The sequence below is a fragment of the Anatilimnocola aggregata genome (assembly GCF_007747655.1).
GTDB classification, from domain to species: Bacteria; Planctomycetota; Planctomycetia; order Pirellulales; family Pirellulaceae; genus Anatilimnocola; species Anatilimnocola aggregata.
Genome location: NZ_CP036274.1, coordinates 5,765,574 through 5,880,916 on the forward strand (window position 1 = coordinate 5,765,574; position 115,343 = coordinate 5,880,916).

Below are 115,343 nucleotides of genomic sequence, written 5' to 3' on the forward strand. Positions count from 1 at the left end.
GTTGGCCTTGGCAGCATTGGTGGTAGCTCTGGTGCGGCAAGTTCGGCTGCACCGTGCGACTCGAAGACTGCTGGGAAGGTTTCTGAAGCACAGGAGAACAAGCACGCATGAAACGACTCGGTCTCGTGATCGGCATCGCCGCAGGCTGCGCTCTCGCCGGTTGCAGCACCGACGAACGCCTGGCGGACCTGGCTCAGCAGGTTACGCATGAACAGGCTGCTCAGAATGAACGGATGGCTGAAGCCTCCCAGACTGTCGCCCAGGGAAGCCAACAACTCGTCGAGGCCGATGCGCAAGCGCGCCGGGAACTAATCGACCTTCAGCACGAGCTGCGTCGCGACCAGGCAGGAATTGCTCAGCAGCGCGACGTGTTGGAGGTCGAACGACGGGAAGTCGCTCAGGCTCGACACAAAGAATCACTTCTTACCAGCGGGCTTACCGCCGTGGGAATGCTACTCGCAGCCCTGGCACCGCTGGTGCTTGCCGCTATCTCACTCATCGGTCTATGGCGGGAAACGACGAAGGAAGAGGAAGGACAAGTCCTCATCGAAGAGCTTGCCCACTGCGTGCTGGCTGAGCAACGCCCTTTGCTGCCCGAGCCCGATCGCTCAAGGCTCGAAACACCGGACGAGGATCAACAGCCTCCGCCCTTTTAGTACGCTCGTCCATCGAACCACCTTCATCCAGAAAGGTCTGCATGTCCCACAAGTGACGGGAGGTGCAGCGTGCATCAGACTATCGAAGTTACGATCTCTCCGACTGGCGAGACACGCTTGGAAACTCGCGGCTTCGCCGGCGGAGCTTGTCGACAAGCCAGCCAGTTCCTCGAACAGGCTCTGGGTACCAAGCTGCTGGAATCGCTGTCACCCGACTTCTACGCCAGCCAAGTCAACCAAGACCAGGTCGAACGGCAGCATGGTCGCGGCCTTTAGAAGGTTCCGACTGGTGGGAGAAATGCCCAGCTGCATTCGCATCTTGGCTGCGACCTTGCAGGGGCAAGCCTGCTACGAAGCTCGCTGATTTCCCTGCACTCTTTGCGTCACGCAGTTCCGAAGTTCGCAAGACGTAGCGCTGCCGGAAGACCAAAACAGCAGGAAGCGTGCCGGGTGAGTTTGCGAGCCTCAAAAACACCTACTTCGGGGCTGCCTTGGCTGCCCACCTTGAGTGGCTCACGTTTATCCCGAATCATCACGAAGGTTACATCAGCCTGGAACAGTACGAAGAAATTCGACGCATGATCGACGAGAACTGCCGCGGTTTTGAAAAAACGGGGGCCGTGCGTCGCGGTCCTGCTCTCCTAGCAGGGCTCTTTCGCTGCCAGCGGTGCGGCAGAAAGCTGACCGTCGCCTACAGTGGCGTCAAACCCAATCGCTTCGCGCGCTACTGCTGTCTGCGCGGGCATCTCGATATCGGCGAACCAAAATGCATTGCCTTTGGCGCCACTGTGGTCGACGCTAGGATATCGCGAGAGATTCTGCGAGTGGTTCAACCTGCCGCATTGGAAGCCGCGAGGCTGGCGATGGAGAAGATGAACGAACAGGCCGACGCCGTCTTGGCGGCATTGCAAACAGATCTCCAGGCGGCAAGGTACCAGGCGTCCCGAGCCCAACGGCAATATGACTCGGCCGATCCCGAAAATCGCTTGGTGACCGACGAACTTGAGCGGCGCTGGAATGCCTCGTTAACAGCGGTCGCGAACTTGGAGCGTCGCATACACGAGCACCAAGCCACCCATTCACAAGTTACTGATCAGGATTGGGACGAACTTCAGAACCTGGCCGCTGATCTGGAAACCGTGTGGGAAAGCCAATCGTGCGATGAACGTCTCAAGAAACGCATCCTGCGTACCTTGATCAAAGAGATAGTGGTGGATCTCCAAGAAGCCAGAGGCGAGATTCACTTGACCATTCACTGGCACGGTGGCGTTCACACACAACTCATGGTGCCTCGCAGGAAACGCGGCAGTGCCACCAGAACATCGGCAGACGCCCTGGAAGCCGTGCGAATTCTGACGCTGATTGCCACCGATGAAATGATTGCTGGGGTGCTCAACCGCAATGGGCTCCGCACGGGCCGAGGCAACCGCTTCACACGCGAACGAATCGTGTCGCTGCGCAACCACCACCAGATCCCGGTTCACAATCCCGAGGAGCGGATCAAGAATGGCTGGATGACTCTCAGCGAAGCCGCCGATTATCTCGGTGTCAGCTCTCGGACATTGCGCCTCGCGGCAGAAGCTGGCGAAATACCAGGCCGCCATCCCTTGCAAGACGGCCCCTGGGTATTCAGTCGCGCCGATCTCGACGCGGCGCCCGCCCAAGCCATCAAACGGCGAGCCCATAACCGCAATCGAAAAGCAGGCGCGGTACCAAATCCGAAACAGCAAAACCTCGATTTGTCAGGCACATAGAACCAATGCGTAGTCAGAAGCCGAGTTGTAATGCGACAGGTACTCACTGCACACATGATCCATGTGCGTCTCACCGAAGATCACGAACCGATCCAGGCACTCTTGCTGGATCGTCTGTCCGACTCAATATTGCCACGGATGGCTGACTTCACTCACATCCGAGGGCCCATTTGCTTGCTGCCTCCCCCTTAGCCAACTACAATCCCCTCCTAAGGGGATTTTCATGGCCATTGCTCTCGAACAGTTCGTTTCACGCGTGGCGGAGAGTGGCCTCCTCTCCGAAGACGAAGTACGTGAATTCGTCGCATCGCTACCTGGTACGAAACAGCCTCAAGATGCTGAGCAGTTAGCCCGCGAACTCGTCCGCGCCAAAAAGCTGACGGCCTATCAAGCCCAGCAATCCTATCAGGGCAAAGGGAAGTCGCTCATCCTCGGCAACTATGTCGTCCTCGATAAGTTGGGCCAGGGCGGCATGGGCATGGTCCTCAAGGCCGAGCATCGCCGCATGGAACGCGTGGTCGCCCTGAAGATTCTGTCGCCGGCAGTTACCAAAACCCCAGAAGTCCTCAAACGCTTTCAGCAGGAAGTGAAAGTCGCGGCCAAGCTGACTCACCCGAATATCGCCACCGCTTACGACGCCGACGTTGCCGGCAGTACCCACTTTCTCGTAATGGAATATGTCGCGGGGAGCGATCTGGCGTCCGTCGTTATGAACGAGGGACCACTACCGCTCGCGCGGGCTGTGAACCTGATCTTGCAAGCGGCGCGCGGGTTGGCGTATGCCCACGGCGAAGGCGTGGTTCATCGCGACATCAAGCCGGCGAACCTGCTGCTCGATAAGAAGGGCACCTTGAAAATTCTCGATATGGGCCTGGCCCGGATCGACAACACCAGCGTCCAGGCTGGGCTGACCCAATCGGGCGAAGTGATGGGCACAGTCGACTACATGGCCCCCGAGCAGGCACTCGACACGCGCCGCGCCGATGCCCGCGCCGATATCTACAGCCTCGGCTGCACGCTCTATCGGTTGCTGACTGGCGAAAACATGTTCGATGGAGATACTCTCGTCCAAAAACTGATGGCCCATCAGCAGCAGCCTATCCCGTCGCTCAGTGCTCGCCGTGCGGATGCACCTGCGGAACTGGTGAATCTTTTCGAACGGATGGTCGCGAAGAAACCGGCCGATCGATTTCAAACGATGGCGGAAGTCGAAACCGCCTTGGCTGCCTTGCCGCTCGCTGCCCTCACTGCCAATTCGTCATCGTCACTCAGCGCCGCTGGTTCCAGCGCGAGCGTCGATTACAACACGGTCGCCGACAATGCGTCTGGCAAGAGCGTGGTTGCTCCAACGCTTCCCCCCGGTGCCAGCTTGCTCTCTGAACGCACGGTTCACAATCAGCCGAATCCCAACACCTCACTCGCCGGCACCATCTCCGGCAGCGCCTCAGCCGTCAGCACCGACACCATCTCCGGCCGCCTCACCCCTTCTTCGCCATCCACTGCTGCCTCCGCCACAAAATCTGGCTCAACACGAGTTCCGACGCGCACCCTGCTAATCGCTGCCGGCTTCGCCTCCCTGCTCCTCGCTGCCCTCGGCGTGTGGGTGATCATCAAAGACAAAGACGGGAACGAGATTGCCAGGATTAAAGTGCCAGAGGGAGCCACAGCGACAGTAACGCCAGACGCACCACCCGCAGTGAAGCCAGACGCACCACCGGCAACCAATCCCAGCCAAGGTGCGAACCCGAGCCAAGGTGCCAACCAGGCACTACCGCCAGGAAGTGCAAATCTCAGCACGCCAATTGCACGGATCGACTACAAAACTGAACGCGAAGTTGCAGAATGGGCAATTGCCACAGTCGGATGGGTCCGCGTGATCTCGGTCTTCGACATGAACAGTTACGTCGATGTCGATGCGGTGGAGAAACTTCCCCAGGATGATTTCTCGGTCTATCAGATCAGGTGGAAGAACAAGTCAAGTTTTCAGGTCGATGATGCGCAGCAGTTGGCGCGTCTTCACGACCTGGCCGCATTGCACCTTGCTAACTGCCAGGTTTCTCCAGAGACTTTCCGTTCTCTGCAAGAAGTGAAATCACTTCGAACTTTGATTTTGACCAATTGTGTCTCTGAAGCAGGCGGCCCCTTGGCGATCACCGAGCTGAGCCAGCTTCATTCGGTGTTTATTGAGAGCACAACGCTTAGCGACAACTTTGTTGAACGACTAGGAAACCTGCCACGATTGGAACGGCTGAGCCTTTTAAACATCACGGGGGTTACGGACACTGGTTTAACGCGTCTGGCCGCGTCCAAGCCAAAGTTTCTCTGGAGTCTGGAACTCACGAACACGAAAATTGCAGGAGAAACCTCCGGCCTTGCGGCAATTGCGAAGCTACCGCGGCTCTGTCGCCTGGTCCTTGATAACTGTGGCACAACAGATGAAGGGCTTTTGGAGCTACAAAAGTGTTCCACGTTAACCGAAGTCCATCTGTCGGGCAGTGCGGTGACTGCGGCTGCTGCGGACAAACTGCAGAAAGCCCTGAATTGCCAACTCATCGCATTAAAGGATGAGCAATCGCCTGAGTTGTATCGTAGTCCCGAATACCGCAAGGCAGTCCAGACGCTTGCTCAGCAAGGTGTAGAACTCTATGCGCGTGACGGGATGGGCTCACTCTATGCGCAATCGTATCCTTGGCCGGACCGCCCAGGCATCGTCGTCTACAAACTAAGGCTCCCATCGTGGCGTGAGGGGGACGATCGGCTGTGCGCGGAAATCGCCAAGCTAAAGGATCTATTGAGTATCCATCTCGACGGTCCGATTTCTCAACAGATGCAAGAGACGCTTTCCGGCTTAACCAATCTGTCGCAAATTATTCTCCCACACTCCAGCAGGGTTCGGGTCGAATTTGCCAAGTGGAAATCCCGCGATAAGATCAGCGAGATTATCAACTTGCCGGCGACGGAAGTGGCCCTCAACGATGCGCTGCTGCTGCCGAACTTAACGGCCATTCGATTTGCGAGTGGCGTGCAAGTCCCTCCTTCGCACCCCATATTTTCGAAGCTGCGTGCTTCGCAGCAGCTTGCAGCGGTGACGTTCAAGACGCCCATCGATCTACCGAACAATCAACGCCTTGCCACGCTTCGCCCGGACCTGCTCGTTTCTCAAGATTTGCTCCACATAGGTCCACAAACCCCTGTAAACCCGGACTACCTGCTCTCTTCCGAGCCGGGTTCGGGCGAAGTCCCCAGTGATCCAGGCGAGCGTGGCCGCCAAATTGCGGAGTGGGTGATTCGTTCGGGTGGCAGTGCATCGCCCAGGCCCGATAGCAGCAAGCCAGCAACATCCTACCGACTAAAGGGCCTTTCCTTTCAGGGGGCAAAAGTTGATTTTCGGCAACTGAAACACCTATCCGGTCTCGCCACAATTCAGTATCTGACCTTCAACCAGCAGCCAATCACGGACGCGGAACTCAACTCGATAAAAGACTTGCCTAATCTGTCTGAGCTGTCACTAATTGATACTCGTGTGACCGCTGATGGAATTCGCGCCTTGAAGCGGTTTCCACGGATCATTCGCTTTTATAGTAATAGTATTGAATGGAATACCTCGCTCCTTAAAGATCTGACAGAAAGCCATCCTGATCTAGCGTTGCTGTCGATGAACACGACCTCGCTACGGCCAGAAGACGTAAAGTTGTTGTCGCGACTTTTAAAGCTTGAGGTGTTGTCAACTGCAGGTCCGCTTGGCGATGAGAGCCTTAACAGTCTGGTTGTGGCGGCTCCGAAACTGCGGCAGATCATGTTCTCAAATAACACGGCCATGACAGATCAGGGTATCGCAGCTTTGGGCAAGCTTCCTGGACTACAAAGCTTGACTTTTTACGACGGTAAATTCCCCTGTCTTTCGGAGGGATTGCTAAAGGTGATTGGTGAACAATTGCCGGGCCTGACCTATCTTGCGTTGCCTAGGAAGCAGTTTCCGGTCGGCGAATTGTCGTACTTGAAGCAGCTTACGAAACTTCAAGAATTGAATGTTGCCGGAGTGCAGTATACGGACGAGATCATTCCTGAAATAGCAAACTTGAAGGCAGTCAAAACCTTTAGCTTCTGGGATACAAAGGTAACGAAAGCGGGCTTCGAACAGCTTCATGCTGCCCGCCCCGACTGTGCCATTCGAAATGGCTTCACAGTCATATTCGCAGCGTCGAGCAAGCCCGTTCCGGTCTCCGCTACCCAGTCTCCAACGCTCACCGATGTCAACGATCCTGCGTTTCAGCAGTGGATGAAAGAGGTCGCCGCTTTGCCGGCGAAAGAGCAGGTCGAAGAGGTAAAGAAGAAACTCGTCGAACTGAATCCAGGGTTTGATGGGGCGGTCAAGCCAACGATCACGGACAATGTAGTGACGGGCTTGCAGTTCTCGACACTGGAAGTCAGCGACATTGCAGCGGTTCGAGCGCTTGCTGGTTTGACGCACCTGCGCTGCGAAGGCATGGAGTACCCGGTTCTGGCTGGGAAACTCGCAGATATTACACCGCTCGCGGGGATGAAGTTGGTGAAATTTGACTGCCGTTACAATCGTGTGGCGGACTTGAGTCCGCTCTCGGGAATGTCGCTCACCAGCGTCACACTAGCCTCGAACCCAGTTAAGAGTCTTGCGCCGTTGCAGGGAATGCCATTGCAAACACTGGCAATCAACAACTGTTGGTGGATTCGAGATTTGGAGCCAATCCAGGGGAGCAAACTAACGATGTTGAGTGCGAACCACACCTCGATTAACGACCTGAGTTACCTGAAAGGAATGCCGCTCGAACACGTTACGCTGCATTTGACGAAAGTCAGGGACTTGGCTCCGCTCGATACCTGCGCGAATCTCAAAGTTCTTGAGATTGGCAACACCCCAGTAACCGCAGCCGAAGTTGCGCGATTCCAGGCAGTTCTTCCCAACTGTAAAGTCGTCTGGAATGACCCGGCTCAGGCTAAGCCCGCGCCCACCAAGTAAGTCGTACCGTGGGTTAGTGTGCATCTTCTTTCGACAGCCCGGTTAGGCCCCTCATCACAGCAATGGCGAAAATCATTCTCTACACGCTATTAACTCGAGTTCAAATCTCACGACTGATGTGTCCGAACGCACTTAGAGCGAACTTGTCCAGGTGGTTCCGTTCCTTCAGCATCACCGTGATGCGTTTGGGCAACTTCGACCGCAGAATCTGGTTCTCGACCTTCAGGTATTTCACCTGGCGGGCGAGCTCTTTCTGCGTGGCGCCGGCAATCACGAGCAACAGCGACTGAAATACGTTGACCATCGAATTACACTGGGTTTGACGCAGCGAATGGTGGGAGTGCGTTCTTTTTTGCACCCCGCCGGGACCGTCGGCCATCTCAAACCTAACTCGATCACACGCGAGTTTCGGTTAGCGGAATTCGACGACCTCGCGACGCTGAAACTTCTCACGATGGTTTGGTTAACAGCCCATCTTCACAGACGGCTTTCGAATCGTTCTCGAAGCTGTTAACCCGAGTTCAAATCTCGCGATTGGGGTAACCGTACTGGAGCCGACTACAGCCGGGTGGAAGGTGGAGGCCCGGGTACTGGCCTTTGTACCCTTGAATTTTGTGGAGAAATGCGTTGAGACTGCTTCCCCTGGTCTCAGCGTTGTGTACCATAGGACTTACGGCAAAAAACACGAGATGGCGAAGCTCGTCGGCCGTCACTGCGAATATCCCTTCGGGTTGTTGACTAGGCCAGCGGCTGAGGTCAAGCAGGTTCTCGAACTCCGGGAAGGTTTGAGACTGATGAGCTCGACCGGGGTATTTCGCGCCACAGACTCTTCGCCATAAGCAGGGACTCTGGTAGTTGTCATACCATGTACCATTACAGGCGTGGAACCCAATTCCTGCAGCAACTGGGGGATAATCCCCAGTCATCGTCAACCCAACGCTAAGTTGGAGGCTGCTCGTTGGAAGATCCATAAACTGCCGCTGAGTCCTCCACTGCCGCTGCCCGAAACCACCCGCATGTACGAAGGTGACGGTGCGCGCGAACGGCTTGAAAGGTGCTAACGCCATCGGACCAGCCGTCGTTCCGAGGAGTGTAGCCGCGATTCTCTTGCCCGGACTCGGACCTCTTTTGGCCTCCCGCACCCCAAGTGGCGAGAACTCGCGCAGAAAACTCCCCAATGTTGTGGTTCTCAGCACCTTACAGACCCAAAGCCGGCCGCTGTGCGAGACTTCCACTACCCGGACGGCCACACGCTGCGACTGGAGCTGGGGCAAGCGGGCGAGCAGCACTATCTGCTGCACCGATCGACTGCTGGGTTCTCCCGACTTCAGTTGCTCTCGTCAGTCGTCGCTGAACGAGTGAAGCTGAAAGAACTAAAGGCGAGCGACCCACCATTTTCGCCATGCGGTTAGAGACTAGCGTCACTGACCGGGTGGCTCTTGGAGATGTCGAAACGCTGCTTCGTGCAGGTCATCGACTCCTCGCCAAGTGATCCAACGGCTTCGCACTTTCCCAATATCAATCTCAATTCTATCCAGCTCCTCACTGCTGATGGCCGACGCCTTTGCTGCGATCATGTTGCGATAGAGACCAGCGTAGATTTCAGGATCGAAAATCTGTCCCTCTTGGTACTTCGTTACGATAAAATTGGTGTACTGCCTTATCCATTGCGTACAAAGGTCGGCGTACTCGTACAGGTCTTGCCCATACTTGCGGAAGACATGTACTCGGAGATGCTCTAGGCGATTGGCGTCGGTGGGGTGCGTCGGTGAGTATCCAATCGGCTTGAAGTACATAGCATCACCAACACGCGATAGCATGTCATTAACGCACAGCAGAACAAACGGCCCGGCGATTCTGTATTTTGCATCGCTGTTTGGCTGGGCCCAGTTCGCCGAAGCCATGAGAATTGTCAATGCTTGCAAGTCCGCGTCATACTCTTGCTGGTGATCAAGTACCACAAATTCAAGATTACCAGCAGGGGTATTGAACTGAGCAACTCGTTGGGATCCTACGTGTCCGGCGAGCAAGTGAGCATATTCGTGAGCAAGTACGAACTTCTCGGTTTGCCAAAGTAGGCGGCTCAAGACAGTCACTCCATGGCCGGTGAGTACCTCTTTGCGTTTGGCCAATCTAACATCGCCACCGAAGTGATATGCCTGGATGATTGGCAATAGTTCATTCACGGTCCGTGTTACGGCTTCGTCGTCGAATGGTGGTGGCGGAGTATCTTCACGTCGAAACGTAAGCGAACGTGCAAATGTCTTCAGGATAAGAAAAGTCGTCATTATCAAGCCAGTGTTGACAAGCACCAGAAAACCGCCATTACGAGGCAGGATTTGAGCGTTCAGGTCGCCTGTTGGAAACTCTGCAGCGAAAACCTCTTCATCAAGAGTGCAGCCGCATGCCCTTATGTCATTCTCGACTTCGACGGAAAGGTCGTAGAGCAACTTCTCGAAGCCATGTCCGCTGCTCCCCTCAGCGAATAACTTGATCGACTCTTCGACTTCAGACTCCCCTAGACCTTCCTGTCGCATCGCTTCCCGATACTCATCTGCAAACTCAGAACTCGCGAAGTCCGGACGCAAGGGTGGGACTTCAAGTCCTTTCTCTGCGAGTAACGCTGCAAAAGCCTGTTGGAGTTTTGTTGACGGCATGATTCAGTTCACAACGATTTGTGATCGGATTTGGCTCTGCCTTAGCACCACGGAGGAGGCTGAAGTCAGTCCGAAAGTAAGACACGAAGCTCAAAGACTGTCGCCATCGAGCAGCACTCGGTCGCGGTGCAGCGGGCGCCAGTCGATCGCATGAAGCGCGTTGTCGAACGAGTTTGGAATGCGATCAACTCTGAGAAGCTGTCTGAAAATGCTATTTTCGCAGCATAGCGTGAGATGTTATTCTGTGGCCAGTTCAGTTGTTGGAGAGGAATGGTACGGGTTGATCTTGAACAGTTTTATCGAGGAGCGCGAGGCATGGACGCCGTCTATCCGAGTGAATTGAGTGATGCGGAATGGCAGGTGGTTGAGCGGTTGCTGCCAGCTCCAAAGCCGCGCGGCCGCAAGCTGGAGATCGGTTGGCGGCGAATCCTGGACGGCATCTTCTACGTGAACAAAGAAGGTTGTCAGTGGCGAGCTTTACCGAAGGAATTTGGCAAGTGGCAATCGTTCTATCACTACTTTCGCCTGTGGCGCATCGATGGCACCTGGCAGCGGGTGAACGATGCATTGCGTCGCCTGGAGCGCAAAGCGCAGGGTCGCAAGGCCGAGCCTTCGGTCGGCATCATGGATAGCCAGTCGGCGAAAACGACCGCAAAGAAGGGGCTCGCGGCTATGACGCTGGCAAGAAGATCTGCGGTCGCAAGCGGCACTTGATGGTCGACACGCAGGGACTGGTGCTTACCGCTCTCGTGCATCCAGCCGACATTCAAGATCGCGACGGCGCGAAGCTGCTGATCGAGCAAATGAAATGCACGCTTCCTCGCTTGCGAACCGTGTTCGCCGACGGCGGCTACGCCGGCCAGTTGGTCGACTGGTTTTGGGACTCGGTCCGCTGGAACTTGGAAATCGTCAAGCGAACCGCCACGGCGGGCTTTCAACTTCTCCCCAAACGCTGGATCGTCGAACGTACCTTCGCCTGGCTGAGCCAATATCGCCGCCACAGCCGCGACTACGAAGAATTGCCAGAGACCAGCGAAGCCATGATCTACGTCAGCATGATCCGGCTGATGCTCCGCAGAGCAGGCAAACGGAAGGCAAACGCTTGATTTTCAGACAGCTTCTGAGCACTCTTATCCTGCACCGTCACCACTGGCTTGTGGTGGCTGCCCGTTTCGCGATCCCTGTCGTAAGTGGCCAGGCTAACAGTTAAGAATCAGTTGGCCCCGGTCGCTCGCCAGGCGGCCGGGGCCGATAAAGCTTTTCTTTAGCATGTGGGATCCGGGGCTGTTAACCGCCGGTTCGCAGGTTCGAGTACTGAGAGGGGCAGCTTTGTCGTGCTGGCCATTCTCCCGATTGTGGTTGCCGACCGGAGGAGTCGCTAAGTCGCTTTTCCATCGCATTTTGATCCAGCGATGGCGAGAACTCGCGCGAAAAGTCCCAAATGTCGTGGTTCTCAGCACGGCAAGATCTCGCACGGAATGGCTAGCAATATGTCAAACAGGTTTGCATTAAGGGAGCAGAACGCGTCCCCTGGAACAAGCTAACGATCCCGCCAAAAACGCTGCATTTCTAGATAAGTAAAAGATGCCGACCAAGTAATAAGCATAAGGCCAAGCAGAGCTTCCATTGCGGCAATAAACCGCAGCGGGCCAGTTGGAAAAAGGTCACCGTACCCGACCGTCGTATAGGTCATGGAGGAGTAGTACACGTAATCCAACACTCCTTGACTGTGGTCGCCTTTCAGGTCGCCGAGTCCACCATGCCATTCGGCCAACATGATGCCGCCGGCAAAAATCCATATCTCGACAATGTGTACCACCAGTAACGCACATATCAGCAACGCGATGCGGGGCCGACCAACCCAGGCCAGTCTGCCTAGAACTGTTGAAAGCATATTGAGCACTTCGTAGTGGAGCAGAACATTAACCAGGACAAGTCCAGCAGCGATTAGGGTTACTACGACAATTCCATGGGTTGTATACATCCGCAGTGACCACTTCTCTGTTCACGCTAATCAAGCAGGACTTTAGCAAAAGGCAGATGGTTCGCGGTCATTTTATTGGGTTATCGCCTTTCTGACCAGGATGGAGCGGCCAGCAGGCAGGCTGAATCGGCGACACAAAATCGTCGGGTTTGATCGTGAGGATACCTGCAGCGTCCCTTCCATCGCCTGGTACGCCGCATGAACCGAGGGCCGCAAATGTTCTCAAGCCCTATACCTACTGTCCGTGGAACGACCTGGACAACCTCCCAGCCCAGTAAGCCAAGCTTTCGGACGCCGGGGATATCGAAGCCGATATTCATCTGCTCGCCCAAGAGCTCCGAATCGACAGGAAGGTAAACCGTATCGTAAAGAAACACAGAGTGCCCCTCTCGAAGCCGACTTTGCAAACGGTTCTTTATCGCTTCAACACGACTTCTCGCTTCCGCCTCCTCAATTCTCTTCTGTTCTTCAGCCTCTGCTTCCAGAATGCGTTCGAACTCATCCTGTTCTGCTGCCAGATCGCGTTCTAACTTGTAAGGATAGATTCCGCGTTGCTTCGCAAGCGTAAGTGCAGCGCTCTCATTGTCGGCTGAAATGCGAACCCTCTGCTCGGCACCCGTCTTCGCGTCGGCACCCGGAACAACTACAACGAAACGATTAACTTCACCAGTGAAGCCTTCATTCAGGTTGTCGAAGACGATCAAGGACTGGCCAACATCGGCCGCGGTGGCGACGACTATTTCGAACCCCTGACGGTTACTGCTGATCTCGCCGGCCGCGGGCCACAAACCTTTGCGGTGCAACATCAGGATCCGACCCTGGGTGACCTGGGCATTTATGAAGTGGTAGTCGAAGTCTTCAGTCAAGGTCCGCCGCCGGGGCCTGCTCCCAGCCCGTTTCCTCCGGCCCCAGTCGTTATCCCTTCGCCCAGCACTACGCAACTCGCGGGCAGCTTTTGGCATGAAGCTCAGGTCGGTCAGATACTGGTCTACAAGATTGATCGGGCTGGTTTCAACCAACTCACCTGCACGGTCACCACGCTGCAGAATGGCCGAGTGGTGGCCGTCAGCCCGCCGCAAGCTTGCCAATACAATCGCAACACCGGCATGCTGCAGCTGGGCGACGAAGGAACGTTCCAAGTCACGTTCACCCAAGCTCGCGGCCAATCAGGCCTGAAGTTGACCGACTTCCGCGGCAACGCTCGGCTGTGGAATTAGTACCCACGAGTAAGTTCGCTCTACTCTGCAAATGCAACAAGACCTCCTGGAGCATATCTGGGAGGTTTTTTCATGCGAGGCGGAAGCTAAGGGCAATCGGACGAAAGATAGACAAAGCCAACTCGATCGAATACCGTCTGGACGTGGCAGCAGTCGATTGTCGAGTGGCGAGAAAACGAGGTTAAATATGAAATTCGGACAAACGGCATTCTCGGTTTTGCTTATCGCCATCAGTGGTGTCCTGTTCGCAGCGGAGAAGTCTGCAGATGAGGTGAAGGTCGACAAGTTGGATCTGACTAAGAACGCCAGCTACAAGTCCGGCCCTTGGGACTACCGTTACATCGTGCTGGAGGAAGGTCCACACAAAGGCTATATGCAGGGATTCTTAAGTCACAGCGGCAAGGAGCTGCTCGATCCGAAGGACGCGAAAGCTTTCATCAGTACGCCCTGGGGCTGGCTGCAGTGGACGCCGCGTTCACTGAGCGGGCGCGGCAACTGGTTGCCTGTGAAGGAGAAGCCTGCGACGGGGCGTGAGTTACCCGACCCGGCGAAGCACCCGGAGCTCATTTCGAACCCACCTCCACAGCCAGGACGACCGTGATCTTTCGAGTCGTCCAACCGCTTGGACCGCCGAGGGCCTTTAAGGCATGCCGGTCGGGGCAGCGGGGTGTACAGAAGTCGTCGCCAACGTGAGCTGCATGTGTCGATTCGGTAAGGCTGAGCCGCCTCAGAGCGTCCCCTGGTCGCCACTTGAAAGCCTCATTTGATCGGTACAACGCTCGCTTAAAACTGATCTAAAATGCCGCTTGTGGGGCGAGTTAGGTGGGCGAAACGAAGGCTTGAGGGCAGTAGTGGAGGTCGTCGCTGATTCGAGGTTGTTGCTCGGTATTGGCGTCGGAGGTCAGTGGTCCAGCTCTGGTTGATCTGAGCAAATTGGCAACCGCTGCACTCATCAGAATCGCCCGATTCGGAGTTGTGGAGGTTAACCTTCCGAATGGGTTTGCGGGCCTCGAAAGTGTGGCTGTGACCAGGGCACTAGGCATTTGGGAAAATCGAATTGGTCGCCTGCCCGCATGGCAGGCAGGTGCCATTGAATTGCGGTTTTGAATGGGCCTCGGACGAGTGGATTCGTGCCTATAGGTCGGCAGACAAGCCGGTTTTCAATGCCACTTCATGCCAGCCAAGCGCCGGGGACGAACGGCAAATAACCTCATAGACCGCACTGGCAAGAGTTACGTTATACGGTCGCTCAACAGGTATGCAGAAGACTATCCAAACGGGGCAGGCAGCCATGTTCAAATTCACTTTGCGAGACGGTGCAGTAGTACTCGCAGCCGGCGTGCTGATTGTGGGTTTGGCCGGTATTGCCGTTGCCATTAGCTGGCTCCGAAACGACCCCAACACCAAGGCCGGCAGTCTGCGGCGAGGTCTGGATGGGGTGGGCAAAGAGACCGACCGACGTGACCGCGAGATCGAAGAATTGACGGGGTCGCCGGTGGGTAGGTAAGTCGCTGCGAAGCCTACTGTACACTTCGCCCTTGCCTCTGTTAGCAGGGGATTGGAGCGAACATTGCCGGCACTGTCCCCGCCATCAATACCGAGGAGTAGAATGCTCTCCGCCAACATCCAAGCCAGCATTGCAGCACCCGAAACGAGTGCCACATGTTCAAACTCAAGTCTCTCCTCGCTCTGATCGCCCTACTTTGCCTCCCGACGTTTACCGTTAGGTCGCGGGCTGCTGACCGGCCCAACGTGATCGTGATTTTGGCCGATGACAAGTAGCACCAAACGCGTATCGGGGGTCGCTTTGTGCAAGAAATAGCCGAGAAGCGAGCTATCGCCGATTCAAGAGGGGATCGTGTTGAACTCAGTCGAATTAACTACACATTGCTACAGCAGATCTGCATGGTTGCTGGTTCGACTAAACGGCTTCCGCACTTCGATTGCTCCGGCTGTGGAAATCGCCGTTCAATCCGTTCAAAATCATCAGGTGCGACAGCATCGGCCAGACCTTTGACCGGCTTATGGCCAGAACAGAATAGCCCGGCCTTTTTTGGGCTGATATCCCATGGCGGAACTGCAACGTGAGTAATCTTCCATCGATCAGCCCGCTGCAATTCGTTGCTGCTAGCTCCGTTCCTGGGGGCCAAAAGCAGCGAGGTTTGTGCCACCGAAAAATGCCGCGGTTGCGCGTCATTCCGTGGCGCTGGACGAGTCGCCGGTGTCATCACCGAATTAGCATGCCGAACAGGTCGTCGTCGACGCCGTCATCGATGGCAAAAGCCGAAGATAACCAAGTTTGGGAAGAAACTGATGTCACTCCGATTTAAGGGGCCGACCTCGGTGGTTTATCAGGCCAAAGTAGTCGCCCATAGCGCAGTATTGAAAGCTATGCTATCGGTATCGGTATCGGCTCGAGTTGTAACGAATACTCTGAAGAATCCGTCCAATTTACCTGCCTTATTTTGGAGATTGCCTCGATGGTTAAGTCTGTTTTCCCCGTTGGTTACGCGTCGCTACTCAGCGTCGTGATGTTTGCGCTGAGCCCATCGACGACCTTTGCTCAGAATGCGAACGACGATAATCCAGAACCCGTAGAAGCCACTGAATTTCAATCTGCTCAGGCTCTACCGCTCGTTGACGGAGTAGGAAACGCCAATCCACCGCAGTCGAAAGGCATCAAGAAATTGGGAGGCACGTATCGTTCGGATACGTTAGGTGGCGAGTTTCTGTGTCAGTACATGCGCATCACGATCGGCGGCCGACAAAACGGTCAATCATTCGTGTTTTGGGGCGCCCGGGCCATCTCGCTTGATCGCGATTCGCCACTACGCGACCTCCGCATGCAGATGAGCGATGGCACCGTTGAGAAGTTCCAACCCGGAGACGTATTGACACGGCTCGACGATATCAAAGTCGACGAAGATAAATTTCAAGATCGTAAAGGCATTTGGCAGATGCCGCAACTTGATGAACACTTCGGGCCGACTTCGGTTCGCTGGATCAAGACCGGGCATTCTCACGTCAACGTCGGCCAGATCATGCTCGACAACGACGCTACGCGAGGCATCGGTGGCGGACGCGTTGCGCCGGTTACACCGTAGACCCGATTTGATCGCCAGAATTGACTTTCTCCGCAATCGCTCTGCGGAGAAAGTCGATCGTTATTCAACAGTTCTTCGTACGCATCAGCCAGTTGAGCATTTTTAGAGGGGAATGACTTTCATTCCTGCGCGAATTGCAGTTGGCACCCGCAAGCCTACTTAATCTATTGAGAATGGAAACGTTATGAATTCGAATCGTACAAACGGCAGCCTCTGCCGCCGAGTGGCAATCTATGCCTTGGCCATGATTGCGATGTTCTGTTGCTTTGCAGGCGCTTTCACGACTTCCCTGACTGCTGAAGAAGCCGAGTTGGAAGTCGTCCAGGTTGAGTCAACTTCGTTTGTTGTCCTTCGTCAGGTTTTCAAAAGTGGCGAGCAAATCGAATGGACAGTACACGAGCTCGGAAGTCCGTTTTCGGTTACAACGAAAGCGACGAAGAACTACGCCGACGACCCCCGTTTTCGTACTATCAAAAGGGGAATCGAGGCGTTAGAGAAAGTTAAAAAATACGAAGACCCCAAAAGTGTGGCTGTTCCCGCAACAGGTTCTGCCGTGACTAGCGGCGGTCTCGAAGGCGAGATGAGCCTTCTCTTCGTCGTCAATGGAGACAGTTGCTTTGGCTACTCGACCACAAAAGCAATTGACATCAAATCGATTCGAAAGTTCAGTTGGACAACATTCGAGTAATTGGATTTGCACTGATCGGCGGCGTTGCTGAAAGTCAGTTAATAATGCCCCTCGCCCTTTATTCGCCTATAACAGGAACAACGGTGTCAACTACCTTCGCGCGTCTTGTGATCGTCCTATTCGGCATCTTGGGCGGTTTGTCCTCCGGGCAAGATGCGCCGCCGCCGAAATTGGATGTGCCAAGGAAGCCGGCCGCGATGTATGTGCCTCCGCCCCCCCCGACAACGGACCAGATGCGGGCCGAGATGAACGGGCTGTTTCTGCCTTCCGGTTTTCAGCACGAACCGTTGCTCAGTCCCAATGGCGAGGTCGGCGGGCTGATCACCGGGCCGGATAAATTCAAAATTGCCTACTGGGTCATGCCACCCTTCGGTTCTCGACTTGCTCCCGGTCAGGTTGCGTTCGAGTCGTTAGCGATGAAGTTGAAGGCGGGCAAGCACCAATGGTCGCGAGAGCAGTACGTCAGCGACGAATTGATCCAACTCACTCTGGCATCCGATAACACGCTCGCGGTTTCCTATCCCAATCGCGGCGTCAATATGTCTTGCAACGTGAATGGTCCGGGGCAATTGTCCGATGCACTTCTGATGGCTCTCTCCATCACAAATACCGTCCGACGTCTGTCGTGGGACAAGGCTAAAGAGTTGTTTGAAAAAGGCGGTGTGAAATCCTGCACAATGTTTCACACGGGCGTCGTGTTCATTCACATGGCAGATGAAACGCGTTTCGAAACTAGGCAACCCAGCAGTGGCGCTCTGATCGCACTCATCCGAGCTCTCGGCAAGGAAGACAAGATCGGAATCGCTACGGACTGATCGGCGGGGTCGTTGAAACCAAGCACTTTCGTGAGATAGGTGCGCGACTGATCGATGCCCTTGCCGGCCACGTCTTGAACACTCAATTTTAGATTCTGGCTCTGCCGGACCTGTTCACAGATGATTGCCAGATGGTGCTCTAAGAAGGAATAGATCGCGACAAGTGTCGAACTATTGCACAAGGCTGGGAACTCCTCCTTGAGGTTGCTCTCATCGCCCATGTACCAGCCGTATGCCTCGTGGGCTTCGTTCTCGGTCAGCGTTTGAAGTTTCGAAGTGAATTCGGCTTCAAGTTGAACGCTTTCATTTTGCAGTGCTGAGAACCACAACATTTGGGAGTTTTCTGCGCGAGTTCTCGCCACCGCTGCTGCTCAAAGTCGCGGACTTTTCGTTGGCCGGAGTGCGGTTGCCGGAAGGCACCGCTAAGACACGGCTGCTGAGAGCCATTGACCGCTCCCGATCGCATTTCACCGTGCGTGCCGTGCTCCGCATGGTGGGCTTGTCTCACACCAGGTACCACGCCTGGAGCAACGAGACGCGTTGCAGCCTGGCCGACCAAGCGTCGTGTCCGCGCAGTTCGCCGCAGCGACTCACGCAGCAGGAAGTCCAGGCGATCCGGGACATGGTCACGGCCGATGAGTACCGACATGTGCCGACCGGAACGCTGGCCCGGTTGGCGGTACTTCGGTTGCACTCGTTCTCTTCGCTCCAAAGCGGACGAGCGCGCCGCCCAGGCCTGGAGTTGGTCAGTCGGTGCTCTTGCCGGGATTTCTATCGGCATAGGCATTCGGATATCGAGGCCTCATTTTATTCGCGGCGAATGGCTAATTGCGCCATTAAGAGAGCGGCATGATGATCATGCAAATGAGGGTAACCACGAATCCGGTGATCCCCAGCACCGCAAGCAACGGAGTCCAGGAGCGGAGTGTTTCAACTTCCGTGAGGCCGCCCATTTTGGCGAAGATCCAGAATCCGCTGTCGTTCATCCACGAACCGACGAGGGTTCCGCTCCCGATGGCCGTCGCCAAATAGACTGGATGAAAACCCAGAATGGTTTGAAACGCGACCGGCTCACTCCCCGCGGGCGAGAGCATGGCCGCGATCATTCCGGAGGCAGTGATCATGGCGACGGTGCTGGAACCCTGCGCTACTTTCATGATGACGGCGATCAGGTATCCCAGGAATAAGTAGAGGATGCCGGACATGGCTGATTCTTGGCCCCCCATCAGATTTTTGATAGCTGGGCCAATCTGGGCTTCGCGGAGCATGGCGCCGAACGCGCCGCCGGCCGCCGTGATCAAAATAATCGTGCCGCCGCTCATCAGCGAGACTTCGACGATATGGGCCAATTGATTCAGGCTCGGCTTCCGCTGAATGACGACGAGCAGCAGCGCGATCGCGGTAGCAATCAATAGCGCCAGGTTGGCATTGCCGATGATGGCCGTATAAGGTGTCGCTGCCTTGGCCAGGAGAACGGCCCGTTCCCAGAAAGGTCCCGTGGCCGCCATTTTGGAAATGGTGGTGGCAATCGTATCGGCGGAGATCAGCAGCACCGGGAGGATCACCGGCAAAATCGCGACGGCCAGCGAGGGCAACTGCGAATCGGGGAGCGGCTCGGGATCGGGCTCGCTGCCGATTTGGCGCATGGCGATCGGCGCGACTCGGTCGGCGATGGTGGCGAAGAGGATTCCCACGAGTGCGGACGGAAACGCGATAAGCGTCCCCACCATGATCATGGTGCCAATGTCTACCTTGAGGTTTTCCGCCATCAGCAGCGGGCCCGGTGTCGGCGGTACAAGCGTGTGCGTGATCGCGCCCCCCGCGGCGATTGCCAGCAGATACAGCAGGTAGTTCTTTCCCGTCTGCCGGTAGAGCGATCTGGCGAGCGGCACGAGCAAGTAAAACACCGTGTCGAAAAACACGGGAATCGCCAGCACAAAGCCGCTCCCCATGAGCGCAAACGACGCTTTCTCTTTGCCGAGCAGCCAGAGGAAAGTGCGAACGATCCGGTCGGCCGCCCCGCTGTCCATCATGCACTTGCCGATGATCGCGGCGAGCGCAATTACAATCCCGATATTGCCGCAGTTCGTGCCGAAAGCTTCAGCGACACGCTTGATCTTCAGAGGCGTTTCGCCCGGCGACAGCAAACTGACGACAATCGCCGCCGTGATCAGGGCGATGAAGGCGTTCATCCGCACGACGGTGATCAAACCAATCACCACAGCGATGCCAAGAGCGAGAATCAGGAGGGGATGTAGAGGGGACATGCAGGGTACTCGTCAGGTCGGTGAGAGGGTACGTGGAAGGGGGAGCCTAGCACAACTTCAGCTGAAGGGTGAATACGTGCGCTCAAACGGGTAGCGGCGGGTCTTACCAGTTTGCAGCATTTTGATAGAAGTTCGGTTTCCAGGTCCATCCCGGCGACCGAATGATGGCGAGCGATTTTTCCTGCGGCATGGCCTGCAGCGCGCGGCGACGAAGCGACTGTTGAATGGTGGACCAGGTCGCCTGTTCGTAGGAAGTGGGTTCGAACTTTCGCGAGTAGGTTACCTGTTGTCCGACGAGCAAGACAGATAACCTTCCCAGCCGAAAGGGTCATTCCCTCCCAGCAACGGCTCGTCGCTGGCCGCGATCACTCACTACTGCGCTGATGACCACTTATTCGGCGAGTTAGGAGACGACGACTTCTGCTGGGAATCCGCCGACATCCTGAACGACATTCCCGCGCTGTCTTCGCTGGACTTCAATGCCTCAAATATGGGCGACGACGAACGTTTTGGTCCAGCCCTTTGTAGTTGATCCTTTCGCTTACGCGGTGCGTAGGATGAGAGTTCGGCGAGGAGTCGCCGGTTGCTCTTTCAAGGAGGGGTCCTGTGCTGCGTCAGGAAGCGTTCGATCGTTTATGCGTGAAGTATCCCGAGGCGATGATGGTGCGGGCGACGCTCGAAAACGCACTGCCACCAACATTTGTGGATGAAGTTTTCAGCCAGCACGCAGGTCGCCGCAAGTCCCGGAAGTTGCTGTTCTCGACAGTCGTGGCTTTACTCAGCTTGGTGGTGTGCCGCGTCCGCAACTCGGTGCATGCCAGCTATCAGTTGATGGAGCAAGAAATCTCGGTTGGCGTGAAGGCAGTTTACAACCGCCTCAATAGCCTGCCGACTCGCTACGCCGACAAAACACCGCAGGCAATCGCCGCCGAACTCCTGCGTTTAGTAGAGCACGTTAGTATGCGCAAGCTGAAGAAGCACCCCCGCGGCAAGAAGAAGCCAGTCCCCAAACGCGAATGCCCAAAAGATCAACCGCACTTCGCGACCTCACGCGTCCTGGCCGCTGCGAAAGCCAAGAACAACCGGTCAAAACGAAAGGCCGAGAAGTAAACTACAAAGGGCTGGGGATAACCGCTTGAGCCTCGCGGCGGTCGTCGACAAGAGCGTGCGTAATCGACTCGCAGTGCAAGAAGAATGAGCCACCACAAAAATTAGGTTACGATGCCAATCAGAATCGCGACAGATGCCGGGCAGATCTCGGATGCTCGACAAACTTCGATTATTGGATTGGCCGGATTCCATTCGTCGCGACAAGACCTGAATATTTTTAGCCTGCGACGTTTTGTCGATTTGCGAATCGGAAAAGTCGGATCAGTGCAGGTAGAGCGAGCGTCACGACGAGCAAGCCAAACAGGGCCGCACTGATTGGCCGCGTAAAGAACGGGGCCCAATCGCCGCTCGACTTGATGAGCCCCACGCGGAGGTTTTCCTCGACCATCGGCCCGAGAATCATTCCCAGGATCAGCGGGGCAAGCGGCACTCGCCGCGATTCCAACCAAAAGCCCAGCAGGCCGAACGCCAACATTAGCCAGACGTCGAACAAGCTGCTCCGCAGTGCATAGGCACCAAGCACCGAGAAGACGACGACACCGGTAAGCACGACGCTTCGCGGTAACCGCAGGATCCAGCCGAATGCGCGGATACCAGCATAACCACAAGGGATCAGTAACACCTGTGTCACCAGCGCGATGAGAAAGAGCGACTGCATCTGGTCGCCATTTTGAGTGAATATCAGCGGACCAGGCTTGATGTTGTATACGAGGAGCGCGCCCAGCACGATTGCAGTCACCGAGTCGCCCGGAATGCCCAAGACCAGGGCCGGAATCCAAGCTCCTCCGACGGCTGCGTTGTTGGCGCTCGTTGGCGCGATTACCCCTTCTTCCGAACCCAGGCCGAACTTTTGCGGATCGCGAGAGATGCGCTGGGCCAAACCGTAAGCGACCCAGGCGGCGATGTCGGCACCAGCGCCTGGCAATGCGCCCACGAGTGTTCCCAAGAGTGATGATCGCACGACAGTGCCTTTATTGTTCCAGATGGCGCCGGCGACCTCGCTCACCGAAGTCTTGTCGCCGCCTATTGCTGCAGGCGCAGACATCTCGCGGCCGGCGCTCACGCTGCGCAGCACCTCAGATAGTCCGAACAAGCCAATCATCGCCGGAATAAACCCCAGGCCGCCGGAAAGATAGGTGTTCCCCAAAGTAAAGCGGGCCGTGCCACTGACTATGTCCAGGCCGATAGTGGCCAAAAGCATGCCGAGCATCGCTGCGAGGATGCCGCGAAACGTTGAGCCGACGCTGACAACCGCACTCAGGCTGAGGCCCAGCACGCCCAGCCAAAAGTACTCAAAGCTACTAAAATGCAGCGCCGCTTGCGCCAGACGCGGAGCGACTAGCATTAAGAGCGACACACCAATCAGTCCGCCGATCGCCGAGCACCACAGGTTGAGTATCAATGCAAAGTTCGCTCGGCCAGTCCGGGCGAGGGCGTAACTGTCGAGGGTGGCCACGGCAGAGGCAGGGGTGCCTGGAATCCGCAAGTACGTCGCCGGAATGTCCCCTGCAAAGATCGCGGTGAAACTCACACCCAGGATCATCGCCAAGCCAGCGTCTGGTGGCAAATAGAAACTGATGGGCACCACCAGGGCTACTCCCATCGTCGCGGTCAGCCCCGGAGTGGCGCCTACGAATATGCCGAAGGCCATACCCAACATCCAGTAGATGAGCACGGTGGGATGCAGGATTCGTACGAGGTCGTCGGCCATGATGAGGAGATTCACGAGCGGCGTTAAAGATTCCACCACGGGCTGGTCGGCAACACCACGCGGAACTGCCAAACAAAAAGTGCATACACAGCCAGGAGCATGGCAGCTGCCAGCAACACGGCTCGCCACCAAGGTTGGCCGAGGCGGACCATGAGAGTCGATGCAAAGATTTGCGTGCTAACAAAAAAACCTAGCCAAGGCATAGCCACTAGATAAATCACCAGCCAGCCCAACATGAGGACAATGCTAACTTGACCGGGCTCGCACCAAAAACCTCGCCAGGAACGCAGCGGCGCGGCGACATCTCCGGAAGGTTGCGATCGATTCTGTGGCCAGACGTGGCGGCCAATCACTATTCCACAGCCGACGACGAGACATCCGGCGAGCGCGGCAGGAAAGAACCAAGGCCCCGGATCGCTCGTGGTGACGACACGCGGCCGGCCACCGACGGGTGCGTATCCTGCTGCTGTAACCACAGGTTGCCAGCGTTGTTCTTGTTCTTCAAGGAAAGCAGTGAAGTCATCGCCAGATCGAATTGCAATCCCAAAGCCGTTGGTTGCCATGAACTCCGCATAGGCTGGCGAACGTACAATCCGATATATCGTTGAGAGCAATTTCGCGCGGACATCGTCTGGTGTCCCCAGGGGCAGGAATAACCCTCGCCAGCCGACTGCTTCCCATGAGGCACCATCCATGGGGGACTGGCGGGTCATCACATGTAACACGCGAATTTGCCCTGAATCCAATTGCGACTGGGCTTCGGGGATGCTGCAGCAAACGGCATCAACATGGCCGCCCAATAGCTCGACAAGCGACGGAGCCGAGCCTTGCGACGGCACCCACACGACCGAATCGATCGGAAGTTTGGCATGCAAAAAAAGTCCTGCCCGAGCCAGATCCCACGCCCCGCCTGCGGACGTGCCGGACATCTTCACTTTCCCCGAGCGCGTACGAAGCTCGCTGAGCAAATCCGCCAGTGACTGCCAGGATGCATCGCTGCGAACAAGGATTGCGGCGGGGTCGGCATTGACCTGCATCAGCGGCTGAAAGTCACGATAGGTCAGGTCCGAGATTCCCATCGCGCGCATGGTGCTCAATTCGAACGTGCCCATAGTGATGGTGTAGCCGTCAGGTCGGGCGCGGGCTCCAGCCGCATGACCGCTGGCACCGCTTCCGCCTGTTTGATTTTGCACTACGACGGGGAGGCCGAGTTCGCGTTGCAACTGGTCGGCGAGAAAGCGGGCTACGCGATCGGTTCCGCCACCAGCTGCCCACGGGCAGATGACAACGATGGTGCGATTGGGATACTCAGCGGCTGTGACCGGAGTAAACCAGATCGCTAAGTAAAACAGCGCAATTGTTATGACCAGGGAGAGGGTTCGCATGGCCGCAGTGTAGCCACGCCGACTGACAATGACTATCAGCGACACAGCTGAAGTCAAATCCCGCCGAAAACGATAGACATCGAAACCCTTGTAGGCAGCTGCGCATGGGTCCAACAACCACGAAGGTGCATAGGGCATCATTCGACAAGCAAGATTCCCGGTTACAACGCGAAATCGATGGATGAGAGGAGCTATCCGTTGGCTGCAGCGTTCACTTCGGCAACTGGCGAGAAGCATGTAGCTCTGCGATCCTCCGGATCATCGCCGGCTCAGGCACCCGGTTGACAGGCTCTGCTGCAGTAAAGCGTCGAGGTACTCGGTCCGCGGATTCAAAACACGCGCGGACTCGTCGGTCTGCCGTTCCAAACGAGATTGCTCGCGTGAACTTAGGCCGCCAAAAACGAGTTGGAAAGCTGATATGCTTGGCAACGCTGCCCGTACAACACACCACATTAGGGCGGCCTTAAGATTTTAAGTCGCCGCGCAATGGGAGTTCAGTCGTGCTCGTGCCGATACTGCAATTTTTGGTCTGTGCCGCTGTGATTGTTGTCGCAGGTACTTTTCTCTCGAAGTTTGCCGATGCAATTGCTGAACTAACAGGCCTGGGAAGATTGCTCGTCGGCAGTGTGCTGCTGGCGGGTGCGACCTCGTTACCGGAACTGACGGTCGATATTTCTGCGGTCCGGATGGGTGCTGTCGATCTGGCCGTGGGGGATCTGATTGGTAGCTGTTTAATGAATCTATTGATTCTCGCGATCCTGGATTTGTCGCATCATTCCAACGGCCGAATGTTGAGCAAGCAGGCTGCGGCGCACGCACTCTCCGGTTCAGTGAGTGCCTCATTGATTTGTCTAGTGGCCCTAGGATTGTTGACGTCTAAATGGATCAGCCCCTATGCAATGATGGGACTCAGCCCCGTCATTATCGCGATCGTTGTGGCATATATCCTGGGTGTCCGGCTCGTCTATTTGGATCAGCGGATTGCCCATCGCACAGCGGTGGACGAAGGTGCCAAACCGCATGAAGTGGGAGCCAACCTATCTCTGGGGAATGCCGTGGCTGGATTTGTCGCCTGTGCCGGCGTTATCTTGATCGCAGGTCCGTTTCTTGCGCACGCCGCCGATGCTTTAGCCACCGAGAGCGGCCTGGGAGGCACCTTCGTCGGTACGACTCTGGTGGCCTTTAGCACTTCGTTGCCGGAACTTGTGGCATCGTTGGCCGCCCTACGGATGGGTGCGCACGATTTGGCGATTGGCAATGTGTTCGGCAGTAACGCCTTCAACATGCTTCTCTTGGCGCCGCTAGAAGTAATACAACCCGGCTCGCTGTTTTCCGCCGTCTCCCCGAATCATGCCATCACCTGCGTCGCGACATTACTTGCGACGCAGGTGGCCGTGATGGGCCAGTTGTATCAAGTGGAGAAGCGAACCCGCCTCATCGAGCCTGATGCGCTACTGGTGATCTTGATCGTGTTTGGGGCTCTGGGGCTCGTTTATTTTTGTCGCTAGCGTAGGTGGGAACGATGAGCGCCGTGATTGTGCTGTTGATTGGCCTAGCGATCGTCGTCGGCGGTGTGCTGGCGTTACGACTGCACGCCTTTGTCGCCTTGATTCTGGCAGCACTCGTCGTGGCCTGTTTGACTCCTGCGACCGCCTTCGTGCGGCAGTCACTGCTCGATAAGGCAAAGAAGTTCGACGTGCGAATTGAGTCGCTCGAAGCCGACAAGGGCATCGTCCATTTATCCGTGCCAGGTAATAGGAAGAGAGAAGCGGCAACGGATTTGATAGCCATCCACCCGGGATAGTATCCCTGGAAATTCACCCAACTCGGCAAACTAGCTCTTGTCGATAGCTCACTGGTTGCGGATCGTGCCGTGCTGTGTGTCACGACCTTCTGGAGTTTTCTGCGCGAGTTCTCGCCATTCTAGTCGAATCGAGGCGGCGATTTCCATCAGCCCGGTTGCTCGACCGGTGGGGTTGGTCATGATCGAGTGATGGCCACCGCAACTCGCACGCAACGCCGTTACGATCACCGTCTCCGGAATCTGGTCCGCACAACACGGGACATTCACTGCGCCATCCAACGAGGGGTCCCTCGTTCGACCGCACGTAGCTGGCTGACGGATTCAGAAGTTCCAGTCGTCACCGTCGAGGCCCTCAACCTGGACGCGATTCAGTTGCAGCGAGAAGTGTTACAGTTCCGCCGACGCGTTCAGAAACTGATCGCGCTGCTGCGGGTGTTGTTGGTCGTATGGAGAATGTCCGGCTACTCGCTGAGGCAGACAAGACTGCCGGACGGCGGCCACAAACGCTCACTGCTACGCGCCATTGAACAATCGCGGTCAGCATTGCCGCTACGATCCGTGCTGCGCGTCGTGCGCTTGTCGCCTTCGCGGTACCATGCCTGGAACGGTGAGGACCAATGCGCTCTCGATGACGGGTCTTCCTGTCCACGATCCTCGCCGCAGCAACTCACGGCCGCAGAAGTCGGCGTGATCCATGAACTCGTCACGTCTGACGACTACCGGCACGTGCCGACCGGGACACTGGCGCGGCTCGCTCCACGCATCGGCAAGGCCTACGCTTCGGCGAGCACTTGGTATCGGCTGGTGCGGGAGCACCGGTGGCGACGACCCAGGCAACGGGTGCACCCGGCGGCTCCGAAAGTCGGAATTCGCGCTTCCCGGCCCAATCAGATCTGGCACATCGACACCTCGGTGCTCCGTCTGCTCGATGGGAGCCGAGCGTACTTGCAGGCCGTGATCGACAACTTCTCGCGGCGAGTCCTGGCCTGGAAGGTCAGCGGGACATTTGATCCGAATACTACCGTGGACATCCTGCTCACGGCAGCGAAAGGCGTCAGCGGCGAGAAACCGATGCTAGTTGCCGATGGCGGCGTCGAGAACTTCAACGGAGCCGTCGACGAACTGATTGCTTGCCTCGGGCCTGTTGAGCCGAGTCCTGGCCCAAACCGAGATCACCTTCTCGAATTCGATGATCGAATCCTGGTGGCGCGTGCTCAAGCATCAGTGGCTGTTCCTGAACACGCTGGATTCGGTTCGCGCGGTTGAGAAGCTCGTGGCGTTCTTCGTCCAAGAGCACAACGCGCGACTCCCGCACTCCGCTTTCGGGGGCAGACGCCGGACGAAATGTACTTTGGCACGGGCGTAGACATTCCCAAACAGTTGGCGGCTGCGAAAGTCGCGGCTCGGCAAGCGCGTCTGGCGGGCAATCGGGCCGTCCGCTGCCAGAGTTGTAGCGCGCCAGTGGCCATCAGCAACTGACGCCGGTCGAACGAAGGAATCGGGCGAAGCTGGGTGCCGGTGCGCGCGAACGGCTTGAAAGGTGCTCCGGCCAGCGGACCAGCCGTCGTTCCGAGGAGTGTAGCCGCGATTCTCTTGCCCGGACTCGGACCTCTTTTGGCCTCCCACACCCCAAGTGGCGAGAACTCGCGCAGAAAACTCCCCAATGTTGTGGTTCTCAGCACGGCTGCGATGCGACTATAGCTCTTCAGCACCCCACCGGCCTCTGTTCGCAACGCACATTTGCCGGCAGCACGATCTCGTCCTCGACGCTGATTCGTTTCGTCTTCGGTCGAGTGCAACGACAAAACCCCATCAGGAACTTCCTATCGTGCTCGTGCTGCACGCAGCTGACCGGCATGAACGCGACAATTTGACGAACCGCTAACCGCAGGAAGCCGTCACACCGCTCTGGCCACTAGATCAGGCCGGTCGGGCTTTGCCGCCTTCAAGCTGGCACTTCCGCCAGAAGCAGTTCAAAAGCCCTGCCAAGGCTCCGGAGAAGCCCGCTAGAGGCCAAAACTGGGTTTGGCCTCACGAAGGCTGAACTGCCCAAAGCCGCTGTAGTGCGTCAGCCCTGGAGCACCACCATATTGAGCTGATCGTACTCATAGTCCACGGCCGCTTCGGTTTGAATCATTTCCTCCCGGAAAGCGCCGCTCAGCACTCGGCCCAAAAGGGCATCATTTGAAATTGCCCTAAATTCAGAATCGCCGGAGCCGAGTCATGCTAAACCCGGCGGTTTGATACACGCGAGTAGGACAAATTGTCCTCGGCGTCTCCCTGATAGAGACGTAGTCTTCGTTCCAGCGAACCGTGTGGCAATTTGCCTGAACTGTGGTGGTCGCCAGCCGGCTCACCACCCGCTGCATTCTTGACTAGCGGGTGGCGGCCGGTACAGAAGAGAGCTGCAAGCTGACCTGAGCTTACACCGCCGGGTTCCGCTTAAGGATCAGCAGTGGTTTCTCGGCCGGCGGCGACTGAGCTGGTTGTGTGGTCTTGGGGTACCTGGCAGCGTCAAGCGCAGTTGCCATCTCAGTAACTATCTCCGCCATTGACTTCTTCCCCAACGTTGGCCGTTCTGCGATATCGTCTGGATCGAGCTTGGCGGAATGCGTGACGATGTCGAGCAACCGCGGAACGATTAGTTCAGCGCGTCGCAGGCCAGCCAGATACTTGAGCATCTCTGGTCGCTCACCGATGTTCTCTTGAATGAGCTGGACGATGACGCCGAAGTAATAGGCCACACCGTGGCTCGATTCCAGGAACTGCTCCAGTAACTCTGTCGGTGACGGTGGCTTACGGCCTTGATTGGGCAGCCTTGATTGCAGCAGCTTCTGCGCGCGCTTCTTTACATTGCCACCTTGGATTGATAGCTGCCGCAGTTCTTCCGTCTCGGCGGGAGTGGCATAATCCAGGATCTGCTGCGCGAGTTGCTGGGTGAGCCTCTTGTTGTCTACCAGCCGTTGTAGTTCGATCGGCAGTTCTAGCAGGGCCCAGCTGCGTTCCAGTGTCTTCCGGCTGACATTAAACTTGCCGGCAATGGAGTTGAGCAACTTGGCGTTGCTAAGGGGGATCGTGCGAGCCTCCGTTTCGTGCATCGCCTTCGTAACACGCGCGAACTCCATGACAGTAAGCTGGCGACGGTTGAGATTGGCCTCCAGCAGTCGCCGCTCAATCGCCTGCTTGCCTTGGGCTGCCAAATCGTAACGCACCAGAACTTCAACTTCCTCAAACTGCGAATGTCCATCACATTGGAGCCTGCTCAGCGCTGCCCTGCGGCGGTGGCCGGAAATAATCACGTCCTCAGGCGTAACTTCAATCATTTCGCGTAGGCCGTTGGCCAAGATGTCCGCCATCAGACACTCGACGTCTGCGGCAGCTTCGCTAGGGAAATAGTACTCCTGCTTAGGGTGACACCGAAGACTGTAAATGTTGCGCATCTCGACCCGCGGTTCCGACACAACTGCCGCGGATGATTTGGGGGCGGACTTCTTGAGCACCAGCGGCGGAGCTGGCTTCTTACTCGGCGCTGGGGGCAGCTTGAGAATCGATTGGCCGTTCGAGTTCATAGGTTTGAAGTTCAACGGCAGATTGGACGTCCTCATCGCATTGACCTTTCAAAATGGGCGGCGAACACCATCCGCCGCTTCGGTGCCTACGCGGGACAACTTACGGGGAAAGTGAAACAGAGTGCAGCCGCGGAGAGACGCGTCTACAAGAAATTATTAGGCAGTTAACCGCACAAGAAAAGAGCAAATACGCGACAAAATGTCGGCAGAGTTCTTACTCAGACTAGATCAGGTTGAAGCATCGAGCAGTGAGTATGCATCGAGAGAATGACCTACCCCGGGGTGGCAACTGGGGCGGGGGCAAACAAATTGTCTTCGACCCTGTAAAAAGCGATTTGCCAGTGTGTTTGAAAATTGACCAGCTGTCCTGTTAGGCTTATGAGTCATGAAGGACAAAAGGCGGTCCGCTGGCAACGATGTTCGTGAAGCATGAGTGCCACCGCGTCGGCAAGACTGCTAGACAGTAGCTCGCTGTCTCGTGAGAATTCCAACGAGCGGCCGGGCAGATGCTTCTAGCTGGGCATTCAGCACGGGTTAATGGCCGCTGCTACGTAAATGCCCGTCGAGGCCGTCACGAGGTCCACCTGCGGCCTCGACCGAGCTGCCCGTAACCAAGTGCAGGACCTGCCCAGACTCGCTGTGGCGCTTGCGAGCGTCTGTCCGATTGGGGCTCCGACGCCGGTTTCTACTGAGTCAGGTCGCTATCTCGGGCTGTGGCCTACTTGGCGTCGCCGCAGGCTCCCAAGCTGAGAGCCGGCCGCTTTCGTCGCGCACGAGCACTGCATCTTTCGACCACCGGCGAGTCGCAAGATATTCGACGGAAACACGCACGTCGGGCACAACTTCCTGCATCCCTTTGATCAGCAGCTGTCGAATGATTTGAGCGTGGAAACCGAGCAGCGGCCCCTTTGGAACTGCGACCAGCACTTCATCGTGAATGAAGTTGTGAATTGCATAGCCGGCCCGCCAAAGATGCCACAGCGCAAGTTTGGCGCCATCGGCAGCCAAGCCCTGAAACACCGTGTTGCGACGCGCACAAAACGTAGCATTGGCGCGTAGCCGCCCGGTAAGTGTGATGACGCTGCCGCGATCAGTGAAGCCGAGTAGCAACTGCATCAGGCGTTTGGATGGTCGGCGGGCGAGGATGTCCGCCTGCATTTTGTTGGGCAAGTCGGCTACTCGCTGCGACGCCTGGCCCCAGAAGAAGTCGATGTCCTCAGCCGAGTACTCATGACCAGCTCGGGTTTGGGGGCGCACCTCGGCCATGACCTTCAAGAACATGCTGGCCAAGATGGGGTGAGGCATGTTTTCGCGTCCGCGGTTTTCGGGATGATCAATGAATTTTTTGTTTTCGGTGTGCTGCAGATGTGCGGAGGGAGTCAGACCAAAGAACACCGCTACGGCGGTGCCAAACGGCTCATCCTTCTGTAAAAACGTACGCATCTCGGGGAACTGCTCAAACCACGCCTCCGATAGGGCCGCCACGGCCTGGTCATTCAAGGTCACGCCGTAGCTGGCTTGTGCGTAACGCTGTAACGAGCGGTTTCCCATGCCGCCCGGTTTGCCGAAATTGATCGCCTTTGCCTGCTGGCGTTCTTGCTTAGTAATCTCGCTCGGCAGCTTGCCCGTGACCTGGGCTGCGACGAGCCGGTGTGGATCTTGCCCGGCGTTGATGGCGGCGCCCAGCGAGGAGTGCAAGCCAAGTTGTCCCATGACGGCTTGGGCCAATGTTGCCATCTCGATGGCAGCATAGTCGGCGTTGATAAAGACGTGCCCCTCTGGCGCCACGAAGCAAGACCGTACCCGATCGTCCCGCGGCAAGTTTTGCGAGTTAATCTCGCCGAAGGAAGAAGTCCGCCCACTCCGCACCAATGGGTTGAACGAGGGGTGCAGGACTTTGCAATTGAGTTTTTGCGCGAATGTATTTCGCATTTTCTCGACGGCTTTGAATTCCAGCAGGTCGCGCACAAACGGCTCACTCTCGGCCAAGGTAGACAAGGCCTCCTCGGTTGTCGCGTAGGCACCGGACGTTGCGGTGCGTTGGAGTGGCCCGCTGGGGTTGCGTGATTCAATCCCTCGCAAGATCTCCTGAAGGGCCTTGCCGCAACCTTTCTGGCCGGGTTGATAGCCTTCCTTTTTCAGCCGGTCGCGCAACTCCTGCAGGACGGCACCCAGGGTCTTGCTGAGGTCTTCGCCTTGCTGCTGATCCACGTTCAGCCCGTTTACCGTGATCGCGTTGAGCACGATGGCTGCCCTCAGCTGGATGTGGTGCGTCTGCGGACCGAATCGCTCAGTGGCGTCTCGCAGCCAATCCTTCGACACGAAGCCAAACGCGGTTTGGCAGCTAGAAAGCATCTGGCGCAGCTTGCGTCGCAGAGCCTCGAACAGCAAATGGGTTGCAATCACGTCGGTGGCGAGGTACCGAAGGTGAACGGCATCAATCTCCTTGATCGGCCGGTGAAGAAAACGACCGAAGCCGGTCCGCACGTCTCGCCCCTGGTTATCCTGCAGGTCCTTGGGCAGGTCCAGACCAAGATGAAACTGAGCGCAGTGATCCAGAGAGGACTGGCCGAATCCATCACTTCCCTGACTGCCTAGGAGCCACAGCCGATGCAGCAGTTGGGTGTCCCAAACTTGATTGTTTTCCACGAGCGCGTACACGTCGCAGTTCTTAAGCAGCAACTGGAGAACGGCCAGATCAAACGGCGCGTTGTGCATCCGCCAGGGTAGGTGGCGGTGCGCCAGGTAGAACGCAGCCATCTGATCCCGATGGATCAGCACCCCTCGCTGGCCATCGTAGGCGGCGCCGAGTACGAAGGCCGGCGTGAACCACCGGCGATTCTCATCGATGGCGGTGGTCTCAGTATCAAATGCGAAGCCGGTCGAAAAGATCGTGCCCATAGCGGGCTCCCACGTACGGAAAGTGGCGAGATGCTTTCCCAGCTCAACTTGAATGCTCATGGTGGACCTTAGAGATTTGGGGGACCTCGTTTTGACGAAGGTCCACCAGACTTAACATGTGATATGACAATAACTTCCGTGTGTTCGCTGCCGATGGTGGACCTATGTCCCAACCGCTGGGCTCTAGTAGGGTTATTTAATGTATGAACGTGTTGATTTACTCCATATACGTGTAGAGACCTCCAAAAAAGTCCACCAGGTCCACCAATCAGTCTGTAAAGGATTAACATTACGCATCTTAAGTGTGGTGGACCTTGATGGTGGACCTTGCCCTCAAGGGTCCACCCACGCGTCAAGGTCCACCGCTTCTCGTTCGTTTTCCCCGCTTTGTTGCACCTCCAGAGCGGCAGCGAACTTCCCAGAACCCCCAACCTCCGGCATAGCTGCCGTCTCCGACGAATTAGCTTCATTGCAGAGGTCGGCTGCAGCGAACTCCTCAGCCGCTTTCACCGCCGCAGCCGATTCCAGTGACAGAGCTTCAAAAACGAAGTAATAGGACTTCCTCTTCGATCGCCCCGTGATCGACTGCAACGTCGCTGTTACCGGCGGCCGGACCTGGACCTCCACAGTGCGACTCACCAGCGGCGACAGAATGTTGCCAACGATGGTCGCTCTGGAGTGCTCGGACTTGGCAGTTTGTAAACGCTCGCGATCAATGTCGGCGGTGATGAAGAAACCTACCCAGTCGCCAGCAGCAAGCGCCCTCTCTGCGACCAGGCCCTCGGCGGGGAGCGGTGAGGAGTCGGTTCTGACGAATGGTCCATTGCCGCTCTTCAGCACGGCCTCCGCCAGCGCGGCGAGTTGGTCCGCACTCGCATCAAACTGTTGAATGACGCAGTCCTGGTTCACCAGGAATTCTGGCAGCCCGTTCGCCAACAAAATCCCGCCGACGATTCGAGCCCACTTGGCGAGCCTGTGGGGCCGCTCGCCCGGAGGCCGGCCAGCCTGCGTCCAGCGATCGAGCATGCCAAACAATTCACCAAGAATCTCGCCACGATGCCGCATCGCGTACTCATGGGGACTGCGATCGCCGAACGACCGCTTCGTCGGGTCGCCTTCAAAGGCGAATTGGATCGCGCAGCTGCGCGTCGCCAAGTCCCGGCTCAACTGGGTCGAGTTCATGGTCAGGATCCACAGCACATCATTTGCCCGCTCGAAGTTTGCACTTTGCCCCAAGATGCGACCCGAAAGCAGCGGCGCCATCGACATTGACTCGATCACGGCGCTGCTGATCGCCGCGCCGCTGGGTGTCTTGGCATTGTCAATGATCAATAGCGATTGATGACTCTTTCGTAGCGAGGAACCGATCTGCTTCTCGAGCTCAGTCTCGTCTGAAATATAGCGGTTAAGGGTCGGGACGACGCCATCTAGCACTATTCCGGCCGCGGTTGCGGACAGCGACTTGCCGACGCCCGGCTGGTTTCCGTCAAGCGCAAAGATCGGCTTGCCATCCGCGGCGAAGTGCGTCGCCAGCACGCCCGTGAGCAGCATCGCAACGTAGTTCACGACGTCAGAATTGGTAAAAAAACAGAAGTCACTCAAGAGTTGCTGCAAGTGATGCGGCAACCGTTGCAGAGCGGGCAACGATGCACTCGGCACCGGCCCAAGCACGACCGGTTCAATACGGTGGCTATGTACCAGCGTGCAAATATCGGCGTGATAGCCGGGGCCACGCACGATAAAATCCACATCGATCACAGGACGCCGAAAATATTGGCGAATCTGCGGCAGTGCGGCGCGCGTTGGTTCGCGTTGCAATAGCGACTGAGCGATGCAGCGGGGCAATGAGAACTGCTTGGGCGGTGCATCTTCTTCGCCATCGATTTCGGCGACGATAAAGTTAGCAAGCATCGCTCCTGCGGCCGGCGACGTTGTCCCGTGACCAGCAATCGGAATCAATTCGCCATGAATCTCGCTCCCTTGCTCTACAACGATCTCGTCGCGACAGGTGTAAATCTTGCCGGTTTGCACCATCACAGCGGTGAGTTCTGCGAGCTTGCCGTCGAAGCAACCTCGCACTTCACCGTTCATTGTGATGTCACGAGTCGCATATAACGTTCGCGTTCCATCACTTGCGAACGCACGGAAAAGTCGCTTGGCTTTTGCGAAACGGTCGGCAAGACTCTCACCAAGGGTCAGACTCTTATTCCTCTTGGCCATCGTTCACCTCCTTGCTCACGCGGTAGAGACTATTCCAGATTTGCGGGAGCGTAACTTTGCCGCAACCATAACAATTGCCGTAGTGCTCCTGGACGACGAGCGTAGTCTCGGCTTCGCGACAGACGGGACAGGGCCTGATGCGTTCGCCCCCGAACAGCACCTCGCACAGCATCCGGAATGGTGATGCGACGAACCGCACTGCCAAATCGCGCACTTCGGTGTAAGTTACTGGCTCACCGGGCGTGATGAGTTCGACGGTCGCACCGTTCTTGCTGTTGAGGCTACCGATGGGCCGAGTGACTGCAGTGATCCCCGGCTGCATCGGATCGCTCGGAAGAAGACACAAGACAACGTCCGCGACCCGAGCGATATCTTCGCGCGCTGCGTCCGAATCACACTGGTATGGCGCGTCAAACCCCAGGATCACATGCAGCCCAGTCCCAGAACTCCGGACCTCCGCCTTGGCCAGGACGGGGCTGCGGTCAAGAATCGGCCTTATCACGCGTTCATAAAAGTTCACTGGCGTGGCAGGGATCTCCCCCATGGCGCCATCGGGCTTCAGCAGGCCGGGGTCGACGTCGAACATCAGGCCGCGGACCTGAGTAATCCTCGCCGCGGAGACCTGGACTGCTCTAACCGGGCCGATCAGGCCTTCATTGAACAATTGCTCGCGGACGTCGAGCGAGCTGGTCTCAGCCGCTGCCGTCGTGCTCTTGGGGCTGGCCTTCTTACTTGACTTTGTTGTCTTCTTTTCCGGATCATTTTTGGATAACATGAAAGTACTCCGTCCCGCCTGGCGATCATCTTGATGGGCGACGCCAGGCGGGATTGGTGTATATGGCGGCTGCTAACGGCAGCCGCCAATGGACGAGACGACACTAAGACTTCACGACGCCACGCGCATCGAGCAGATTGCCCGCGGCGGCGGCACGCAGCCGCCGGTCATCCGACTCTGGTGGTTCAGGCCCTTGCTCAGCGAGGAAAGCCGTCAGATCGGTCGCCAAGATATAGCGACGTCCCCCCACTACCACGCTGGGGAGGCGGCGACCACGCACGCCACGGCGAGATACCCAACGCCACACCGTACCGACGTGGACGTCGAACATCGCGGCGACTTGGTTGATGGTGAACCGCTCGCGAGTACGTGCGAGCGCCTGTTCGAGTTGAATGTGCATCAGAGGTCCTCACAGTTAGATCGGCGAGAATGCCATCACGTGAGGGCAAATAGTAAGTCCTGGTTTACGACGGTTTGACTTACCAGGCTTATCTCAGCCTGCCAATCAGCGAAGATTGCTCGAAATTGGGCCCAATTCTATGGCGATTGTGTGGTTCAGCTTTTTGCTGTTTCTCTACTTTTTGGGTTGCTCTGGTTTTGCGCGACCTCGCGTACCAGGCCTTAAGGTGCTCGGGGATTTGTGGACAGTCCAACGTCCTATTCTGAGAGAATTAGAAAGGACCGTCAGATAACCTCTGGAGCCCACTTTGTTCCGTACCCAGGTCCATTCCGCACCTGAGCCAAGCGAACCCTCGCGAACCGTGGCATCTTGGTGAGGCGGATGACGGCGCCGGGACCAAATGTCGCTCGTTTGCCCGACCACTTGTAGGTCTTCTGGCCAGTCGTGTCGGCACTAGCTTTGCCCGAACGGTCGTACTTGAGTTTTGTCGTGAATTCGTGTCCGTTGTAAACGACGGTCGAATAGTGCAGCTCGCGGCGGTTGAAAAGTGCAGCGCTGGGTGGCCTTGCCCAGCGGACCGCGTGGCAGGACTTCCGGACAATCGCTCTGCTCTTTCACCTTGGGTACGCTCGGATCGACACCAATTAGCGAGGGGAGGAGGCTTGCCAACGGGTGTGCTTGGCGGGAGATCGTTCCCTTTGGTTTGGATCGTCGCCGATCCTCCGTCTGGCACCTCAATTCTGGCGATTTCCTTACCATCCTTGTCGCGGATGATGACCCAGACGCCGAGGGCGAGCAGCAAGAACCCACCCAGCCCGCCTGCCATAACGACAAGCGGTTGCCGCCACCTGGATCGAACGATCGGAAATCGGCTCGGTTGTGACTTGAGCGCTGGCGACCGCGATCGTCGGGGATAGTTCGTCCATTGTCTTGGCCGCCGTGCGCTGCCTCTGCGCAGTTGCGACTCCGCCGGTGACTGGCATGGGCTTTTTTCCCGTGAACGATTGCAGGAATGAACCAAGTTTGCTGTCGGCTTCGGGCTTCGCCGAGGAACTGGCGGCGGGCGGTGGACTGGCGAGCAGGTAACGATCGGCGGGCTTCTTCGCCACCATCCGCTCGAAGATCGTCACCAGAGCCTTGGGAGTATCGGGCCGCTGAGTGGCCAGCGAGGGAATCGGTTTGCTCTGGTGCCCCATCAACTTCTGCACCATGGTTTCGCCCTCGTACATGTTCAGGCCGGTGAGCAAGCGATAGAGCGTGCAACCGAGCGAGTAGATGTCAGCCCGGGCGTCGGCGTGGCGCGTGTCGAACGCCTGCTCCGGAGCCATGTAGTCAACGGTCCCCATCACGTCGCCCGATTTGGTGAGCCCTTCCTGCGCGGCAATGCCGTCGTCGAAGCGGGCCAAGCCCATGTCGAGAATCTTGACGGTCCCCTTCTCATCCAGCAGCAAGTTGGCCGGCTTGATGTCGCGGTGGACGACGCCGTTTTCATTCGCGAACGCGAGCCCCTTGGCTGTCGCCACCGGACTCGCGTTTCGTTTGGACCCTGCCAGGCCAATTTGGTTGATCTGGCGATCGAGCGGGCAAGTACTGAGCAGCGGCTAGTCGATTCGAAGTAAATGTCCGATTAATTTTGAACCGCACAAAAATCCGGAAAACATCTGGATTCCCCTCTTAACTCGCTTTGCGTTCTGCGTCGTAGCTTGTTGTCCAGCCGGAGTGCGTGCGGCACATTCCAACACGGCAAAGCTTGTGCTCCCCTTGATGGGGTGTAAAATGCACGCCGCCAATCTCTAATCGTCGAGGGAATTAGATGTCAATTGCTCTTCGTTTAGGATTCGCGATCTTAGGGCTAATGCTCGCAGGCCCGTATACCTTACGGTGCGCCGCCCAGGCGAAATCGGGTAACGAGGCTGGGCCGTCGACTGCTACAGTCCCATCGACGCTGGCCAGTGTCCTGCAGGAGAAGCCGACCTTTCTCGTTCGAGTCAAGGTTGCAGCGATCAAACCATAGATCTTCCAGCGTGGCAAGGAAAACAAGCATGAATCGTATATTACTCTTTGCGACTTTGATACTTTTCCGTGTGCTTCAGACCGCTAGCGCTGCAGATGGCTACATGGTGACTGTGACTCCGGGCACAGCCCAGATCAAAAGCGCTAAGGTTGTGCTCGCCGTCGTTCCGCGTGGAACGCGATTGTGGATATTCGAGGAGAAAGGCGATTGGCTGCGAGTGAAAGTCCCAAATGCAGAAGTTCGCGGCTGGATTTCTGCGCAGCATGTAGAAAAAATTCAACTTTCCCCTGCGCGCCTCGAAAACGCCAAGCTTGCCAGTGCACATTGGGACCGTGGATTGAACCTGATAGGGCGTGAAAAGTATCCCGAAGCAATATACGAACTAAATCAATGTCTTGTATTAGAGCTCCAGGTGCATGGCGACGATCACCCAGATTCAGCTTCAACACGCGGCCTTCTCGGAAGCTTGATTAAAGATGTAGGCGACTATGCCCTGGCCCGCAAGCATTTCGACGCCGCTTTAGTGACCCAGCGATCGACACTTGGCAACGAGCATGCCGATACTGGAATGATGCTATGCAATATTGGCACATTGCTATGCCACCAACACAACTATGCAGAAGGCAGAAAGTACTTTGAAGAAGCATTGGCAATTCACCTCAAGCTGCATGGCAACGAACATTCAGACACTGTCGGGACGCTAAACAACCTCGGTAATGCGACAACCGATCAAGGCGACTATTCAACGGCGCGTAAGTATTACGATGAGGCATTGGCAATACAACGCAAGTTGTTTGGCAACGAGCACGCAAATACCGCAATGACACTGAACAACATTGGCACAGTCGAGCGAATGCGCGGTGACTATACCGCGGCCCGACAGTTCTTCGAAGAATCGCTTGTCGTATACCGCAAGGTGTTCGGCAATGAGGCTACCGAGACTGCGTCGTCAATGAATAACCTTGCAGCGATTGCTCATGAGCAAGGTGACTATTCCATAGCCCGAAAGCTTTGCGACGAAGCACTTGCCGTAAGACGCAAAGTGCTCGGTAATGATCATTTGGAAACCGCCGCGTCGCTAAATAACCTCGGCAACCTTGTAAGTGACCAAGGAGACAATGCTGCAGCCCGAAAGTTTTACGACGAAGCACTTGCCGTGTATCGCAAGGTACTTGGTAACGAGAGTGCAGCCGTCGCATTAACTCTGAACAATCTGGGCGCCTTAGCCTTAGACCAAGGGGACATCGCACTAGCCAAACAGTTGCACGAAGAAAGTCTGACTATTCGGCGCAAGGTGCTTGGAAATGATCATCCCGATACAGCGGGTACACTGCAAAATCTCGGCATTTTGGTCTGCAATCAAGGCGATTATGCAGCAGCCCGACAATTGTACGTGGAAGCGTTGGCGATTCGACGAAGGGTTTGCGGCAATGAGCATGCGGACACCGCAGGAGCCCTAATCAATCTTGGCATTTTGGAGTACGATCAAAAAAACTATGCGGCAGCCCGGGCGTGTTACGACGAGGCTTTGGCAATCAATCGGAAGGTGCTTGGCAGCGGGCACCCGAGCACAGGTGACATTTATGAAAACATGGCATGGTTAGAGGACGCAGAAAATGACCTTTCTGCTGCAGGTGAGTGTTTCAATCAGGCTCGCCGTATCTTTCGATTTCATCAGCTAAGGACTCTCTCGTCGCTTTCCGAGGCGGCACAACTGCTATTCCTGACAAATAAGCACGCTAATAATTGGTACGAGAGCTTGTCCTTTGGTCGCCGCGCCCGAGCGAATGCTAATGTGGCTGAGCTGTCGGCAGGATGGCTAATCAATGGCAAGGGTATGGCTGAGGAATCACTGTCTATTGGAAGCCAACTATTTACTCCTGAGACGGTAGCTCTCATTGGACGGCTACGCAAGGTCCGCGGAGAACTAGCTGAGGTAGCCCACAGGTCGCTGAGCGACGAGCCGGAGCAGCGTAGGACGGAGCTCCAATCTGAGGAGGAGCGACTGGTCCGACAATTAGGCCAAGTTAGGGGCGAGGATCTAACGACGGACCCCTGGTTCGACATCATTAGCGTTCGCAAGGTGATTCCCAAAAAGTCGATGCTGATAAACATAGTACGCTTTGCCCCTTTTGACTCAAGGACGGAGAAGCCGGGTGATTCGCTCTACGTCGCTTGGCTGATTCCCTCGGCAAATGACGGGGAAGTCAAAATTGTGGATATTGGAAATGCAGATGTAATTGACACCGCAGTTGCCACCTTTCGGAAGGCAATGAGCATGGCAGGAACGGCAACTAGCAAAGAGAAAGAGAAAGAGAAAGAAGCTCACTTTGCCGCGGATAAGGCGCTCGCGTGCCTGGCCGAACTTACCTTGAAGCCGCTAAGTGAGCATTTATCTGGCAAGGAGGGGATAATCCTAAGTCCTGATTCAGCCTTGTGGCTCGTGCCATGGGGTGCTTTACCGGTCGAGGAGGGCAAGGTTCTCATTGAAAACTATAGCCTTAAGTACGTGGTCAGCGGCCGCGAACTTATCGCAAAAAGTAAGGCCAAGGTCGTAGAGAAGTCGGTCGTACTGGCCGATCCAGATTTTGATTTTGCTAAAATCGTGCCGTTATCACTCCCAATAACAAAACCTGCTCGACGATCGAATACTCGGCTTGACCGTGCCGAGCGCCTGAGAGGAACTGCGACGGAGGCCGTTGCCATTGCGCCGAGCCTTAAGGCGTATACCAAGAGAGATCCGTTTGTCTATCTGGATCGGGAAGCGACAGAGGGTCGCTTCAAGCAACTTGTTTCACCACAGGTTCTAGTTCTTGGAACTCACGGTTTCTATTTCCCGGAGCAAGAGGTCGAAATCAAAGACGAAGTTCGCGGTGTACTGTCGGGGCAAGGGGAACGCCGTTCCGTTCGCACTAAAGACGGTCAACCTTTGGAGAATCCGCTACTGCGGTGTGGCGTGTTGCTGGCTGGCTGTAACCGCACTACAGCCAGCGACAAAGCCGGCCTAGATGACGGCGTACTGACGGGCCTAGAGATCGTCAACGCAGATCTACGTGGAACGGAACTGGTGGTGCTTAGCGCGTGTGAAACTGGCCTCGGAGATGTGCGGAACGGCGAAGGTGTAGCTGGTCTACGCCAGGCGTTTCAACTTGCTGGTGCCAAAGCCGTGGTCTCCACGCTCTGGCAGATTCCCGACAACGAGAGTGCTCAACTAATGAGCGACTTCTTCGGCTATCTGGCAGAGGGAAAGAGTAAGGCTGAAGCCCTCCGCTTCGCCCAACTCAACCGCATCGTCGAACACCGAGAGCGTGAAGGCTCCGCCCCTGCGTTCTACTGGGGTGCATTTACGCTCACCGAATAGAAGCAGCCGCGAACACGGGGGTGTAGAGAGAGCCCAAGCATCGCCCGCCTACCTTTCTTGCACTACTGGAAAAAGTCGGGTGAGACCTCGGCTCGATCCGCTGAGCGGAGCTTTCCACCCTTGCCGCCGTTGTAGGCATGGCGGGCACGCTAAACGAAATTGTAGTACGCGACGAACAAGGCACAGGCCGCTTCGTGGTGTTCCAGTTTCTTACTGAAGGCATACCTCAATCGTGCGAACCGCTTGCAGAAGCCGCGAATCATGCCGTTGTTCCGTTCAACGTGGCTGGCCGTCCAGGAATGGGTTCAGGCGCCCGGGGGACTGGTCGTGCAATAGATGAAATCGAATTCCCACCAGCGGTGCTGGGCACTTGCGCTGGTCTATGACGCTCAGAGTAGTGGCCGCGGCCCTCACATAGGGCTGGCGTTTAATCTCGATCCGAACAACCCGATTCGGAGTTTGGTCAATCTGGCAATTGACTAGGCGACGACGATGCAACCGACCGGCAATTCGAAGAAGAAAATATGTCTGATTGATTCTGTAACAGGCAAAAAAACGGAAAAAATCTGGATTCCCCTCTTAACTCGCACGGCTTGCTGCGTCGTAGCTTGTTGTCCGGCCGCAGTTTGGAGCGGCACATTCCAACACGGCAAAGCTTGTGCTCCCCTTTATGGGGTGTAAAATGCACGCCGCCAATCTCTAATCGTCGAGGGAATTAGATGTCAATTGCTCTTCGTTTAGGATTCGCGATCTTAGGGCTAATGCTCGCAGGCCCATATACATCACCGTGCGCTGCCCAGGCGGAATCGGGTAATGAGGCTGGGCCGTCGACTGCTACAGTCCCATCGACGCTGGCCAGTGTCCTGCAGGAGAAGCCGACCTTTCTCGTTCGAGTCAAGGTTGACCGTGAAGATCGGAAATATCGCGAAGGTGAACCGCTTCGCGTCAGTGTCCTCAGCGAGGAGGATGCTTACGCGTATGTGCTCTACCAGCAGGCAGACGGACGCAACTATCAGATATTTCCCAACTCAGGCCAAACCGACAATCGTCTGACGGCTAAGAAGGAGGTCTCGATTCCGGCTGCTGGCGACCTGTTTCGCTGGCAAATCTCGTCACCTTTTGGCAAAGAGTTGTTGAAGGTAATTGCCACCAAACAACCACTCCCCCTGCTGGAAGCCCCGCGGCTGCGCAAGGATCGGTTAAATCCTCTTCCCAACCCCGAATTAAACTTGGCCCTCAAGGATCTGGTTCAGGCGCCCAGCAACGCCAAGCATTCGATCGCCTGGGCGGAAGATCAGGTGGAAATCACTACTCTAGCCCGGGACTCAAAGCTCCCAACGACCAAAGCCCGGCGCTTCGGGGTATTTTTCGGCGTCGGAAAACATCAATTCGACGAAGCGATTCGCGAAGCGACGGGAAAGCGACTTGATCTCCCGTCGTGTGCGAACGACGCTCGCGCCCTGGCGGAGCTAATGACGTCGTTGGGCAAGCTCGACGACAGTCGCGTGTACTTGAATGAGCAAGCCACACGGCAGCAGATGCAGACTGCGATCACGCAGTGGCTGCCTTCGGTTTCGCAACCCGGTGACACCATATTTATCTACTTCTCGGGTCACGGCGGCCAGCTGGTTGACAATGACGGCGACGAAAAGGACCATCGAGACGAATGGCTACTGCCGCATGACTTTGTCAGTGCGACGGTTGTGGAAGGGTTGCTGAAGCAACAAAAGGCCGGCCGCTTGGATCCAAGGATGGAAACTCACCTTTCTCGTTGGTTGCGAGTGGTAAAGGAGTCGGCGAGTGTGGAACAGGCTAACGATCGACTTTGCCGGCAGACGGGGGTGACGGACGATGAATTCGGTCACTGGTTGCAGCGACTAGCCGGTCGGCAATGCGTGGTCATTCTCGACGCTTGCCACTCCGGCGGATTGGCGACTCAGGAGAAGAACCTAGATCAGTCAGACTTTTCGGAGTTCGACTTCCTGTCCGGAGAAACAGGCCGGCTCAAGGATATTGGGCAACCGCAGTGTGCTGTGCTGGCCGCTTGTCGGTTTGACCAGCTGGCTGCCGCGAAGCGAGTTTCAGATCAGATGCTCGCTAAACTGCAGGCAAGCACGAAGGGCGCAGTGGACGAGTGGGCGGTCGGCGCTGAATTCTCGGTGTTCACTTACTATCTCGTCGAAGGCCTGCTCGTCGGCGAGCGCCCGTTGAAAGTTAACGACCTGCACGGTCACTGCTGCCAAGGCATGCAGCAGTACTTTACGTCCTACAATGAGGCACGTCGCAGCCGGAAACTCGAACCTACCAAGTCGCACGAGCCCGTCCTTATCGATTACTCTTCGCAGTCGGCCGTGATCAAACCTTAGTCTCGCATCATCGATCGGGGATATGTCATGTTTCGACGTTTACTTCTCATCACATGTCTGATGACCTGTTGCGAGGGTCGCCCGGCTCTCGCCGTGGACGGATACATGGTGGTCGTCACCGCTGCGACAGCTCCGATCAAGAGCGAGAACAAGGTGCTGGGCACAATACCCGGCAGCACCCGGATTTGGGTGTTTGAGGAGAAAGGTGATTGGAAAAGAGTGAAGGTGCCGGGGCAGGAACAGAAGGGGTGGATTGCCGCCCAGCTTGTTCAGCGCGTGCAATTGACGGCTGACCAGAAGGAAGATGCCAAGTTGGCAACCGCTCATTGGGAGCGTGGCCTGGAACTCAATAAGCAGAACAAACTGGCTGAAGCTCAACACGAATTCGAGCGGTGTTTAGCACTGGAGCGGCGCGTTCGCGGGTCGGACCATCCGGATGTGGCGGTCACACTAGGCACGCTCGGAAACCTTACCAGTAACCAGGGCGACTATGCCGCAGCCCGCAAGTACTACGACGAGGCATTGGACATTGCTCGCCAGATGCTAGGCAACGAGCATTCCAACGTTGCCATGACACTTAACAATCTAGGCACTTTGGCAAGGAACCAAGGCGAATACTCGGCGGCCCAGAAGTACTTTAGCGAGTCCCTCGCATTAAAACGCACGGTGCTTGGAAATGATCATCCCGTTACGGCCACGACGCTAGCTAATCTCGGCTACATCTCTCATGTCCAAAAGCAATACTCGGCATCTCGGCAGCACTATCACGAGGCACTGACAATAAGACGGAAGGTGTTCGGTTCCGACCATCTAGACACCGCGACAACACTGATTGGTCTCAGCGAAGTAGTCAGAGACATAGGCGACTATGCTGCAGCCCGGAGATACCTCGAAGAGGCGCTCTCGATTGCTCGTAAGGTACTTGGGAACGAGCATCTAACCACTGCCCATACGCTAAAGGTCTTCGGTGCAGTGCTCTATGAGCAAGGCGAGTATGTCGCAGCACGAAAGTCCTACGACGAAGCACTGGAAATAAAACTCAAACTACTTGGCAAGGATCATGGCGACATCGCCGAGATATTGAACCACTTGGGAGTCTTGCTAGAAAGTCAAAGCGACTATACTGGGGCGCGAAGGTTCTACAATGATGCACTAGCGATTCAGCGCCGAATACTCGGAAACGATCATTCCGATACTGCTTTAACGCTGAACAATCTCGGCAATCTGGCAAGTCTGGATAGCGACTACACAGCGGCCAGGAAATTCTATAGCGAGGCTTTGGCAATAAAGCGCAAAATTCACGGGTATGAGCATTCAAGCATAGCTAAAACCCTCGGGAACCTCGCTTGGCTAGCGTTTTTTGAAAATGACTTCTCAACTACAACCAACTATCTCGATGAGTCACGTCGTGCAATCCGCATCCATGAAGTGCAAGTACTTCAGGGGATTTCTGAGGCAGAGCAATTGACGTACTTGCGAACAAATCACGACGAGAATTGGCACGAAAGCCTATCTTTTGGTCGTAGTCAGCTAACCAGAAGTCGGGCTGTAGAGTTGTCAGCAGCTTGGTTGATAAACGGCAAAGGAATCACGGAAGAATCTTTGGCGACAGCGGTCTATTTCGAAACGGCGCAAATAAATGTTCATCTTGATGAATTACGAACAATCCGCGGCAATCTAACGGAGATCGGTGACAAGCCAAAGAGTGAAGCGCGAGACCGTCGGAAGGAGCAACTCGAAGCGGAACAACAGCGGCTAGTGCGTTTAATTGATCAAGCCCGTGCGGAAGGGCTCTCAATTGAAACATGGGTCGATATCGAAGGCGTTCGAAGATCGATTCCTGCTAAGGCAATGTTAGTGAACATAGTTCGCTTCAAACCATTCCACTTCCCTGGTGCAACGCCAAGTCCTATCCTCTACGTTGCTTGGCTCATTCCCTCCGCTGGTGAAGGCGAGGTGAAAATCGTTGACTTGGGTAACGCTGCAACCATGGATGCCGCGGTCGGCACCTTCCGCAAGGCAATGAGTAAGGTCGAAGCTGGCGGTGGGAAGGAAAGTTCCGAGAAGGAAGATCATGCCGCTGTTGAAAAAACTCTAACTTCCTTAGCCGATCTCATTTGGAAGCCGCTTGCCGAACACCTGGCTGACAAGGAGGAACTAATTCTCAGTCCAGACGCAGCGCTGTGGCTCGTTCCTTGGGGCGCGCTGCCGGTAGAAGATGGCAAGTTCCTGATTGAGAAATACAACCTCAAGTATGTCATCAGCGGCCGGGAACTCGTAACCAAGAAAGCGGACCAACCGACGGAGAAATCGGTTGTGCTGGCTGACCCCGATTTTGATCTTGGTTCTAGCGCAGCTCCGTCGACTGCCGAAACGAAAATTGCGCGCCGTTCGATCACTCGGCTGGATCGGGCTCAACGGCTACCCGGTACTGCGAAAGAAGCGGAAGCGATCGCTCCGAGCTTGAAGACGTATGGCAAGCGAGATCCGGTCGTCTACCTGAACCACGAAGCGACAGAGAGCCAATTCAAGCAACTCGTCTCGCCGCAGGTACTGGTGCTCGGTACCCATGGATTCTTCTTCCCGCAACAGGAGATCGAGACCAAGGACGATGATCGCTTGCAGTTGATTGAACAAGAAGAGCGTCGTTCCGTTCGCACCAAAGACGGTCAACCACTGGAAAATCCACTGCTACGTTGCGGTGTGCTGCTGGCCGGCTGTAACCGACCACCAGCCGCCGGTCAGGAAGACGGTGTGCTTACAGGCCTTGAAATTGTGAACGCAGACCTGCGTGGCACTGAACTGGTGGTCCTCAGTGCCTGCCAAACAGGCCTGGGCGACGTGCGCAGTGGCGAAGGTGTGGCTGGGCTAAGGCAAGCTTTTCAGCTGGCTGGTGCGAAGGCTGTCGTCGCCACGCTCTGGCAGATCCCCGACGACGAAAGCGCGCAACTGATGGGCGACTTCTTCGGCTATCTGGCTGAAGGGAAAAGTAAGGCCGAAGCCCTCCGCTTCGCCCAACTCAACCGAATCGTCGAGCACCGGGAACGCACAGGCGCTGCTCCACCCTTCTACTGGGCTGCGTTTACGCTCACGGAATAGAAATGGTGTATTGAGAACGGTCGCAGCTCACTCAGTAAACAATCAATTGGGAATGTCGACGATGTCTGGCCTACCTATTCTTATATCACGGTGATCCCATGAATCGCTACTTGTTATGTGTTGTCACCGTGATCGGTTTTGCAATAACTCCATTGCTGGGCAGCTTGTCTGCCGCAGATGGGTACATGGTGACCGTCACTGCAGCCACGGCCCAAATTAAGAGTGAGCAGACGGTGCTCGGCACCGTGCCACGCGGCACACGGCTGTGGGTGTTTGAGGAGAAAGGGAGTTGGATACAGGTGAAGGTGCCAGGGAAGGAAAAGAAGGGGTGGCTGTCGGCACAGCAAGCCCAGCGCATCCAATACACGGCTGCCCAGAGGGAAGAGGGCAAATTGGCAAATGCTCATTGGGAGCGTGGCCTGGAACTCGAAAAGCAGCAGAAGCTTGCGGAAGCGAGACGAGAATTCGAGCAATGCCTAGTACTGGAACGACGCGTGCGCGGAGACCATCCGGATGTGGCGGTCACGCTGAACTCGCTCGGAAACCTTACCAGGGGCCAAGGCGACTATCCCGCAGCCCGGAAATACTACGAGGAGGCCCTGGTCGTCTATCGCAAGGTGCTTGGAAACGAGCACCCGAGCACCGCAGACACGCTGAACAACCTCGGCATCTTGGCCAGGGGTCAAGGCGACTATCCCGCAGCCCGGAAATACTACGAGGAGGCCCTGGTCGTCTATCGCAACGTGCTTGGAAACGAGCACCCGAGCACGGCAGACACGCTGAACAACCTCGGCGTCTTGGTCAGCGACCAAGGCGATTATCCCGCAGCCCGGAAATACTACGAGGAGGCCCTGGTCGTCTATCGCAAGGTGCTTGGAAACGAGCACCCGAGCACGGCCAACACGCTGAACAACCTCGGCGTCTTGGTCAGCGACCAAGGCGATTATCCCGCAGCCCGGAAGTACTACGAGGAGGCCCTGGTCGTCTATCGCAAGGTGCTTGGAAACGAGCATACCGACACGGCCAACACGCTGGGCAACCTCGGCAACTTGGCCGGGGGCCAAGGCGACTATACCGCAGCCCGGAAATACTACGAGGAGGCCCTGGTCGTCTATCGCAAGGTGCTTGGAAACGAGCACCCGAGCACGGCCAACACGCTGAACAACCTCGGCGTCTTGGTCAGCGACCACGGCGATTATCCCGCAGCCCGGAAGTACTACGAGGAGGCCCTGGTCGTCTATCGCAAGGTGCTTGGAAACGAGCATACCGACACGGCCAACACGCTGAACAACCTCGGCATCTTGGCCAGGGGCCAAGGCGACTATACCGCAGCCCGCAAGTACTACGAGGAGGCCCTGGCAATCAAACGCAAGGTGCTTGGAAACGAGCACCCGAGCACCGCCGACACGCTGAACAACCTCGGCGTCTTGGTCAGCGACCAAGGCGACTATCCCGCAGCCCGGAAGTACTTCGAGGAGGCCCTGGCAATCCAACGCAAGGTGCTTGGAAACGAGCACACGAGCACGGCCAACACGCTGAACAACCTCGGCAACTTGGCCGGGGGCCAAGGCGACTATCCCGCAGCCCGGAAGTACTACGAGGAGGCCCTGGCAATCAAACGCAAGGTGCTTGGAAACGAGCACCCGAGCACGGCCGACACGCTGATCAACCTCGCGTGGCTCGCTGCTGACGAGACGGACCCGTCCGCGGCGACTGCCTATCTCGATCAGGCACGCCGCGCCATTCGCTTCCATGAGGTGCGCACGTTGCCGGGTCTTTCGGAGGCGGAACAGTTGGCCTTCTTGCGAAATATGCACGACAAGGATTGGCACAATAGTTTGTCCTGGGGACGCAGCGAACGAACTACCTCTCGAATTAGCGAATGTTCTGCTGCCTGGCTGGTGAATGGCAAAGGAATCAGCGAAGAATCGTTGGCCACGGGGATTCAACTCGAAAAACCCGAAACGGCGGCGCTCGTCGCCCAGTTGCGAACACTCCGTGGCAAGTTGGCGGACATCGTTCGCCAACCACAGAGCGACGAGCGGGATCGCCGGCAAGCGGAGTTGGAAGCAGAACAGCAACGGTTAGTTCGCTTACTAGGCCAGGCTCGCGGTGAAGACCTGACGAGCGATCCGTGGGTTGACATCGCGGGCATTCGGAAAGCAATTCCTGCGAAGACGATGCTAGTCAATACAGCGCGACTTGCTCCCTATAATTACAAGACGAAGAAGCGAGGCGTTCCGCTCTACGTCGCCTGGCTCATTCCCTCTGCAGGTGAGGGTGACGTTAAGATTGTCGATCTTGGGGAGGCTGAGGCGATCGATGCCGCGGTAACTGCCTTTCGGAAGGCGATGGACGAAGCTGGTGCTGCTGCCTCGGCTAGCAAAGGTGAGAAGGAAGCCCAGGCCGCGGTTGAAAAAACCCTGGCCTCTGTGGCCGATCTCATTTGGAAGCCGCTCGCCGAACACCTGGCTGACAAGGAGGAACTAATTCTCAGTCCCGACGCGGCGCTGTGGCTCGTTCCTTGGGGCGCATTGCCGGTGGAGGATGGCAAGTTCCTGATTGAGAAATACAACCTCAAGTATGTGATTAGCGGGCGGGAGTTAGTGACGAAGAAAGCCGACAAACCAGCGGGGAAATCGGTCGTGCTAGCCGATCCTGATTTTGATCTTGGTCCTAGTGCTGCAACGCCTGCTGAAACGACAAAATTGGCTCGCCGTTCAATCACTCGGCTGGATCGGGCTCAACGGCTACCCGGTACTGCGAAAGAAGCGGAAGCGATCGCTCCGAGCTTGAAGACGTATGGCAAGCGAGATCCGATCGTCTACCTGAACCGCGAAGCGACAGAGAGCCAATTCAAGCAACTCGTCTCGCCCCAGGTATTGGTTTTGGGCACGCATGGATTCTTCTTTCCTCAACAAGAGATCGAGACCAAGGACGATGATCGCTTGCAGTTGATTGGACGAGAAGAGCGTGGTACCGTTCGCATTAAAGACGGTCAACCACTGGAAAATCCGTTGCTACGTTGCGGTGTGCTGCTGGCCGGCTGCAACCGACCGGCAACCGCTGAGACTGCGGGCCAGGAAGACGGTGTGCTTACAGGCCTTGAAATTGTGAACGCAGATCTACGGGGCACCGAACTGGTGGTTCTCAGTGCCTGCCAAACGGGTCTCGGCGACGTGCGAAACGGCGAAGGAGTGGCTGGGCTAAGGCAAGCGTTTCAACTGGCCGGTGCGAAGGCTGTCGTCGCCACGCTCTGGCAAATTCCCGACGACGAAAGCGCGCAACTGATGGGCGACTTCTTCGGCTATCTGGCAGAGGGAAAGAGTAAGGCTGAAGCCCTCCGCTTCGCCCAACTCAACCGCATCGTTGAACACCGAGAGCGTGAAGGCTCCGCCCCTGCCTTCTACTGGGCTGCTTACACGCTCACCGAATAGTCACTGCGTTTCATCATTTCATTCCTGCGACAGAGCACCTGGAACCCCTAGATGTCTGCCTTAATTGCTTCGCATCGCTTGGTCATCTTGAGTGTCATTGCGCTAAACAGCCTCTTGGTCTTTGCTGTCGATTCTCGGATTTCGGCCGCAGAGGCTGGGGAAGGCAAAAGCTGGGCGGTACTCATTGGTGCCGAGCGCTATCACCGGGCCACGCACCTTAAGTACACCATTAACGATGTTCGAATCCTATCGTCAACCCTGCGGGCGCGTGGCGGGTATGACGAAAAGCAATTGCTGCTGATGACCGACGACGAATCAAACGCACGCTTTCTGCCACTCCGAACTAACCTAATGAAAGAGCTCCCGGCATTCTTCGACCAGATCGCTCCAGGAGATTCGGTATTGGTGTACTTCAGTGGGCACGGGTTCAAGGACCGGGAAGGAAAGCTGTACATCGCTGCACTGGACTGCGATCCCTCAGATCCGGTGAAGACGGGCGTACCAGTCGCATGGCTCCGTGAGCAAGTTGCCAACTGCCGCGCCAACTTCAAATTGGTTGTGCTCGATGCTTGCCATGCTGGCTCCGAGAAGGGTGAGGATACAGCCGAGGCCAGTGTCGCTGGTAAGGATATTGGTGACGTGTTTCGTAACCTTGAGGGTGTGGTCACTATCGCAAGCTCGACGGCCGACGAGAAGAGTCAGATTTGGGATGAAAAGGAACAATCACTTTTCAGTTATTGGCTAAATCAGGGATTCAAAGGACATGCAGACGAGAATGCGGATGCCATCGTCGATATGGATGAGCTTTACAAATACGTATCCCGCAATGTAGTGGCCACCTCGAAGGCTCGCTTCCCTCGCCCTCAGACGCCTGTGCGAATTGTAAGGTCCGGCACGCCGGATGTTCCGGCAGTGATTCGACTCAAGCCCCGCACACTTCGGCAGGTGCTGGCCGACAATGCCGACGTCTTGGCAACTCAAGTTGATAAACGTCAGATGGCAAAAATTGGCGTGCTCGAATTCACCGACAACGTCGGTGGCATTGAACTCCTCGGTGCAAGTTTCGGGGCACTTGGAAAATGGTGCACGAATGAGTTCGAACAGCGCCTCATGGAAGCTGGTGCCGATCGATTTGAAATAATCGATCAACGGCGGCTCCAGAATGTTTTGAAGACCGAGAGTTTCGCAATCGACGACATTGGCTCTGCAGAACGTATGGAACGATTGTCTTCGCAAGTTGACGGTATGTCTGTCGTAGCGATAGGGACACTCACAGCAAGACAGGGTCGCCGTGTCGTTATCCAGACCTCATTAATGGGAATCGATTTTAGGAAACTCGGAACTGCTTCGGGCGTGGCAGAGCTTAACGAATCAGAATGGGCAATGCTTGGCCGTAGCGTGGCCTTCAAGCCAGAGGATCGCCGAATCGACTACACGTCGAAACGTACATCCACAAAACCTGTCTCTGTCATCGACACAGCAATCAGTCGGGCCGAACAAAGATCACGCGTTTCTCATCCCCTCCGCGATCCGCAGTTCCCCTTTCCGATTTCAATCAAGGTTCGACGCGCGGATCGCCCTCAAGACCCTTCTCAAGTACGTGAATTCATCTTCAAGTCGGTTGGGGAGGGCGACGAGCAACGAGAAGAATGCTTTCTCCCGGTTCGTAAAGGTGAGGTACTAGAGGTATGGATCGGCAATCGTTCCAAGGATCGGACGATCATGCGTTGCCTGGTGGATGGTCTAAATACTCTGCCTGAGAAGGATGGCGATAAGGGAGTGACCACGTGGATAACCGGAAAGCGTGTCAACCTGGACGAAGCGCGTGCTTGGCTCTTGGACCCGAAGGATACTAAAGCTGCAAAGGTGCAGGGAGTGCCCACTTTTGTGCTGAGGGGTTTCGCCTCGCAAGTGGGCACCGACGGCAAGATGCGAGAATTCACTGTGGTTGATGCAGATCGCTCGCTTGCCGCGAGACAAAAGTTTACCGATCAGATCGGAATTATCACTGCTGCGTTCTATGTCGATGGTAATGGACCTCGCGGCGTCGGGATCGATGCTGTTCGCGAGATTTCGCAAGACCTGCGAACGGTGGAAGCAAAGATTGGCAACCTGATAAGCGTAGTAAGTATTCGCTATGCCGATGCGGACACGCTGCATGGTGGCAAGTAGGTCGGCCGCGGTATTAAGGGACATTTGTGATGCAGCAGCTCTTGCGAGCACTTCGGCTTTGGCTTTCCGAGCGAGACGCGGTTAATGAACTGCGTAACAACTTGGCAACCAAGATCGAGGCCGCGTCGGTCGATTACCGGAATACATTCCCGACCTCAGTAGCACCAAAGCCTGAACAGTGGCTACCGCACTCGGCGGCGGCTATCGGTCGGTCGCTCCTCCGCGATTCCCTGGCTGAGAACCAAGTACCGAACGAATGCCTTTCTCCTGAATTCTCGCTCCAGCTAAATCAATTGGCATGGGGGGATCTGATGCTCGTTGCGGCCTGTGTACTCGGCAAAGAAGATGCAAATCGAGAACTGATTCGGATTATTGACGAGAAGATCAAGCCGGCACTAGTTCGGCGCTGGGGTCGACAAAGTGCGGAAGAAATTACCGATGCGTTGCCTCAAACCCTGCACTTGAAAGATGAACGCGGCTTGAACCAAGGCCGGCCGCGACTGCTGGCCTATGGTGGTAGGGCACGTCTCGAAACTTGGCTCAAGGCGCTTGCAGCAAGACAGGTGATCGACCGTTGGCGCCGACTTCGCGAGACCAGTGAAGTTGAATTGGACAAGCATAGTGCCGAGGCAGAAAATTCCAACGAAAACCAGGATGACGACCTCGCGCTGATCCGTGAAGTCGTTCCGAACGCCTTTTGCGAATTGATGAAGCAGCTACCAAAGGCAAGCGAACAGCAGTATCGGTTCGCGTTCTACCGGTGTGTTCGACGCTGGGATAACACCTTGATTGCAGCAGAGTTAAACGTCAGCAAACCACGTGTGACCGAATTGTCCCAGCAAGTGTTCCGCAGACTCATTTCCATTATTCGTCAAATGGCTCCCGAGCTTGCTAAGTTAAGCGACGATCCATCCCGAGAACGACGCACTCTGTGGGAGGACGCAATTGGTGAGTGGTTTGGAGAAACAGCACCAACATTTTCTGAATACGCCGATCGTCAGTTTGCCAGCAAGATCTGATTGAGGTTCGCGGTAATGAACGACAAATTGCAAATGGCCGAACTGCACAGCGCACTGCGAACATCGTTTGCAAAGGGCTGGCAGGAATTGCTGATTCACGATTCCTCAGAACCGGACCTGGATCAGCTAACGGGGCGCCATTCGACAGTTGACCCTACGCCAGTCGCCCTTGAGATTTCATCTTTCCTTGCTGAATCGACGGCCGAAGAGTATAGGCCGGTCTCACCGAAGTATAACCGCGACAATGAAATAGGGTATATCGCGAAACTGCAGCTGGACCTCCGTTCGGCGACTGGTGAACGTGGCCGCACACTCGCACTTGCCGGAGTACTGGCAGCGAGCTTACTTATCACAATTGGCACCTTGAACTGGGCGTGGCAACGCGAATCGAAGTTGCTGACTCTCCATCAGGAGCTAGAGAAGGTTCGCGATCAGGTTTCCGACATCACCTCGCTTCAGACGCGGTTGGAGTCGTCGGAGCAGCGAATCAGCGAAACCGGTAAGCAGCTTGTCATAGCCGAGAAAGAACAATTGGCCCTTCTGAGTTCTGGTTCACAGCAGGTCTACTTGGTCGGCCTTTGGTCAGATGAATTGCTAAGGCAGGCGGTTAGCAAACCGGGTGCTCATCGCACCACGAAGGACATCTCAAATACCGAGGCTAAGGTAATTGATAAAGCTGTAAAGCGACTCACTTCGACAATTGACCAACTTTTATCACCAGAACAACGTGCTGTTGAACACCTCGCCGTTCAGCTTCAAGCCGGCAAACTTGAAGCTGCCGATCAATACATGCAAACCATAGATGCCTCGCAAGCGCAAGGAAGCGTTCGCGCCAAGCTTACGAACGCAAGAGCATGTCTCCTAACAGCAAGGGCTCAGAGGTTGTCGCGAGCGGAGGCTCGTCCACTTCACGCGGAAGCAGAGAAACTCTTTCGCACTGCAGGCGAAACCGGCCTCGCCGAGGCCTGGCTGAATTTAGCATTGCTTTTTGCAGCCGAAAACGAGACCGCGCAAGCACAGTCCGCGGCTATCCGGTTTTGTGAGAGCGAGACAGAACCTGCACGAATTGCACTGGTGAAGGACGCGTTTTCGCTAAATTAATCCTCGAACAAGTAGACCTCACTAATAGAGCCTCAAATGTATCGTTTGCTATTATCCCTCGTGGCGTCGATTGGATTCGCGAGTGCTGCATTGCTCAGTAATGGCATTGCCGCAGACGGGTACCTGGTGACCGTCACTGCAGCCACGGCCCAAATCAAAAGCGAGCAAACGGTGCTCGGCACCGTGCAACGCGGCACACGGCTGTGGGTGTTTGAAGAGAAGGGGGATTGGATCCGAGTGAAAGTCCCGGGACAGGAAGAGAAGGGTTGGATCTCGGCAAAGCAAGCCCAACGCATCCAATTCACGGCTGCCCAGAGGGAAGATGCCAAATTGGCAAATGCTCATTGGGGGCGTGGCCTTGAACTCGAAAAGCAGCAGAAGCTTGCGGAAGCGAGACGAGAATTCGAGCAATGCCTAGTACTGGAACGAAGCGTGCATGGAGACCATCCGAATGTGGCCGACACGCTGAACTCGCTCGGGATCCTTACCAGCGACCAAGGCGACTATCCCGCAGCCCGGAAGTACTACGAGGAGGCCCTGGTCGTCTATCGCAAGGTGCTGGGAAACGAGCACAAGAGTACGGCTGGCACACTGAACAACCTCGGCATCTTGGCCAGCGACCAAGGCGATTATCCCGCAGCCCGGAAGTACTACGAGGAGGCCCTGGCAATTCAACGCAAGGAGCTTGGAAACGAGCACCCGAGCACGGCCGACACGCTGAGCAACCTCGGTGTCTTGGCCAGGGGCCAAGGGGACTATCCCGCAGCCCGGAAGTACTGCGAGGAGGCCCTTGTCGTCTATCGCAAGGTGCTTGGAAACGAACACAAGAGTACGGCTGGCACGCTGAACAACCTCGGCGTCTTGGTCAGCGACCAAGGCGATTATCCCGCAGCCCGGAAGTACTACGAGGAGGCCCTGGCAATTCAACGCAAGGTGCTTGGAAACGAGCACCCGAGCACGGCCGACACGCTGAGCAACCTCGGTGTCTTGGCCAGGGGCCAAGGGGACTATCCCGCAGCCCGGAAGTACTGCGAGGAGGCCCTGGTCGTCTATCGCAAGGTGCTGGGAAACGAGCACACGAGCACGGCCAGGACTCTGAACAACCTCGGCGTCTTGGTCAGCGACCAAGGCGACTATCCCGCAGCCCGGAAGTACTACGAGGAGGCCCTGGTAATCAAACGCAAGGTACTTGGAAACGAGCACACGAGCACGGCCGACACGCTGAACAACCTCGGCGTCTTGGTCAGCGACCAAGGCGATTATTCCGCAGCCCGGAAGTACTACGAGGAGGCCCTGGCAATTCAACGCAAGGTGCTTGGAAACGAGCACCCGAGCACGGCCGACACGCTGAACAACCTCGGCATCTTGGTCCAGAACCAAGGGGACTATCCCGCAGCCCGGAAGTACTACGAGGAGGCCCTGGTCGTCTATCGCAAGGTGCTTGGAAACGAGCACACGAGCACGGCCGAAACGCTGAACAACCTCGGCATCTTGGCCAGCGACCAAGGGGACTATCCCGCAGCCCGTAAGTATTACGAAGAGGCCCTGGTAATCAAACGCAAGGTACTTGGAAACGAGCACACAATCACGGCCAGCACGCTGATCAACCTCGCGTGGCTCGCTGCTGACGAGACGGACCCGTCCGCGGCGATTGCCTATCTCGATCAGGCACGCCGCGCTATCCGCTTCCATGAGGTGCGCACGTTGCCGGGTCTTTCGGAGGCGGAACAGTTGGCCTTCTTGCGAAATATGCACGACAAGGATTGGCACAATAGTTTGTCCTGGGGACGGAGCGAACGAACCACCTCTCGAATTAGCGAAATTTCTGCTGCCTGGCTGGTGAATGGCAAAGGAATCAGCGAAGAATCGTTGGCCACGGGGATTCAACTCGAAAAACCCGAAACGGCGGCGCTCGTCGCCCAGTTGCGAACACTCCGTGGCAAGTTGGCGGACATCGTTCGCCAACCACAGAGCGACGAGCGGGATCGCCGGCAAGCGGAGTTGGCGGCAGAACAGCAGCGACTGGTGCGCCTCCTCGGCCAGGCTCGCGGTGAAGACCTGACGAGCGATCCGTGGGTTGACATCGCGGGCATTCGGAAAGCAATTCCTGCGAAGACGATGCTAGTCAATACAGCGCGACTTGCTCCCTATAATTACAAGACGAAGAAGCGAGGCGTTCCGCTCTACGTCGCCTGGCTCATTCCCTCTGCAGGTGAGGGTGACGTTAAGATTGTCGATCTTGGGGAGGCTGAGGCGATCGATGCCGCGGTAACTGCCTTTCGGAAGGCGATGGACGAAGCTGGTGCTGCTGCCTCGGCTAGCAAAGGTGAGAAGGAAGCCCAGGCCGCGGTTGAAAAAACCCTGGCCTCTGTGGCCGATCTCATTTGGAAGCCGCTCGCCGAACACCTGGCTGACAAGGAGGAACTAATTCTCAGTCCCGACGCGGCGCTGTGGCTCGTTCCTTGGGGCGCATTGCCGGTGGAGGATGGCAAGTTCCTGATTGAGAAATACAACCTCAAGTATGTGATTAGCGGGCGGGAGTTAGTGACGAAGAAAGCCGACAAACCAGCGGGGAAATCGGTCGTGCTAGCCGATCCTGATTTTGATCTTGGTCCTAGTGCTGCAACGCCTGCTGAAACGACAAAATTGGCTCGCCGTTCAATCACTCGGCTGGATCGGGCTCAACGGCTGCCCGGTACAGCGAAGGAAGCGGAAGCCATCGCGCCGAGCTTGAAGACTTATAGCAAGCGGGACCCGATCGTCTATCTGAACCGCGAAGCGACAGAGAGCCAATTCAAGCAACTGGTCTCTCCGCAGGTGCTGGTGCTCGGTACACACGGATTCTTCTTCCCGCAACAGGAGGTCGAAACCCAGAACGACGATCGCTTGCAGTTGATTGGACAAGAAGAGCGTCGTTCCGTTCGCACCAAAGACGGTCAACCACTCGAAAATCCGTTGTTACGTTGCGGTGTGCTGCTGGCCGGCTGCAACCGACCAGCAACCGCCGCGACAACCGGGCTGGATGACGGTGTGCTTACAGGCCTCGAAATTGTGAACGCAGATCTACGGGGCACCGAACTGGTGGTACTCAGTGCCTGCCAAACAGGCCTGGGCGACGTGCGCAGTGGCGAAGGAGTGGCTGGGCTAAGGCAAGCGTTTCAACTTGCTGGTGCCAAAGCCGTGGTCTCCACGCTCTGGCAGATCCCCGACGACGAAAGCGCGCAACTGATGGGCGACTTCTTCGGCTATCTGGCTGAAGGGAAAAGTAAGGCTGAAGCCCTCCGCTTCGCCCAACTCAACCGAATCGTCGAACACCGAGAGCGTGAAGGCTCCGCCCCTGCCTTCTACTGGGGTGCATATACGCTCACGGAATAAAGAAGGAAGCCGCGCGGCGATTAGCAAGAATCTCGTGATGATGCGCATCGGCAACTTTCAGCGGAGGATCTGGTTCTCGACCTTCAGGTATTTGACCTGGCGGGCCAGCTCTTTCTGCGTGGCGCCGGCGATCACGAGCAACAAGGACTGAAAGATGTTGGCCGAATCGCTTGAAAAGCAGTGGCTCTTTTGATTGGAGCCACAATGAAGTTGCTGATGTCGATCGCATCTCCCCTTACCACTCACTACCACCTAACTGGCAAATTACCACTTGAACATAGTAGAAAGCGCGATAGTCTATAATGGTTCGCGATTCACCTCTAACTCAAGAAAGACCCTGGAAACAGGCATTTTCAAGGCAATTTGGCGGACGGCATATCCCGTCTTCGGAACCGAAGGTTGTAGGTTCGAGCCCTACTGGGCGTACTTTTAAGTCCTTATGAGTAAAGGGCTTGCGAATCGTTTCTGAAAAACAGTTCGCCGGGCGAATCTGGTGTTCAGATATTTTCAGAAACGCCGCCCTCCTCAGCAGCCTCCGCTGGCTTGTTTTGCCCGTTTGCCGCCTGCAATGTCCGGCTCAGTTCTGCGGCAAGCTGGCCGACTAGAGACCAGTCCTCAACGGCAGTCGCCGCCGTGAGCCTTTCCTTTAAGTCGGTGAGTTTGTTTTCGGGCCGATAGCCGTAGCGGCTCGCCACTTCGTGCGAGAGGCTGAGCACGAGCCGATGAAACGAACGGTTGCTTGCATGGCGCATCTCTTCGTCTTCTTCGGACGTGTAGTAACCGGTCATCACTGCTTCACTCAGCTTTGCATCCTTGGCAACCAATCGATTCACGTCTTCACCACGCTTCGCATTTTGCAGCGAGGTTTTCCGAAAAACATGCACGGTGACTTCCTTTCGACCCGTTGCGACTGCCCATTGCTTGATGCGGTCTTGAAACCAACTTACGAACGCTTCTGGCGAGTATTCGGCGTTAACCTGAGCGGCAATGCCGTTCTGGCCTGCGTGAAGATAGTGCGAGCGCACCTGTTTGCTATATGCTGCAAAGACGAACGGGCTGTTGGTCCGTATGGCCCTAAGCTCTTCCACCAGACCAAGCGGCAGCCTCGCCCACTTCAACTTGTTCCATTTTCCCAGAATGCTAAAGTGACATTCCTGTCCGATCTGCTTACAGTCATCCCACGATAAATTTGCCAATTCGGCAACTCGGTTCCAGGTCCAAAGACAGGTCTTCACGGCAACCGCAGCAGCAGTAACGCTACTCCATTCACGTTCAAGGAAATCTAGGACCGAGAGCAACTCCTCGTCGTTAAAGTGCCGCTTGGCTTTCTTCACACCTTTGATCCGCTGAAATTTTCGCCACGGATTCGAGATCAGGAGTTTTGCGGGGGCGACGACGCCTCGCACGCATTTGTTTCCGGCATCAACGTTCGCCCGTTCAAAAGCCGCCGCCAGCGCTGTGGACCACTTAGCCACGGTATTCGAGCTAAGAGTCTTAACGTTCTCCCGCTTCGCTCGTGGGTACGACAGTCGCCAACTCTTGGGGAGCTTTAACGCTTCTCGCTCGAACTTAGCGCAATCGTCGGGAGTCGCTAAGCTGATCGCAGGAAGTTTCACGATTCGCTGAAATGCATCGATGGCTTCGAGACAACTCTTTAGTGATGTGGCGGCACGTTTTAAGCCATTGGCTGAATGGTCTCGCTCAAAGTGACGCCGCTGAATCTCCTTGAATTCTTCGTCCGAAAGAACTCCGTCCGCCGGCGTTGGTCGCTCGCCCCCGTTCCGCACCATCTTTTCAGCCACTGCTACCGCCGCCGTAAGGCCACGTTCGCCTGTACTCTTGCTGTTGCCGAGCCCGGCCCAATAGACGTACCACGCCTTCATCCGCCCGCTGGGCGGATGAAGGGTCACTGAAATTGGAGCCCCATCAACGACGACGGTGATTCGTTTCGGCTCAATTTTCGGCTTTCGAGGCATCGCATATTTCTCCGTTGGATTCCGACAGCTAGACGCCCGTCGGAAGAGGAAAATCAGCGTTGCTCGATCCACTGGTCGATACGGCTTCGATAGAATTTCCAGGGCTTGCCGTTACCTGTGCCCGGAACAAGACAGGAAGGAGGAACTGTTTCCTCCCTGACCATAACGGCGACGTAATCAGTCGTGCATCCCAATCGCTCGGCGATATAGGGCGTGCCGACCTTATCCGGCGGCGGAGGATCGAAATGATCGGCTATCCGAGCAAGCTGTACTTCTAGTCGCTTAAGCTCGCCCACTAAGGAGGCTAAAGCAGGTTCCTCAGATGCTAGGGGCGTGTGCGCATGATATGCGCCTGTTGAGTTGGACGGGCCATTGTTACGACAATCAGCGAGCAATGGACACATTTTGAGCACCTTAATCCACGCCAATTTTCAGGAACTTACTTTGCCTGCTTAATCCAGCATCTGGGTTTGCCTTGCCTTTGGCGTTCAAGGCTTGCCGGATTTCAGCAGATGCGGCATCTGCACAAATTTAGCGTTTAGCAAATAAAGTCTAAGGCCAGTATTCAGCCGTTATTTTTAGGCTGTAAAGAGTTGGCCAATGCTAGGACGTTGAACGGGCCTCGGACGCCCCGAGAGAGTTCTGCGGGACTAAACGCCAATTCAAAGTCTTCATCATCGCTCGGCTCGAAGTGTGGGCAATCTTCCCAAGCCGCTGAAATGGTTTTGGATTTGTCAGGCAAAAGCGGCCCAAGTCTTCGCCGCATTCTTCGCAAATCATATACGTATGAATGGGCGATGGCTTGTCCAGCCCACAACCAAAATCGCAGACACTAGAACAATCACTTTCCTCGCAAAACTCTTTCCAACCAGAAATCGATTCGAGCAAGGCAATCTACTCACCAGTCAGTGTATTGTTATCAGACATTTTTATGACATTATGATTAGCAAAACCTAATCCAACGGCATTGCCGTTGTATTGGGTTCAACAGACAAACCCGGTTCGCCTGACGCCAGCACGAAATCAATACTACTGACTGTATGACGAAACTTTATACCAGGGATCGCTTTAGTTTTCGTACTCCTTATCTGCCCAAGCCAAAAACTGCGATACAAGATCGGCAAATTTCTGCTCCTTGGCAGCGTAGCTATCGGCGGGCTCGACAGCGGGCAAGTACGTTAAGCCCGCCCTCTTGCTTGCCGCCTCACCTATCCGCCTATCAACGTAGCGGCCGAAATGCTCGCCAAGAGCATTTAAGTTTTCGAGCGTCTTGATAGTAGCGGCATCGTCTATCAACTCTTTGCATTTCTCAATATTACAAATCATCTTGCCAAACCTTTTAAGAATGGTCATCGAATACAACAAGCCGCAATCACTGCTTGCTATGGCCAAAGTCTACTGATGGCAGTTAGAAAACCGGATATCACTTTTTATGAGTAACGCCTGGGTCAACTGCCATACAAGCTATGGCCATTGCGACTAATATGCCATATATGGAACATCTTGTATGGATTATGCCATTAAAAAATATTTTAGTGTGGCTTGCACCTCAATAAACCTATTTTTTATAATGGTGGCGTGAGGTCAAGCAATCCACGTCCAGTCCCTGTGACAATCATGCCTTTGACCTCACATTCTAGGCCTGCCGCAGGGGCTTTTTTGTCTTTTAGGTGAGGGTAAAGAGCAATGACAGCCGCAGTAAATCACGATTGGGAACAACTGGCCAAAACCCCGGCGATTGTGGAGAAAAACATCATTGGCGGCGATGGCACTTACTCGCTCTTTCTGGCTGATGGCCATTACTGGCTTGTGCCACAAGAAGGCAGTAATTCGCATAACCACGAGCCGCTTTTGTGCGAAGTCGACGAGGTAAAGGTTTTGGACGACGACGCCCGCCAATACGGCGAAGTTGTCATTTGCGGATTCGCAACCGACGATCAATGTCAGCCGCTCGGGCCGATGCAGGTTTGCAACATCGACGAATGGTTCGACCAACAAGCAAAGGAAGACGCCAGGAAGAAAAAGGGCAGAGCAATCCGCTAGTTTTTGCTTGCCAGCATGTCCCGAAAACCGTTTCGTGGCCTGCGGTTGCGGCGGCTGAACTCCCCCTCGTTGTAGTCAACGGGTATGAGGGAACTGGGGAGAAGCCCCGTAACCGGTCAGCGGGTCGCCCAAAATATTGAATATTGGGTTTCCGTAAATCTGTCCGCACGTTTGGGGCTCGATGAAGCACTTGATGCGTACTTCAACTCGATATACAGGACAATTGCTGGACTGCACGCCCAATTTCGTGATTTTCGTCCGCATAACAATATCGGCTATGGCCTATCGTTGTTGGAGGACTGTTGTGCCGAACTATCCAAAATTCAGCACGACGAACTTCTCGAAATCAGGCACGATCTGACGGAGTTCGTTGATAGCACCCGACAGGATCAAGAGTTCCATGTTTTGTCTCCGAAGCGATTCTGGGCAGCGGGCGACCGGTTGTTTCGGCAAGCCAGGAAAGTAGTGCGCCAACTTCCGTAGTTGGAAAAAGGTCGATCCGTATTGTCACGCCGTGGGTTAAGCGAGATGCTCGCAATACTTGAGCGTGATGGCTGGGTGGCGGTTTTTGTTCAAGCAATCTGACGATGCCATTCCGTGAACACACAGGCAGCGATCCTACTCGCATCAGGCAACGATATTTGCGATCATTGGCGGCAGTAAAACAACTCAGGGACGATCAATGAAGCCGCAATGCGAAGAGTGTCCGCTCACGTCGAAGGAACAGCAAGACGCCGTGATCGACGCCACGATCCGTGCTGCCTATCTCGACCCTCATTCGCCGACGTCGCATCGAGCAATTGCTTCGATGCTGCCTTCTTGGATCAAGGCCGATCACAAACGTGTTGGGCGGCGAGTAGGGGAGCTTATTTCAACTGGGGCGTTGCCCCAATTAAATCGGCGAGTTGGGCTAGATGGAAAGCTGCGGCAAGGGAGGAAGATTCCAAGAGCCGATGTCCCTGATGACTTCCAGCCGGAAGTGACCCTGCTCTGTGGTGATGCCGAGCAGCAACTGCGAACGTTGGACGATGATTCTGTGGATTGCTGCGTGACTTCGCCGCCATATTTTCTGCAGATGGATGTCTGCGCCGACCAGCAGATCGGACAGGAGCAAAGCGTCGATCAGTACATCGCCAGACTTGCGAAGGTCTTCGACGAGGTTCGCCGCATCCTACGGCGAACCGGCACGCTCTGGATCAACATCGGCGATACGTTTCGTGATGGCCAGTCGTTGCTAGTTCCGCAACGACTGGCCTTGGCGCTGACGGGCCGGGGCTGGAAACTGCGGGGCGAGATCATCGTCGAAAAGTCGAACCCAGCACCTCGTCGGTACGAAGGAAGGCTGTCTCCAACACACGAAACTCTGCTGGTTTTCGCTCTCAACGTGCCGCATTACTTTGACGTTGAATCATTACGACTCGATTTTGCAGATGAGCAGAACTGGGGTCTGGCTCGGCACCATGCTCCGATCCGAGGCACGGTCTGGCGATTTCCTCCTGTGCGCCATGAAGTCGGCGGTCATCCGGCCCCGATGCCGATTGAACTTGCACGGCATTGCGTCACTCTTGGTTGCCCTCCCGGCGGTACGGTTCTCGATCCCTTCCTGGGAATCGGCACGAGCCTGATCGCCGCCTTGGAGAACTATCGCCACGGAGTCGGGATCGAACTCTCGCCGTATTACCTCTCCTTGGCCCGGCAGCGGCTTCCTCAGGCTTCAGTGGTCTAGGACTCTCTGATAGGTCGTGCTCGGAAAGCGACCTAAACCTCGACACCACCTTCTTTTCGGTGTCGGCAAGGCCAAACCTCGGCCCTCTTGACTCATTTCTGGATGAGTCTTCTGCAAGTTTGCGGCCTGTTGGCAGCGAGCCGAACTTGGGAGGCCGGGTTCGTCCTTCCCCATTTTTTCCAAAACTACGACGGGCGTGTAGGAAATCAGAGAACCTGGGCAGTCGAGGCGAAAAAGTCCGGCCTCAGCGGGAGCAACGAATGGTCATCAAAGCAAAGTTCGGGGAAATCGGCCTCTTGCCCAGCTTATCGAGCAAGCACGACGGGTGTGTAGGAAATCAGAAAACTTGGGTGGTCCAAGTTGATTCCTTCCCCCCTTTTTCCAAGTTACGACGGGTGTCAAGAAATTCAGAAAACCTGGGCAGTCCAGGCCAAGAAACCACACGAAAGGAACCAGTTTGATGAACGTGAACAAGTACGACTCTCACCCCGCCGCCAACATTTTCCCCATCGCCAACGGCCCCGAACTTGATAAACTTGCCGCCGACATCAAGGCGAACGGCCAGCATCACCCAATTGTTCTCCACGAGGGCAAGATTCTGGATGGACGCCGCCGCTACCTCGCCTGCTTGAAGGCGGAGATCGAGCCAAAATTTTTGGCTTGGGATGGCAAAGGCTCGCCGCTCGATTACGTGATTTCCACGAACGTGCATCGACGCCACCTTTCGTCGAGTCAGCGTGCAATCGTCGCTTTGCGTATGTTGCCGTTGTTGGCCGAAGAAGCCAAAGAACGCCAGCGGCAATCCAATGGCCGAGGCAAAAAGGGAGCGCAGAAATGCGCTGGCACGAAGGGCAAGGCCGCTTCGATTGCGGCGAAGTTAGTGGGGTGCTGTCCTCGTTTAGTCGAACAGGCAAAGTCCATTCAAGCGTCTCGTCCCAAGCTGATTGAGCAAGTGGAATCGGGAGCGGTGACGATTTCCCACGCTGTTGCCGCCCTCCAAAGTGTCGATCAGTCGGAGGCGCAGGAAGGCCCCCAAGATTTGCAGGCACCTGAGAATCAGATGATTCTTGCTCGGTCAATCAAAGGGGCTGGTGGCAAACGCAATCAACTCGATCTTTACCAGACTCCTCGGCATGCAATCGCTTCGCTTTTGCACCGGGAAGAATTTACTGGTCTGACGTGGGAACCGGCAACGGGCGATGGGCGCATCGCTGAAATGCTGCGAACTGCTCGCTACGAAGTTGTGGAATCTGATTTGAGTAGCGGCACCGACTTCTTAGAGGACGAACGGCAAGTTGACAACGTGGTAACGAACCCGCCATATAGCCACAAGAACGAGTTCATCCATCACGCAAAGAAGTGCGCTGCCAACAAGATTGCGCTGCTGCTTCCGATTGATGGACTCGACACGATTGGGCGGTACGATCTTTACCAGGATACAGAGTTTCCGCTGAAGGCGATCTACGTCTTTTCCAAGCGACTGCAGTTCGACGAATCCCGAAGCCATCAGGGAATGATGACGCATGCTTGGTTTGTCTGGGACCGGCAGCACGTTGGCGAACCGGTCATCCGTTGGATTCCCCCAAACGAAACAGCAACTACGATGATCGTGGCGAAAGCTGAGGAGGCTCCCGAGTCACGAGTTCGGCAAAGTATTCCCGCACTTCCGCCAACCACTCCGTCATTGCGTATTGCCTCCAATCCCGACGGCTTCCGGTCCAAGGTGGAGTATCACTGTGGCGACTCACAGCAGGTGCTTCGTACCTTGCCAGCCGATTCAGTTGATTGTTGCGTCACAAGTGTGCCGTACTACCTGCTTCGGGATTACGAATGCGAGGGACAATACGGCCTTGAGCCAAGCGTAGGCGATTGGGTCGAGAACCAGCTAAATGTCTTTCGAGAAGTGCGCCGAGTGCTTCGTGACAGCGGCACTTGCTGGATTAACGTCGGTGATCCCTATGCCTATGGCACCGGGTCATTCAACTCTCACGGTCGAGATAAACATTGGACCTCAGGCATCGCTGAAGCTCGTCGCAAGATGGCACGGAGCCGCCCAGTCCACCCGAAGAGCCTCATGTTCGCCCCTCACCGGCTTGCAGTTGCACTTGCCGAGGACGGATGGATCGGTCGGGCAGAGATCATCTTGCAGAAGTACGGTGTCGATGGTTGCAAGGATCGTCCAGTCCGCTGTCACGAGTACCTTTACCTGTTCACGAAAACGGATGACTACCACTTTGATTCCGATTGTCTGCGAGTTCCCTATGCCCCCAAGACATCGGCACGAGGTCACTCTGCCTCGCCACGTCGCCGGAAGTCTGAGTCACGTAAACCCGCATTTGAGCTTCACCCTCTCGGCAAACTTCGTGGCTCAGTTTGGAACGCTGGCCGGGCATCAGGCGCTGGAGGTCATCCAGCGCCGATGCCGCTGCAGATCGCCGTCGATTGTGTTCGAGCGGGGTGCCCGGAAGGCGGAACGGTGCTCGAACCATTTTTGGGTAGCGGGACGACTGCAGTTGCCTGCGTCGAGAATGGTCGGCACTGCATCGGAATCGACCTGAACCGCAGTTACCTGGACATCGCTATGAAACGAGTGCCTGGGTCGAGGATCATTTGATCGACTTGACGCTAACGCACAAACACTTGCCAAACAACTCCTCGCTTGTCAGCGAGGTTTTTTATTGCCTTGTTTTCTATTTTTCACATCCGAAGGAGAACGACCGAATGAGTAAGCGATTCAAATTAGAGAGATTAGTAGGCGAGGTTTTCGAGCACCTGGGCAAAGTTGCGGGAGCGATCCCGCCACTGAACCGTGAAGATGCGATCCCGTTTCGAGTGGGAACCGTATGTCCAGCAACTGCCGAGTTCCCCGCATGGGCAGATATGATCGTGCGAACCCGCATCAGGACTCGCATCAATCCCGACATTTGCCAACCGCCGTTCTTTCGGTTGTTTGATGTCGTGGCGACCATTGCTCGAAACGAGCAACGACTTCTTGCAATCGACGATGACTCGCCCGAAAAAGTCACTGCCAAGTTCCAAGGGCAGGTCTTCTATTTCTGGCCTGCATGGATCGGCGATGTTCGGGCGATCATGGTGGATACCGAGGAGCGGATTCTCAAGTGGAATCCCAACTTTGAACACAACTGATCGCTGAACGACAAACCGAAACACAAAAACGCCACGCCGCAAGCGTGGCTTTTTTGTTGAAAGAGAGAAGTTGAAGGTCGAAGTCGAAGGTTGATTGAAGTCGGTTCAGTACGAAGAACAAAACAAACCACGCCATCAAGCGTGGTTTGTTTGTTGACTTAGAGAAGCCGTATGTCGTTAGTACATTACTTTTACTTGTTGAAAAGGAGCGAGACAATGAGCAAGTCCAAGCGGAACCGGAAGTGGCAGGCAGCGGAGAAGGTAATGCGGCAGTCGATCCGTCAGCGGAAGCCGATGCTGCACGGATTCGAGAACGAGGAGTTAGGTAGGTTATATCCCACGGAGCGGGCCATAACCGCCATGACGTTTGCGATTGCGGATTCGACCGGTAAATCGCTGGAAGACTCGGCAATTGCGGCCGTGCTGGAACTAATGAGCCACGGTCGCAGTGTATATCAGGAGCAACTACAGTTCTACGATATCGCCCAAGCCGAAGTGACTTGCTTTGGGGATGACGACAATCCGAAGCTGAGCATTCACTACGCCATTTGTGATGGCGTGTTGTTCGCTGACCTTAAGCCGTGGTTCGCCTACTAACCCAACTTTTTTCCGAGAGAATCACGATCCATTTTTCACAAACAAGAGGAAACGAATGAACACGATTTTGAAGATCATCAAGAAGGTTGCGAAGAAGATCAGCACGAAGAAGACTAGCAAGAAGGCCAGGGCGAAAGCGCCGCCGAAGACAACCATCGCCGACTATTTGTACGGTTGCGATGGCGGCAAGATCGCTTACGTGGCCGATGCAATGGTGAAGGCTGCGCCACATGGCAAAGTCACGCTCGCAGAGTTCAAGGCTGCGCTTGAAGGGGCGATGAAACACGATGGGAGCAACGCATTCTCAATCGTCCAAGAGGCTATCGAAAATGATGACGACGACGATACTGACACCTACGACGAAATCTCGTGGGGACTCGACAATCTTGAGCAGGTCATCGACGAATACGGCTACGGCGAACAGGCCCTCGTCACAGACGAGTTCAAGTGGGACGACTAACCCAGACTTTTTGGCTACGGCCACAAGAGCACAAGGAGCAGCCCGAGGAAGAACCCGACGGCTGCGAGCAAAATCGGCAGACGTTCATTCCGCCCCTTTGGTTTCAACAGGCAAGAAGCGAATACCGAGCGCCTCTTCGTTGCTCGTAAAGAATTTGATCGTAAGCGGCGACGACCAATCGCCAAACTCCCTCAACTATTTCCTGCCCAATCCGCAGAACAGCTTCCTGCCGCTCTGCCGGATCGCAGTAATTGTCGCCAAGCGCTTCCTCAACCAGAGCAAGCGTCGTCTCGGGAGTCAATTCGGGCATACGTTATGTATGCGTCGATCCCTCCACTTCCTCCGCTACCTCGGCTTCTTCGGCTTCCAACTCAGCAAGTATTTCTGCCGCTCGTTTCTCGCCGACTGTGTATTCCAGCCACTCGTAGTGGCTGCATATCTTGTCAATCGACAAAGCTGGTAAATCAAGTACCGCCCGCCCGATTGAGCGTCCGCCACGCTCTCTCTCAAGTTCTTCAGGCGTGAACCCCCACGTCCACCAGTCCCACTCGTCCTCGGCAGCGGAGATAATGTCATATTCACCGATTTGCGCTCCATCGTTGTATCCGTCGATGAATGCCCTGTCTGCATCCGCTAACTCTGTCATCCCTTTGCCACCTTCCCCGACCTTACGCCGATTAAGACTCCATTCCTGTAGACTTGGGCGAGGTCATCATCAACCGTTATCGGCGGGAAGTTTTCATTCTGCTTCACAAGTGCGTGAGCCTTCTTCTCGCCGTGGCGCTGGACGAAGCTATCCTTGATCGCCCTCACCCATTGAGTAGCGCCGTCAATCTTCACCAGCAATTGCCAGTGATTTGGGAATGCCCGCATGGTCACGGGCCTGCCGTTGATTAGTTCATCCTTCATGCTGCCACCTCGGATGCCGCTTTCACCATCGACCGAAACCACCGATTTGCCTTATTTCCGACGAGCGACACACCGACGGAATAGCCAAACTTAGCGCACACATCTAGTGTTGCCCGCTGCCAGTTGTCTGGCCCGTTGCCGTCGAATACGATCTTCTCTCCTGTCGCCTCACACCGAACCCGCATTCGAGATTTCGGATTGCCGCCAGTCTCCCATCTAATCGACATGAGGTCGTAGTCACCGGTGCTCGCTGATATGACACCTGTTACTTTGTCCCCACGGTCAAGGTCAATTGTGAAGATGCACTCTGCGCCCTCGTCCTCTGGCGGCATCTCGTGTACTGTCACTTCGACACCGGAAACGAATGCTTCTCGTTTGTTTCGTTTATCTGTAGTCATTTGTGTGTTTACCTTTCTGTTGACTTATCATCTGACCTAGAATGGTAGATCAGGTTATATGTTTAGCATGCTCTCGGACCATACACTAATATCGGCTTGAGGACTGCTGCGACTTTAGTACGGCCACTCTATATTTACGGCACTCCGCTGCCACCTGAATCGTTGTTCAATGAATTGCTCGTCATAACACATTGCGCCGACGCCGGGAGTCGAGTGCTGCCCCGGCCATCGCATAGAGCGTATGCACGAACCAGAGCGTTGACGATCCGGGCTGACTCACGAGATGAGCAGCCCGGAATGTGCTTCTCATTGCACTGCGTTGCGCATTCGTACAGCGGCATTATGACCGCCTTCCATTCTTTGCAGTAACTCATTTTGGCGGCTTGCCGGATAGCTTTTACCAACATCTCACGGGATTCGGGCATGGCTTTTTTGCTCCAACAACGGTGTGTGGCTACAGACAGAACACTAGGTCCACATGGTATCTCGTGTCGACCACGTTCCTAATACCGCTGTAGGTGAGTCTCTTAGCCCACGGAATAGGCATGCCTGGGAGTTTATCTCGTGATTGCTCGGTTTTTCTGACTAAACACCTGCAACGGACAGCAGAACACTGATATTAGGTAACACACGCTCCGTCGTTTAGAGTGTTTCCAGCCGACACGCTTTGTGCCTGCAAAAAATTACTAACACGAGTGAATCAGATGACAAGTCGCACTAATAAACCGCTGCAACCATTCCGATGGGTCGGCAGCAAGATGACCATGATGCCACGAATTGCGAAGTTGTTTCCGCCGCATGAACGCTACGTCTCTTTGTTCGGCGGATCGGGAGCAGATATCGTGAACAAGCCACGGTCGAAGATGGAGATTTACAACGACCTGGACGACGACGTAGTTAATGTGTTTGCAACGCTACGAGACGATAAGACACGCAAACGGCTTTGCGAAATGATGATTCTTACGCCGTACAGTCGTAATCAGTATCGCAAATGCCTCACGATTCTGCAGTCGAATCCGAGTGGCCCTGTTGAGCATGCCTGGGCATTCATTATCGTGACACTATTTGGCTTTGTTGCAAAACCTCCGAGGTATGCCAAACCGGGTGCATTCACCATTAACAATCGCATCCCGTGGGCGAGACGCTGGACACACGTAACGGAAACCTTGGGGCATATTGCAAAGCGATTCCGAGAGGTTGTAATCGAATGCCTTCCCTGGCAGAAAATAATAGAAAAGTACGACGATCCAAGCACTCTCATTTACGCCGATCCGCCATATTTGCACGAGACACGGGTTGAAAAGCGGCTATATCGTCATGAAATGAGTCGAACTGACCATGCCGAGTTACTAAGACGACTCGTCCGGTCACAGAGCAAGGTTGTTCTGTCTGGGTATAGAAGTCCGCTTTACGACGAGGCCCTAACGGGGTGGCGACGACTAGATATGGATGTTAGGTGTGCCGTGACGGTCAGCCGACGTAGGCCACGGCGCACAGAGGTAGTCTGGATGAATTTCGATCACGAATGTGGGGAGATGTTGTCGGATTGGAGATCGCTGCAAGGGGCTAAGGCGAAACCGAGGGCGCATTCTGGAAAGGAATACGAATCTGACGACTTCGTGCTGTTAAGGCAGCTACTTGCGTCGGCCTGTCCCCAAGACGATGACGGTCACTTGTCGGTTGCCGGTTAGCAAGGGTGACCGAAGTTAATTGGCTCGGTCCACCACACTGTGGTGGATGGGGCCATCTCGCCTGCGTGACGGCAATAGGAGTGTGCTTGGCAGTTAATAAGCCTTTGCCGGTCGGTGCGATCAAGTTTTGTGGGCGTGTTCGGCTCTTGTGAATGCCAACAGCCTTGCCATGCTTGCGGTTGGGCTGCGGTAATACATGCTGACCACTGCCAAGTGCGTTCTTTCGTCAGTAAAAATGGAGTGGCTCTGAATAGATACCAGCGGAAGGTATCTGTCCAATGCCGAAGTACATCGAAGTAACGCACCAGGGCGAACGTAAGTGCCTCGCCCATTGGGCAAAGCACGCCGGCGTCAAATATCAGACGCTCCTAGCAAGACTGCGAAAGGGTTGGTCGTTTCAGCAAGCAATCTCCACGCCGCCACAGCCAATGGGAGTTGCAAGCCGCACACACGGGCGATCCGGTACCAAAGAACACGTTGCGTGGTTGGCCATGAAGCGACGTTGCTCCGACCACCGCCGTCACAATGCACATCGCTATATCGGACGTGGAATCACCGTTTGCAGTGAATGGCAACATGACTTCGAGGCTTTTCTCAGTCACGTTGGCCCAGCACCAACCGCCCGGCACTCGCTCGGACGAATCGATAATAACCGTGGTTATGAACCCGGCAATGTGCGTTGGGAGACTGCCACTCAGCAAGCTCGCAATCGAGGATGATCGCCGCTGATAATTAACAGAAAACAAGCTTCAGGAAAATCGATCTCGATCCGAGTTATGGATAGCGAACTGTGAGTCACATTCGCAACGGAAGTATTTACATGGACGCAGCCTCGTCACCGAAGTCGGTGACGAGGCTGACTGCATTTAATAACCAAGTGATGAGTAACGTAAACATGAGTAATAACACAGCCGCAAAGGCGGCAGCAGAGTTCGTTGGGGAATGCCTTTTCCACCGGCATCGAGGTGTTCTCAATTACGGCGACAAAGTGATCTTGTTTGGGAACGACGGCTACGAGAAAGATCAGCGGAGCCAAGAAGAGGTTGAACTAATCAAGCGGCATCTTGCAGATTGCAAACTCGAAGTGTCGGAGTTCGGCCAAAGTACCGAAGGGTTTTCGTGGGCAATCGTGGTTAACAACTATCAGAGAAAGCGCATCAGCACCAACAGGCTGGAGAAGCGGCTTTGGGAGTGTTGGCAGCAAGCGTGTGGCATCGAGGCGATGAAGGCCTAAAGACATCCGAAGCCGTCTGTTTCGCCGATGGCGGGACAGACGGCGGAAGGCATCAAAATAGAGAGAACTAATATGATCTATGAATTGAAGAACAGGCCGACCGTAGAGGCCCTGAAAGCCGGTCGAGAGCGAATGCGGCTGCGGTGTGAAGAAGTGGCTAAAGCGATCCTGAAGGAAGCGGGCGTTTTGTCCGTCGAATATCACGATAAGGGATTGCGAGGATTTGCCATTGTCAAAAGGCGGCACGTCTACGTCCCCTTTCCGACGACACGCCGACGGCTTGATATTGTTGCTCATGAAGCCGGGCACATAGCGCTTCAGCACCTTGGCGAGAAGCCAGTCCATCGTCAAGAGTATGAAGCAGAAATGTACTCGCATGATGCTCTGCGGCGACACGGCATCGCTGTTCCGAAGAAGGCGACAATTCGAGCAAAACGATACGTTGCACGGAAAATCCGGCAAGCAGTGGTTCGAGGAGCAAAGGAGATTGATCGAGAAGCGCTCCGGTGGACTCAAGGTTACTGGCACTGGAAGGTCGAAGAATGGGTTTCCAAAAACTATCCTCGGATGTTGCCCCGATGATCCGAGGCAAACTGATCGTCGGCGAAATGCGTTACAACTTCGATGCCGAACCGTGGTTTGAGCAGGCCAACTTCGACGAGATCGATGCACTGGCCTTCGGTGGATGCGGAAGATTGTCGCCCGCTGGCCATGTCGCCGCATTCGCCGCTGCGGACGGTGACGGCGATTTGGCCAGGGTGTTTGCCGGATTGTCCCGAACCGGAAAGGCGTCTTGCTTTAAGTGCCAAATCTCCGAAGTGGATGCGAAGGAGTGGCTTGTTGCACGGGAGCGACAGGCGGCGCTATTGGAAAGCATTTCAGAAAACACTTCTCGGTAACGGGAAGTGTTTTCGGCATGACCCCACTTAGAGAAACGCATGCGCCGCTCATTTACCCGCTTTCCAGCGCACGATTACTTCGGAAGAGCCGCTATTTGACAGCCTTGCCTTCCGCAGTTAGTACTCCCTGTGCTGTAAAATGTGTTGACACGATAAGTCCTTCCTTTGTGAACGTCACACGTTCAAATTGTCCTACGTGCCCCCAATCAATAAACCCAACCGTATTGTCGCCCGCCTTGATCCAGTAGACCTTAGCACGATGCCCCGGAAGTTCGGTGTCTAGCGGTTTCCCTCCAATTCCTTTGACGAAAATCAGGCTCCCATCTTTGGTGAATTCGTACTCCCGTGAGAGACCGTTTGAGTATTGAAACTGCAATCTGCCCGTGAATCCTTTAGTTGCCGGTATAGGCTTTGCTGGCCCATCGCCAATTGCTTCCACCTTGGTCCGTATTGCCAATGCTTTGTCTAAGTCTCCAGCCTTCGTGGCGTCGACCTTCAACTTTTCCAACTCAGCTTTCAACTCTTCAAGAGCCTTCTTTGCTGCCAAGGCGTAATCGGACTGAGCCTTTGCGAGTTTTGCTTGATACGCCCTTTCGGGAGGAAGAACATCCTCGGCGAATCCAGCCGAGGCAAGAAGGGTGATGACCAATGCCGCCACAACGAGAAACCTAAGCATAACCGTGATCCTCAAGAGGACAAAAATGGTTCACTTCACGTCCAGAAATTGGCTCTAAATGTGTGTCCCAAAACCGTATGAGACGGGAGTTCGAACGGTTACTGTAGCCTGTCGGTTCGACAACTTCCAGCCAGAGAAGTGCGGCCAGCATCTCAGCGATATCACTGGCGATGCTGAAAACAAAGCCTGCTGTGCCGCCGTGCAGAAATGCTGCACGGACGGTGCGAAGTGCTGCGATGAAGCCAAGGCTTGCTGCGGCCCCAAAAAGTCCTAACTCGAATTGATCGTTGTTTTGAAACCCTCGCCGGAACTCGTTCCGGCGAGGGCCATTCCTCACTCTTCCCTAAAAGTACACATCCCGATTCGACCCGTCAAAAAAGGCCTGACATGAGGCAGCATCGCTTGAAGACCTTGCCGCTTCCGCACGGGCAGAGGTCGTTGCGACCGAGTTTCTCCTCTAGCAGCTTATCGCCGTTGACGATGCGGACGCCTCGCTTCACCTTCGTCTCCGATGGGAATCTCGGCGGCGCTTACGCATCGGCCTGAAAGGAGTGTTCGTTGTTGTGATCGTAGTTCTGCATGGCGCACCATCCTTTCTGGATTTGGGGTGCCCACCAGACACGAAAGGTGTGGAGAAGGTTCGGCGTTAGCTTTGCTCGGAATCCGCCCGCAGCTTCTCCTTCTCTCGATCCGACAAGTCTCGCCAATCCTGATCCTTCAATCCCGCCGCCAAAGCCCACAACAAGTTCAGGCTGGCCTTCGGCTGCTTTGCTCTCACCAGCCGATAGGCCAGAGACGGCCCAAGTCGTTCGAGTTCCGAAATCGTCGTGATGCCGACTTCACGCAGCCAAGAGGCACTTTTAGGGCCAAGGTTACGCAGGTTCTCGATTAGCTCGCCCAGGTCGTTCTCAGTGCTGGAGAATCCAACATCTGCGAACTTCGCCTCCAACTCCGAAAGATGTTGGCCGGTCGCCGTGTGGATGACGACTGCTCGATTCCGCCCCGCACTTTGGACCTTTCTGACGCCGTGGCCAAAACCTTTCAGACGACGACGTGCTTCGGATGGACTGACATTCACGAAGAGATGAGAGCCTTTGGGAGTGGCCATCGTTCGTCACCTGCCGATCCTCGGAATGAATCTGCCTGTCGTCACCATGTAGTCCTGATACTGCTGCCCAAACCGTTCAATTAACATCTGCTCTTCTTTTGGGGTGCGAATGGCCAGCAGGGCCAAAACCGCCAAGCTGCTGATGCCAATAAACCAGTTGGCCGTCAGCACAGTTACCGAGGCCATGAGCAGCGCCGCCGTTACATAGAACGGATGTCGGACCCAGCGATACGGCCCGTGCGTGACCAACGTGGCCTCAGACCTCGTGACCACGGTATCGGTCAAGTTCTTGCCGAGGCTGGAGAGCGTCCAGTACATCAAGAGCGAACAAAGTGCGCCCGTGACCACGCCGATCCATCGCAGCCGTGCCGGTAACGGCATGGCTGCCCACTGGAAGTATGCGGGGAATATCAGGTAGCCGAATGTGCTGATCCACAGGACCAGACCAGCCAATCGCAAAACGGTGGCGAACAGGTAGCCTTCATCCTTGTGGGAAATCTTTTCGCCTGGCTTCGCCGCCTGGAGCCGGTGATACACGGTGACGACCATCGTGAGGACGATCACGACGACCAGGGCGATGCGGAATGGGGTTTCATTCACTTGAGAATCATCCGAAGAACAAATACGTCGCTGCGCCGACGATGGCGATGTGTAACACGACGACAAGCCAGAACATAATTAAGAAGGATACTTTCTTGGTCTTGTGGCGAAACTGCCGCTGTCCCAACAACGCACCGGGCCAGCCGCCCAATAACGCCAGGATTTGCAAAGTATTTTCCGGCACTCGGCGGCTGCCATTTACGGCAAGCCTTTTGTCCAGGCCGTAGGCTGTGAAACAAACGACACTCATCACGAAGACGAGGCCCAGGTAGATCACGATAGCGGTCATCATGTGTCAGTCGAATTCTCCCTGGTCTGGCGGTCACGCTGAATGAACCTTCGACAGGATCGCATCCATCTCAGCAGTGGCAAAGGCTCGAACCGTCGTGGTGTGGACATCGCCCATTGCAACCAAGTGCAGCACGAGCGTGATCATCCGGGATGGTGAGGATTTTTCCATCAGCGGTACGGACGGTGTTCGGGGTCGGGCCAGGGGTGAAGTTTGTCCCCATCATTTGGCTTCCAAGAACTTCCCTAGCAGCTTTCAGCCGGTCGGTTGGCCCGTCGCCTCTTCCCCTTTGATCGGCTTACGGAATAGCCCAACCACAATTACTCCCCAATAAACAATCAAGACGACAGACCCAATCAGATGGGCGACCGTAACAATTGTTTCTTGCCACGGTTCCGCACCGACTGCCCCAGCTTGTCCGGCTGCGATGGGCAGCGTTTTCCGAGCGCCCCACCAACCATTCGCCATTTCCGTCAGCATCACTGGCCATGTCAGCCACGGACCTGCGATGAGTATTTTTGCGGACACGTCGCCCTTCGCAAACGGGAGATGCAGAATGACAAGACCGGCAACCAAGAACATGACGCCGTGTGCCGTGAGTTGAATGTGTGCGCCGAGGGCAAGTCGAGGAAAAGGACTTGCAGGGATCACCATTCCCCACAGAAGCCCGACCAGCATGTAGATCGCACCTTGACGAAGATTGGACCGACTCACAGGGGAAAGCTCGCTCATATTTTGTGTCCTTGTCACCACCGTCACATTCTGAACCACTACGTCATTGGTGAAGGTGTTGCTCATTCTGTTCAGCTTCCTTGCCACCACAGTTTCCGAAACTTCGGCTGACCGCCCGCCCAGCTTTTGCTGCCGAGCAATTTGCCGCTCTTGTCGTAATACGCCCGCAAACTGAGAAGATCGACATTCTTCCATGACGACAGAGCCTCACCGTCGATGGTCTTAAAATCCCCCGGTGCCAAGATGACGTTTTGGGAATCCGTGCCACCATTGAGCTTCACGACCGCCACAAACTCCTGTGACTTGCCACGGTAAAAGCGGAAGAAGTTCTCGGTCAGCACGATCACCAGTTCGTTCGGCTTCTCGGCCTGCACTTCAAGGGCGAGCCGCTGTCCCGTTTGCCCCTGCCACTTTGGATCGGTCAGCTTGCGAGTCGAGAATTCCCAATGATGGGGATTGCCAGCCTCCAACAAGTACCAGTCCTGCCAGCCGTGAGATAAGTCTTCAATCACCGGGCTGGGTTTGTCGGTCGCTTTCACGTTGGCTTGCTGGAGGTCTTTCGGGGCAAAGGTGTGCAACATCGAACTGATCGTAAACTTCTCAGTCGGACGGGCGAAGGGTTCGGCTTCGGTCTTCTTCAGCGAGTAGGCGACGTTGGCGAAAGCAAAAAGTGGTTGATCGACGCTCAGGATCGGCAGCTTCGCCGTCCAGGTGTCGCCCGACTTCTTCGTTTCCGCTGATCGCCAAAACCTTGCTTGAGGATCGGGATCGACAGAATAGTAGATGTGAACCTCTGCCACTGGCGGCGACGAATCGGGCGTGACCTGCAATTCGGGAACGTGACCGTCGGTGGCAAGGACCAGCTTCGAGTCGGGCGTCTTTGGGAAGATAAAGCTCCCCTTGAGATACTCATCAAACCAGAGCGGCCTCGTCACAGCGAACTCAGGCGTGAACCGATGATTCATGTGCGGAGTGAACGAATACCGGACGTTCTTGTGCGGGATCAACTCGCCGGTGCGGTAAGTGTCGTCCATGATCCCGTGAAAGTCGTTCGTCGCTCCCAGCCAAAGCAGTGGTGCGGTGATGTGCGGTGCATACGATTCAAACCCGATGGTTACATCGAACAGTTTCACATCGCCGTTGGGCGTCTGCTTTCGCTGTTCCGGTAAGAGAGGCCACGGTTGGGTGCGGAAGCCCGAACCGCCCACTGACGGTGCGGCGACTTTCACTCGGCTATCCGTCCCAGCGACATAGATGGTCAGGTTGCCGCCCATCGAATGCCCGTACACACCGAGTTTGTCAGGATCAACTTCCGCTTGCTGTTCAAGAAACGTCAATCCACGTCTGGCCCCCAGCGTCAGCAAATACCAGTTGTTGTTGCGAGGCGACTCGAAGGAATCGAGGTACTTCTCGCCCGGCTTGAGGTTGAAATATCCCGGTACGTTCTGCTGCGTCGGATCGACGGCTCCCCAATCAGTGTTCGGATCGCCTGCCTTTACTTCTTCCATCTCTCGCCCGCCCCAATTGATCGAGAGGCAGGCGTAGCCCCGTCTGGCATAGAACTCGACTTCTTTGAGAGAAGCCCGTTGGCCTCCACCGTGAACTTGCAGCAGGCCGGGCAACTTCTTCGCTCCCTTGGGGAAGGCAAAAAATGCCGCCATGCGAGCCGGTTTACCCTTGAATGCGCCGATGTGATAAATGACGTAGCGATAGACGATGCCGTCCTTCTCCCACTCCCGCACCACTTTGGCATCGAGTTCGTCTTTCCGGGGATCGAAGTCGGCAAAGAGTTCTTTGACCGTGGATGGAGCCTTCGGCTCATCGGCGGCGAAAGCTATGAATGGGACGAGGGCGGCGAAGAGGACAGCGATCCAGTAACGATTCATCATGGAGTCTCCGTTTGCGGCTCCGACTGTTTTTGGTGACGGGCCAGAGCGTAGGTGCCTCTTTGCTTGGCAACCCAATCCCTAGAATCGCTTACTTGAGGAGATCGACTGTCTCTTTGATAAACGATGCGTGAACTACAATTGCGAGTCCAAGCCGATGTCGGAGTTTGGTCGTGCCATAAATCATCTTGGCCTCTTCATCCAAGAACTGTTGGCCCGACACCAATCCCAAGATGAGCCGAGCATCGTCGCCGGGATTCCTTACGCCAGGACGAGCCAGATACACCGGCCCACCGCTGTCCCCCTCGAAGGTGTTCATGCTCAAAAAGAAGGTCTTGTTTTTCGCCGTTGGCAACAGGGGGAAACTGGCGATAGGGCCATCTCGAAGGAGAGGAAAGCCTGCCTTGCTCCCTTCCTCTCGATGCGGATAACCGAGACAGGCAAGCCTGTCGCCTGGATGAATCTTGTGCTTCCGCAACTGGTCGTCCGTCGCAACAAGCTCGGTCCCAAGTTGCGGAAGATCGGCGTTCTTTGGCGGTACTACCCAGATAACAGCGACATCTTCGGTTGGATGCTTCGTCCAGACTGGCTTGCCGTCTTTGCGGATGATGAGTTTCATGGGTTCTTTGGTGTATTCACCCTCGGCTTGCTTGCTGCGAAACACAACCGTTGTCTCGTCACCCGGAGTATTGTCGAGGACGTGTGCCGCTGTGACGAGGAGATACTTATCGCCCTTCGTTAGAATGAATCCCGTGCCTGTGGATTTGTCGTGGCCTATCTTTACCGTTGCTCGCATCAACTGTGAATTCAAGTCTTCGTCTTGCGGCTCGTCGGCGGCGAAAGCCATGATCGGGGTGAAGCCAGCGATGATGAAAGCTATCCAGAAACGACTCATCGTATTCCCCCGGCAATTCGACTTGTCAGAAATCCCATCAACCCCTCAGCATCATCGGTGCCGAGGCTCTTCGGTGAACTTGCCGAGCAATCGGCGGCGGTCAACTTGATGGGGAGTTTTTCACCTGGGCGAATGTGCTTTTTCGTGTGCATTTGTGCCTCCGTGCATTGCATAGGAAAAACGATCAACGCTTGTTGCCAATAAGGTACAAGTGCGAATCCGTTCGGTAAATCAGTTCGTTGCCTGAGATCGCCGGTGTAGGCGTGCGGGGAAACGAGTCTTTCAACGAGCCTCTCGCCCCGAATATGCTAGCAGGCCGGTAAAGAATTGTGGCGAAAGAAGGTCTTGGTGAAGGATGAGGGGAGTCCTGCCGAAAGGAGAAGTAGCTCATCCAGTTCACCCTTGATAGCATCGTACCCATCCCAAGAGAGATCGGCATGGAATCGCCAGACAAGAATGAGTTAGTAGTTCCAGCCAACACGGCACAATTGCTCGAAGAACTCGAACAACTCACGAAGCGAATCCACATCAGCAAAGAGCATGACCTCGACCGAGGCAAGCAAGGTTCGGTCGTCAACGATAAATAATGGGCCGTTTGTATCGCTTGCGAATAACGACAAAGCGCTGCTCGCTATTCCGGCACTCGGCTACAGGCCGTGTTCATTCTGTGGGCACACGAAGCTGAGCCGGTACGAACCGAGTCAGGGCAATCCCTGATTTACGGCATCTCGAACTGATGCGATTGGGGACGCAAGGTCAACACTGGACAGGGAGCCGTGCGAACCACATTCTCAGCGACGCTGCCCATGATCACATGAGACAAACCGGTGCGTCCGTGAGTGGACAGCACAATTAGGTCAATGTCGTGCTGACGTGCGTAGCGAACTATCTCAACTTTTGGTGATCCCTCTGACACGGTTCGGATTACCCTTCGGCCAGCCGACCACTTTGGATCAAGAAGACTGGCTATGGACGTTTCCGCAGCAGCCCTCGATTCGTGAATGTAGTTCGGAAGGGCGAGTCCCATTCCAAAGGCAGGCGTTGAATCGGTGTGGATTTCTAACGTGTGCAGAAGATGCAGTTCGGCATCGAACTTTGCCGCCAGTTCACACGCATATTCCGTTGCGGGGGCTGAAAGAGTGCTGAAGTCGGTGGGCAGAAGTATTTTCTGGATTCTGATTGGCATGATGTTTTTCCGTTCATTTGCGAGGACATTGCACGACGCCTTGTATTCTACCCGATCTCTTGCAATCTCTTCCTCAACGCAGTGTATCTTTGTCCGGTATCCGCTCGACGCACGGCCATGTTCAGGGCCTTCTTTGATCCCACCAGCACGACGAGCTTCTTGCCTCTGGTAACCGCCGTGTAGAGCAGGTTGCGTTGCAACATCAGGTAGTGCTGCGTGTGGAGTGGAATCACGATGCACGGGAACTCCGAACCCTGGCTCTTGTGAATCGACAGCACGTAAGCCAAAGCCAGTTCGTCGAGATCGCCGAAATCGTACTCGACGAGCCGCCCCTCAAAGTTGATCGTCATTACCTGCTCGATGCGGTTGATCTGCTCGATGATTCCCAAATCGCCGTTGAATACATCCCGGTCATAGTTGTTGACGGTTTGAATTACACGGTCCCCGATACGAAACGTCCAGCCAAACCGCTGCACTTCGGGTCCGCCGTCGCCCGGATTGATCGCCTTTTGCAGCACTTGGTTGAGGTTCCTGGCTCCCAAAACAGACCGATTCATGGGCGTCAGGACTTGGATGTCGGATTTCGGGTCGAAGCCAAAGCGAGCAGGGATTCGTTCTTTGACAAGCCGCACCAGCGTATCTTGAATGCCTTCAGGTTCATTCGATTCGATGAAATAGAAGTCGGTGAGTTCTTCGGACTTGGACGGATTCGGCATCTGCCCGTGGTTGATGGCGTAGGCGGCGGTGATGATTCGGCTTTCACTTGCTTGCCGGAAAATCTCGGTAAGTCGCACAATAGGAACCACGTTCGATGAAATCAGATCAGCCAGCACAGAACCAGGGCCAACCGAGGGAAGCTGGTCCACGTCACCTACAAGGATCACGCAGGCTTCGCTAGGAATGGCCCGCAAGACTTGGTGACCGAGAACGACATCGACCATCGACGTTTCATCCAGCACGAACAGGTCACCGGTCAGTAGGTGTTGTGCGTTGCGTTTGAACTCGCCGGTGGCGGGGTCAAACTCAAGCAGCCGGTGAACCGTCTTGGCAGTGCGGCCAGTAGTCTCCGCCAACCGCTTGGCTGCCCGACCCGTAGGCGCTGCCAGCACGCATTTCAGTTCCTTGGCGGCAAAGATTTCGAGGATGCTGCGAACGAGCGTCGTCTTGCCAACACCGGGACCGCCCGTGATGACGAGCAGCTTTTGCTGACATGCTTGCCGAATCGCTTCTTTCTGCGCTGCTGCTAGTTGAATGCTCAACCGCTGTTCAACCCAGGCGATTGCCTTCTCGACATCAAAGCGTGGCAGCGGATGTGGTGTGGCCGAAGCAATTCGATGAACCGACTGAGCCAGTCCGACTTCGGCCCGGTAGAGACCGGCGAGGTATAGCCACGGCTCGCCCTCAACAGGTTCCCGAATCACGCTTCCGTCTTGGACCACGCTCCGCACGGCATCTGAAATGATCTTCTGCTCGATTTCGACGAGCTTGTTTGCATGTTCCATCACCCCCGGCTCTGGATAACCACAATGCCCCTGACTCGCCAAGTCTTGCAGCGTGTATCGCACCGCAGCCTTAGCTCGGTACGGGCTGTTGCGGTCGATGCCGAGAGTGGCTGCCAATTCATCGGCGGTCTTGAAGCCAATCCCACGGATGTCGTTGGCCAGTTGGTATGGGTTCTCTTTGATTTTGGCAATGGACTCGTGGCCGTAGGTTCGGTAGATGCGGACTGCTCGGCCTGACGTGATCCCATGCTCGGTCAGAAACAAGGTGATTTTGCGAACTTCTTTCTGCTCATCCCAGCTTTTGCGGATTCGCTTGAGCCGTTCTGCACCAATGCCTTTCACATGGAGTAGAAAATCGGGGGCCTGCTCGAAGATTTCCAGCGTCCGCTCCTTGTAGATCGAAACGATCTTGGCGGCGATCTTCGGCCCAATGCTGCGAATGGCTCCCGATGCGAGGTATTTTTCGATGCCCTCGGCAGACGCCGGGTGAGTTGTTTTCAGTTCGTCGGCTTTGAACTGCTGCCCATGCTCTCGGTCGATCACCCAATGACCGGTTGCCTCGAAATGCTCGCCCGCAGTTACGGACATCGTGCTGCCAACGACAGAAACAAGATCGTCACGTCCCTTGACCTTCACCCGCAGCACCGCAAACCCATTGTCTGGGTTGTGGAAGGTGACTCGTTCGATAATTCCTTTCAGCGTTTCGGGCATGATGAGATAGTCGTCAATCCGGTCGCAGTCGATGCCGCATCAATCTGGCTGGGAGCCAAGCCACTGCGCTAATTCTTTCAAATCAGCGGCATTCATCCCCGTGATTAGCTCGTGCCGGTGGATGCCGTGAACAGCGAGAATGTGATCCTGATGAAACACGATCTCGCCACCTTGGTTCAGTTCGTGGAGTCGAGTCTCGTACAACGGATTGTCTACGATACCCCTGAAGAAATCTCCCGCTCGCTCGATGATCCGCACCCAGAAGTCTTCACCCCAGCCCCGTGATGGAACATTCTGAATCGGCAGCGGAAGCAATGTCGCCGGATGTTCGTGACTCAGAATCGGCTTGGTGATCTCCCCGTTGCAGGTCGGGCAGGTGCATTTCTCTGGAGCATCTTCATGCACGGAAAAACGGGGCGAGTCGATCCGCAGTTCGACGAACTGCCCGATGTCAATGTGCTTCTTCAAGACCGGGTGCGGTATCTGGAATCGCTTGCCGTTTTCGGCGTGCATGGCGACTCCATCGACTAACTCATAGCCATTGGCGAGTCGCTGTTCATCGAATACTTGTTGCAGGGCTTGCCGAGTCATTAGCGTTCCTACTTCTCCCGCTCAAACGTCACCAGGATAGCCACCAGTCGGCATCGAGGTGTTCTTCATCATTCACTTACTATCCCCTGCTTCAGAGAACGTCTACTTTCGGTGTTTGCAATATCCCTTTGATTCTTCGACGGGAGATTTGTTCTCCAAATCAATGTCGTTGAAACTGCTTTTCTTGCCCCACCCGAAGATTTTCTCGAACAGCGGCAACAGCCGGTTGTTCTGAAGACCTTTCTGAAAATAGACCTCGTGTTCCTTCTCCTTCATTCCCATTTCGTACAACACGTCGTCGTGTTCGGTGATCCCAACTTCGTTGAAATAGCGCATCATTATGAAATACTCGCAGACGTTTCCGCTTTCCAATCGTCCTGCGAAGTAGTACGGCATGAACCAGCCAATGACGTAACAACTCGCCGAGATGATCCTGCCGATGATGTGATATTTGATTTCGTAGTACCGTGATGGCAAAATTTCGTGTCGCCCCATGATGGACAGAACTGTCTCTCGGTGTTGCCACTCGTCCAATTCGATTTGCTTGATCGCCACTTTCTCGCCTGGGTTCTTCACCGAACCGGCGTGGCCGATGTACGCAAATGCCGCTGCTTTCTCGGCTGAATAAGCCAATTGAAGGAGCCTCACGAGTTTTGGATGCTCAATCTTGACTGACTCGTTCACCGTGCAAGCTCCATCACTTCCCGGCACAGGTACTCTGCGTAGTAACCGACAATGGGCATGGCGTCATTCAGCCCCCATGCACCTTGGCGACGATCTTATCCATTTCGGCGGCGGTGAAAGCCCGGCAGGTGGTTGTATGGACGTTGCCCATCGCTCCGAGATGCAGAATGGCGGCGGTCGCCGTTTCATCATCCGGGGCTTCCAAGATCAGAAGGCCGTCGTGTTCGCCCAACGTCCAGTAGATGTCCTTGACCTTCGCACCGAGCTTCTTCGCCTCGGCCTTAAAGATCGCCGCCCGCTTGGTCGTGTGGTCAATGTCCTTGATGCCCTGCTGCGAGAACTTAATGTTCGTGATGAAAGTTGCCATCTGTTGGGTGCGTCCTGTGCTTCGGGAAAGAATCGCCGCAAACGCCGTGATTCTATCGGGTTCAGCACTGGGCCGGTAGAATCGTCCGCTAGTCGCCTTAACCTGCGAAGGAAAACCATCTCTTGAAGATGATCGCAGCCTCAGGCTTACGGGTTTCGCCTGTTTCAATGACAGGCTAGGCTACCCGTGCCTCAAACGAGCGAACATCAAAGGATGACAACGTGGCGAAGAAGAACATGAACGGTCGGAAACCAAGCGGAATGGCGGGGATCGCAGTTACCGAAGACTCGACTGATCCAAGTCAGGCCCCCGAAGTGATGACGAGCGCAGCACCCACACCCGAAAAGAGTCCCGCACGTCCCAAGGTCAAAGCGAAAGAAGAACAGCCGTCCAACGGCAATGTCGGAATCGGCGACATTCGTAAGGCGGCGGCATTTGCCAACTCGGTCGGTGGACTGGAGAAGGCCATCGCCCTACTCCAAATCCTGAAAGTGGCGAAAGAAGTGCAGTAGTCGAATGACCACTGAGAATTGGATGTACGGAATTAAGGCGGCGTCCAAGTATCTGCTAGCGATCTTGATGATCGGTGTTGGCACGTTGCATTTCGTGCAGCCCGAATTCTTCGTCAAGATCATGCCGCCGTACCTGCCTTGGCATCTGGAACTGGTCTACCTCAGCGGCGTTTTTGAAGCTGCATTAGGATTGGCACTTCTCGTTCCACGAACTTCACGGCTGGCGGCATGGGGGATTATCGCTCTGTTGATCGCCGTCTTTCCCGCAAACATCTATCTCTACCAGCATCAGGAATTGCTTCCCGCCTCGCCGATGGTTCACTTTCTTCGATTGCCGCTCCAGGCCGTGTTCATTTTGTGGGCGTACTGGCACACGAAGCCGAGTCTTGAAGAGAAGAGCGAGAGTCGATGAAGCCCTTCATCCCAGCCGAGGAGTTGAAGAAGAACTACGGCGTGTTCGGCCACTTCTATTCGGTCGAACTTGCCTCAAAGGAAATCGTCGAGTGCCGAAGCGTCTTGGAACTCGTTTCTAAGCCTCGAATCCCGAAGGACCATTCGGAGTTGTCGCTACTCAGCCCCGACGCCGTGTTCGTAATGATGAACCCTGGCTCGTCGAGGCCATTGGAAGTGGTCAACAACCGCATTTGTGCCAAGGACATTCACAAGCTGACGATCTCACTGGTTCCAACCAAACCTGACACAACGCAGTACCAAGTGATGCGGTTGATGCACTTTCGTGAGTGGCGGCACGTTCGGGTTCTGAATCTTTCCGACGTGCGCAGTTCCAAAAGTCCCGAATTCATTAAGCTCTTCCAGCGGTTGGAGAAGGATGAAGCACTCGACTCGCATTCCATTTTCTCCGACGCCCGGACGGTTGAACTGGCGATCAAACTTCCCAAGAAGAGAACGACGCCGTTAGTCCTCGCCTGGGGAATGAGCGAGAAGCTGAACCCGTTGATCGAACGATGTTTGGGGAGGCTGCCTCCCAAGAGCCGGATCAAGGGCCTATTGGAGCAGGGAACTGCTAATAAGTACCGTCATCCACTGCCTTCTCTCCAGAAGGATCAGCGTGTTTGGCTTGAAAATATGGTGCGGCATTTTGAGGAGTAGAGTGTTACGAGAAGATTTTGCTTCGCACTTGATAGCAAGTAGAATCACTCGCACGAGTTGAGACGGAATGTCTTCCAGCCAAGGTGGGCTTCTCCAGTTCACGGAGTCCGCTCATGCCCACCGATGCGATCACGGTTCGAGACTTGCGCCGATTGTGGAAACCGCACAAAGAGCGGCTGAACGGCAGCGCCGCCGAGCATCCGACGAACATCCGTTTTCATCGGGCGTGCAGTTGGATGCAGAGAGCCGAGCAGGCAGTCAAGGACGATCTTGACTTGGCGCTGCTGAGCCAGTGGATCGCTTTCAACGCACTCTACGGGCAGTGGGATCACGAGGTTCGAGAGCCGCTCGCTGATAGCGTATGTTGGAGGCACTTTCTCGAAAGGATGCTCGACCTCGACAAGGGAAGTGTAAACGACGGTCGAATAGTGCAGCGCGCGGCGGTTGAAAAGTGTGGCGCTGAGGTGGGGAAGGGTCTCAGTCTAAATCAGGGTGTTGGGGCATTCCAGTAAGAATCCTTCCTCCTCCGGAGGAGGAAGGATTGCGACGGTTGTAACGACGGCTAGGATTCTGCCGTTTCATCGGCGGGTGACAAGGATGAGGTCGCCGGTTTCGGGCGCGATCCTTTGCGGCGGCGCCGCGCGTCTTGCAAGCGATAACTTTCGCCGGTCGATTCGAGGATGTGGCAGCGGTGTGTCAGCCGATCGAGCACGGCGCCGGTCAGGCGCTCGCTGCCCAGGACTTCGGTCCATTGCTCGAACGGCAGATTGGTGGTCACGATCAACGATTGGCGTTCGTAAGCGCTACTGATGACCTCGAAGAGCAACTCCGCGCCCAGCTTACTGGCGGGGACGTAACCCAGCTCATCGAGGATCAGCAGATCGAACTTGGCTAGTGACGACTTCATCCGCAGCAGCGTCCGTTCTTCTCGGGCTTCCATAAGTTGCGTGATCAGTTCCGTCACGCGGCAGAAGCGGACCCGTTTGCCCCGCTGACAGGCGGCAATGCCAAGCGCGATGGCCAGGTGCGTCTTCCCCGTGCCCGGATGCCCGAGAAAGATCACCGACTCGCGGCGTTCCACGAACTCGCACCGCAGTAGTTCTGCCACCAGCACGCGATTGAGCGAGGGCTGGGCGGCGAAGTCGAAATCACCAGGCGATTTCAGGTTGGGAAAGCGCGCTGACTTGAGCCGCCGCTCGCTGGCACGCTTCTCACGGTTGAGTAACTCCAGCTCACACAGTTGCAGCAGAAAGCCCAGATGATCGACGTTCTCCGTCGCACACCGCTGGGCCGTTTTCTCGCAGCCCTCCAGGAACGACGGCAACCGTAGGGCCTTCAAGTGATGCTTGAGCAGCACCGTGCTTTTGGTTTCGAGAGATTTCATAACACACCTCCCGTCGTCAGCGCGCAGGTCAGTTCACGGTAAGACAGGAGATTGGGAGGAGGGATCGAGTGCGACTGCAGATGCGGATGATTGTCCAGCCGAAACCACCGCGTCGGCTCTTCCAGTCCCTGCTGCACGAGCAGCCGAATCGCATCGACGGCCAGAACGTCGATCTCCAGTGCCCGCTCAATCGCCGCAGTTAATGCAGCCAGCGAGATAGTCTCCAGCAGCCGCAAGGTTTTGATGAACTCCCGGCGGCCGTGTGCGCCGCCATCTGCTTCCAGACGCCGCCGGAGGAGATCGAAACAGTCCGGCAAGCCCCAGTTTTCCAGGGGTTTCGCGAAGTCCAAGCCCCCTGGCTTCCGCTCCAAGAGTGCCAGGTAATGCAGCGGGTTGTAATGGACCTGCTCCTTCGACCAGTCGCGTGGATGCTGGGCAACCAACTTGTCGTTAACGACCAGCCGAACTTCCTCCAGGCCGCCAATTGCGGTCACTTTCTGATGAGCATACTGCGTCGGCACCGAGTAATCGTTGCCGTCGAAGCGAACCAAGGAAAGAGAGTTGGCCTGGGCCGGTTCGACTCGCCGCGCTTCAAAGCCCGACTTCGGCAGCGGCAACAACGCAGCCTGCTCCTCTGCCAACAACGTGGCTTTGTTCGCCGGTTGTCCGCGTAACTGGCGTTCCAGATCTTCACAGCACTGCCGCTCGAGTTCGGCATTCAGCACTTCCAGGCTGCCGGTCCGTGGTACCGGCACCAGGAAGTTCCGCCGCGCGAAACCGATGAGGTTCTCCGTATGCCCCTTCTCCATCGGCCGTCGCACCAGGCAGAAGTGATGCTCAAACAGATAATGACTCTGCAGCCGTAGGAACTCACGCGTCGGCGTGTCACCCCGTTTCCCCACGAACCGGGCCACAGCAATCCGGCTGTTGTCGTAGCTGATCCGGCGGGGCACGCCGCCGAAGAACTCAAAGGCCCGCTGATGGCCCGCTTGAAACGTCTCGGTGCATTCGCGAGGAAAGACCTGCACGAAGAACGCGTCGCTGTACGGCAACGACATGACGCAGTACGCGACTTTCGTCGGCATGCCTTGCAGCACCACCTCCGCTTCGCCGAAGTCGAACTGGGCTTCGCCCGGTTGATGCGACAAGGGTAAGAACACCTCCGCCGTGGTCGTTCGCCACTCCCGCACGACCTCGCCGACCACCGTGATCCCGCCGGTGTAGCCATGCTCGGCACGCAGGCGGTCGAAGATCCGTTTAGTGGTGTGGCGCTGCTTGCGGGGCGCCGTTTTGTCCTGCTCCAGGATCTCGTGGATGATCGGCAGGAACGGATCGAGTTTGGGCCGCTCCCGGGGCAGACGTTGTCGATAACCGGGCGGCTCAGGGTGCTGCAGGATCTTTTCGAGGGTCTGCCAGTGAAGGGAAAATTCCCTGCAAACCGCTCGTTTGGATTTCTTCTCGGTCAGGACAAGACGACGGATTTCGGTCCAGTTATGCATATCTCGCAGCATGGGCTACGCTCGCGGATCGTAAGGCTTGAGACGCTGGGAAGCCTCAAATCTGCCTTACGGATTCTCACGAGCAGGGCTAGCGCTGCACTTTTCGACCGACCATCGGCTCCGCCGCGCGCTGCACTATTCGACCGTCGTTTACAATCGAACTATCACGAGTACTTCGCGTTAGTCACGCATGCCCACTTCACTTGGCCTCGGATGCAAATCATCTACGACTTGCTGCAGTTCTGGGAGCTATTCCTCCGAAACCAGACGACACTCGCATGCGAGGAGTTCTGCACAGCGACACGCGACCTCCTCTGGGGCCGGATTATGCATGGCCGTTTCGGGGCCGTCTCGATCCCCAAGGTTGAGCCAGCGCCTCTTCCAAGATTTCCCGATAGCCCAACCGTTCGCATCCAACGGAAGAATGTCGAGGACCGACTTGACTTGATCTGTCGACGGCTTCGTGAGTACGACGAAAAGCGGACCGCATTGACAGAGTTCACGCCCAGCGACCTTGATCTCAAATCGCCGAAACATGCGGGCTTCATGCTGGCCAGCGCGAACTACAGTGACCACCTCACTTCGGTGCTTTCAGAGTTGGTCCACCTGAATGACAATGTGAGCAAATGGCTTCAGTCGGTCAGACAGTCGAAGCACCAAACCAACGTAATCGAAAAGATGAAGCCCAAAGCCATCGCCGGGTGCTTCGTTAACACAGCAAAACATGGATTGCGATCCGATTCGAAGAACGCAGTGATCGATTTTAAAGCGCTAATCTTCGGGGAGGAAACAGTCGCCGGCCAGACTTCAGACAAGATTCTCGACGAAACAGCGATTATCAACTTCGACGGTAAAGGCTTTGATGCGGCCACTATAATTGACGACCTACTCCAACTTTGGGATTTGTTTCTTCGATACCACACCGATGTCGACAGCACAAAACTTCAGGAAGTGTTGGCAGTCCGGTTTCATCAGCGAATTGGAACCAAACGTTACTCGCTCGTACTTGGCCCTGGCTTTGCCAAGCGCCTCGAAGAACTCAACGACGAGCGAGCTTCGATGGAGAAGCTTTCATGGGGTAGCTAGCTCCAGCGATTCCAGATAATCACCTACTGCGGAATGCTGCATCACGCGCCGGGACGCTGCCGGCACCTCGGCTCGCTTCGACCGCCACGCCGCCATCCCAAGCCATTCCTCGATCAACTCGACCGGAACGCGCACCTCGATCACTCCCCGCTGCCCGCCACTTCGAAGTGAGCCCTCGCGCTCTCGGTTAGTATCTGCGTCCCGACCAGTACCCCGGACCGAACCAAGCAACCTGTTCTCAACTCAAGCCGCGGCCGCTTAGATAGCTGAGCAAATGCCGAATGTCGACCGGTTTGGCCAGGTGAAGGTCGATTCCGGCGGCGGCCGATGCATCAACTGCTTCCGGCTGGCTGTGCCCAGTGATGGCGATGATCACAATCTCTTCAGCATCTGGCATAGCTCGCACGGCCTCAGCGACCTGATAGCCATTCATGATGGGGAGGCCCAGATCGAGCAAGATTACATCCGGGCGACGAACGTTGGCAATCTGCAAGGCCTGGAGCCCCGTGTAAGCCACGTCTACGGAGTGTGCGCACTGGATTCGAAGGAGCATTGCCAAACTGTCAGCAGCGTCCTTGTTGTCCTCGACGACTAATATCCGCAGAGGCGTGTGAGATTCAAAAGTGTCAGACACGGATTGTCCTTGGCGAAGGAGAGGAGAGCACCAGAGTTTTAGCCTGAATCTAGCGCGCCTTGGCTAGTATTCGCAGCCCGGCAAGCGGGACGACAGCATCCACTGCTTCGGGCTAGCTCGGCCAAACTGGATGTCGTCGGTGGGGTGCCTACCGCGTTGGGAACCTGCAGTAATGGTGACCACGCTCTCCAGTTAGTATCTGCGTCCCGTCCAGCATCCTGAACGCAATTGAGCCCAAAACTGAGTTAACCGGCTGACATATATTTGCGCTCTCGTTACTCGGAACGCGTAGTCTGACTGCACCACGCAGACTGAAGCCCTGAACGCAATTCACATCGGGTGCTGCTATCAAAAATCGGTCATCACAAGCACTTGAGCCGATGCTTCGCAAATGCAGCGGCATATTTGTGCCTCATTTCCTGCATGCAAACGATGTCCATGTGCTGGACTTTGGAAGACGACAAAGTATCGACGTCCTGCTCAAAAGTGCTGGCCTCTTTTGTTCCCAGGTCACGGATTAGCATTCGAGTCGCAGCGATCAAATAATGAGGTTCCTTGTCGAATGCGATCTCATAGTGAAGCACGGCTTGTCTCAACTGATCGATTTGACCACTTTTGCTTTGCCTCAGTGACTTCGCCAACCATGCTTTCATTCGGTACAAGTGGGCTAGGGTCGCTGGGCTTGCGTCATTACACCTGTCTTCAACGTCCTTGATCAACCTTGCGGCGAGTTTTAGTTCACCAGCCTGAATACACATTTGGGCGCGATGCATCATCTGTTCAAGAGTAGCGTCACCAGTCGGTCCGAAGGCTATGGGATCGGTCTCGCGAATCTGCTCGTAGCAAAATGCTGCACCTGCGAAATTCCTGTCGGCAAGGGCAAACGCGTTCGGACTAATGCGATCACCAGGTCGTGACCAAAATTCCATGCCCGGAGAGTTAAAAAAAAGCGCCGACTGAATCTCCGAAATACTTGCGGTGTCATAGCAATCCAACTTGCTGATGCACTGATATGCAAGTTCTCGGCAGAAACGCGGCATCGCTCGCGGCCCGCTGAAGCTCCAGTAGCAACCTGGCAAGTTGGCCGCAAGGATGCCAACATCTCGGACTTGTGGCTTCGTGAGTTGTGGCAGAAGCAGTTTAACGGCCTGAAGATCATTGTGCATCTGCTGCAAGTTGTCAAAGGTACGTCGAATCACGAATTCGGTTGCGAGCCAATAGCTCTGTACGAGCTTGACATGGCTGGATATTCGTTCGACTAATTCATCGCAACGCCGCTCATACGCATGCTTCGCAGCATTCGAGGTAATCTCATTTAGCGGCTTCCAGACGCTCATGCACGAGCAGTCAATCTCGGAGACGTCGATACCAAGTGCATGAGCCAATGCAATCCTCGTCACGGCGGATTGCGCGCTATTCCCCTTAAAGAATCGCAATATCGTTCGCTCATTCACGCCGGACAGCGCCTCTAAGTCACGAAGCCGCAAAGCTGTTGCAGCAAGGATCTCCTTGGCGCGATTGCCTGCTTCAACTTTGGGGTCTCGGAACGTTTCATCGCTCATTTTCCGTCCTCCGCCAATCAGGATGTCGCCGAATGTCGGCAATTGTCGGTGAAGCGCGCTGAATTATCGACGACTTGCATGAAAAGGCAAGAATGCGTGTCGGTGCGTCCAATTGCACGCCATTTGAAGCCGAACAATTCGAGGTTTGCAATGCGGAGTTCTCAAAACCAACGTTATCCCGACGCAAATGAGCCGACTGACCGGGGCCTCAATTGGGATAGCTTGGCTGATTTAGCTCTTCCGCACTCAATCCGGAAGATTGTTAGCCGCAATTTGTCGGATCCGCCGGCGTTCATTCGGCCAGCAATGTCGTTTCGCAGCGCAAGAATTGATCATATCGCTATTGCATTCGCGTCATATGGCGAGCTGCTCGACGCTGATTTTTCACTTCTTAGAAGCGGCGCGAAGGTAATCGACCCGGTTCATGCATGGCCGACGACTGCAGCAGAATGTAAAGAAGTGCAAACTTCATGGCTAGATGCTAAATGGATGTCAACGCTGGCTGTGGGCACTCTGCCGATCACGTTACTTGCACCGATGATCCATGGTGACTTGATAAGCCAATATGTTTCGAGCTGCGGGCGAGCGGACATTCACCATGTCGCGTTTGCCGTGGAAGACATTGACTCAATCTTAGGCGAGGTCGGCCGTGTACTTCCTGAACTCCGACAGATATCTGTGGTTGCCATAGATGAAGCGCTGTCACAGGTATTTCTGCGATCGGCTGGCGATCCACGCATCTGTGAGTTGATCGAGCGGCGATCAGGATTCGGTGGATTCTTCACCTGTAAGAATATCGCAGCCCTTACGCAAGGGCTACGTCAGGAATAGTTCCACTGCACTATAGGTCAGGACTTAAATATGCATGTATCCTTGATGTCGGATGTGGCGAAACTCGTGCACGATCACGAACTTCGATACGATGTGTCGACCATGTGTTCGCTTCCGGAACTAATGGCTAAGCAGTTTCTTTCTTCCGGTCGCAATCTTATTGTGATTGATACTTTTCGCAATGTTTCGTCGATTACCGTGGCACTGGCCGCGGGCGCTTTGGACGTGATGCTCTTTGGAAAGGGACGCGAAAATCTAGAGATGCTGAAAGCTGAAGCAGCTTCTTACAGCGGATTAAAGTTACTAGCGGGTGAGTTTGAAGGTCAACCAATTCCCGGATTCGACTGCGGCAATAGCCCGCTCGACTTCTCAGTGGAACGCGTTTCAGGACGGCGAATCTATTACAGCTCTACGAATGGCGGAGCTGCCGTTCAATCCGCACTTTCACTCACTAAAAAAGAGCTTGTGCTCGGCTGCATCCTAAATGGTGCTGCAATTGGTCGCGCCATTGCCAGCGGTCATTTGCCCCTTCCACTCATGATTGTTTGCGCCGGATTCCGAGGTGGCTTCGCGATCGAGGATTGCCTGACCGCCGGGCAGATTCTCTTGGTTGCACGTAGTCATGGTGCGGACTTAGGCATACTAGATGATTGTTCGTGTGCAGCAATGGAACTTGCAAAGGCGCGGTTTGGCGAAACCGGCAACGTGCTCGAACCGCGCAAACTAGCATACGAACTTGCCCAGTCTCGATGTGGTTCGGTTCTCACGACCCTCGGCTTAGGAGCAGATATCGCGGCCGCAATCGATGGCACAGGGCTGGACCCTGCGATCGTTATTGGTGCAAACGACTGCATTCCTATCATCGATCGACGTTCCTCGCCGCCTCGGATAATTGCCGCGCCGTCCTTCGGTTCGTTTTCAAGTAACCCGAGAAAGCCAAGATGAGCTTCTAGCTGGCTCGCCCGCTAGACGATTGCAGGCCAACCAAGCATTGCACTTGCCCCATCTCTGTCAGACGTGTCGCTGCTCCTGTCCCGACTGCAGTTGGTATTCTCCCAACGCCAACCCCGCGCTCTCGGTTAGTATCTGCGTCCCGACCAGTACCCCGGATCGAACGAGGCTGTTAACCAGATTTCAGGCGAAAACAGAGAGCGGAGAGAGTTCTCGGGAGAGCGGCGACGAAAACGGCCGTGGGGCAAAATTAGAGAGCGCGGCAGGGACGTCCGAGAGAGACCGGCTCTCGCCGTAACTCCTTGCAGAACAATGTGTAAACGTCAAAAGCCGGCAGAACTCTCTGGCCGGCGTTTAGCGTTAACCGTTGGGTCGGTCCAAGTTAGGGCCGAAATAGGAGCTCCCCCCGCAGGACTCGAACCTGCGACCCGGCGGTTAACAGCCGCCTGCTCTACCAACTGAGCTAGAGGGGATTAGAGACTCATTAAATTAGCTTGAAGTCCGGGTTTCGACAAGTGAACTACGGGGCATTTTTGGGAACCAATGGGTTTTCAATTCCCCTTGGGCGGGTCGTAGCGAAGAAGGGGTGCAGAGGGATGGGATGAGAATCCGAACTCGCTGGTTTAATTCGCTGTTTTTACCGACGGCTAGAGGGGAAGAATACGAGTTACGCCGTGGCAGCGTGAAAGGTTCCCAGCTAACATTGTCATTCCCAGTTTTCCCCTTTCCGCAGCTTTGTTGGCAGGTCTTTTTGCAATGACTCAGTTCCGGGTTGAACGCGATTCGATGGGCGAAGTGCAGGTTCCCGCGCAGGCGTATTACAGCGCCCAGACACAGCGGGCGGTCGAGAATTTTCCGGTCTCGGGCTGGCCTTTGCCGCCGGCATTAGTGCACTCGCTCGGGTTGGTGAAGTTTGCCTGTGCCGTCGCCAATCGTGACCTTGGGAAGCTGACGCAATCGGGCAAGAATCGCCTTAACGACCAACAAGTGACTGCCCTGCTGGATGCTTGCAAAGAAGTTGCGGCCGGCAAGTTCGACCAGGAGTTTCCCGTCGACGTGTTCCAAACTGGCTCTGGCACTTCGAGCAATATGAACACGAATGAGGTGATTTCTAATCGCGCGATCGAGATTCTCGGCGGCGACCGCTTTCAAAAAGAAAAGCCGGTTCATCCGAACGATCATGTGAACATGGGGCAAAGCACCAACGATATCTTTCCCACGGCCATTCACGTGGCTGTGGCGATGCGAATTCGGGACGATCTGCTGCCCGCTCTGCAAAAGCTGCATGACGTGCTGAAGCAGAAGGCGTCCGAATGGGACAAGATCATCAAGATTGGTCGCACGCACTTGGCCGATGCTACGCCGCTGCGACTAGGTCAAGAAGTCGGCGGATTCGCGCGTCAGATCGAGATGTCGATCGAACGGGCTAAGCGTGCCAGTGACGCAGTGCTCGAGTTGCCGGCCGGCGGAACTGCGGTCGGAACCGGCATCAACACACACCCGGAGTTCGGGCATCGCGTTGCCGAGGCGCTGGCGAAGGAGACGGGCATTGCATTCATCGAAGCGGTCGACCACTTCGAAGGGAACGCCCAGCGCGACGGACTGGTGGAATGCCACGGCCAACTGCGGACCATCGCCAGCACGCTGTTCAACGTAAGCAACAACATTCGCTGGCTGGGATCGGGGCCGCGTTGTGGATTTTATGAAATCAAGTTGCCAGATCGTCAGCCGGGCAGCTCGATCATGCCGGGGAAAGTGAATCCGGTGATGTGCGAAAGCATGATGCAAGTCGCCGCTCGAGTGATGGGCAATGACCAAACGGTCGCCTTCAGCGGCGCCACCGGCGGACAGTTTCAACTCAACATCATGATGCCGGTCATGGGTCACGCCACGTTGGAGAGCATTCACCTGCTCTCAGGCGTTACGCGGGCATTCGTCGATTTCTGCGCAATCGAAATGGAAGCGAACCCGGAAGCCTGCGAAGCTTCGGTCGAGAAGAGCCTCTCGATGGTTACCAGCTTGAATCCGCACATTGGATATGAAAAAGCAGCCTCGCTCGCGAAGCAAGCCTTTAAGTCAGGCAAGACGATTCGTGAACTCTGCCGCGAAGAAGGGATTTTGCCAGAGCATACGCTGAAGGAAGCGCTTGATCCGATGAGCATGACCGAACCCCAGGCTTGAGAACGTTGCTAGCGGGCAGATATTTCCCGAAAAATCTGGGCAAATGCTATTTTCAGCCCAAATTGGGTTTGCTGCTTTCGACGCTGCCACCGACAATCCCGCGCAGGCACCCAATGGACGGGTACTTGCCAGCAGCGACCGCACGTAGCGCGCTTTTCGTCCACGGAGGGATCTGTGATGTTTTGCGTGAGCATTGTTTTCCGACTCGCTCAACTTCGTAATCGTTCTTTGCGCACTCGGCACTTCATTTATGCCGCAGGTTGGGCCTGCTTGTTGGCGGCGCTGACGGTGAAGCCTATTCAAGCCCAACAGAACGCGCTCCGGCCGACGACGGTAAAGACGGCACCCACCGAAGCATCGACCGAGGCGGCTCCGGTCGTTCGGTCGATTGCGCGGCAATTGGGCGACGCCTACACCCTGTCGAAATCGGCCAAGACCGTCGACGAGTACAGCAGCATTATTGAAACCTGCGAGCGCGTGTTGGCCGAAACGAACAAGGTTGACACAATTAAGTACACGCACGAGTTGGCCGCATGGAGCTACAACCGCCGCGGTGAAGCCTATGTGCAACTGGCCGCCGAACTGTTTGAGAAAGGAGAAGAGCGACAAGCCAACGAACTCGATACGCTTGCCCTCGACGACTTTACACAGGCAATCGGCCACGACAAGACCAAGTGGAAGGCGTTGCACAATCGGGGTGTGAGCTTGGGCTTACACGGCAAAATGGATGAAGCCATTGCTGATTTCGATGAACTGCTGCGACTAAAACCCGATCACGTCAACGGCTGGTACAACCGGGGCGAGATTCATGCGCAACTTGGTCAATTCGATAAAGCGATCGCTGACTTTTCTGCTGCTTTAAAGTTGAAGGCCAACGATCACGGCTCGCTAATTGGCCGAGCAACGGCGCAGCGGCAACTCGGCAACTACAGCGAAGCGCTCAAGGACATATCGGTTGCATTGAAGCATCAACCCAGCAATGCATTGGCGTATTGCGAACGGGCTGAAATCGAAATGTCGCTGGGACAATGGCAACTGGCTGCAGAAGACTTTCGGACTGCTGCCAAAGCAGATCCTGAACTGGGCCGCGCCTTTCGAGGTGTTGCCTGGCTGATGTCGACTTGCCCTGAGTTGAAATTTCGCAATGCAAAGCTGGCACTAGAAGCTGCTGAAAAGGCAATCGCCCTGGATGGTGCCACCGACTATCGAACACTCGATGTCCTGGCGGCCACTCAGGCCAATCTGGGTCAGTTCGAAGACGCACAGGCCAATTTGCTGAAGGCGATTCAGTTCGCCCCGCAAGAGCTGCGCGCTCCGCTACAATCGCGAATGCGTTTGTATGCAAACGGCGAGCCCTATCGTGAACCGATTCGGCAAGCAGCCGTCCCTGGTAACCTGCCGCGATAGTCGCGTAGCAAGAGCAGCACGATGACCTGGCAACAGCATTGGCGTTTGCGACCTGATACTATCTATCTAAATCACGGCTCGTTCGGCCCTCCTCCGCTTGTCGTGCAACAATCGCGACGCGAGTGGCAACAACGGCTCGACGAGCAGCCAATGGACTTTTTCGTTCGTCAACTCGAACCTGCGTGGTTCGATGTGCGCGAACAACTCGCCCGATTTGTTGGTACGACAGGCGCGAATCTGGTCTTTGTCGACAATGCAACAGTCGGCATGAATATCGTCGCCGATTCGTTTCCTCTGCATGCGGGCGACGAAGTACTGCTGACAAATCATGAGTATGGCGCGGTAGAACGGATCTGGCAGCGCGCTTGCAGCAAAGCCTCAGCTGTGATGACGACCGTCGCATTGCCCTTGCCATTCACCACGGTTGAGGAGACGGTCGCGAAAATCGTAGAAGCGACATCACCTAATACCAGGCTGATTGTGGTCAGTCACGTTACGTCGCCGACAGCGGTCACCTTACCGGTAAGGCAACTTTGCGCTGCGGCGCGTGAGCGCGGAATCGCGGTTTGCATTGATGGTCCCCATGCGTTGGTTCAAGAAGATGTGGAGTTGGATGCCTTGGGTTGCGACTTTTATGCAGCCAGCTGTCATAAGTGGCTCTGCGCGCCGTTTGGCAGTGGCTTTTTGTTTGCCGCTCCCCAATGGCAAAAGCATATTCGTCCGCCGGTAATGAGTTGGGGACGACTGCCACCCACCAATCCAGGCCAATGGTCGGATGAGTTTTTGTGGAGCGGCACCCGCGATTATTCAGCTTCGCTCGCAATTCCTGCCGCCATCGACTTCATCAACAAGATTGGCGTTGCTGCGTTTCGTGAGCACACTCACGATCTGGCACGTTATGCCCGCAAGCAGTTGGTCGAACTCACCGGCCAGCAACCCCTTGTTCCCGATGATCCCGCCTGGTTTTGTGCGATGGCTCATGTGCCCCTCACGCCTGGTTCGAGACAGCCGCTGCAGGACCAGCTTTGGCTGCAATATCGGATTGAAGTTCCGATCGTTGAATGGAGCGGCAGCCGCTATGTGCGTGTCTCGTGTCATCTGTACAACGATCGAGATCAAGTCGATGAACTGGTGCGAGGATTGAAGGCACTGATCTATTGAATGGTGAGTTGCAGTTTCTGACTTGCACGAACCGAAACGTGTCAAGACTTCTTCCTGGCGCAATTTCTGGCCGATTGGTTGACGCAGCTTCCTAGAGCGATATCCTTACACCAGTATTTTCTGGTCGTCGGCGTCTGGTGCTGACAACTAACTTGTCTACGCTCAAAATCTTAATGACCCTGTCAAAGGTTGCAGCATGGGTTTATTCGATGGTCTGCTCAGCGGCATGGAAGGAAATGCTCGCTTTACGGCGCAAGAAGCATTTGCCGGCATCCTGGTGGGAGCTACGGCCTGCGATGGGCATTTTGCCGATGACGAAGTGCGCGGCCTGGTCTCGACATTGCTGCGCATGAAGCTGTTTCAGCGAAGTAGCGAAAAGCAGTTCGACGGCATGCTCGATAAACTCGTAGGCCTGGCAAAACGAAATGGTGTGCCCGCACTTGTCGACCGCTGCATTGAGGCAATGCCGCCCGAACTGCGCGATACGGCCTTTGCAAATGCCTGCAACATTGTGCTGGCCGATGGCGTGGCCGAACAGGCTGAGCGCGATTTCATCAACGGATTGCAAACCAAGTTGCGACTCGATGCGACGGTTTGTCACACCATCGTCCAGGTGATGGTCATTAAGAACATGGGTTAGGCGTTCGTACCACGGCAGGTCGCAGAGAAGGTTTTTCCATGGGAATGTTCGACGATATTCTGGGTGGATTTGGAACGCCGCAAGCCTTTGGTCCGCAGGAGGGGTTTGCCGGCGTGCTGCTCGCCACCGCGGCCCACGACGGTCACCTGGCCGATGAAGAAATGGCCTCGATGTTTAATACGCTCGGCCGCATGAAGCTTTATCAGCACATGCCCGAACAGCGATTCAAATCGATGATCGATCGCCTGGTGGGTGTGCTCAAGCGAAACGGTCCCGAAGAACTGATGCGTCAATCGGTGGCTGTCGTTCCGCCCGAACTGCGTGAAACGTGTTTCGCCAGCGCGACGGACTTGATTCTTGCCGACGGAGTCGTCGAGCAAAACGAACGCGACTTAATGCAGCAACTGATGATTTCGCTACAAATCGACAGCACCCGGGCAAAGACCATTGTGCAAGTGCTGGTGATTAAGAACAAAGGCTAAGCCGTACACCAGCAACCGAAATATCTGACTCAACGCGCAATGGTTTCGTCAAAATTCCAAGCCCAGTTCAGCACATCGCCGTAATCGCTGAAGTACCAATAGGCTTGGCCATAACGCTCGTGACGCGTCAAATAAGCACAGGTCTCGGGGCCGCGCCTCTCTTTGACGAGGCGAAACAGGTCGGCAAGTACATCGACATTGCTGCCATAATAGCTGTGGCCAAGAAAATTAAAGTCAACGGCGGAAACGTCGATCGTGGTGATGCCCGGCACCACGAGAGGTGGATGGGAATCACCCGCGCGCTGCTCGCGATGAAGTGATTTTGAAATGACTAGAGCCGCGTCGCCAGTGCTTGCATAGAGTGTGACCTGCTCGGCTTGGGCGACCACACCAGGGGCCCACTTCACAAAATCGCTGCAGCCCACATCGGGAGCGCAGAACACCAAGTTGGCCAGTGGTTTGCGTGCGAGTTGGGGCAAACGCCCCACTGCTTGCATGACGAGGCGACTTCCCATGCTGTGGACGACAACGTTGACGCGAGTGCCCTCTGGAATCTTACTCAACAACTGGTAGAGAAACGTTGTAAAGGGCTGGACCGAAGCAAGGTTTATCTGCTCATCGGTTTCATAGTTGCCCAATCCCCCTTGCGATGGCCAACAGTAACTGACGACTGCACCATTAAATGGCAGATCGAGCGCGACTTGAGCCGTGCGAATGAGGGCGGATTCAAAATCGACGTTGAAGCCATGAACGAACAGGAGCAGGTCTTTCTGTCGTGACTGATTGATTTGCCGATTTACCCCCTCCGCCAATTGCTGCCAATCGAGCGTGCGAACTTCATCAAACCTTACGTGTTGGAATGGATCGCTTGTAGCGCTGGTTGTCGGCGGCTGTTGGGTTCCTTGCGATTGTTCTCGCTGCGGATCTTCACCGCGGCGGCGAAAGGGAATCATGATTTCAGCACGACCGAAATATGGCTCTGCCAACAGCTGATTGCCAAACCGCTGCTGAGTGCCAGTAGCGGTTTCGGCCAGTAAGCCGCGATTTGTAGCAAAGAACACTTCCCAGGTCGTCGCTTTGTCGCGCGCCCGAATGACAGCCACAGGCTCGTCCAGCACTTCCACGAATGGACCCCAGGCGCCGTGCAACAGCGGTCGGTCGGTTGTCTTCAATGTCTCTTCGTAGCGGGTGTCGTAATAGACCGATGGCCGGCGTTTTTTTACGATGATGGTCGGCGGCTTGCGGCAGCCAAGGACCGCTGAAAGGGAAATGAGCAGCAGGATAGAAAAACGTAAGCCGGCACTTGCTGAGTTCATTTTGTTCATCCAGCCACAGGTGGAAAGTGCGCTGCAACACTGCCCCAAAAATGCCGGCGAACTTTAGCCACTTTGGGTGAAATGGCCAAGACGAAAAGCTGGATCTTGAAGGTTGTCGTCCCGCAACTCATGATGGTCTTTCGATCCCCTTCCACCTGTCTGGAGTTGCTGCCATGTCTTCGATTCGAATTCTAATACTGTCGATTTTTGGTCTGGCGATTGGTCTATCGACTGCGGCGGCTGCCGAAAAGAAGGTGCGGCTGTTCATTCTTTCGGGGCAATCGAACATGGTGGGACTCGATCCAAAAGTGTCCTTTACCCCCGCTGTGGAGAAGGAATTTGCCGGCGACGACGTGATCGTTGTGAAGAACGCCGCTAGCGGCCAGCCGATTCGTCGTTGGTACAAAAAGTGGGCGTTACCAGCCGGGGCAGCTGAAGGGAGTTCTAAGCCGAAGAACGGCGACCTTTACGAAAGAATGATGGAGACTGTGACCTCAGCGCTCGGTGGCAAGAAGCCCGACACGGTGACGTTTGTCTGGATGCAAGGCGAGCGAGATGCCAAGGCGGGTTGGCAGGCGGTCTACTATGAGGCACTAACCGGAACAGTCGACCAATTGCGGACTGATTTGAAACACAAGGATATCGCCGTGGTAGTGGGCAGACTCAGCGACAATCTAAAAAATGATCAGGGCTGGAATGCGGTGCGGGCCGCGCAAGAAAAGGTTGCTGCCGATGAGCCTTTCGGCGCGTGGGTCGATACCGACGACCTGAATGGCACGCACGATGGCCTGCACTACAACAAGCAAGGATATGCCGAACTCGGTCGCCGCTTTGCTGCCCGCGCGATTGAGCTCAATCGCAAGCAGGAAGCGAAGAAGTAACGTGGCGAGAAATCGCTAGGACCACTTGGCTTCCAGCTGACGCAAATCGGACCGCAGGCGAGATATCTCCGCCTGCATCTCGGCAACTTCCACGCGCAGCTCCGCAAACTCGTCGGCTGTCACGCCGCGCGGGGCTGGCACCGCAGGAGCGGATGTTCGCGGTGCAACTGGGGCGGGCGCGCTCGGCGGCGAATATGCTGCGGGACGATCTTCGTCGGGCCCACGATCGCCAACATGCCCTGCGTACTGCGTGCGTAGTTCGCCAATCTCGCGCTCTTTGTAAAGATTGTGCGAGACAATCTGCCCGCGGCCGGGAGGCGTCAGTTCCACCATCAGCTTCTTTTTGAGCAGGCCATCGACGATCAGCTTTAACGACCCCTGATCGGCAATGGGTTCCATACGCGAGGCGCGAGCGCGCAAATCGCCGAGAGTCTGTTCGCCACGCAGCAGGAGCTCGGTCATCACGCTGATTTCAAACTTATCGACGCCGAGCCATTCGTAGGCATGATGCCGATACTTGGCCACCCGGCCACTTCCTTGCACCTCGGTCACGGCCGACATGCCCCGCAGTTCGTCGAGAATCTGCTCGACTTCCTCGGCAGAGAGGGTCATCAGCGGCTCGCGGTTGCTCTTCTGATTGCAACCGGTAACGATGCCGTTAAGCGTCATGGGGTAGGCGTCGGGAGTTGTCTTCGCCTTCTCGACGAGGACGCCGAACACGCGCCGCTGGCGCGAATTCAAAGGTTGCCACAGTCGCTTTGCTTCTTCGCCACCCGCCTGCTGCTCGCTCATTCCAGAATCCTAGTTGCCTGTTACTGATGTAGCGTGGGCTTTAGCCCACGTGTAGGGTTGGTCGTTGTGGGCTAAAGCCCACATTACAACTACTTCGCCTTCTCGAGGCCGCTATCGATCAATTGTTGATAACCAGGTTTCAGCGGGCGTACATCGTAGCCTTCCTTCTTCAGCAATTCACCGCAGGTCAGCGCGCGGCCGCCACCCTTGCAGTGCGTGTAGATGATTTTGTTCTTGTCGAGCTTTTTAATGAGATCTGCCAGTTTGGCTTTGTCATCCAATTGACTCTTGGGCAAATGAATGGCTCCGGCGACGTGCCCCGCTTCCCATTCGGCCGGTTCCCGCACGTCGACAATCACCGCCTTGCCCGACTTCACGTTTTCCTTCACATCATTCAAGGTGTCTTTGGTATGCGTGGGTTTGTCCTGCGCCTGAGACTGTACAACGAACAGGGTGGCAGCGATGAACGAATAGCTAACGGTTTTCCAAGTCAACATGAGAGGCTCTCCAATAGGTTGGGATAAATACCAAACGGACTAAAAATCGGCACTTCCAGGCGTGCGCGGGAAGGGAATAACATCGCGGATGTTCTGCATGCCGGTGATAAATTGCACAGCTCGCTCCAAGCCAAGGCCGAAGCCGGCGTGAGGCACGGTGCCGTAACGCCGCAGGTCGCAGTACCACCAATAATCTTCTGCCCGCAGATGTTGCTCGGCCATCCGCTGAGTGAGGACATCGAGCCGCTCTTCTCGCTGGCTACCGCCAATGATTTCGCCGACTTTGGGGACGAGAACGTCCATCGCGCGAACCGTACGACCGTCGTCGTTCACGCGCATATAAAACGGCTTCAGCGAGCGCGGATAGTCGAACAAAATAACCGGGCTCTTAAAGTGCTTCTCGGTCAGGTAGCGCTCGTGTTCGCTTTGCAGGTCGATTCCCCAGCTAACAGGGTATTCGAACTTTTCGCCACATTGTTCCAAGATGCTGACTGCTTCGGTGTAGGGGCAGCGAATGAATTCTTTGGTGACGATCTGTTCGAGTGTCGAGATAATTTCTTTGTCGTAGTGTTCGTGAAAGAACTTCATGTCCTCGTCGCACTGCGAGAGGGCATCGCGAAACAACCGCTTGAGAAAGCGCTCGGCCAGCGACATGTTGTCGTTCAAGTCGTTGAAGGCCACTTCCGGCTCGACCATCCAAAACTCTGCCAGGTGCCGGGACGTATTGCTGTTCTCGGCGCGAAACGTTGGTCCAAAGGTATATACCTTCCCCAGCGCACAGGCGAAGATCTCAGCCTCCAATTGACCGCTGACGGTCAGGTACGAGGGCCGGCCAAAGAAGTCCTGCGTGGCATCGACCTTGCCGTCCTTGAGTGGCAGTTTTTCCAAGTCGAGGGTCGTGACGCGAAACATCGCGCCGGCTCCTTCGCAATCGCTCGCCGTAATGATCGGGGAATGAATGTAAAGGAAGCCTTCTTCCTGATAGAAGTTGTGAATACTGCGACAGACGCAATTGCGGACGCGAGTCACAGCTCCGAAAGTGTTGGTGCGCGGTCGCAGGTGCGCCCACTCGCGCAGTTTTTCGAGCGAGTGCTGCTTCTTCTGCAGCGGATACGTTTCGGGATCGGCCCAGCCATGCACGGTCACCTTGCTGGCCAGAACTTCGGTCGCCTGTTTGCCGCCAGAGGCCTTTACTTCCCCTTCAATACTCACACTACAGCCGGCACCCAGGTGTTTGACTTCGGTTTCGTAGTTCGGAAGTGCAGCCTCGGCGATCACCTGTAAGTTGCCAAAGGACGAGCCGTCGTTGACTTCGAGGAACGAGAATCCCCCCTTGGAGTCGCGGCGCGTGCGTATCCAGCCTTGCACGAACGCCTGCTGGCCAATCGCTTCCTTCTGCCGTGCCTGTCGCACGCTGAGTCGTTCCATGGCTGCCACAATCCTTTGCTGCGATTAAACTTCTGAAGCCTGCCTGCAATGGGATTGCAGACCCAACATAAGCCAAACGGGCATTTTGACGCGATTAACTACGCCTGGGAAGCATGGGGAAATGGTTTCTCGCCTCGCGCTTGGTTTGCCCGCTGGTTTTTTGCCTCGCGGCGGCGGATATTGAAAACCACTGACGGAGGTCAGTCGTCTTAACTGTAACTGCCGGTTCCCGGGGCATTTTATTGCCTCTCAACGGCACTTGTCTTGAATCGCGATGTCACGCACACAGGAATGGTTTCCTAGGTCGTTCCAGACTGACTCTAAGAAGGCTGCGGCAATGAATAGTAAGCAGTGGTTCCGTTTTTCACTGGCCGGCCTGGCCATTCTGGGGCTCGTAGTTTCGGGAGCCTTATCCCAGGCTCCCGATTTGGGCCAACTACGAGCCAAGTCGCAAAAGTTGATGAACGACGGCAACTTTCGTGAAGCTTACAACGGCTTTCAGCAGTTGGCTCTCGATGCCAAGAACGACCCCAAGCTGGTCGCCGGCGACCTGGACCGGGCCGTGCAATGCTTGAACAACCTCGGCCGCACAAAGGAGTTCGACGAACTGGTCGAAGCTTCGATCAAAGTCCACAAAGCAAACTGGCGTTTGCTGCAAGGGGCAGCCACGCAATACACCAACGCCCAGCATCAAGGATTTTTGATTGCCGGCAACTATGAGCGTGGTCATCGCCGTGGTGGCGGCAAAGTGGTGAACTCGGTCGATCGAGACCGCACTCGTGCCTTGCAATTGATGCAAGATGCGTTGCCACTGGTGGTGAAGGACGACAACAAGGGGGAAGTCGCTCAGTTCTTTCTGAACCTGTCGGAGCAAATGCTCAGCAATCGCGGCATCCATGAAGCCTGGCGCTTGCAGTACCTTACCGACCTTAGCAAGCTGCCCGATCTTGACGACGGCTATTTTCGCTTTCGCGACAGCACCGGCGCTCCGGTCGACGCCGCAGGGAATCCCATCTATCACACCACGTCTGCCACTTGGGAGGCTGCCGAGACTGATGGTCAGCGATGGCGTTGGGCCCAGGAACAAGCGATCGAAAACAGTCCTGCTCTCCGGATGCAGGTCTGGACGCAGTTTGCCTCGTTCCTTCAACAGCAATTCGGTGTGCAGACGATGCAGCGCGGTGGTTTCGGCCGCAATTTTGGTGGACCGACGCGAGACGACGACACGACGAAGGATGAGAGCGGCACGTTTGCACTTCATACACTCAAAGAAACGGAGACGATCGCCAAACTGGCCAGCGGCATCAAGCGTTTCACTCTTCCCGACGAATTCAATCACATCAAGCTCTATCAAAAGATCGCAGCCGAAGACAAAGTTACTTTCGGTGAGCAAGCGCTGAATCAACTCGCCCAGATCTTTGAGAATCGTCGGCAATATCCGACCGCGGCCAAGTATTGGCAGGAGAGTATCACAAGGCACCGCGACACGAACGACTGGAAAAAAAATCGCCTGGAGCAGATTGTCTCCAACTGGGGAACATTCGAAGCCGTCAGCACTCAGCCGGCGGGGAAGGGAGCTACGGTTGATTTCCGTTTTCGCAACGGTAAGAAGGTCAAGTTCGACGCGCGAGAAATCAAAATCGATCTTTTGCTCGCCGATCTCAAGGAGTATTTGAAATCCGATCCGGGCAACCGGGTCGATTGGAATCGCATCAACATCGGCAACATCGGCTGGCGGATCGTGCAGCAGAACGAACAAAAGTTCCTGGACGAAGCGGTCGCTGCCTGGGAGTTGGATGTCGACCCGCGCCCCGATCATTTCGATCGCCGCGTTACAGTCACCACGCCGCTGCAAAAGCCGGGCGCTTATCTGCTAACGGGCACGATGGTCGATGGCAATGTGAGCAAGATTATTTTGTGGGTTGCCGATACGGCCATCGTTCACAAAACACTGGAAGGGAAGCAGCTCTACTTTGTGGGTGATGCCGTCAATGGTGCGCCGATTGCCGAAGCGAACGTCGAGTTTTTTGGCTGGCAGCAGCGGCACTTGGGCGGGAATCGCTTCCAAGTCACCACGACCAATTTCGCCGAAAAAACTGGCCCCGATGGACTGTTAACTCCCGACCCCAAAGACCTGAAGCAAGAATTTCAGTGGTTGGTGATGGCGCGTGGCGATAAGGGACGGATGGCGTTCTTTGGCTTCCAAGGCGTGTGGAATGCGGCCATTCACGACCAGGAATATAATCAGGTCAAAGTCTTTTCGATCACCGATCGGCCCGTCTATCGCCCCAAGCAGAAGGTGAACTTCAAGCTCTGGTTCCGTACGGCCAAGTACGACCAGCCGGATAACTCGGAGTTTGCAAAACGCTCTTTCCCGATCGCCATCTTTAACCCCAAAAACGAAAAGATCCTTAGCAAGACGATCGAGACCGATGACTTTGGCGGACTGTCGGGCGAGTACGAACTGCCCGAGGATGCACAATTGGGTCAATACCGCATTCAACTTGATGCGGGTCACGGTCTGCGTTTTCAAGCGATGGGCGGCAATCACTTCCGGGTGGAGGAGTATAAGAAGCCCGAGTTCGAAGTCAAAGTCGCAGCGCCGACCGAACCTGTAATGCTGGGCGAGAAGATCACTGCGAAGATCAACGCCAACTATTACTTTGGCGCCCCAGTGGCGAAGGGGAAAATCAAATACAAAGTGATGCGCAGCAGCCACAGCGCGAACTGGTTTCCCGTCGCTTCGTGGGATTGGTGCTTTGGTTCAGGTTATTGGTGGTTCGGCTACGACTATCCGTGGTACCGGGGGTTCGATGAATGGGCTGGTTGCCGTCGCCCGTTGCCACCGTGGATTTGGCGCGGCCCGCAACATCCGCCGGAGATTGTCGCGGAAGTTGAACGCGAGATCAGCCCCGATGGTTCGCTCGATGTCGAAATCGATACGGCGATTGCCAAGGAACTGCACGGCGACACCGACCACGAATACACCATCTCGGTCGAAGTGCGCGACGAATCACGTCGAACGATTACCGGTGAAGGAAAGGTGCTGGTCGCTCGCAAGCCGTTCAAGGTCTTCACTTGGGTGAATCGCGGTTTCTACCGTGTCGGTGACACTGTCGAAGCTAATTTCAAAGCTCAGACGCTCGATAATAAGCCCGTCGAGGGAACCGGCGTACTGACGCTATACAAGATCACCTACGACGACAAACGCCAGCCAATCGAAACCGCTGTCAGGCGCTGGGAACTGAATACCAATGCCGAAGGTGTGGCGCAGCAGCAAATGAAGGCCTCGGCAAAGGGGCAATATCGCCTGTCATACGAACTTGTCGACAGCAAAAAACACAAGATTGAAGGTGGTTACATCTTCACGATTGTTGGCGACGGTAACGACGGCACCGATTTCCGCTTCAACAACCTGGAACTGATTCAAGATAAGAAAGAGTACGCTCCCGGCGATCAACTGAAGTTGCAAGTGAACACTGACCGAACTGATAGCACGGTGCTCCTCTTTATTCGGCCGACGAATGGAGTCTATCTGCCGCCAAAGGTCTTGCGGCTGAAGGGTAAGTCAGTCATTCAAGAGATCGAAATCGTTAAGCGCGACATGCCGAATTTCTTTGTCGAAGCGTTGACAATCGCCGATGGTAATGTCTACGTCGAATCGAAGGAGGTGATCGTCCCGCCTGAAAAGCGAATTCTCAATGTCGAAGTTCTCCCCTCGGCTCTGACGTACAAGCCCGGTCAAAAGGCCAAGGTGAAGATCAAGCTGACCGATCTGAATGGTGAGAATTACAGCGGGTCGACGGTGGTTAGCGTCTATGACAAGTCGGTCGAGTATGTTTCTGGCGGCAGCAATGTGCCGGATATCAAAGAGTTTTTCTGGAAGTGGCGTCGTCACCACAATCCGCAAACGCAGGAAAGTCTGGCAAGATCCTCTCACAATATGACTCTGCCCAATAAGCCCGGCATGTCATTCCTAGGTGTCTTTGGCGCTAGCGTTGCTGACGAAATGGGCGAAGCCGATCATCTTGCGGCTAACCTGGGTGACGCTAAAGGCGACGGGGGAGGTTTTGGTGGTGGCGAATTGAAGTTTGCCAGGGGCATGGCAATGGATGGAGCAAACCGCGAGGCGTCAGCAATGCCAATGGCTGCTGCCGCACCGGGGGGCGATATGTTGGCCGACCGCGCAGGAGGTGAACTGCGAAAGAGTATGAACGGAGTGGAAAAGCAACAGGCGGGCCAGGCCGATAAGCCCAGCGCCGGAGGGGGCGGTCCACTTGTAGAACCATCCGTACGTACCAAGTTTGCCGATACCGCTTATTGGAATGCCGCAATTTCCACTGCCAAAGATGGCACCGCGGAGATCGATATCGATATGCCTGAGAATCTCACGGGCTGGAAGATTCGCGTCTGGGGCATGGGGCACGGCACGCGTGTGGGCAGCGGCGATGCAGAAGTCACCACACGCAAAGATCTGCTCGTGCGTTTGCAAGCTCCGCGGTTCTTCGTGCAGAAGGACGAAGTGGTGCTGACAGCCAACGTGCACAACTATCTTCCCAAGGAAAAGGAAGTTACCGTCACGCTCGAAGTACCCGGCAACGTGCTGGAACCCATTAGTGACAAGACCGTGAAAATTATGATTCCTGCCGGTGGTGAGCAACGCGTCGATTGGCGCTGTAAAGTCACCAGCGAAGGGGAAGCTGTGGTGCGCATGAAGGCGCTTACGGACGAAGAGTCCGACGCCATGGAGATGAAATTGCCAAGCTACGTGCACGGCATGCTCAAGACCGAAAGCTGGGCGAGCACCATCCGGCCCGATCAGGCAGTCGGTAAGGTAAACATCACCGTGCCGACCGAGCGGCGTGTCGAGCAGAGTGTGCTTGAGATTCGCTATTCGCCGTCGCTGGCCCTCGCAATGGTCGATGCCCTGCCTTACCTGGCCGAATATCCTTACGACAGCACCGATCAAACGCTCAATCGCTTCCTTCCCAGCGTGATCACACAGAAGACTCTGCTGGGTCTAAATCTGGACCTGAAAGCGATCGGCGAAAAGCGGACGAACCTGAACGCCCAAGAGATCGGCAACGATCGCGAGCGGGCTAAGCAATGGCAGCGGTTTGATCGCAATCCGGTGTTCGACGAAGCGGAACTCACTCGCATGGTGAAGGAAGGGGTCAAAGCCCTTACCGATCAACAGATCAGCGATGGTGGCTGGGGTTGGTTCAGCGGCAGTGGCGAACGGAGCTTCCCGCACACCACCGCCACGGTCGTGCGAGGATTGCAAATCGCCAAGGCCAACGATGTGGCACTCGTACCGGGCACGCTCGAACGAGGCATCGATTGGCTCCGCCGCTATCAGGCTCAGCAACTCGAATTGCTTAAGAATTTCGAGCAGAAGAAAGAGAAGGTTCCGACCAAGCAATTTGCCGACGCGATGGACGCCTTTGCTTACATGGTGCTGAACGACGCCGGCAGCGACAACGTCGAGATGCGAGACCGAATTTATCGCGACCGCATTCAGATTCCTGTCTATGGTAAGGCCATGTTCGGCCTCGCTTTGGATAAGGTCGGCGACCGCGAAAAGCTCGATATGATTATGCAGAATATCGATCAGTTCCTGGTGCAAGACACCGAGAACGAAACGGCTTTCCTGCGATTGCCAGCCAGCAACCATTGGTGGAGTTGGCACGGCAGCGAGATTGAAGCCAATGCCTATTACCTGAAGCTGCTCGCGAAGACGGAACCCAAGGGCGAAAAGGCCCCGCGGCTCGTCAAGTACTTGCTCAACAATCGCAAGCACGCGACCTATTGGCAAAACACTCGCGACACGGCCCTGTGCGTCGAAGCATTTGCCGATTTCATTCGCGCGTCGGGCGAAATGGAGCCAGAGCTGACCGTTGAGGTCTGGATGGATGGCGAAATGAAGAAAGCCGTCGAGATCACGAAGGAAAACCTCTTTACTTACGACAACAAGTTCGTCCTGAGCGGAGCCGATGTAAAAGACGGCAAACACGAAGTCGAATTGCGTCGCCGTGGCAAGGGCCCGATCTACTTCAATGCGTACTTGACCAACTTCACACTCGAAGATCACATCGAGAAGGCGGGTCTCGAAGTGAACGTCAATCGCAAGTACTACAAGCTGAATCCTGTCGACAAGAAGATCAACGTAGCCGGCTCGCGCGGACAACCCGTGTCTCAGAAGGTCGAAAAGTACGAGCGCGAAGAGTTGAAGGAACTAGCGACGCTGAAGAGTGGCGATCTGGTCGAGATCGAACTCGAAATCGATAGCAAGAACGATTACGAGTATCTGATGTTCGAAGACATGAAGGCTTCGGGCTTCGAACCGGTCGATCTCCGCAGCGGCTACAACAGCAACTCACTGGGCGCTTACATGGAACTGCGTGACAATCGCGTGGCGTTCTTCGTCCGCGCTTTGGCCCGTGGCAAGCACTCGGTTAGTTATCGGATGCGAGCCGAGATCCCCGGCAAGTTCAGCGCATTGCCCACACGCGCCAGCGCGGTCTATGCACCGGAATTGAAGGGGAACTCCGACGAGATCAAGCTGCAGATTGTCGACTAACGGCAATTGCGATTTTCCAGATTGCACTCAATCGCTGCCTCGTCCCTTTTGCGGCGAGGCAGCTTTGCAAGTGCTCGTGACAACTATTCGGAAGGCCTGCGGCCGCGATTGATCGATTGCTTGCCAAACCTGGCAACAATTTGGTCGGCGACCGAATCGATCTGTCGCTCGCGCCCACGTTTCTCTTCGCCAAACAAGTCCTGCTGCCGAGGCTGAGTCGCCTCGACAATGCTGTGCACTCCAAAGCCAAGCAAGCGAACTGGCGGATGTTGGTTCGCCAGCCTCGTGTCGAACATTTCTAGCGCTGCCTGCCAGAGTTCGCTGGTGATGTTGGTCGGCTCGCGCAGGGTGAAAGATCGCGTGACGGTCTGAAAGTCTGCATAGCGAATCTTAATCTCGATGGTTCGCCCCTTCAGGTCGTAACGTCGCAGTCGCCGCGCGACTTGTTCGACCAGTTCCGCCAGCCAGCCACGCAGGGTTTCATCTTCCCGAATATCTTCGGCAAACGTGGTCTCGTGCGAGATGGACTTTGCTTCGCGATCGGGAATAACCGCGCGGTCATCCTGTCCGCTTGCCAGTCTCCAAAAGTGTTCGGCGCTGGGCCCGAGCATGTTCTGCAACTGCGATAACTGCAGGCTGCGAACCTGGCCAATCGTATGCAGCCCAAAGCGGGCGAAGTTCTGTCCGGTCACCTTGCCCACGCCCCACAGCCGGCTGATAGGGAGCGGATCGAGAAAGGCCTGCATATCGCCCTGCTCTACCACCACAAAACCGGCTGGCTTGTTGAGATCGCTGGCGATCTTGGCGACGAACTTGTTCGGCGCGACACCGAGCGAGGCAACCAGCCGCAGTTCGTCGCGCACGCGCTGTTGAATGAGCCGGGCAATCGCGACTGCGGAACCGAATAGGGCGGCACTGCCGCGAACATCGAGAAACGCTTCGTCGAGCGACAATGGTTCGATCAGTGGCGTATAGTCGGCAAAGATGCCGCGAATTTGCTGCGAGACCGCTGCATAAAACTCGATGCGGGGCTTGATCAGCACCGCTTGCGGACACAGCCGCTGCGCCCGCGCGGTGGCCATCGCACTATGCACGCCAAACTTACGGGCCTCGTAGTTGGCAGCTGCGACCACTCCTCTTCCGGCCGCCGAACCGCCGACAATCACGGGCTTGCCAACCAGGCTGGGATTCTCGCGCTCCTCGACCGAGGCGTAGAACGCGTCCATATCGACGTGGATAATCATGCGCCGTGTACTGCGAATGCTACGGCCAGAAAGTACCGCGGAGAGGACTCGAACCTCCGACCTAATCTTTAGGAAACTTCTGAAAGTGCCCCTGGGCAGACTCGAACCTCCGACCTAATCTTTAGGAAACTTCTGAAAGTGCCCCTGGGCAGACTCGAACCGCCGACCTATCGTTTAGGAAACGATTGCTCTATCCACTGAGCTACAAGGGCTTTGCGTCAATTCGTTTTCGTTACTAGCACTCAAGCGGCCGAAACCCGGTTTGTCGTTTCGGGATACGAGCTTATTGCCTTTGGGGACTCGATCATAGGGCACTTACCAAATGCACCTTAGGTCGAAGTCGAAAAGGTTTTGTATCCCCAAATCCGCCTGTGGTATCCCCAAGAGACTCATCTGGCTGCGGAGTGTTTACCGTGCCAAAGCAACTTGAACGAATTATTTTTATGGTATCCCGCTCAACCGTATAGCCGCAACCCGCTGCCGAAATATTGCGGCGGTGTGGGGGCGTTTTGCTCCGCTCCAGTCGCTGGCGCTTCCTGCGCTACGCAAACCGCCCCCACACCGTTACCTTAAGAGCCTGACCCCAAGGGGACGTTTCTTATTGTGGAGAAACAGAGGACAATTCTATTGTGGTTACAAAAAATGCTCGGCTGTCTAGCAAAGTTTGTTGGCTGGCTGCGGCCGGGACGTGATTCGATCTACCCGGCTTGGCAAGGAACGCAGTGCATGCGGGATATGTTCGATGGCCGTCGGCTATCGGAACCGCTCGACAACCATCGCTATCCAGAACTTTGGTGGACCCGCGTAGGATCGCTTCTCGCCAGCAAGTGAATCTTTTGCCTTCGTGCAAACTTCAACTATCTGATTGGCAGAATCCTTTGTCGCTTGTCAGCGTCAATTTCAGCGATGAGTGGGTTCGACTCCTAAGTCCGATCCAGATGGCGTCACCGTCCTGTCTTGGCTTGCCAGCCGTCCACGGTCCTTTCTCCCTTAACTCCGCAACTGAACTGCAACGGAGCTTCAAGGCCTGCCTCGCGATTCGCCTTAGGGTTCTTTAGTTTTTCGGCATCCGACACATTCTGCAAACGATTGTTCTCGATTGTCGCTTGATAGCTTTCTGCGGAACGCAGCAAAGGACGCGGCGTGCCGATGCACTCGATCACGTTGTCCTTGATTGCGATCGTGCTGAAGTCGCACTGTGGGTTGAACCCAAACAGCCCTTCGATTCGCGGAGTCGCGGTGGTCCGGGTCACAATGTGATTGTTGCGTACTACAAGTTGATCGAAGACCTCGTTGATCCAAATTATGCCGCGACCTGGATTGTTGACCAGGTTGTTGTGAAACACTGCGGGACCTTTGGCTGCCGCCTTCCCGAATCCGCTAATCAAATTGCCGTGATCCTTTAGCGGATCAAAATCGAACAAATTGTGATCTATCTCGACTCCATTGCGGACAAATTCGATGCTGTAGCTGTCACGGAACCAATTGTGGTGGATATGAAAAGTCCGGCCGCTCTCAGGCACCGGTCCGCCCGCATGTTTGGGAATCGAAACGGTTCCATGCAGTACATTATGGTCAATCTCCACGTCCTCGTCGTTCTCAAAGGGGAGTTCGAGGGAGAAGTTCACTTCAATCGTGTTGTGATGGAAGCGGCAGCGCTTGGCCTGCCGAACCTTGATTCCGTAGAACTCATGTTCCCGCTGCGGACGAGTTCGCAGGAAGCGGTTGTCGAACACCTCGCAGTCCGCCATCCAGATGGCGAAAATAGCGCCGCCGGTGATGCCGCCTTTCGTTCCCGGCTTTCCTTTCTCCCACCGGCCGCCGGCGTCGATAAACTCGCATCCGTGGATCTTGGAGTTCTTCATGCCGAACGTCCGCACTCCGCTCCACATTGTTTCCTGAACCCGCAAGCCGCTCAGTTCCAGATCGCGAGGATACCAGGCGAAAATCGCGCCGTGCAGTTGCGACCCTTGCAAAGTCAGGTCCGAGATTTTCACCCCGCGGGAATCTCGCTGCAGGCGGATCAAGTAAGCTCCAGTATCGAGCCCCTCCAGCTTCATCTCCGGATCAGGCAAGGAAATTGTTGGCGCTGTTCGATCTTTGGTGGGCGCTAGAATCGTCTTGTCGACTCCTGCCCCCTGCAAAGTCACTCCCGATGGTAGTTCAAGCGGTTCCGGCAATTCGAATCGCCCTTCGTCGATTCTGATCGTGTCACCCTCCGTCGCGACGCTGACCGCGGCAATAAGCTCGGCAGGGGTCTTAACAGAGCCTGCCGCGTGCAGTCCCAAAGGGAACGAGATCGCGCACAACACCACTAGCGCCATTCGGCAGCGATACATAACTGCTATTCTCATTTTCTAAAACATCTCTCCGATCACGCGGCCACGGCTGGCGCGTTCCATTACAATCTTCGGCAGCCCTGTATTGAGCCGCATTTGACCCACATCGAACATGGCGTTCATAATCGTGGCGTGCAAATCATCAATCGAATACGGATTGTCCGCCGGTTCGCCGCCGCGTCGATCGGATTCACCTACGATTCGCCCATGCTTCAGGCCGCCGCCGGCAAAGACCAAAGGACATAATCGGGGCCAGTGATGTCGGCCCAGGTTCTCATCGAGCGACGGCGTGCGGCCGAACTCGCCTGTGATTACCAAAAGGATCTTGTCTTGCAGGCCGCGCTGGTGAATATCCTTCAGGAATGCCGCAACCGCGTGATCGAGAGGCGGTGCGAGGACGCTCATTCCTTCCGGCATGTTCGGAATGCCCTTGCGAGCGTGAAAATCCCAGTTGGAATGAATGACCGTGACAAAGCCGCAGCCTGCTTCGCACAGCCGGCGGGCCGTCAGGAGTTGCCGGCCTAGTGAGATGCCGATCGAAGGGCCGCTGCGCTCGAACTTC

93 protein-coding genes and 2 tRNA genes (1 of these 95 only partly in view) are annotated in these 115,343 nt (G+C 55.6%); 50 read left to right on the forward strand and 45 right to left on the reverse strand.

The window, feature by feature from the left end; translation table 11 throughout:
- Nucleotides 1-107 precede the first annotated feature (107 nt).
- The 4 genes from ETAA8_RS21585 (at nt 108) to ETAA8_RS21600 (ending at nt 7,406) form a co-directional block, all read left to right on the forward strand.
- The gene (locus tag ETAA8_RS21585; protein ID WP_145093146.1) at nt 108-656 is read left to right on the forward strand and encodes a hypothetical protein; all 549 of its coding nucleotides are present in this window, start codon (nt 108-110) and stop codon (nt 654-656) included.
- A 69-nt stretch (nt 657-725) separates the two neighbouring features.
- Entirely contained in the window at nt 726-932 is a 207-nt protein-coding gene (locus tag ETAA8_RS21590; protein ID WP_145093149.1) for a DUF2997 domain-containing protein, read from the forward strand.
- A gap of 587 nt (nt 933-1,519) precedes the next feature.
- Nucleotides 1,520-2,410, forward strand: a complete 891-nt coding sequence (locus ETAA8_RS21595) for a helix-turn-helix domain-containing protein (protein ID WP_202921168.1) — start codon at nt 1,520-1,522, stop codon at nt 2,408-2,410.
- Between the two features lie 223 nt (nt 2,411-2,633).
- Complete coding sequence (locus tag ETAA8_RS21600) at nt 2,634-7,406, forward strand: serine/threonine-protein kinase (RefSeq protein WP_202921169.1); 4,773 nt, start codon at nt 2,634-2,636, stop codon at nt 7,404-7,406.
- A 100-nt stretch (nt 7,407-7,506) separates the two neighbouring features.
- Here the strand turns inward: ETAA8_RS21600 and ETAA8_RS21605 are convergent, their stop codons facing one another.
- The gene (locus ETAA8_RS21605) at nt 7,507-7,710 is read right to left on the reverse strand and encodes a hypothetical protein (protein WP_145093158.1); all 204 of its coding nucleotides are present in this window, start codon (nt 7,708-7,710) and stop codon (nt 7,507-7,509) included.
- A gap of 1,117 nt (nt 7,711-8,827) precedes the next feature.
- Complete coding sequence (locus ETAA8_RS21610; RefSeq protein ID WP_145093161.1) at nt 8,828-10,063, reverse strand: M48 family metalloprotease; 1,236 nt, start codon at nt 10,061-10,063, stop codon at nt 8,828-8,830.
- 315 nt (nt 10,064-10,378) lie between these two features.
- On the opposite strand from ETAA8_RS21610, the gene ETAA8_RS21615 reads away from it, so the two are divergent.
- Nucleotides 10,379-11,169, forward strand: a protein-coding gene (locus tag ETAA8_RS21615) for an IS5 family transposase (RefSeq protein ID WP_202921170.1) whose coding sequence is annotated in 2 segments (ribosomal slippage) — nt 10,379-10,727 and nt 10,727-11,169 — 792 coding nt in all. Because the reading frame shifts where the segments join, the coding sequence is not laid out codon by codon here.
- Between the two features lie 434 nt (nt 11,170-11,603).
- On the opposite strand, the gene ETAA8_RS21620 is transcribed toward ETAA8_RS21615, so the two are convergent.
- Both ETAA8_RS21620 and ETAA8_RS21625 read right to left on the reverse strand, forming a co-directional pair.
- The gene (locus ETAA8_RS21620) at nt 11,604-12,047 is read right to left on the reverse strand and encodes a potassium channel family protein (RefSeq protein WP_145093164.1); all 444 of its coding nucleotides are present in this window, start codon (nt 12,045-12,047) and stop codon (nt 11,604-11,606) included.
- 80 nt (nt 12,048-12,127) lie between these two features.
- The gene (locus tag ETAA8_RS21625; protein WP_145093168.1) at nt 12,128-12,853 is read right to left on the reverse strand and encodes a hypothetical protein; all 726 of its coding nucleotides are present in this window, start codon (nt 12,851-12,853) and stop codon (nt 12,128-12,130) included.
- Here ETAA8_RS21625 and ETAA8_RS21630 point away from each other — a divergent pair.
- From ETAA8_RS21630 to ETAA8_RS21655, 6 genes are all read left to right on the forward strand, one after another.
- Nucleotides 12,845-13,264 (forward strand): hypothetical protein, encoded by a 420-nt coding sequence (locus ETAA8_RS21630; protein WP_145093171.1) that lies wholly within the window; start codon nt 12,845-12,847, stop codon nt 13,262-13,264. The genes ETAA8_RS21625 and ETAA8_RS21630 overlap by 9 nt on opposite strands.
- A 187-nt stretch (nt 13,265-13,451) precedes the next feature.
- The gene (locus tag ETAA8_RS21635; RefSeq protein ID WP_145093174.1) at nt 13,452-13,865 is read left to right on the forward strand and encodes a hypothetical protein; all 414 of its coding nucleotides are present in this window, start codon (nt 13,452-13,454) and stop codon (nt 13,863-13,865) included.
- Nucleotides 13,866-14,555: 690 nt separating this feature from the next.
- Nucleotides 14,556-14,771, forward strand: a complete 216-nt coding sequence (locus tag ETAA8_RS21640) for a hypothetical protein (RefSeq protein WP_145093177.1) — start codon at nt 14,556-14,558, stop codon at nt 14,769-14,771.
- A 973-nt stretch (nt 14,772-15,744) separates the two neighbouring features.
- The gene (locus tag ETAA8_RS21645; protein WP_145093180.1) at nt 15,745-16,368 is read left to right on the forward strand and encodes a PB1 domain-containing protein; all 624 of its coding nucleotides are present in this window, start codon (nt 15,745-15,747) and stop codon (nt 16,366-16,368) included.
- 184 nt (nt 16,369-16,552) lie between these two features.
- Entirely contained in the window at nt 16,553-17,056 is a 504-nt protein-coding gene (locus tag ETAA8_RS21650) for a hypothetical protein (protein WP_145093183.1), read from the forward strand.
- A gap of 83 nt (nt 17,057-17,139) precedes the next feature.
- Nucleotides 17,140-17,871 (forward strand): hypothetical protein, encoded by a 732-nt coding sequence (locus tag ETAA8_RS21655; protein WP_145093186.1) that lies wholly within the window; start codon nt 17,140-17,142, stop codon nt 17,869-17,871.
- Between the two features lie 836 nt (nt 17,872-18,707).
- On the opposite strand, the gene ETAA8_RS21660 is transcribed toward ETAA8_RS21655, so the two are convergent.
- Together ETAA8_RS21660 and ETAA8_RS21665 are read right to left on the reverse strand one after the other, a co-directional pair.
- Nucleotides 18,708-20,138: a GntP family permease gene (locus tag ETAA8_RS21660; RefSeq protein ID WP_145093189.1), complete on the reverse strand. Its 1,431-nt coding sequence runs from the start codon at nt 20,136-20,138 to the stop codon at nt 18,708-18,710.
- 103 nt (nt 20,139-20,241) lie between these two features.
- The gene (locus tag ETAA8_RS21665; protein ID WP_145093192.1) at nt 20,242-20,439 is read right to left on the reverse strand and encodes a hypothetical protein; all 198 of its coding nucleotides are present in this window, start codon (nt 20,437-20,439) and stop codon (nt 20,242-20,244) included.
- Nucleotides 20,440-20,744: 305 nt separating this feature from the next.
- Between ETAA8_RS21665 and ETAA8_RS21670 the strand changes: the two genes are divergently transcribed.
- Entirely contained in the window at nt 20,745-21,248 is a 504-nt protein-coding gene (locus tag ETAA8_RS21670; protein WP_145093195.1) for a hypothetical protein, read from the forward strand.
- A gap of 217 nt (nt 21,249-21,465) precedes the next feature.
- Here ETAA8_RS21670 and ETAA8_RS21675 read toward each other — a convergent pair whose 3' ends face one another.
- Both ETAA8_RS21675 and ETAA8_RS21680 read right to left on the reverse strand, forming a co-directional pair.
- Nucleotides 21,466-22,995, reverse strand: coding sequence for a tripartite tricarboxylate transporter permease (locus ETAA8_RS21675; RefSeq protein WP_202921171.1), 1,530 nt, complete (start codon nt 22,993-22,995; stop codon nt 21,466-21,468).
- Entirely contained in the window at nt 22,983-24,344 is a 1,362-nt protein-coding gene (locus tag ETAA8_RS21680; RefSeq protein WP_202921172.1) for a tripartite tricarboxylate transporter substrate-binding protein, read from the reverse strand. Before ETAA8_RS21680 ends, ETAA8_RS21675 begins: the two co-directional genes overlap by 13 nt.
- A 500-nt stretch (nt 24,345-24,844) precedes the next feature.
- Between ETAA8_RS21680 and ETAA8_RS21685 the strand changes: the two genes are divergently transcribed.
- From ETAA8_RS21685 to ETAA8_RS35965, 4 genes are all read left to right on the forward strand, one after another.
- Nucleotides 24,845-25,852 carry a sodium:calcium antiporter gene (locus ETAA8_RS21685; RefSeq protein WP_145093201.1) on the forward strand — a complete coding sequence of 336 codons (1,008 nt, stop codon included), beginning with the start codon at nt 24,845-24,847 and terminating at the stop codon, nt 25,850-25,852.
- Nucleotides 25,853-25,866: 14 nt separating this feature from the next.
- Nucleotides 25,867-26,148 carry a hypothetical protein gene (locus ETAA8_RS21690; protein ID WP_145093203.1) on the forward strand — a complete coding sequence of 94 codons (282 nt, stop codon included), beginning with the start codon at nt 25,867-25,869 and terminating at the stop codon, nt 26,146-26,148.
- A 687-nt stretch (nt 26,149-26,835) separates the two neighbouring features.
- On the forward strand, nt 26,836-27,414 hold the full coding sequence (locus tag ETAA8_RS34840) for a DDE-type integrase/transposase/recombinase (protein ID WP_202921173.1): 579 nt from the start codon (nt 26,836-26,838) through the stop codon (nt 27,412-27,414).
- Complete coding sequence (locus ETAA8_RS35965) at nt 27,338-27,514, forward strand: integrase core domain-containing protein (RefSeq protein ID WP_145093209.1); 177 nt, start codon at nt 27,338-27,340, stop codon at nt 27,512-27,514. Before ETAA8_RS34840 ends, ETAA8_RS35965 begins: the two co-directional genes overlap by 77 nt.
- A 1,057-nt stretch (nt 27,515-28,571) precedes the next feature.
- Here ETAA8_RS35965 and ETAA8_RS21705 read toward each other — a convergent pair.
- From ETAA8_RS21705 to ETAA8_RS21715, 3 genes are all read right to left on the reverse strand, one after another.
- The gene (locus ETAA8_RS21705) at nt 28,572-29,753 is read right to left on the reverse strand and encodes a ParB/RepB/Spo0J family partition protein (RefSeq protein WP_145093211.1); all 1,182 of its coding nucleotides are present in this window, start codon (nt 29,751-29,753) and stop codon (nt 28,572-28,574) included.
- 657 nt (nt 29,754-30,410) lie between these two features.
- Entirely contained in the window at nt 30,411-32,618 is a 2,208-nt protein-coding gene (locus ETAA8_RS21710; protein ID WP_202921175.1) for a DNA polymerase, read from the reverse strand.
- 333 nt (nt 32,619-32,951) lie between these two features.
- Nucleotides 32,952-34,436, reverse strand: a complete 1,485-nt coding sequence (locus tag ETAA8_RS21715) for a hypothetical protein (RefSeq protein WP_145093217.1) — start codon at nt 34,434-34,436, stop codon at nt 32,952-32,954.
- A gap of 147 nt (nt 34,437-34,583) precedes the next feature.
- Here ETAA8_RS21715 and ETAA8_RS34845 point away from each other — a divergent pair, with 147 nt between their 5' ends.
- Nucleotides 34,584-34,733, forward strand: coding sequence for a hypothetical protein (locus tag ETAA8_RS34845; protein WP_202921176.1), 150 nt, complete (start codon nt 34,584-34,586; stop codon nt 34,731-34,733).
- A gap of 88 nt (nt 34,734-34,821) precedes the next feature.
- On the opposite strand, the gene ETAA8_RS21720 is transcribed toward ETAA8_RS34845, so the two are convergent.
- From ETAA8_RS21720 to ETAA8_RS21730, 3 genes are all read right to left on the reverse strand, one after another.
- Nucleotides 34,822-35,613, reverse strand: coding sequence for a hypothetical protein (locus tag ETAA8_RS21720; protein ID WP_145093220.1), 792 nt, complete (start codon nt 35,611-35,613; stop codon nt 34,822-34,824).
- A gap of 103 nt (nt 35,614-35,716) precedes the next feature.
- The gene (locus tag ETAA8_RS21725; protein WP_145093222.1) at nt 35,717-36,013 is read right to left on the reverse strand and encodes a helix-turn-helix domain-containing protein; all 297 of its coding nucleotides are present in this window, start codon (nt 36,011-36,013) and stop codon (nt 35,717-35,719) included.
- 752 nt (nt 36,014-36,765) lie between these two features.
- Nucleotides 36,766-37,536, reverse strand: coding sequence for a serine/threonine-protein kinase (locus ETAA8_RS21730; RefSeq protein ID WP_202921177.1), 771 nt, complete (start codon nt 37,534-37,536; stop codon nt 36,766-36,768).
- A 519-nt stretch (nt 37,537-38,055) separates the two neighbouring features.
- Here ETAA8_RS21730 and ETAA8_RS21735 point away from each other — a divergent pair.
- The 8 genes from ETAA8_RS21735 to ETAA8_RS21770 all read left to right on the forward strand — a co-directional run bounded on the left by ETAA8_RS21735 (nt 38,056) and on the right by ETAA8_RS21770 (nt 57,957).
- Entirely contained in the window at nt 38,056-41,388 is a 3,333-nt protein-coding gene (locus ETAA8_RS21735; RefSeq protein ID WP_145093228.1) for a tetratricopeptide repeat protein, read from the forward strand.
- Nucleotides 41,389-42,107: 719 nt separating this feature from the next.
- On the forward strand, nt 42,108-43,754 hold the full coding sequence (locus ETAA8_RS21740; RefSeq protein WP_145093231.1) for a DUF4384 domain-containing protein: 1,647 nt from the start codon (nt 42,108-42,110) through the stop codon (nt 43,752-43,754).
- Between the two features lie 27 nt (nt 43,755-43,781).
- The gene (locus tag ETAA8_RS21745; RefSeq protein WP_145093234.1) at nt 43,782-46,853 is read left to right on the forward strand and encodes a CHAT domain-containing protein; all 3,072 of its coding nucleotides are present in this window, start codon (nt 43,782-43,784) and stop codon (nt 46,851-46,853) included.
- A gap of 98 nt (nt 46,854-46,951) precedes the next feature.
- Complete coding sequence (locus ETAA8_RS21750) at nt 46,952-50,290, forward strand: CHAT domain-containing protein (protein ID WP_145093237.1); 3,339 nt, start codon at nt 46,952-46,954, stop codon at nt 50,288-50,290.
- Between the two features lie 51 nt (nt 50,291-50,341).
- Complete coding sequence (locus ETAA8_RS21755) at nt 50,342-52,462, forward strand: caspase family protein (protein ID WP_145093240.1); 2,121 nt, start codon at nt 50,342-50,344, stop codon at nt 52,460-52,462.
- Between the two features lie 29 nt (nt 52,463-52,491).
- Entirely contained in the window at nt 52,492-53,481 is a 990-nt protein-coding gene (locus ETAA8_RS21760) for an RNA polymerase sigma factor (RefSeq protein ID WP_145093243.1), read from the forward strand.
- A gap of 15 nt (nt 53,482-53,496) precedes the next feature.
- Nucleotides 53,497-54,582 (forward strand): hypothetical protein, encoded by a 1,086-nt coding sequence (locus ETAA8_RS21765; RefSeq protein WP_145093246.1) that lies wholly within the window; start codon nt 53,497-53,499, stop codon nt 54,580-54,582.
- A gap of 36 nt (nt 54,583-54,618) precedes the next feature.
- Nucleotides 54,619-57,957 carry a tetratricopeptide repeat protein gene (locus ETAA8_RS21770; protein ID WP_145093249.1) on the forward strand — a complete coding sequence of 1,113 codons (3,339 nt, stop codon included), beginning with the start codon at nt 54,619-54,621 and terminating at the stop codon, nt 57,955-57,957.
- A 497-nt stretch (nt 57,958-58,454) separates the two neighbouring features.
- Here ETAA8_RS21770 and ETAA8_RS21775 read toward each other — a convergent pair whose 3' ends face one another.
- Nucleotides 58,455-59,291 carry a hypothetical protein gene (locus tag ETAA8_RS21775; RefSeq protein WP_145093252.1) on the reverse strand — a complete coding sequence of 279 codons (837 nt, stop codon included), beginning with the start codon at nt 59,289-59,291 and terminating at the stop codon, nt 58,455-58,457.
- Nucleotides 59,292-61,001: 1,710 nt separating this feature from the next.
- A complete protein-coding gene (locus ETAA8_RS21780; RefSeq protein WP_145093255.1) occupies nt 61,002-61,286 on the reverse strand; it encodes a hypothetical protein in 285 nt (94 codons plus the stop codon).
- A gap of 333 nt (nt 61,287-61,619) precedes the next feature.
- Between ETAA8_RS21780 and ETAA8_RS21785 the strand changes: the two genes are divergently transcribed.
- The 6 genes from ETAA8_RS21785 (at nt 61,620) to ETAA8_RS21810 (ending at nt 67,906) form a co-directional block, all read left to right on the forward strand.
- Entirely contained in the window at nt 61,620-61,976 is a 357-nt protein-coding gene (locus ETAA8_RS21785; protein WP_145093258.1) for a hypothetical protein, read from the forward strand.
- A 682-nt stretch (nt 61,977-62,658) separates the two neighbouring features.
- The gene (locus ETAA8_RS21790; protein WP_145093261.1) at nt 62,659-63,702 is read left to right on the forward strand and encodes a DNA-methyltransferase; all 1,044 of its coding nucleotides are present in this window, start codon (nt 62,659-62,661) and stop codon (nt 63,700-63,702) included.
- A gap of 460 nt (nt 63,703-64,162) precedes the next feature.
- Complete coding sequence (locus tag ETAA8_RS21795; RefSeq protein WP_145093264.1) at nt 64,163-66,316, forward strand: DNA methyltransferase; 2,154 nt, start codon at nt 64,163-64,165, stop codon at nt 66,314-66,316.
- Between the two features lie 107 nt (nt 66,317-66,423).
- Nucleotides 66,424-66,849, forward strand: a complete 426-nt coding sequence (locus ETAA8_RS21800; protein WP_145093267.1) for a hypothetical protein — start codon at nt 66,424-66,426, stop codon at nt 66,847-66,849.
- 216 nt (nt 66,850-67,065) lie between these two features.
- On the forward strand, nt 67,066-67,446 hold the full coding sequence (locus ETAA8_RS21805; protein WP_145093270.1) for a hypothetical protein: 381 nt from the start codon (nt 67,066-67,068) through the stop codon (nt 67,444-67,446).
- A 55-nt stretch (nt 67,447-67,501) separates the two neighbouring features.
- The gene (locus tag ETAA8_RS21810; protein WP_145093273.1) at nt 67,502-67,906 is read left to right on the forward strand and encodes a hypothetical protein; all 405 of its coding nucleotides are present in this window, start codon (nt 67,502-67,504) and stop codon (nt 67,904-67,906) included.
- A 313-nt stretch (nt 67,907-68,219) separates the two neighbouring features.
- Here ETAA8_RS21810 and ETAA8_RS21815 read toward each other — a convergent pair whose 3' ends face one another.
- Entirely contained in the window at nt 68,220-68,552 is a 333-nt protein-coding gene (locus tag ETAA8_RS21815) for a hypothetical protein (RefSeq protein WP_145093276.1), read from the reverse strand.
- Entirely contained in the window at nt 68,549-68,815 is a 267-nt protein-coding gene (locus ETAA8_RS21820) for a hypothetical protein (protein ID WP_145093279.1), read from the reverse strand. Before ETAA8_RS21820 ends, ETAA8_RS21815 begins: the two co-directional genes overlap by 4 nt.
- 1,102 nt (nt 68,816-69,917) lie before the next feature.
- Between ETAA8_RS21820 and ETAA8_RS35970 the strand changes: the two genes are divergently transcribed.
- The 4 genes from ETAA8_RS35970 to ETAA8_RS21840 all read left to right on the forward strand — a co-directional run bounded on the left by ETAA8_RS35970 (nt 69,918) and on the right by ETAA8_RS21840 (nt 73,037).
- Complete coding sequence (locus tag ETAA8_RS35970) at nt 69,918-70,904, forward strand: DNA adenine methylase (RefSeq protein ID WP_145093282.1); 987 nt, start codon at nt 69,918-69,920, stop codon at nt 70,902-70,904.
- A gap of 820 nt (nt 70,905-71,724) precedes the next feature.
- On the forward strand, nt 71,725-72,138 hold the full coding sequence (locus tag ETAA8_RS21830) for a hypothetical protein (protein WP_145093285.1): 414 nt from the start codon (nt 71,725-71,727) through the stop codon (nt 72,136-72,138).
- Between the two features lie 72 nt (nt 72,139-72,210).
- Nucleotides 72,211-72,720: a hypothetical protein gene (locus ETAA8_RS21835; RefSeq protein WP_145093288.1), complete on the forward strand. Its 510-nt coding sequence runs from the start codon at nt 72,211-72,213 to the stop codon at nt 72,718-72,720.
- Nucleotides 72,681-73,037, forward strand: coding sequence for a hypothetical protein (locus ETAA8_RS21840; protein WP_145093291.1), 357 nt, complete (start codon nt 72,681-72,683; stop codon nt 73,035-73,037). Before ETAA8_RS21835 ends, ETAA8_RS21840 begins: the two co-directional genes overlap by 40 nt.
- 91 nt (nt 73,038-73,128) lie before the next feature.
- Here the strand turns inward: ETAA8_RS21840 and ETAA8_RS21845 are convergent, their stop codons facing one another.
- The 9 genes from ETAA8_RS21845 to ETAA8_RS34850 all read right to left on the reverse strand — a co-directional run bounded on the left by ETAA8_RS21845 (nt 73,129) and on the right by ETAA8_RS34850 (nt 79,375).
- A complete protein-coding gene (locus ETAA8_RS21845; RefSeq protein WP_145093293.1) occupies nt 73,129-73,713 on the reverse strand; it encodes a hypothetical protein in 585 nt (194 codons plus the stop codon).
- 371 nt (nt 73,714-74,084) lie between these two features.
- Nucleotides 74,085-74,213 carry an SEC-C metal-binding domain-containing protein gene (locus ETAA8_RS21850; protein ID WP_238397490.1) on the reverse strand — a complete coding sequence of 43 codons (129 nt, stop codon included), beginning with the start codon at nt 74,211-74,213 and terminating at the stop codon, nt 74,085-74,087.
- Between the two features lie 146 nt (nt 74,214-74,359).
- Nucleotides 74,360-74,821 carry a TfoX/Sxy family protein gene (locus tag ETAA8_RS21855; protein ID WP_145093296.1) on the reverse strand — a complete coding sequence of 154 codons (462 nt, stop codon included), beginning with the start codon at nt 74,819-74,821 and terminating at the stop codon, nt 74,360-74,362.
- A gap of 6 nt (nt 74,822-74,827) precedes the next feature.
- Nucleotides 74,828-75,421, reverse strand: coding sequence for a methyltransferase family protein (locus ETAA8_RS21860; RefSeq protein ID WP_145093299.1), 594 nt, complete (start codon nt 75,419-75,421; stop codon nt 74,828-74,830).
- A gap of 7 nt (nt 75,422-75,428) precedes the next feature.
- Nucleotides 75,429-75,713 (reverse strand): DUF1294 domain-containing protein, encoded by a 285-nt coding sequence (locus ETAA8_RS21865; protein WP_145093302.1) that lies wholly within the window; start codon nt 75,711-75,713, stop codon nt 75,429-75,431.
- Between the two features lie 252 nt (nt 75,714-75,965).
- On the reverse strand, nt 75,966-76,508 hold the full coding sequence (locus ETAA8_RS21870; protein ID WP_145093305.1) for a hypothetical protein: 543 nt from the start codon (nt 76,506-76,508) through the stop codon (nt 75,966-75,968).
- Nucleotides 76,509-76,513: 5 nt separating this feature from the next.
- The gene (locus tag ETAA8_RS21875; RefSeq protein ID WP_145093307.1) at nt 76,514-78,331 is read right to left on the reverse strand and encodes an alpha/beta hydrolase family protein; all 1,818 of its coding nucleotides are present in this window, start codon (nt 78,329-78,331) and stop codon (nt 76,514-76,516) included.
- A gap of 88 nt (nt 78,332-78,419) precedes the next feature.
- Nucleotides 78,420-79,223, reverse strand: coding sequence for a S1 family peptidase (locus ETAA8_RS21880; protein WP_145093310.1), 804 nt, complete (start codon nt 79,221-79,223; stop codon nt 78,420-78,422).
- Nucleotides 79,220-79,375 carry a hypothetical protein gene (locus ETAA8_RS34850; RefSeq protein WP_202921178.1) on the reverse strand — a complete coding sequence of 52 codons (156 nt, stop codon included), beginning with the start codon at nt 79,373-79,375 and terminating at the stop codon, nt 79,220-79,222. The genes ETAA8_RS21880 and ETAA8_RS34850 overlap by 4 nt, the downstream gene beginning before the upstream one ends.
- Before the next feature lie 285 nt (nt 79,376-79,660).
- Between ETAA8_RS34850 and ETAA8_RS34855 the strand changes: the two genes are divergently transcribed.
- Nucleotides 79,661-79,810 carry a hypothetical protein gene (locus tag ETAA8_RS34855; protein WP_202921179.1) on the forward strand — a complete coding sequence of 50 codons (150 nt, stop codon included), beginning with the start codon at nt 79,661-79,663 and terminating at the stop codon, nt 79,808-79,810.
- 131 nt (nt 79,811-79,941) lie between these two features.
- On the opposite strand, the gene ETAA8_RS21885 is transcribed toward ETAA8_RS34855, so the two are convergent.
- The 5 genes from ETAA8_RS21885 to ETAA8_RS21905 form a co-directional block, all read right to left on the reverse strand.
- A complete protein-coding gene (locus ETAA8_RS21885; RefSeq protein ID WP_145093313.1) occupies nt 79,942-80,409 on the reverse strand; it encodes a universal stress protein in 468 nt (155 codons plus the stop codon).
- 47 nt (nt 80,410-80,456) lie between these two features.
- Nucleotides 80,457-82,622 (reverse strand): SF1B family DNA helicase RecD2, encoded by a 2,166-nt coding sequence (gene recD2, locus ETAA8_RS21890; RefSeq protein WP_145093316.1) that lies wholly within the window; start codon nt 82,620-82,622, stop codon nt 80,457-80,459.
- A 39-nt stretch (nt 82,623-82,661) separates the two neighbouring features.
- The gene (locus ETAA8_RS21895) at nt 82,662-83,213 is read right to left on the reverse strand and encodes a hypothetical protein (protein WP_145093319.1); all 552 of its coding nucleotides are present in this window, start codon (nt 83,211-83,213) and stop codon (nt 82,662-82,664) included.
- Between the two features lie 102 nt (nt 83,214-83,315).
- On the reverse strand, nt 83,316-83,897 hold the full coding sequence (locus ETAA8_RS21900; RefSeq protein WP_145093322.1) for a ferritin family protein: 582 nt from the start codon (nt 83,895-83,897) through the stop codon (nt 83,316-83,318).
- Nucleotides 83,898-83,964: 67 nt separating this feature from the next.
- A complete protein-coding gene (locus ETAA8_RS21905) occupies nt 83,965-84,264 on the reverse strand; it encodes a GYD domain-containing protein (RefSeq protein WP_145093325.1) in 300 nt (99 codons plus the stop codon).
- Nucleotides 84,265-84,485: 221 nt separating this feature from the next.
- On the opposite strand from ETAA8_RS21905, the gene ETAA8_RS21910 reads away from it, so the two are divergent.
- From ETAA8_RS21910 to ETAA8_RS21925, 4 genes are all read left to right on the forward strand, one after another.
- Nucleotides 84,486-84,776: a hypothetical protein gene (locus tag ETAA8_RS21910; protein WP_145093328.1), complete on the forward strand. Its 291-nt coding sequence runs from the start codon at nt 84,486-84,488 to the stop codon at nt 84,774-84,776.
- A gap of 4 nt (nt 84,777-84,780) precedes the next feature.
- On the forward strand, nt 84,781-85,188 hold the full coding sequence (locus ETAA8_RS21915) for a DoxX family protein (protein ID WP_202921180.1): 408 nt from the start codon (nt 84,781-84,783) through the stop codon (nt 85,186-85,188).
- On the forward strand, nt 85,185-85,886 hold the full coding sequence (locus ETAA8_RS21920; RefSeq protein ID WP_145093331.1) for a DUF1643 domain-containing protein: 702 nt from the start codon (nt 85,185-85,187) through the stop codon (nt 85,884-85,886). Before ETAA8_RS21915 ends, ETAA8_RS21920 begins: the two co-directional genes overlap by 4 nt.
- Before the next feature lie 113 nt (nt 85,887-85,999).
- Entirely contained in the window at nt 86,000-86,398 is a 399-nt protein-coding gene (locus tag ETAA8_RS21925) for a hypothetical protein (protein ID WP_145093334.1), read from the forward strand.
- A gap of 50 nt (nt 86,399-86,448) precedes the next feature.
- Here ETAA8_RS21925 and istB read toward each other — a convergent pair whose 3' ends face one another.
- Both istB and istA read right to left on the reverse strand, forming a co-directional pair.
- Nucleotides 86,449-87,270: an IS21-like element helper ATPase IstB gene (gene istB / locus ETAA8_RS21930; protein WP_145086466.1), complete on the reverse strand. Its 822-nt coding sequence runs from the start codon at nt 87,268-87,270 to the stop codon at nt 86,449-86,451.
- Complete coding sequence (istA, locus tag ETAA8_RS21935) at nt 87,267-88,781, reverse strand: IS21 family transposase (protein ID WP_145086469.1); 1,515 nt, start codon at nt 88,779-88,781, stop codon at nt 87,267-87,269. The genes istB and istA overlap by 4 nt, the downstream gene beginning before the upstream one ends.
- Before the next feature lie 432 nt (nt 88,782-89,213).
- On the opposite strand from istA, the gene ETAA8_RS21940 reads away from it, so the two are divergent.
- Nucleotides 89,214-89,855, forward strand: coding sequence for a hypothetical protein (locus tag ETAA8_RS21940; RefSeq protein ID WP_145093337.1), 642 nt, complete (start codon nt 89,214-89,216; stop codon nt 89,853-89,855).
- A 238-nt stretch (nt 89,856-90,093) separates the two neighbouring features.
- Here the strand turns inward: ETAA8_RS21940 and ETAA8_RS21945 are convergent, their stop codons facing one another.
- Both ETAA8_RS21945 and ETAA8_RS21950 read right to left on the reverse strand, forming a co-directional pair.
- Complete coding sequence (locus ETAA8_RS21945; protein WP_145093340.1) at nt 90,094-90,489, reverse strand: response regulator; 396 nt, start codon at nt 90,487-90,489, stop codon at nt 90,094-90,096.
- Nucleotides 90,490-90,851: 362 nt separating this feature from the next.
- Entirely contained in the window at nt 90,852-92,051 is a 1,200-nt protein-coding gene (locus tag ETAA8_RS21950) for a helix-turn-helix domain-containing protein (protein ID WP_145093343.1), read from the reverse strand.
- A 78-nt stretch (nt 92,052-92,129) separates the two neighbouring features.
- Here ETAA8_RS21950 and ETAA8_RS21955 point away from each other — a divergent pair, with 78 nt between their 5' ends.
- Both ETAA8_RS21955 and ETAA8_RS21960 read left to right on the forward strand, forming a co-directional pair.
- Nucleotides 92,130-92,882 (forward strand): VOC family protein, encoded by a 753-nt coding sequence (locus ETAA8_RS21955; protein ID WP_145093346.1) that lies wholly within the window; start codon nt 92,130-92,132, stop codon nt 92,880-92,882.
- A gap of 30 nt (nt 92,883-92,912) precedes the next feature.
- Nucleotides 92,913-93,827: a 2-phosphosulfolactate phosphatase gene (locus ETAA8_RS21960; RefSeq protein ID WP_145093349.1), complete on the forward strand. Its 915-nt coding sequence runs from the start codon at nt 92,913-92,915 to the stop codon at nt 93,825-93,827.
- 406 nt (nt 93,828-94,233) lie between these two features.
- Here the strand turns inward: ETAA8_RS21960 and ETAA8_RS21965 are convergent.
- A tRNA-Asn gene (locus tag ETAA8_RS21965) sits at nt 94,234-94,306 on the reverse strand.
- A gap of 283 nt (nt 94,307-94,589) precedes the next feature.
- Between ETAA8_RS21965 and ETAA8_RS21970 the strand changes: the two genes are divergently transcribed.
- From ETAA8_RS21970 to ETAA8_RS21990, 5 genes are all read left to right on the forward strand, one after another.
- Nucleotides 94,590-96,014: a class II fumarate hydratase gene (locus tag ETAA8_RS21970; protein ID WP_145093352.1), complete on the forward strand. Its 1,425-nt coding sequence runs from the start codon at nt 94,590-94,592 to the stop codon at nt 96,012-96,014.
- Nucleotides 96,015-96,200: 186 nt separating this feature from the next.
- The gene (locus ETAA8_RS21975) at nt 96,201-97,421 is read left to right on the forward strand and encodes a tetratricopeptide repeat protein (protein ID WP_202921181.1); all 1,221 of its coding nucleotides are present in this window, start codon (nt 96,201-96,203) and stop codon (nt 97,419-97,421) included.
- 21 nt (nt 97,422-97,442) lie between these two features.
- Nucleotides 97,443-98,582, forward strand: coding sequence for an aminotransferase class V-fold PLP-dependent enzyme (locus tag ETAA8_RS21980; RefSeq protein ID WP_145093358.1), 1,140 nt, complete (start codon nt 97,443-97,445; stop codon nt 98,580-98,582).
- A 196-nt stretch (nt 98,583-98,778) separates the two neighbouring features.
- Complete coding sequence (locus ETAA8_RS21985) at nt 98,779-99,222, forward strand: tellurite resistance TerB family protein (RefSeq protein WP_145093361.1); 444 nt, start codon at nt 98,779-98,781, stop codon at nt 99,220-99,222.
- 38 nt (nt 99,223-99,260) lie between these two features.
- A complete protein-coding gene (locus ETAA8_RS21990) occupies nt 99,261-99,704 on the forward strand; it encodes a tellurite resistance TerB family protein (RefSeq protein ID WP_145093364.1) in 444 nt (147 codons plus the stop codon).
- 29 nt (nt 99,705-99,733) lie between these two features.
- Here ETAA8_RS21990 and ETAA8_RS21995 read toward each other — a convergent pair whose 3' ends face one another.
- Nucleotides 99,734-101,020 carry an alpha/beta hydrolase gene (locus ETAA8_RS21995; protein ID WP_202921182.1) on the reverse strand — a complete coding sequence of 429 codons (1,287 nt, stop codon included), beginning with the start codon at nt 101,018-101,020 and terminating at the stop codon, nt 99,734-99,736.
- A gap of 173 nt (nt 101,021-101,193) precedes the next feature.
- On the opposite strand from ETAA8_RS21995, the gene ETAA8_RS22000 reads away from it, so the two are divergent.
- Nucleotides 101,194-101,901: a sialate O-acetylesterase gene (locus ETAA8_RS22000; protein WP_145093370.1), complete on the forward strand. Its 708-nt coding sequence runs from the start codon at nt 101,194-101,196 to the stop codon at nt 101,899-101,901.
- Nucleotides 101,902-101,916: 15 nt separating this feature from the next.
- On the opposite strand, the gene ETAA8_RS22005 is transcribed toward ETAA8_RS22000, so the two are convergent.
- The 3 genes from ETAA8_RS22005 to asnS all read right to left on the reverse strand — a co-directional run bounded on the left by ETAA8_RS22005 (nt 101,917) and on the right by asnS (nt 104,618).
- The gene (locus ETAA8_RS22005; RefSeq protein ID WP_145093373.1) at nt 101,917-102,693 is read right to left on the reverse strand and encodes a YceH family protein; all 777 of its coding nucleotides are present in this window, start codon (nt 102,691-102,693) and stop codon (nt 101,917-101,919) included.
- Between the two features lie 89 nt (nt 102,694-102,782).
- Nucleotides 102,783-103,190, reverse strand: a complete 408-nt coding sequence (locus ETAA8_RS22010) for a rhodanese-like domain-containing protein (RefSeq protein WP_145093376.1) — start codon at nt 103,188-103,190, stop codon at nt 102,783-102,785.
- Nucleotides 103,191-103,229: 39 nt separating this feature from the next.
- A complete protein-coding gene (gene asnS, locus ETAA8_RS22015) occupies nt 103,230-104,618 on the reverse strand; it encodes an asparagine--tRNA ligase (protein WP_145093379.1) in 1,389 nt (462 codons plus the stop codon).
- 337 nt (nt 104,619-104,955) lie between these two features.
- Between asnS and ETAA8_RS22020 the strand changes: the two genes are divergently transcribed.
- The gene (locus ETAA8_RS22020) at nt 104,956-111,198 is read left to right on the forward strand and encodes an alpha-2-macroglobulin family protein (protein WP_145093382.1); all 6,243 of its coding nucleotides are present in this window, start codon (nt 104,956-104,958) and stop codon (nt 111,196-111,198) included.
- Nucleotides 111,199-111,281: 83 nt separating this feature from the next.
- Here the strand turns inward: ETAA8_RS22020 and dinB are convergent, their stop codons facing one another.
- The 4 genes from dinB to ETAA8_RS22045 form a co-directional block, all read right to left on the reverse strand.
- The gene (gene dinB / locus ETAA8_RS22025; protein WP_145093384.1) at nt 111,282-112,442 is read right to left on the reverse strand and encodes a DNA polymerase IV; all 1,161 of its coding nucleotides are present in this window, start codon (nt 112,440-112,442) and stop codon (nt 111,282-111,284) included.
- Nucleotides 112,443-112,581: 139 nt separating this feature from the next.
- A tRNA-Arg gene (locus tag ETAA8_RS22030) sits at nt 112,582-112,654 on the reverse strand.
- A gap of 732 nt (nt 112,655-113,386) precedes the next feature.
- Complete coding sequence (locus ETAA8_RS22040) at nt 113,387-114,781, reverse strand: right-handed parallel beta-helix repeat-containing protein (protein WP_238397491.1); 1,395 nt, start codon at nt 114,779-114,781, stop codon at nt 113,387-113,389.
- Nucleotides 114,782-114,799: 18 nt separating this feature from the next.
- On the reverse strand, nt 114,800-115,343 hold the 3' end of the coding sequence (locus ETAA8_RS22045; protein ID WP_145093389.1) for a DUF1501 domain-containing protein. The gene runs 953 nt beyond the window's last position; only the last 544 of its 1,497 coding nucleotides appear in the window; its start codon lies off the right edge, out of view; it ends in the stop codon at nt 114,800-114,802.

What these genes read in the sequence shown, in the direction of transcription:
- recD2 (WP_145093316.1), bottom strand. Translation starts at nt 82,622, where the DNA reads ATGCCCGAAACGCTGAAAGGAATTATCGAACGAGTCACCTTCCACAAC.
- ETAA8_RS21585 (WP_145093146.1), top strand. Translation starts at nt 108, where the DNA reads ATGAAACGACTCGGTCTCGTGATCGGCATCGCCGCAGGCTGCGCTCTC.
- ETAA8_RS21595 (WP_202921168.1), top strand. Translation starts at nt 1,520, where the DNA reads ATGGAGAAGATGAACGAACAGGCCGACGCCGTCTTGGCGGCATTGCAA.
- ETAA8_RS21970 (WP_145093352.1), top strand. Translation starts at nt 94,590, where the DNA reads ATGACTCAGTTCCGGGTTGAACGCGATTCGATGGGCGAAGTGCAGGTT.
- ETAA8_RS21740 (WP_145093231.1), top strand. Translation starts at nt 42,108, where the DNA reads ATGTCAATTGCTCTTCGTTTAGGATTCGCGATCTTAGGGCTAATGCTC.
- ETAA8_RS21815 (WP_145093276.1), bottom strand. Translation starts at nt 68,552, where the DNA reads ATGACAGAGTTAGCGGATGCAGACAGGGCATTCATCGACGGATACAAC.
- ETAA8_RS21780 (WP_145093255.1), bottom strand. Translation starts at nt 61,286, where the DNA reads ATGACCATTCTTAAAAGGTTTGGCAAGATGATTTGTAATATTGAGAAA.
- ETAA8_RS21635 (WP_145093174.1), top strand. Translation starts at nt 13,452, where the DNA reads ATGAAATTCGGACAAACGGCATTCTCGGTTTTGCTTATCGCCATCAGT.
- ETAA8_RS21830 (WP_145093285.1), top strand. Translation starts at nt 71,725, where the DNA reads ATGGACGCAGCCTCGTCACCGAAGTCGGTGACGAGGCTGACTGCATTT.
- ETAA8_RS21710 (WP_202921175.1), bottom strand. Translation starts at nt 32,618, where the DNA reads ATGGGCACGATCTTTTCGACCGGCTTCGCATTTGATACTGAGACCACC.
- ETAA8_RS21960 (WP_145093349.1), top strand. Translation starts at nt 92,913, where the DNA reads ATGCATGTATCCTTGATGTCGGATGTGGCGAAACTCGTGCACGATCAC.
- ETAA8_RS35965 (WP_145093209.1), top strand. Translation starts at nt 27,338, where the DNA reads ATGATCGAATCCTGGTGGCGCGTGCTCAAGCATCAGTGGCTGTTCCTG.
- ETAA8_RS21645 (WP_145093180.1), top strand. Translation starts at nt 15,745, where the DNA reads ATGGTTAAGTCTGTTTTCCCCGTTGGTTACGCGTCGCTACTCAGCGTC.
- ETAA8_RS21920 (WP_145093331.1), top strand. Translation starts at nt 85,185, where the DNA reads ATGAAGCCCTTCATCCCAGCCGAGGAGTTGAAGAAGAACTACGGCGTG.
- ETAA8_RS21760 (WP_145093243.1), top strand. Translation starts at nt 52,492, where the DNA reads ATGCAGCAGCTCTTGCGAGCACTTCGGCTTTGGCTTTCCGAGCGAGAC.
- ETAA8_RS21915 (WP_202921180.1), top strand. Translation starts at nt 84,781, where the DNA reads ATGACCACTGAGAATTGGATGTACGGAATTAAGGCGGCGTCCAAGTAT.
- ETAA8_RS21905 (WP_145093325.1), bottom strand. Translation starts at nt 84,264, where the DNA reads ATGGCAACTTTCATCACGAACATTAAGTTCTCGCAGCAGGGCATCAAG.
- ETAA8_RS21680 (WP_202921172.1), bottom strand. Translation starts at nt 24,344, where the DNA reads ATGCGAACCCTCTCCCTGGTCATAACAATTGCGCTGTTTTACTTAGCG.
- ETAA8_RS21755 (WP_145093240.1), top strand. Translation starts at nt 50,342, where the DNA reads ATGTCTGCCTTAATTGCTTCGCATCGCTTGGTCATCTTGAGTGTCATT.
- ETAA8_RS21600 (WP_202921169.1), top strand. Translation starts at nt 2,634, where the DNA reads ATGGCCATTGCTCTCGAACAGTTCGTTTCACGCGTGGCGGAGAGTGGC.
- ETAA8_RS21720 (WP_145093220.1), bottom strand. Translation starts at nt 35,613, where the DNA reads ATGTTATCCAAAAATGATCCGGAAAAGAAGACAACAAAGTCAAGTAAG.
- ETAA8_RS21690 (WP_145093203.1), top strand. Translation starts at nt 25,867, where the DNA reads ATGAGCGCCGTGATTGTGCTGTTGATTGGCCTAGCGATCGTCGTCGGC.
- ETAA8_RS21855 (WP_145093296.1), bottom strand. Translation starts at nt 74,821, where the DNA reads ATGGCCACTCCCAAAGGCTCTCATCTCTTCGTGAATGTCAGTCCATCC.
- ETAA8_RS21765 (WP_145093246.1), top strand. Translation starts at nt 53,497, where the DNA reads ATGAACGACAAATTGCAAATGGCCGAACTGCACAGCGCACTGCGAACA.
- istA (WP_145086469.1), bottom strand. Translation starts at nt 88,781, where the DNA reads ATGCTGCGAGATATGCATAACTGGACCGAAATCCGTCGTCTTGTCCTG.
- ETAA8_RS22010 (WP_145093376.1), bottom strand. Translation starts at nt 103,190, where the DNA reads ATGTTGACTTGGAAAACCGTTAGCTATTCGTTCATCGCTGCCACCCTG.
- ETAA8_RS21785 (WP_145093258.1), top strand. Translation starts at nt 61,620, where the DNA reads ATGACAGCCGCAGTAAATCACGATTGGGAACAACTGGCCAAAACCCCG.
- ETAA8_RS21795 (WP_145093264.1), top strand. Translation starts at nt 64,163, where the DNA reads ATGAACGTGAACAAGTACGACTCTCACCCCGCCGCCAACATTTTCCCC.
- ETAA8_RS22040 (WP_238397491.1), bottom strand. Translation starts at nt 114,781, where the DNA reads ATGTATCGCTGCCGAATGGCGCTAGTGGTGTTGTGCGCGATCTCGTTC.
- ETAA8_RS34850 (WP_202921178.1), bottom strand. Translation starts at nt 79,375, where the DNA reads ATGCACACGAAAAAGCACATTCGCCCAGGTGAAAAACTCCCCATCAAG.
- ETAA8_RS21735 (WP_145093228.1), top strand. Translation starts at nt 38,056, where the DNA reads ATGAATCGTATATTACTCTTTGCGACTTTGATACTTTTCCGTGTGCTT.
- ETAA8_RS21705 (WP_145093211.1), bottom strand. Translation starts at nt 29,753, where the DNA reads ATGAGGACGTCCAATCTGCCGTTGAACTTCAAACCTATGAACTCGAAC.
- ETAA8_RS21770 (WP_145093249.1), top strand. Translation starts at nt 54,619, where the DNA reads ATGTATCGTTTGCTATTATCCCTCGTGGCGTCGATTGGATTCGCGAGT.
- ETAA8_RS21750 (WP_145093237.1), top strand. Translation starts at nt 46,952, where the DNA reads ATGAATCGCTACTTGTTATGTGTTGTCACCGTGATCGGTTTTGCAATA.
- ETAA8_RS22000 (WP_145093370.1), top strand. Translation starts at nt 101,194, where the DNA reads ATGTCTTCGATTCGAATTCTAATACTGTCGATTTTTGGTCTGGCGATT.
- ETAA8_RS21605 (WP_145093158.1), bottom strand. Translation starts at nt 7,710, where the DNA reads ATGGTCAACGTATTTCAGTCGCTGTTGCTCGTGATTGCCGGCGCCACG.
- ETAA8_RS21950 (WP_145093343.1), bottom strand. Translation starts at nt 92,051, where the DNA reads ATGAGCGATGAAACGTTCCGAGACCCCAAAGTTGAAGCAGGCAATCGC.
- ETAA8_RS35970 (WP_145093282.1), top strand. Translation starts at nt 69,918, where the DNA reads ATGACAAGTCGCACTAATAAACCGCTGCAACCATTCCGATGGGTCGGC.
- ETAA8_RS21840 (WP_145093291.1), top strand. Translation starts at nt 72,681, where the DNA reads ATGGGTTTCCAAAAACTATCCTCGGATGTTGCCCCGATGATCCGAGGC.
- ETAA8_RS22020 (WP_145093382.1), top strand. Translation starts at nt 104,956, where the DNA reads ATGAATAGTAAGCAGTGGTTCCGTTTTTCACTGGCCGGCCTGGCCATT.
- istB (WP_145086466.1), bottom strand. Translation starts at nt 87,270, where the DNA reads ATGAAATCTCTCGAAACCAAAAGCACGGTGCTGCTCAAGCATCACTTG.
- asnS (WP_145093379.1), bottom strand. Translation starts at nt 104,618, where the DNA reads ATGGAACGACTCAGCGTGCGACAGGCACGGCAGAAGGAAGCGATTGGC.
- ETAA8_RS21885 (WP_145093313.1), bottom strand. Translation starts at nt 80,409, where the DNA reads ATGCCAATCAGAATCCAGAAAATACTTCTGCCCACCGACTTCAGCACT.
- ETAA8_RS21865 (WP_145093302.1), bottom strand. Translation starts at nt 75,713, where the DNA reads ATGATGACCGCTATCGTGATCTACCTGGGCCTCGTCTTCGTGATGAGT.
- ETAA8_RS21980 (WP_145093358.1), top strand. Translation starts at nt 97,443, where the DNA reads ATGACCTGGCAACAGCATTGGCGTTTGCGACCTGATACTATCTATCTA.
- ETAA8_RS21790 (WP_145093261.1), top strand. Translation starts at nt 62,659, where the DNA reads ATGAAGCCGCAATGCGAAGAGTGTCCGCTCACGTCGAAGGAACAGCAA.
- ETAA8_RS21875 (WP_145093307.1), bottom strand. Translation starts at nt 78,331, where the DNA reads ATGATGAATCGTTACTGGATCGCTGTCCTCTTCGCCGCCCTCGTCCCA.
- ETAA8_RS21990 (WP_145093364.1), top strand. Translation starts at nt 99,261, where the DNA reads ATGGGAATGTTCGACGATATTCTGGGTGGATTTGGAACGCCGCAAGCC.
- ETAA8_RS21925 (WP_145093334.1), top strand. Translation starts at nt 86,000, where the DNA reads ATGCCCACCGATGCGATCACGGTTCGAGACTTGCGCCGATTGTGGAAA.
- ETAA8_RS21845 (WP_145093293.1), bottom strand. Translation starts at nt 73,713, where the DNA reads ATGCTTAGGTTTCTCGTTGTGGCGGCATTGGTCATCACCCTTCTTGCC.
- ETAA8_RS21800 (WP_145093267.1), top strand. Translation starts at nt 66,424, where the DNA reads ATGAGTAAGCGATTCAAATTAGAGAGATTAGTAGGCGAGGTTTTCGAG.
- ETAA8_RS21640 (WP_145093177.1), top strand. Translation starts at nt 14,556, where the DNA reads ATGTTCAAATTCACTTTGCGAGACGGTGCAGTAGTACTCGCAGCCGGC.
- ETAA8_RS34855 (WP_202921179.1), top strand. Translation starts at nt 79,661, where the DNA reads ATGGAATCGCCAGACAAGAATGAGTTAGTAGTTCCAGCCAACACGGCA.
- ETAA8_RS21820 (WP_145093279.1), bottom strand. Translation starts at nt 68,815, where the DNA reads ATGAAGGATGAACTAATCAACGGCAGGCCCGTGACCATGCGGGCATTC.
- ETAA8_RS21625 (WP_145093168.1), bottom strand. Translation starts at nt 12,853, where the DNA reads ATGTTGCACCGCAAAGGTTTGTGGCCCGCGGCCGGCGAGATCAGCAGT.
- ETAA8_RS21880 (WP_145093310.1), bottom strand. Translation starts at nt 79,223, where the DNA reads ATGAGTCGTTTCTGGATAGCTTTCATCATCGCTGGCTTCACCCCGATC.
- ETAA8_RS21660 (WP_145093189.1), bottom strand. Translation starts at nt 20,138, where the DNA reads ATGTCCCCTCTACATCCCCTCCTGATTCTCGCTCTTGGCATCGCTGTG.
- ETAA8_RS21745 (WP_145093234.1), top strand. Translation starts at nt 43,782, where the DNA reads ATGTTTCGACGTTTACTTCTCATCACATGTCTGATGACCTGTTGCGAG.
- ETAA8_RS21810 (WP_145093273.1), top strand. Translation starts at nt 67,502, where the DNA reads ATGAACACGATTTTGAAGATCATCAAGAAGGTTGCGAAGAAGATCAGC.
- ETAA8_RS21620 (WP_145093164.1), bottom strand. Translation starts at nt 12,047, where the DNA reads ATGTATACAACCCATGGAATTGTCGTAGTAACCCTAATCGCTGCTGGA.
- ETAA8_RS21985 (WP_145093361.1), top strand. Translation starts at nt 98,779, where the DNA reads ATGGGTTTATTCGATGGTCTGCTCAGCGGCATGGAAGGAAATGCTCGC.
- ETAA8_RS21835 (WP_145093288.1), top strand. Translation starts at nt 72,211, where the DNA reads ATGATCTATGAATTGAAGAACAGGCCGACCGTAGAGGCCCTGAAAGCC.
- ETAA8_RS21725 (WP_145093222.1), bottom strand. Translation starts at nt 36,013, where the DNA reads ATGCACATTCAACTCGAACAGGCGCTCGCACGTACTCGCGAGCGGTTC.
- dinB (WP_145093384.1), bottom strand. Translation starts at nt 112,442, where the DNA reads ATGATTATCCACGTCGATATGGACGCGTTCTACGCCTCGGTCGAGGAG.
- ETAA8_RS21995 (WP_202921182.1), bottom strand. Translation starts at nt 101,020, where the DNA reads ATGAACTCAGCAAGTGCCGGCTTACGTTTTTCTATCCTGCTGCTCATT.
- ETAA8_RS21610 (WP_145093161.1), bottom strand. Translation starts at nt 10,063, where the DNA reads ATGCCGTCAACAAAACTCCAACAGGCTTTTGCAGCGTTACTCGCAGAG.
- ETAA8_RS21650 (WP_145093183.1), top strand. Translation starts at nt 16,553, where the DNA reads ATGAATTCGAATCGTACAAACGGCAGCCTCTGCCGCCGAGTGGCAATC.
- ETAA8_RS21870 (WP_145093305.1), bottom strand. Translation starts at nt 76,508, where the DNA reads ATGAGCAACACCTTCACCAATGACGTAGTGGTTCAGAATGTGACGGTG.
- ETAA8_RS21955 (WP_145093346.1), top strand. Translation starts at nt 92,130, where the DNA reads ATGAAAAGGCAAGAATGCGTGTCGGTGCGTCCAATTGCACGCCATTTG.
- ETAA8_RS21805 (WP_145093270.1), top strand. Translation starts at nt 67,066, where the DNA reads ATGAGCAAGTCCAAGCGGAACCGGAAGTGGCAGGCAGCGGAGAAGGTA.
- ETAA8_RS22005 (WP_145093373.1), bottom strand. Translation starts at nt 102,693, where the DNA reads ATGAGCGAGCAGCAGGCGGGTGGCGAAGAAGCAAAGCGACTGTGGCAA.
- ETAA8_RS34845 (WP_202921176.1), top strand. Translation starts at nt 34,584, where the DNA reads ATGAATCTCGCTCCCTTGCTCTACAACGATCTCGTCGCGACAGGTGTA.
- ETAA8_RS21895 (WP_145093319.1), bottom strand. Translation starts at nt 83,213, where the DNA reads ATGACTCGGCAAGCCCTGCAACAAGTATTCGATGAACAGCGACTCGCC.